The organism is Streptomyces wuyuanensis (genome assembly GCF_900103455.1).
Lineage (GTDB): Bacteria > Actinomycetota > Actinomycetes > Streptomycetales > Streptomycetaceae > Streptomyces > Streptomyces wuyuanensis.
In genome coordinates this window covers 112920-227317 of the sequence record NZ_FNHI01000014.1, presented here as the reverse complement: position 1 = coordinate 227317, position 114398 = coordinate 112920, and the positions used below count along the sequence as shown (strand labels likewise).

Below are 114398 nucleotides of genomic sequence, written 5' to 3'. Positions count from 1 at the left end.
AGCGCGGCCGGACTGAAGGGCTTGATCAGATAGTGCAGTGCGCCGGCCCGCAGTGCCGAGCGGACCGTGCCGGCGTCCCGGGCCGCCGTGATGAACAGGACGTCGACCGGCGGCCTCTTCGCGTCCAGCTCCTCCGCCGCGCGGAGTTCGCGCAGCACACCGATCCCGTCCATGTCCGGCAGATAGATGTCCAGCAGCACCAGATCGGGGCGGAGCCGCTCCACCGCACGCAGCGCCTCGGCGCCGCTGTGCGCCACTCCCGCGACGGTGAAGCCGGGCGTCGCGGACACATAACGGGTGTGCAGCTTGGCGACCATGAAGTCGTCGTCCACCACCAGGACGTTCACCGGGAGCCACCCCGCAGGGCGTCGCCCACCGCGCCGGAGGCGCACGCGCGGGACGAACAGCCGCCGGACGAGTCCGCGCGGGGCGCCGGCGCCCCCGCCCGGGTGCCCGGCACCGTGCACCGGCCGGGATTCCCGCCCCCGCCCCGCCGCAGCCGGAGCCGGAGCCGGGGCCGCGGCCCACGGCGGAGCGGCATCTGGAGACCGTGCGATCCGGGAAAGCGCTGCGTCACGCCGACACGCTAGGCCGCGACCACAAGGACCACAACGTCCGTTGATTCCGGAAGAGAGACAGCTTCTTAACGCACAGGCAACATGTGGGCCACTTCACACGTCCCCTGCTCAGACCGAAAGGCGGCTCACGTGCGAACGCGCACTCCCCTCGCCCTCCTCGGGGCGGCGCTGCTGGTGCTCGTCGGGCCACCGCTGCTCACCCCCGGCAGCGGCGCCGACACCGGTACCCGGATCCCCGGCCTGCGCCTCATGGTCCCCAACTCGCCGGGCGGCGGCTACGACATCACGGCCCGGACGGCGGCGAAGAACGCCGAGGACGCCGAGCTCACCCACAACATCGAGGTGTTCAACCTGCCCGGCGCCGGCGGCACCGTGGGACTGACCCGGCTCGTCGGCGAGCACGGCAACGGCAGGCTCGCCATGTCGATGGGACTCGGCGTCGTCGGCGCGGTCCACACGAACAAGTCGCCGAGGACCCTCGCCGACACCACCCCGATCGCCCGCCTCACCGAGGAGCAGGACATCGTGGTGGTCGCGAAGGACTCCCCGTACAAGACCATCCGGCAGCTCGTCGCGGCCTGGAAGAAGGACCCCGCCAAAGTGCCCGTGGGCGGCGGCTCCTCACCCGGCGGCCCCGACCATCTCGCCCCCATGCTGATGGCGCGCGCCGCGGGCATCGCGCCCAGGTCCGTCAACTACGTCCCCTTCGACGGCGGCGGCGAACTGCTCGCCTCCATCCTCGGCAACAAGATCGCCTTCGGTGTCTCGGGCGTCGGCGAGTACCTCGACCAGATCAGGTCGGGGGAGCTGAGGCTGCTGGCCGTGACCGGCCCGAAGCGGGTGCCGGGCCTCGACGCACCCACCCTGCGCGAGTCCGGGCTCGACACCGACTTCACCAACTGGCGCGGCATCGTCGCCCCGCCCGGGCTCTCCGCCGCCGAGCGCGACAAGCTCATCGGCCTCGTCACCAAGCTGCACGGCTCGAAGCAGTGGCAGGAGTCGATGCGGAAGAACGGCTGGGACGACGCCTTCCTGCCCGGTGAGAAGTTCGGCGACTTCCTGCAGGCGCAGGACCGCCGTGTCGACTCCGTACTGAAGGAGCTGGGGCTGTGAGCACGCGGACCACCCCGGCGGACCCCGGGGCCCCGGCGGCACCCGGGAGCCGCACCTGGCTGCGGGACCACTCCGAACTCGGCGTGAGCCTGCTGCTCCTCGTCATCGGCGTCCTCGTCCTGGCCGACGCTCTGACGATGCCCCTCGACCTCGCCCAGCGCGGTCCCGTGGGCCCCAGGACCGTGCCGCTCGCCGTCGGCACCGGCCTGCTGGTGATCGCCGCACTCCTCGCCGTGGACGTGCTGCGCGGCGGCCGCGGCGAGGCCGGGACCGGCGAGGACATCGACCTCGCCGAGCCCGGCGACTGGCGCACCGTGCTGCTGCTCGCCGGTGTCTTCCTCGGCAACGCCGTCCTCATCGAACCGCTCGGCTTCCCCGTCTCCGGAGCACTCCTCTTCTGGGGCTCGGCGTACGCGCTGGGCAGCAGGCACCCGCGGCGCGACCCGCTGATCGCGGCCGTCCTCTCACTCGTCACCTTCTACCTCTTCAACAACCTGCTCGGGGTGCCGCTGCCCGGTGGCCCGCTGATGGGGGTGCTCTAGCCGATGGACTCGCTCAACTCCCTCCTCGACGGCTTCGGGACGGCACTGACCCCGGTCAACCTCCTCTGGGCGGCGCTCGGCGTGCTGCTCGGCACGGCCATCGGCGTGCTGCCCGGCATCGGCCCGGCCATGGCGGTGGCGCTGCTGCTGCCCGTCACCTACGGGCTCGAACCGACCGGCGCGTTCATCATGTTCGCGGGCATCTACTACGGCGCCATGTTCGGCGGATCGACCACGTCCATCCTGCTGAACACCCCTGGCGAGAGTGCGGCCGTGGTCGCCGCGATCGAGGGCAATCCCATGGCCAAGGCGGGCCGGGGCGCACAGGCGCTCGCGGCCGCCGCCGTCGGCCACTTCGCGGGCGGCATGATCGGCACGATCCTGCTCGTCGCCCTCGCCCCGACCGTCGCCGCACTCGCCGTCGACATCGGAGCACCCGACTACTTCGCCATCATGGTGCTGGCCTTCATCGCCGTCACCTCCGTCCTCGGCTCCTCCCGCATCCGCGGACTGGCCTCGCTGCTCGTCGGACTCACCCTGGGCCTCGTCGGCCTCGACCAGCTCACCGGGCAGCAGCGGCTCACCTTCGGCTCGCTCCAGCTCGCGGACGGCATCGACGTCGTCATCGTCGCCGTCGGGCTCTTCGCGATCGGCGAGGCGCTGTGGGTGGCCGCCCATCTGCGGCGCACCACAGGCGAGGCGATACCCGTCGGACGCCCGTGGCTCGCCGGGGCCGACGTCCGCAGGACCTGGAAGTCCTGGCTGCGCGGCCCGGTCATCGGCTTCCCGTTCGGCGCCGTCCCCGCGGGTGGCGCGGAGATTCCCACGTTCCTGTCGTACGTCACCGAGAAGCGGCTCTCCCGGCACAAGGAGGAGTTCGGCAAGGGCGCCATCGAAGGCGTGGCGGGACCGGAGTCCGCGGCGTCCGCGTCGGCGGCCGGCACGCTCGTGTCGATGCTGACCCTCGGTCTGCCGACGACGGCGGTCGCGGCCGTGATGCTCGCGGCCTTCCAGCAGTACGGCATCCAGCCCGGACCTCTGCTCTTCGAACGGGAACCCGACCTGGTCTGGGGCCTGATCGCGTCGCTGTTCGTCGGAATGGTCCTGCTGCTCGCCCTCAACCTGCCGCTCGCGCCCCTGTGGGCGAAGCTGCTGCGCATCCCGCGGCCGTACCTGTACGCGGGGATCCTCTTCTTCGCCGCCGTCGGCGCCTACGCGGTCGGCGGGGAGGCGCTGGACCTGGTGATCCTGCTGCTGATCGGCCTGATCGGCTTCGGGATGCGACGCTACGGACTGCCCGTGCTGCCCGCGATCATCGGCGTCATCCTCGGCCCGGCCGCCGAGCAGCAGTTGCGGCGCGCGCTCCAGATCAGCGACGGCAGCGTGACCGGTCTGGTCGGCACCCCCTTCTCGGTGGCGGTCTACATCGTGATCGCGGTGCTGCTGGCCTGGCCCTTGCTGAAGAGGCTCGTCGGGCGCCGTCGTAACGTGACGGCATGACCGACGCTTCCCACCCCCCGCGCCCCCGGGGCGCGGGGGGCACCCCACGCCCGGCCGGTCCCGCGGACGTCCCGCGGGTCAAGGCGGTGACCGACGCGGCCTACCACCACTACGTCGAACGGATCGGTCTCGTGCCGGCGCCGATGCAGGCCGACCACGCGGCGAACGTGGCGGCCGGCCGGGTCCGCGTCACCGGCGACCCCGTCGACGGGGTCCTGGTGCTGGTCCCCGCGCCCGACCACCTCTGGCTGGACTCCATCGCCGTCCACCCCGACGCGCAGGGCACCGGCCTCGGCCGCCGGCTGCTCGCCTGGGTCGAGGAGCACGCCCGCGAGCTCGGCCTGCCCGGGGTACGGCTGCTGACGAACGCCAGGATGTGGGAGAACCGGCGGATGTACGAGCGGTACGGCTACGAGGCCGTCGAGCACCGGATGGGGGCCCGTACGACCGCATCCACTACCGCAAGGTCCTTCGCTGACGGACCCGTTGTCAGTGGCGGCTGCGACGATCGGGCACATGACGACGATCGACTGGGACGCCGCCGCGGACACCTTCGACGACGAGCCCGACCACGGGCTGCGCGATCCCGCGGTCCGCCGCGCCTGGACGGAGCGCATGCGGCACTGGCTGCCGCCGGAGCCCTCCGACGTGCTCGACCTCGGCTGCGGCACGGGCAGCCTCGCCCTGCTCGCCGCCGGGCAGGGCCACCGGGTGACCGCCGTCGACATCTCGCCGCGGATGGCGGAGGCCGCGCGCCGCAAACTCGCGGGCACGCGGGCCGAGGTGCTGACGGGCCCCGCGGAGCGGCCCCCGGTGGGGGACCGGCGCTTCGACGCCGTGCTGGTGCGCCATGTGCTGTGGGCACTGCGGGACCCCGAGGCGGCCCTCGCCCACTGGACCTCCCTCCTGCGCCCGGGCGGGCGGCTGGTGCTGGTCGAAGGGGTGTGGGACGGCAGCGGACTGCCGGCCGCCCGGTTGATCGCCGCCCTAGGACCGCTCACCCGGAGGATCGAGCACGAACGGCTGTCCGACGTGACCGGGCTCTGGGGCCGGACCGTGCACGGCGAGCGGTACGCCCTGGTGGCCCGGACCGCCCCGGCCGGGCACGGCGAGGACGCCCGTGCCGAGCCGGGCGGGGACGCGGGTGCGGCTCCCGCCCGCTGGGACGAGAAGGCCCGCGCGGGCAAGCACCGGCACAGCGAAGTCGTCGACGTCCACCTCGTCCTGCGCCGCGGCGACGAGGTCCTGCTGGCCCGCCGGGCCGGCACGGGCTACGGGGACGGGCTGTGGAACGGCCCCTCGGGCCACGTCGAGGAAGGCGAGGACGTGCGCGCGGCCATGGTGCGCGAGGCGCGCGAGGAGATCGGCATCGAGCTCGCGCCGGAGGATCTGCGCGTCGCGCTGGTGATGCAGCACCGCGGACCGGGCGATCCGCCGCGCACGGGCTGGTTCTTCGAGGCCGACCACGGAGCGGGCGGCGAGCCGTACAACCGGGAGCCGCACAAGTGCTCGGAGCTGGCCTGGCACCCCCTCGCCGCGCTCCCGGACGACATGGTCGCGTACTGCAGGGCCGGGTTCGAGGCGTACCGGAGGGGTGACCGCTTCCTCCTCCACTGGCACGAGGACGACGACCCGGTCGCCCACGACCCCGGCCTGCCGGACCGCGCCGTGCCGCTGCCGGCGACCCGCGTCAGTCCAGCAGCGCTGTGAACCGGCCCTGGCGGGCGAGGAGTTCCAGGGCGTCCAGGGCGCGTTCGGCCTCCTCGGCAGCCCCGGGGTCCCGCTCGGCGAGGCCGCTCGCGGCGAACTCGTCCTCGTCCAGCCGCACGATCAGCGCCCCGTCGGCCGACACCCAGAGATCCAGGTCCAGATCCTCCACCACCAACTCGTCCCCCGAGACCAGGGCGGGCCGGGTGATGTCCGTGTACCAGCCCTTCAGCGCCCCGTCGCCCGCCCGGACCTCCTTGACGGCGTACCAGCGGTCGCGCCAGTAGTGCTCGGTGAAGACGTCACCCGGCTCGAAGCGGACGAACCCGAAGTCCTTCACTCCCTCACCCGCCCACGGCGCGCGGACGGTGATCCGGGTCCCGTCGTCGGCGACGACCTCCGCCGGGTAACGGATCTTCGTACGCCCGGCCTTGACGAGGGTGACATCGACCCAGGACTCACCCCAGCGTGCGGACATAACGCACCTCCGTCGCACAGATCTCGTAGCCGAACCACTCGTTGACGGCCAGCATCGGGCCGTTGCCCGCGTCGTTGCCGGTGAACGCCTCGGTGAACCCGGCCGCCCGCGCCCGGTGCAGCGAGTCGTTCTTCGCCAGCTTGGCCAGCCCGCGGCCGCGGAAGTCGCGCGCGGTGCCGGTCATCGCGGTCCCGTAGCGGGTCGAGCCATCCGTACGGGCCGCGCTGAACGCCACCGGGCGCCCGTCCAGGACGGCGACCGACGTCAGCTCCGGGCTGAACAGCGGATGTCCCCAGGTCTCGTCGAGCCAGTGGCCGTAGTCGGTGAACTCCGCCGTCACATCGCCCGGTTCGTCCGCCGTCGTGGCGGCGTCCAGCTCGAAGAGCGGCCGCGGATCGCCGGCGAAGTCGGACGCAGGGACGATCCGCACCCCGTCCGGCGGGGTCCGCAGCGGTGGCAGCGACCCGGCCGCCAGATCGAGGCGGAGGAAGTGCGCCGTGCGCCCGGCCCGGTAGCCGAGCCGCTCGGCGAAGGCGCGGTGTCCCGGTTCGTCCAGCACCCACGTGTAGACCGCGTTGGCACCGGCGCCGGCCAGGTGTTCCTCCGCGGCGCGCACGAGGGCCGAACCGGCGCCCCGGCCACGGCGCTCGGGATGCACATAGACGTTCGCGTAGCCGACCCCCGGCTCGGGACTGTCGTACGCGAGCCCCGCCTGCGCCGTGCCGACGATCTCGCCGTCCTCCTCGGCGACCAGCGGGCGGTACCGGGCGAGCGGATGCGCATGCTCCGTCTCGAACCCCAGCGCCTCGGGGGTGACCAGCATGAACGGCAGGGCGGCGCGCCGGACCAGGGCGACCGCTTCGGCGTCTCGGGGCGCGCGGAAAGGGCGGACGATCACAGTCATGATGCGGCACGCTACGCGCGCGCCCCCGTGCACGCCTCTCATTTTCCCGAGGCTCCCAAGCGGCGTACCCGAGGCCGGGAAGTGGGGGACAATCACGTGGTGACCTTGAAAATCGTCATCGACACGGACGCCGCCCCCGCGCCCTACGAGCAGCTCCGCTCCCAGATCTCCGCCCAGGCACGCTCGGGCGTACTGCCCGTCGGCTACAAACTCCCCACCGTGCGGGGCCTCGCGGAGGAACTCGGGCTCGCGGCGAACACCGTCGCCAAGGCGTACCGCGCCCTCGAGGGCGACGGCGTGATCGAAACCCGCGGCCGGAACGGCACGTTCGTCGCGGCGGCCGGGGACGCGGCGGAACGCCAGGCCGCGACGGCAGCCCAGGCCTACGCCGAACAGGTCCACCGCCTCGGCCTGTCCCGTGCCGACGCGCTGTCGGCAGTGCAGGACGCGCTGCGCGCCACATACGGCAAGTGAACCCGGCCGGCCCGGGGTCCGGCCCGCGCCGGAGGGAGACACGGCCCGACGTCCCGCCGAGCGGTCCGGGCCGCCTGTCCGGGGCCGAGCCGGGATCAGAGGTACAACCCCGCGTCCGCCCCGTCGTGCTGGGACGGCACGGACGCCGGAACCGTCCCGCGCCGCAGGGCGTAGAGCTCGGCCAGCGTCGCGCCCTCGCGGCCGACGCCCTCGTCGGCGCCCAGCCAGGACACCGCCTCCTTGCGGGTGAGCGGGCCGACCTCGATCCGGGCGAGACAGCGGCCCGGCCGGACGACCGCCGGGTGCAGCCGCTCCAGGTCCTCGTTCGTGGTGACGCCCACGAGGACGTTCCGGCCCTGGCCGAGCAGCCCGTCCGTCAGGTTCAGCAGCCGGGACAGCGCCTGGCCCGCGGCGTGGCGGGCCTCGCCGCGGATCAGCTCGTCGCAGTCCTCCAGGAGCAGCAGCCTCCAGCGCCCCTTGGCCGTGCCCTCGTCCTCGCCGATCGCGATGTCCATCAGATAGCCGACGTCGTTGAAGAGCCGCTCCGGATCGAGGACGCAGTCCACCTGGCACCAGTCGCGCCACGAGCGGGCGAGCGTCCGCAGCGCGGAGGTCTTCCCCGTGCCCGGCGGGCCGTGCAGCAGGAGCAGCCGGCCCGCGATGTCGTCCGGCGTCACCTTCATCAGCCGGTCCATCGCCTGAGCCACCGGAGTCGTGTAGTTGGGCCGGACCTCCTCCCATGTGCCGGCGCTGATCTGGCGGGTCGTGCGGTGCGGGCCACGGCGCGGGGAGACGTACCAGAAGCCCATGGTGACGTTCTCCGGCTGGGGCTCGGGCTCGTCCTGCACGCCGTCCGTCGCCTGCTTGTGGACGCTCTCGGCGAGTTCGGAGCTGACCGCGGTGACCGTGATGTCCGCCCCGCGGTTCCACCGGGAGATCAGCAGGGTCCAGCCGTCGCCCTCCGCGAGGGTCGCGCTCCGGTCGTCGTCGCGTGCCGCGCGCAGCACGCGGGCGCCCGGCGGCAGCAGCGTGGCGCCGGGCTTGACCCTGTCGATCGTCGAACTGTGCGAATACGGCTGCTCGCCCGTCGCGAAGCGGCCGAGGAACAGCGCGTCGACGACATCCGACGGCGAGTCGCTGTCGTCGACGTTGAGCCGGATCGGCAGAGCGTGCTCAGGGGTGGCGGTCATGGCGCCATGATCCGGCACGTCGGCCCTCGGTGCACGGCCTTTTGGGGCGTGCCGCCGCTCTCGCCGCCCGCACTCGTGTACGGGTCCCGGGGCACTCATGTACGCAGCAACCGGATCGCCCTCCTCGTACGGCGCACGACGGCGTACCCCTTGGTGAGGGCACGGTCCCGGGCGAAGTTGCGGGCCACGCCCCGGCCCTCGACGAGCCGCACGAACTCGTCGGCACCCGTGGAACGGCGTACCGTCACCCGCTCCAGGGCGTACGGCCCCTGGCGCCGGCGGGCCAGGGCGTTCCCCACGGCCAGCGACTGCGCGAAGCCGGCCGCGCGCACCGCCTGCCGGACCCGGCGGCTGGAGTAGCCGAACGGGTAGGCGAACGAGACCGGCGCGGCTCCGAGTTCCTCGGCGATGACCTCCCCGCAGCGCAGCACCTCGAACCGGAGCCGGATGTCGTCCAGCTGGTCGAGTTGCGGATGGGTGTGCGAATGACCGCCGATCTCCGTGCCGGCCGCGGCCAGTTCCCGCACCTGGCCCCAGTCCAGCATGGTGTCGGGCGCGGCGCTCTCCTCCTGCGCACCGCGGAGCCAGCCTGTCGACACGAACAACGTCGAGGCGAAGCCCAGCTTGTCGAGGACGGGAAGGGCGTGCCGGTGCACGCCCTCGTAGCCGTCGTCGAAGGTGATCAGCACCGGCCGCGGCGGCAGCGGTTCCCCGTGCCGCCAGGCCCGGCCGAGGCCGGCGGTCGTGACCGGCGTGAAGCCGCGTTCGCCGAGCAGCTCCATCTGCTCGGCGAACGCCTCCGGCGCCACGGAGAGCCCGTGGGTCGCCGGAGCCGGCCGGTGCGCTATCGCGTGGTACATGAGGATCGGTACGGCGTCGTTCATGGAGTGCCGGCCTCCGGGCGCGGGGCGTACGTGGTGATCGGCCCGTGCGAGAACGCCACCCCGGACCGGGCCCGGGCCCGCGCCACCGCGTACCCGGCCGCTGCCGCTGCGACACCGACGACGATGGCGCCGGCCCGCCGGGCGCCGCCGGGTCGGCCCAGCAGAGCGTCCCGCAGTCCGCGCACGACGCCTGCCGGGAGCACACGGGTGGTGTACCGCCGTTCGGTCTCGAGGCCCTTGCCGCTGCCCACGCTGTGCGAGACCAGGGCCTTGGAGAGCCCTTCGGCGTAGGTGCGGGTGCGGAAGTAGCGGAACCGCTCCCGTACCGCGGGGACCTTGTGGTGGATGACGGCACGGTCGTCCATCAGGAGGACCGCGTCCGGGAGGGCCCGGCCGAGGCGGATGCAGAGCTCGGTCTCCTCGCAGCCCAGGGGCCGTTTGTCGCCGTCCCGCCCGATGCCGGTGGCGAACCCGCCCACGGCGTCGAAGGCGGTGCGGCGGAAGGAGGCGTTGCCCCCGAGGACGTTGCGGACCGGGACGCGGCCGGGCGCCAGCCCCCGGTAGGTGCAGCCGACGACCCAGTCGAACTCCTCGGGGAACCACGCCGGCCTGCGCCCCGAGGCCCAGACCGGCAGAGTCCTGCCGCCCACGGCCGTCACCCGTGGGTCGTCGTACCCCTCGGCGAAGTGTCGCAGCCAGTCCTGCTCGGCCACGGCGTCGTCGTCGAGGAAGGCCACGAACTCCCCGCGGGCCACGGAGATGCCGGTGTTGCGGCCGGCGGACAGGCCGCGGGGGCCCGCGTTGGCGAGCACCCGCACCTCCCCGCCCGGTCCCGCGGCCTCCGGGCCGGCCGTGAACTCCTCGGTGAGGCGCTCCAGCAGCCGGGGGTTGTGGTCGACCACGACCAGCGTCTCCAGCGCCGGGAGCGACTGCCGGCGCACCGACTCCACGGCGGCGAGGATGTCCGTCCAGCGGTCCTCGGTGTATACGCAGATCACCACGGAGAACGTCCGCCCGTTCAAGAGACCTCTCCCCGCGGGGAGTTGAGGCCGAGGGCGGGCCCGCGGCGCGCGGCGCGGCGGACACCCTTCTCCCGCAGGATCACCTTGAGCACCCGCAGTCCGTCGCGGACGGCCCTGAGGTTGCTCATACCGTGGATGCGCAGGTGCTCGTGGCTGGGGACCTCTTGGACCCGCAGCCCGGCCTTGACGACCCGGATGTTCATCAGGGTCTCGATCTCGAAGCCGGTGCAGTCCAGGGCGATGCTGTCGAGGCAGTGGCGCCAGAAGGCGTTGTAGCCGTAGCAGAGGTCCGTGTAGCGGGCGCCGAACTTGGCGTTCACGATGCCGCACAGGACCCGGTTGCCGAGCTTGCGGATCGGGGTCATGTCGTCGGTGCCGCCGCCGTTGGCGAAGCGGGATCCCTTGGCGAAGTCGGCGCCGCCGACCAGGGCGGAGACATAGCTGACGATCTCCTGGCCGTCGGCCGATCCGTCCGCGTCGACCATGACGATGATGTCGCCGGTGCAGGCGGCGAAACCGCTGATGAGCGCGTCTCCCTTGCCCTTGCCGGCCTGCTTGACGACCTTGACGCCGGGCCACAGTCCGCGGGCGACGTCGACCGTGTCGTCCGTGGAGTTGCCGTCGACGAGCACGACTTCGTGGATCCACTCGGGCAGGGTCCCGAAGACGTGCGGGAGGTTCTTCGCCTCGTTCATCGCCGGGATCACGACGCTGACCGGCGGCGCGATGGCGAGGTGCGAGGAGATCGGACGGTACTGGGCCGGTATCCGGCCGAGCGTGGCCGTGGCGGTGGCCGTCGCCATGACCGGCGCGGGCGCGCCGGCCGTGGCCATCGGATCGTGAGGACCCGGGACCGCCGGGCGCAGGAACGAGCTCATGAGTCGGTTTCCCTCTCGTCCGGTGGACCGCCCGCCCCCGGGCGGTCCGGATGAGTGTCCGGTTCGAAAGGGGGGTTGTTCTCACCCCGGCCAGGACGGCATGGATCTCCGTACAGGCTGGGCGAGCTGGCATAGCTGGCCGCGCGGTACGCGACTCGGCACAAGTGCGACCGAGCACGGCACCCCCCTACCGCGCCCCGCCACGGACCGTCGCGACGTCAGACCCCTCCCCAGGAGTCGCCTTTGATGGTCCGTTGCGGGTGGATGTACGACGGTATTGATGATTGGGACTGTATGACAAGACCTGGCCGTAGGGCGCACTTTTCTACTTCTTTTGCCGGGGCGTGCTGAAATGCACAAACCTGTTATGCAATGCGATACCTGAGGGGCGGAAAGCAAGCGCTGTGACGGCTGTGATGAGCGCTTTCCGGACAGGGGGGTGCGGAGCCCGGACCGGCCGTGCGGTGGGAGGGCGTGAGGGGCGCGTACGGGGTCGATCCGAGTGCGGTGAGTGCCGCGAGCGCCGCCGAGGGTCGCCGACCGGAAGCACGGCGGTGCGGGGGCGTCCGGAGCGGACCCGGAGTGCGGGAGGAAGGCCCTAGATCATTTACCCCCGGCGTGTTTGTCCGCCGATGCGGCGGATTGCCGGAATGCTGGGCTCCGTCCTTCCCGTCATCCCCGACGGTCCGTCAAGAACCACTGCGTAACACCCCTGTTGCCCGGTCGCATTGTTTTTGGCATGAACACTTCCGGTGAACTAGGGGACATGCTACGACAGTTGAGCAGAGATCCTGCTAATGGGAGGTTCCATGAAACTGTCCCGAATCGCGGCAATCTCATCCTCACTCCTCCTCGGCGCAGCCCTCGCCCTCACGGGCGCGGGCCAGGCCCAGGCCGCGCAATCCGCGGCCGCGGTCGACTACGTGGCCCTCGGCGACTCGTACTCCTCCGGCGTCGGCGCCGGCGCCTACCTGGGCGACAGCGGCTCGTGCAAGCGCACCAACCGCGCCTATCCCGCCCTCTGGGCGGCCGCCAATTCACCCTCGTCGTTCGCCTTCACCGCCTGCTCGGGCGCTCGTACGGGTGATGTTCTGGCGAACCAGCTCGCTCCCCTCAACTCCGGGACCGATCTCGTGTCCATCACGATCGGCGGCAACGACGCCGGCTTCGCCGATGTGATGACGACCTGCGTCCTGCAGTCCGAAAGCACCTGCGTGGCCCGCGTCCAGGAGGCCAAGCGCTTCGTGGACACGACCCTCCCGGCCCGGCTCGACTCGGTGTACTCGACCATCAGGTCCAAGTCGCCGTCGGCGCGGGTCGTCGTCCTCGGCTATCCCCGCTTCTACAAGCTCAACGGCAGCTGCATCGCCGGCCTGACCGAGAACGAGCGCACCGCGATCAACAGCGGAGCCGACCACCTCAACGCGGCCATCGCCAAGCGCGTCGCCGACCACGGCTTCACCTTTGCGGACGTCGTGCCGTCCTTCACCGGGCACGAGATCTGCTCGGGCGCCTCATGGCTGCACAGCGTCAACTGGCTGAACATCGGGGAGTCCTACCACCCGACGGCCTCCGGACAGTCCGGGGGCTACCTGCCGCCGTTCCGGTCGGCGGCCTGACCGGACCCACCCGAGTAGGTGGGCCCACCCGGCGAGGACGGAGTGCCCGTCGGGGACTCCTCCTCGCACGTCACCGAGAACGCCACCCACTCCGAGCGCGCCGCGACCGGACTCCTGATCTCCAGCCGGATCCGGTCGTGGTGCACCGCGCCCTCGGTGTGGACCCGCTCCACATGACCGATCTCCCGCGACTTCCCCTCGCCCGAGGGGAAGTCGAGCGTCTTCCAGTCGCCGTCGGTGCCCCGGCCGCTCCGGGTCACCCAGCGATACCCCACGGAGACGGGGACGCTCCCGACGGTGACCGTCGCCCGGAACGCCGGAGCCTCCGCCTCGGGCGGGGGACACGTCCCGCGGTACTCCGTACGGATCGCGTGGACCCGCGCGTGGACGCTCTGCCGCGGCCGCTCCGTGGGCGAGGGGCCGCCGCCGGTCGCCGCCGTCCCGCCGTCACCCGTCGCGGTGGGGTCCTCGCCGGAGGGGGTCGCCCGACCGGACTCCGAACCGCCCCCGGCCGCCGTACCGCCGCTCCCGGAACCGCCGCTCGCGCCGCTGCCCCTCGTCCCCCCGGTCCCGCCGCCCCCGTTTCCGTACCCGTCGTTCAGCAGGGCGTAGGTGAGACCGCCCAGCGACAGGAGCAGGGCGGCGATTCCGGCGGTCAGCACGACGACCGCGCGCCGCGGTCGATCCGGGGCCGGGCCGGCGCCGTCCCGGGCCGCGATCGCCGTCGTCGCCGTCGTACCCGCGCCCGGGCCGAGGACCCCGGCCCGCGCGACGGGCGCGGCGGATGCGACGGCCGGCGCGGACGGTCCGGAGCCCGCCGGGGAACCGGTGCGGGGCGTGCCTCCCGCACCGATGATCCTGAGCTGCCGTTCCGCCTCCTCCGAGGGCGTCCGCTCCGCCGGGTCCTTCCGCAGCAGACCGGCGATCACCGGCTCCAGCGCACCGGCTCGGCGCGGGGCGGGCAGTTCCTCGTCCACGACGGCGCGGAGCGTGCTGAGCGGCGTGTCCTGACGGAACGGCGACCGCCCCTCGACCGCCGCGTACAGCAGGACCCCGAGCGACCACAGGTCCGACCCGGGACCCGGGGTGCGCCCCAGTGCCCGCTCCGGGGCGAGGAACTCGGGCGAGCCGACGAGCTCACCGGTCAGGGTCAGCCCGGACGTGCCTTCGACCGAGGCGATCCCGAAGTCCGTGAGGACGACGCGGCCGTCGTTGGCGAGCAGGACGTTGCCCGGCTTCACGTCCCGGTGCAGTACGCCGGCCCCGTGGGCGGCGCGCAGGGCCGCGAGCACCTCCGCCCCGATGTGCGCGGCGCGCTGCGGCGCCATGGGGCCCTCCGCGGCGAGCGCCTCCGACAGCGAGAGCCCGCGGACGAGCTCCATCACGATCCACGGACGTCCGTCCTGGGACGCCACGTCGTACACCGTGACCACGTTGCGGTGCGAGATCCGGGCGGCGGCCCAGCCCTCGCGCTCCAGCCGGGCGTAGAGCCGCCGCACCTCGGTGGTGCCGAGGCCGGACGGTGCGCGGACCTCCTTGACCGCGACCTCCCGCCCCAGCAGTTCGTCGCGGGCGCGCCAGACGACGCCCATGCCGCCCTCGCCCAGCCGGGCCAGGAGGCGGTAGCGCCCCGCCACCCGCGGCTCGTCGTCCCGTCCGTCGCCCGGCACTTCGCTCATGACGAGCCCCCCGTTCGCAGCAGAGCGACCATCACGGTGGAAACCACTCCAAGCTAGCTCAACTCAGGGCTCCTGCGGCCCCCCTGAGCACCAATCCGCATCCCAGGGCGACGACGGTGAGCGCGGTGCCGATCGGTGCCGACCGCCGTACGAAACCGGCCAGCCGCCCGGCCGCCCGCCGCCGTGCGAGCCGAGCCGCCACCTTGCTCCCGAGCCGCACGACGGCGAACCCGGCCGCGGTGAGCGTGAGGGCCAGCCCGGCCCCGTACGCGATGACGAGGAGCAGTCCGAACCAGGCGTGGCCGAGCGCCGCGGCGCCGACCAGCACGACCACGGCGGAAGGGCTCGGGACGAGGCCGCCGGCGAGACCGAGCAGGATGCTGCGCCGCAGGGGCCGCCGGCGGTCGCCCCCGTGGTCGTGGTGGGGCCCGTGGCCGGCGGCGGGGTGCTCGTGGCCGTGCCGGTGCTCATGGTGGTGCCCGTGCCCGCCGCCTTCTCCGCTTCCTTGCCCGTCCCCGTGCCCGTGCCCGTGCCCGTGCTCCTGTGCGCCGTCCCGGGCCCGCTCGTGGCCGTGTGCGTGGTCATCGCCGGACGAGTGCGTGTGCGTGTACGTACGGAACCGCCCGCCGCCGAGCCAGTGGACGTGCGTGTGCCCGCGTCCGTGCGCCCGGTCCTGCCACGCGCGCCGCGCCAGCAGCGCCCCCGCCACCGCGACCAGGATCCCGCTCGCCACGCCCAGCCAGCCGACGACGGACGGGGCGACGGCCGACCCCGCCACGATCAGGGCGCCCAGCGCGAGGACGCCGAGCGTGTGGGTGACCGTCACCGAGGCGCCCAGCGTCAGCACCTCCCGCAGCGAGTTCCGGCCGCCCGCCGCGGCCGCCGCGGCCATCAGGGTCTTCCCGTGGCCCGGGGCGAGCGCGTGCAGGGCCCCGAGCCCGAGGGCGATGAGCAGGGCGAGCGCGCCGAACGGCACCGTGAGGTCGCGCCGTTCGACCAGCCCCGCCAGCGCCTGGGTCCAGCGGTCGACCCCGCGCGGCAGCACGGACGGGGGCGCCGCCGCCTCCGCGGCGCCGAGCGCCGGTCCGCCGGGTACGGCCGTGAGCCGTGCCGCCGTGCGGGCCGGCGGGGACTCCAGGAGCCTCTGGGGGTAGGCGGAGAGCCTGCGCGACACGGACTCCCGGGGTACGTCGGAGGAGGACAGCGTCGTGGAGTCGCCGCGCGCCGTGATCTCCCGCCAGCCGGCTCCCTCACCGGGCGCGGCCGTGAACGCCAGGTCCGCCCGCCCGCCCGGCAGCGGCGCGCGCATCGCGCATTCGACGCGAAGGGTGGGCAGCCCCGCCTGGCCGGGCCGGACCGTGGCGCGCGCGGACCCGGTTCCGAGCGGCACCGCCCGGCCGTCCACGAGCAGCCGGGCCTCGCGCGCCGCGGCGGCGCAACGGTCCTCCGCCCATGCCGACAGCGCGGAGGGCGCCATCTCCCGGGGCCGGATCCGTGCGGTGGGGATCTCCGCCAGGTCCTCGACGTGGTCGACGCGCAACTCGCCTTCGGCGACGACGAGTCCGTCGTAGCGGTTCACGGAGAAGTTGCCCAGCGGGTGGGCCACGGCGGGCGCCCCCGCCCCGACGATCAGGGCGGCCACGCCCGCGACCACCGCCAGCGCGGCCCTGACCGCGTGCCCTTTGCCGCCCGCCCGTGGGCCGTTCCGCCCTCCCCGGGTCCCCGGGGCGCGCATGCGCGTCGAGTCGAGGGCCTCCCGTTCGCGCGCCGCCCGTTCACGCCGAGAACCGGGGGTCGTGGGCCGTGCTCCGGTCGCCCGTACGTCCTCGGGCCGTCCGTACGCCGCCCGTTCACGCGGCGTCGGACGCTCCGCACGTCCGTGCCGCGGGCGGCCGGGGCTCTCGGGCCTGGTCCGGGACGCCCGGCCGGCCGGCCCCGGTACCGCGCACGAGCCGGGGACGGCCGGCTCCGGCCGGGCGGGGGCCGCGTCCTCCATCTTACCCCGAACGGCCCTTCCGGGCCCGGGGGTTCGGACGTGTGCCAGGCAACCCCGTGCTCCGGCGGCCAGCGCCAGGGCAGCGGGCAGCGCCGCGAGGGCGCTCGGATACGGATCGGTCATGATGCCTCCAGACCGTCGAGCGCGCGGCGCGCCTCGCGCGCGCCGACGGGGGAGAAGGCGGGATTGATCGCCAGGGCACGGGTCAGCGAGGCACGCGCGGCGGCCCGTTCGCCCGTGGCGCGTTCGATCATGCCGCGGTGGTAGAGGAAGGCCGCGTCCCGGTAGCCGGTCGCGGTCGCCGCCCGGGCATGGGGCAGCGCCTCCGCGGAGCGCCCCGCGCGGTGCAGCGCCCAGGCGAGGGCGTCCTCGGTGTGCACGGTGCGACGGCGCTGCCATTCGGCGCGGGCCGCCCGCAGCGCTTCGGCGCGGTCGCCGTGGTCGGCGGCCGCGAGGGCCGTGTCCAGATCCGGGTTCACCCCGCCCGCGCGGGCGAGCTCCGCCCAGGTGCCGAGCACCTCGTACTGGCGGCGGGCGGGCCCGGGCCGGCCGCTCGCCTCGTACAGCTCTCCGAGCGCCACCAGCCGCCCCGGCAGCGGGGACCGGTCGACGATCTCCTCGAACTCCTCTACGGCTGCTCTGAGTTCACCCTTTCCGGCGAGAGCCCGCGCCCGGCATTCGCGGGCCTCCGGATTCTCCGGCTCGGCCTTCAGGGCCCGGCCGCACTGCCGCAGCGCCTCGTCGTACCCGCCCTGGGACCAGGCGAGCCGGCCGAGCGCCGTCGCCGTGTAGGCGACGTCTGCCCGGGTGACCGCCGAGCCGAGTGCCAGCTCCAGCACGCGCCGCGCCTCCTTCGTGTCCCCCCGGAGTTCCCGTACGTAGGCGAGCCGTGTGAACACCGGAATGCCCGGCCTGCGGGCGTCCGCCTGCCGCGCGGCCTCCAGCGCCGCCGGATAGCGGCCGAGTTCGACGAGTGCGTCGATCCGCACGGCCAGGCCGCGCTCGCCGTACGGATTGACGGCGAGCGCCCGGTCGGCGTCCCGGAGTGCCGCGGGGAAGTCGTGCCGGGCCGCGGCCAGGGCGGCCCGGCCGGCGAGGGCGTCGGCGTTGCCGTCGGGCCGCAACTCCAGGGAGCGGGCGAGCGCGTCTTCGGCCTGGGGGTACCGCGAAGGATCTCCGCTCACCCGGGCCTCCTCGACGTACGCCGCACCGAGCGCCGCCCAGGCGCCCGCGTCCTTGGGTTGCGCCTTCAGCCGGTCCTGGAGGATGCGCACCCCCTGCCCGGGAGCCGCCCCGGAGAGCACCGCCCCCGCGGCGGCCGGAGCCGCGGGCACGTCGTCCGGGCCGCCCAGCACCGCACCCGCGGCGGTCAGGACGAACGCCAGTCCAACGACACCGGCCCCGAGGCGCCACCCGGACCTCCTGACCCGCGTCATGACCACCTGCCGCGCCGCCGCATCCGCCACCACGCGAGGCCGAATCCGACGAGCACGACGCCCGCGCCCGCGGCGCCCGCCGAGACGGCCAGCACCGTGCGGTCGTCCGCGGCGCTCCCCGACGTCAGCTCCGCGCCGCCGTCGAGCCCGCTGCGGGTGCCCCCGGTCTCGGCCAGCGGCCCGTTGGAGCCCGAGGCCGGCAGCGCCACGTACGGGAAGGACTTCTCGAACTCCACGTCGTTCTTGTCCACGGCGTCGCCGAGGTCGTTCTTCTTCCCGACGAGTTCGCCCTCGACGACCTGCAGGGCGATGTCCAGGACGTCGTCGGTCAGCCGGCGCCCGTTCGGGAAGCCCGCGTTGTCGCCGTCCAGCACGCCCAGCCGCTTCGGCGCGCCCGTGGGCGGTACGGCCGTGTTCAGACGCAGCGCCTCGGCCGGCCGCACGTTCGGCGGCTGGTTGAGGTCCTTCACCCCGGTGAGGAACACGGACACCAGGTCGTCGCGCGGCTCCTCCGGGGCCTCGATCTTGTAGATGCCCTCGATGAGCTTCGGCAGTTCCGGCTTGGTGACGGACTCGAGGAAGTCCGCGTCGTTCCAGGGCGACGAGGCGTTGAACCTGTCCTTGTCCTTGAGCGGGATGACGACCTCGTTCACCAGCGGCATGCCCAGCCGGGAGACCTGGGTCCAGTCGCCGCTCGCGCTCTTGCGGTGCGTGGTCGTCCAGATCCCGACCACGGGCTGCCCCTCCGACTGCCGGATGTGCTCGGAGGGGACCTGCAGGGCGATGCTGTTGACGTTGTAGCCCTTCAGGGTGTCGCGGCCGACCTCGGACAGGTCCCCTCCGTAGAGCAGATCGAAGACCCGGAGGTCGAGGAAGAACGGGTCGTCGGCCTGGCCGGCGAACACGGTGGTGCCGTCCTTCAGTTCGCGTACGGCCTCCTTCCGGAGCTTCGCGTAGTCCGGCATGGACGCTTTGCCCACGTTCGAGGGGGCGACCGGAACATCGTTCGCGATCTTCGTGGTGGAGATCACATGCTGGTCGCGCAGCCGCACCATCTCCAGGTCGTAGGTCTGGGTGATGTTGAGGTCCGGGTCGTCGAGGCTGGTCACGGGGCCCGTGTTGAACAGGAACGTGTCACCGTTCCTGACCTGGTCGTGGAAGGTCCAGCGGTAGAGCAGGTCACCCTGGGCGTCGCCGTCGGAGTCGATGTGGACGTCGTAGCGGGCGTCGTTCGCGAAGCGGTAGAAGTTCGGCCCGCCCGCCGGCTCCTCGAACGGCAGCCAGTTCGCCACGATCGTCGTGGTGTCCGGCCGGTCGGGGCTGACGAACGCGTACACGTCCGTCGTGTCGTACTGAGGCTGCCCGGAGATCAGCGGCGCCTCCCGGTGGCTGGACGCGTTGGCGGCGCCCGGCGCGAGCGTGGAGCTCACTCCGGCGGCCGCGAGCCCCCCTGCCGCCAGCGCACCACAGACGACCGCCGCGAGATTCCTGCGCCCCCGTGCGCTCCTGATGAGATGAGAGAACATGTCGGTCCCGTCCTGTCGTGGACTTCGTCGGCTGCGTGGACCGTCGTGAACGAGACGGTCCACGCTGCCTGGTGACAGGTGTTCGGGGCCGTGCGGCCGAAGGTTTGGTCGACTGCGCGGTCTGTCCAACTCGCCCTGGAATCAGGCGGCTTCACCGCGTAGTCGTCAACCCCCGTACGTGTGTGCTGAATCGCTCAGGCGGGATACACGAGTGTGAGGTCGGGGCGATAGGGTTAATCTGCCCGGGCCGGGTGCCCTCGTACGGGTGGGGAGTGACATGGAACAGATAACGATGCGCAGCAGGGCGCGGGTCCCTGCGATCAGCTGCGGGACGAGCGCGACAAGCTCGCGTCTCGACCGCCATCTCGCGGTACTCGGCGGACCTGCCGTGCCACCGCGCGAGGCGGCCGAGGCGACGTCCCTGATGCTCGAGCTGACGACGCGTGACGTCGCGCACAGCCGTGGCAGCAAGAGCGCGCGCGTCTCGCTCTTCGCACCGCTCCGGCGGCTGCGCCGCTCGCTGTTCGGCAGCCGAGGCCAGTGACCGGCGGGGTGGCCGGCCGGCGGGCCGGGCACGCGTGACCGTTCACGCGCACCCGTCCCCCTCGCTCCCGTCCGGTCACCGCAGGTCCGACCACCCCGCCGAGCCTCGACTCCAGCCGCGTGAGCGCGGTCCCCGGGCCACTCCGGGGTCCGCCTGCGTACACCACGGACTCCGGTCCGCCCCGCACCGGCCCAGGGGCACCGGCCGTGCAGTCGCCCCGTCCCGGAGCGGCGAACCCGGCATGAACCCTCCGGGTCACCCGAGGCGGCAGCCCTCGTGATCCGACGTCACGATCCCCTCCCGGTGCAGCTCGGCGATGTCCTCGTCCGTCAGTCCCGCCTCGCGCAGCAGGGCGTCCGTGTGCTCACCGAGCGCCGGAATCGCGCCCATGCCGGGCTCCGGCCCGTCCGGGAAGGTGATCGGCGGCAGCATCGCCCGCAGGGGGCCGGCGGGCGTCGCGATGTCCCGCCAGCGGTCCCGGGCCTCCAGCTGCGGATGGGCCGCCAGGTCCGCCACGGTGTTGAGCCGGGCGCAGGCGATGCCCGCCTCCTCCAGCGCCGCCACGGCGTCCTCGGAGCCCAGCCGGGCCAGCGCCCGGGCGACCACCGCGTCCGTCCTGCCGCGGTTCGCCGTCCGCGCCCTGTTGGTCGCGAAGTCCGGGTCCGTGGCCAGCTCGGGCCGCCCCAGCACCCGTTCGGCCAGCCGCTGCCACTCGCGGTCGTTCTGCACCGAGAGCAGCACCTGCCCCCCGTCGGCCGTCGGGTACGCGTCGTAGGGCGCGATGACCGCGTGCGCCAGACCGGTGCGCTGCGGGGCGCCACCGCCGTGCATCCCGTGGTGCAGGGGGTGCCCCATCCACTCCGCCAGCGACTCCAGCATCGAGATCTCCACCGGGCCCCCGCGCCCGGTCGTGCCACGCCGCAGCAGCGCGGCCAGCACCCCCGAGAACGCGTACATGGCCGCGGCGACGTCCGCCGCCGGGATGCCCGCCTTCACGGGCTGTTCCGCCGTGCCCGTCACGGACACCAGCCCGGCCTCGCACTGGACGAGCATGTCGTAGGCGCGCTTGTGCGCGTACGGGCCGAACGCCCCGTAGCCGGAGATGTCCACCGCGACCAGCCGCGGGTGCGCGGCACAGAGCGTGGCGGCGTCCAGCCCGAGCCGGGCGGCCGCGCCCTGGGCGAGGTTCTGCACGAATACGTCGGCCCTGGCGATCAGCCGGCGGACCGCTTCCAGGCCCCGGGGGTCCTTGAGGTCCACGGCGAGGGACTCCTTGCCGCGGTTGCACCAGACGAAATGCGAGGCGAGCCCGCCGGCCTCCGTGTCGTAGCCACGGGCGAAGTCACCGCCGTCGGGCCGCTCCACCTTGATCACACGAGCGCCCAGGTCGGCGAGCTGGCGGGTGGCGAACGGAGCCGACACGGCCTGTTCGACGGCGACGACGGTGATGCCTTCCAGGGGCAGCGGCTGGCTCATGGAAGCCGTTAATACCGTGTACGTACCACCTTTGTCACCCCGGTACGGGGGTGCCGGGCCGCCGCGCCACCCGTACCGGCGGTCGGGTGGGACGCTCCGGCGGCCGGGGCCCACCGGGTGGTCGGCGGGCCCGTGCTTCCGGACGGTGTCCGGGCCCTCCTACAGCAGCGCGAACTGCCCGCCCGGCCCCTCCTCGCGGTGGTCGAGCACGGAAGCGGGCGCGCGGGCGGCTCTCGGCGCCGGGGGTATGCGCAGGTCGTGCCAGCCCGTACGGTCGATCTCGGCGCCCAGCTCTCCGCGTGCGCCCTCCAGTTGCCCGAGCAGCGCGAGCACCGTGATCAGCTCCAGCAGCTCCGAGGTCCACTCCTGCGGCCAGGCGGACGGCCGGAGGGCCTCCAGGCTTCCCGCCGCGGGCTCCGCGGTCCGCCGCGCGAACCAGTCCTCGAGCACCCGGACACCGCCCACCCGGAAGTCCCATGCCTCGGCCGGCACCGGTGCGATCCGTCCCCCGTCGAGGAGGAGTGCCTCCTCCTCCGTGTCGTAGACCATCGTCACGGGCCGGTCCGGGACGGCGGCCCGGACGTACGGCCGCCGGCCGCCGGGAAGCCGCGGCCGCTCACCACCGCGCGCACCCCTGAGCTGGATGCCGATGAGCCGCCTGCCCAGTTCCACCCCGCGGGTCCACACCCCGGCGTCGGCCGTGAACGGCACCTCGCAGCCCCGGGCCGTGGACCGTCCCGCGGCGGCCACCCACGCGAGCACGTCTCCGGGCTCCGCCGTGTCCGGGAAGCGCTCCCGCAGCGCGGCCCTCAGGCCGGGCGCCAGATTGGGCTCACGTCCGCCGGGCCGCCGGTACAGGGGGCGCACGCGGCCGGCCTTCCCAGGGGAGCGTCCGTCCGGGAGGATGCCGGAGACCAGCACGGCGGGGCCGTCCTCGCCCGCCACGCGGGCCTGCTCCACGGCGAAGAGCTGCCGGCCGTCCGCGACCCGCCACAGCTCCGGCCGCGCCACGTCGATCAGCCGGTGGTCGGGAAGGATCCACTGCTCGTCGAACGGCCCGTGCACGATGCGCACCGGGTCGGGGCAGGGCCCGCGTTCCCCGGCGAACCGGCCGGTCCCGGCCGCCTGTCCGGGCAGCGCCGCGACCGTACTGCCCAGATCGCGGGTCCGGGTCTCCTCGAACAGTGCGGCCCTCTCCTCGCCCGCCGCCGCGACCAGCGCGTCCCACCGGGCCCGCAGCGTCCGGGCGTCGGGTGCGACCACCCAGCCGCGGCCGAGCCGCAGCGGCCCGGTCGACCACGGCATGATCGCGTCCAGCGGCACGGCGGTGCCGCCGGGGCCGCCCCCCGCGCCGCTCATTCCGCCTCGACGGTCACGGAGAACGAGAACCGGTCGCCCCGGTACCGGATCCGTGCCACGTCCACCACTCGCCCCTCCTCGTCGTACGTCACTCCCGTGTAGTGGAGGATCGGCGACAGCAGGGGCACCTGAAGCAGCTCCGCCGTCTCCGGGTCGGCGAGCCGGGCCTCCACCGTGTCCGTGATGCGGCTGATCCGTACCCCGACGGCGTCCCGCAACACCTTGGTCATCGGCCAGCGCTCCAGGTCCGCCACGTCCAGCCTGGCCGCGACGTCGGCCCGGACCGCGTTCTCCGCCCAGTTCGTGGGCTCTCCGCTGTCGCCGTCGCACCGGAGCCGCCGGTAGGTGACGACCTCGTCGGCGTCCGGGAAGAACTCGGCGAGCCCACCCGGCACCGGCTCGGCGGCGTGCCCGAGGACGGTCGTCCGTTCGCCGGACTGCTGGGCCACGATCGCGTCGATCGAGCCCAGCAGCCGCCGGGGCGCACTGCGCCGGACCCCCGGCTCGATGAAGGTGCCGCGGCGCCGGTGCCGGCTGATGAGACCTTCCGACTCCAGTTCCTTGAGCGCCTGCCGCATGGTCAGCACGCTCACGCCGTAGTGCTCGGCCAGCTGCTCCTCCGTCGGCAGGCGCAGCGGGTCGTGCGGTCTGCGGCCGAGTATGGAGGCACGCAGCGACTGCGAGACCTGGTACCACAGGGGCAGCTTGCGGTTCAGGACGAGCGAGTCGGGGGCGAAGGCGGTCACGGCAACTCCGTATCAGATCCGGCCTCAGGACCGGAAGTGGCGCTCCAGACCCTGCCACACGTCGTCGTAGCCGCCCTGCAGGTGGTCCGCGTTCGCGGCCTGGGCGGTGACGGTGACCGGCCAGCGGGTCTCGAACATGAACGCAAGGCCGTCGTCGATCCGCTGCGGCCTGAGCTCGGCGGCGCTCGCCTTGTCGAAGGTCTCCCGGTCGGGTCCGTGCGCGGACATCATGTTGTGCAGCGAGCCGCCGCCGGGGACGAAGCCTCCCTTTCCGGCGGTCTTCGCGTCGTAGGCGCCCTCGATCAGGCCCATGTACTCGCTCATCACGTTGCGGTGGAAGTACGGCGGCCGGAAGGTGTCCTCACCGACGAGCCAGCGCGGTGCGAACACCACGAAGTCGACGCCCGCGAGGCCCGGGGTGTCGCTGGGGGAGGTGAGCACGGTGAAGATCGAAGGGTCGGGGTGGTCGTAGGAGATGGTTCCCATGACGTTGAACGTCCGCAGGTCGTAGACGTACGGCACATGACTGCCGTGCCAGGCGACGACGTCGAGGGGCGAGTGGTCGTAGGTGGCGGTCCACAGATTGCCGCAGAACTTGTTGACGACCTCGACATCGCCCTCGACGTCCTCGTACGCCGCGACCGGAACCCGGAAGTCGCGGGGGTTGGCCAGCCCGTTGGCGCCGATCGGGCCCAGCTCGGGCAGGGTGAAGGGCTGTCCGTAGTTCTCGCAGACGTAGCCGCGGACGGTGTCGTCGAGCAGCTCCACCCGGAAGCGCACGCCGCGGGGGACCAGCGCGACCTCGCCGGGTTCCACGGACAGCAGGCCCAGTTCGGTGCGCAGCAGCAGCCCGCCCCGCTCGGGCACGATCAGCAGCTCGCCGTCCGCGTCGCCGAACACCCGCCGCTCCATGGAGGCGTTGGCGTGGTAGAGGTGCACGGCCATGCCCGTGCGCTGGGCGGCGTCGCCGTTCCCGCCGAGGGTCCACAGGCCGGCCAGCCAGTCCGTGCCGGGCGCGGGCTCCGGCAGCGGGTCCCAGCGGAGCCGGTTCGGGTCCGGCACGGTCTCGGTGAACGGCGCGGTGCGCAGGGCGCCGTTGTCGGCGCGGACGAACGGGGGGTGGGCGGCCGACGGCCGGATGCGGTACAGCCACGAGCGCCGGTTGTGCGCGCGTGGCTCGGTGAACGCGCTGCCGCTCAGCTGCTCGGCGTACAGCCCGAGGGGCGCGCGCTGCGGCGAGTTCCGCCCGAGCGGCAGGGCCCCCGGGACGGCCTCCGAGGCGTGTTGGTTGCCGAACCCCGACAGGTACTCCAGCCCTTCGGCCGACTTCCTCGCCTGCTCGATGCCGCTCATCCGCACTCCCGATGCGTCCGGTCCAAGGAATCCTATGGTCGACAGTAGGATTCCCGGCCGCCCCCAGTCAACGGCACTGCTCGGCGAGGTGGCGCGTCCCGGGGGCGGACCGGGCGGCGCCGTCCGTCGGACACGGCCCGGCCGGGCCGGAGTCGCGGAGTGAGGGCGGATGCGGTGCTTCCGGGGCGGGCGCGTGCGAACGGCCCTCCCCAACGTGCGTACCGGTCGGTATGCTCGCCGGTGCCCGTGCGTCATCGCCGCCGCCGCCCCGGGGAGGGCCCCCATGCCAGGAACCGACGCCACCCGTACCGCCCTGCGGATCTGCCCGCTGTGCGAGGCCACCTGCGGACTGACCCTGACCGTCGAACGGGACGGTGCGGGGGAGCGGGTCGGCGCGGTCCGCGGGGACCGCGCCGACGTCTTCAGCGAGGGATTCATCTGCCCCAAGGGCGCCTCCTTCGGCGAACTGGACTCCGACCCCGACCGGCTGCGGACCCCGCTGGTGCGCGACGAGCACGGCGAACTGCGCGAGTCCGGCTGGGGCGAGGCGTTCGACGTCATCGCCGCCCGGATCCGCCCGCTGATCGAGGAACACGGACCGAACGCGGTCGGCGTCGTCCTCGGCAACCCGAACGTCCACACCATGGCCGGCGGGCTCTATCCGCCCGTGCTGCTGTCCACGCTGCGCACCCGCAACCTCTTCACGGCCAGCACCCTCGACCAGATGCCCAAGCACGTCTCCAGCGGGCTGCTCTTCGGCAACGCGGTCGCGATCCCCGTACCGGACCTGGACCGCACCGACCACCTCCTGCTCCTCGGCGCCAACCCCCTGGACTCCAACGGCAGCCTGTGCACCGCACCCGACTTCCCCGGCAGGCTCAAGGCGCTGCGGCGCCGCGGCGGCCGGCTCACCGTGGTGGACCCGCGCCGCACCCGCACCGCCCGGCTCGCCGACCGGCACGTGGCCATCCGCCCCGGTACGGACGCGCTGCTGCTCGCCGCCCTCGTCCAGGTGCTGTTCGAGGAAGGGCTCACCGACTCCGGCGCGCTCTCCGAACGGGTCGAGGGCGTCGACGAACTGCGCGCGGCGGTAAGGGACTTCACCCCCGAGGCCGTCGCCCCGGCCTGCGACATGGACGCGGACGTCATCCGGACGATCGCGCGCGAACTCGCCGCGGCCCCGACCGCCGCCGTGTACGGGCGCATCGGCAGCTGCACCGTCGAGCACGGCACCCTCGCCAGCTGGCTCGTCGACGTCCTCAACGTCCTCACCGGCAATCTGGACCGGCCCGGCGGGGTGCTCTTCCCGCTCGCCGCGCACGACCGCGCACCCCGGCCCGCGACCGAACCCGCCCCGCCAGGCAAGGGCTTCGCCCTCGGCCGCTGGGCCAGCAGGGTCTCCGGTCACCCCGAGGCGAAGGGCGAACTGCCCATCGCGGCCCTCGCCGAGGAGATCGAGACTCCCGGCGAAGGGCGGATCCGGGCCGTGATCACCATCGCCGCCAACCCGGTGCTGTCCGCGCCGGACGGTGAGCGGCTGGACCGGGCGCTGGGCGGACTCGACCTCATGGTCAGCGTCGACCCCTATCTGAACGAGACCTCGCGCCACGCCGATGTCGTCCTGCCCCCGCCGCCCCCGTCGCGCAGCGGGCACTACGACTTCTCGTTCAACGCCCTCGCCGTCCGCAACCAGGTCCGCTACACCCCTCCCGCCATCCCGCTCGAAGAGGGCACGCCGGACGAGTGCGAGATCCACGCCCGGCTGATCCTGGCCGTGGGCGGCATGCACGGCGCCGAGCCCTCCACGATCGACGACATGGTCATATCGGGCTCCCTCGCCAGGGCCGTCGCCGACCCCCGCTCGCCGGTGCACGGCCAGGACCCCGAGCGGCTCGCCGGCCGGCTGAGCGGCGCGAGCGGTCCGGAGCGGCGCCTCGACATGATGCTGCGCCTCGGCCCGTACGACCTGACCCTCGACGATCTCCTCGCTCAGCCGCACGGCATCGACCTCGGTCCGCTGCGGCCGAGGCTGGCGCAGGTGCTCAGGACGCGCAGCGGGCGCGTCGAGTTGCTGCCCGGTCCGATCGCCGAGGACCTCCCGCGGCTGCGGCAGGCGCTCGGGAGGCGGGACGGCCGGCTGGTGCTCGTCGGCCGCCGCCATCTGCGGTCCAACAACAGCTGGATGCACAACGTCCCGGCGCTCAACGGCGGTTCGAACCGCTGCACCCTCCAGGTCCATCCGGACGACGCCGCCCGGCTGGGGCTCGACGACGGAGCCCCCGCCCGGATCAAGGCGGCAGGGGGAGAGCTGGAGGTCCCGGTCGAGATCACGGACGACGTGCGCAAGGGTGTGGTGAGCCTTCCGCACGGCTGGGGGCACGACCGTCCGGGCACCCGGATGTCGGTCGCGGCGGCCCGTCCGGGGGTCAACGTCAACCAGCTGCTCGACGGCTCGCTCATCGACCCGCTCTCCGGTACCGCCGTGCTCAACGGCTTCCCCGTGGAGGTGGCTCCGGCCCGCTGAGCCCCGTCCGGCTCGCCGCGACTCTGCCCCACCCTCCCGGCCCTCCTCGCTCCCCGCAGCCCGCGGCCTCAGAGCCGGTGGACCCGTCCACCCGCTCTGAGCTGGGGTTTTGCGCTTATTGCTCATACGTCAACATCTTGTTAACGCGAAACGACGGCACCTAACGTCGTCCGGGCCGCCGGCTCCGGCGGGAGTCCAAGGACGAACGTGAGGTGCTGCCCCCCATGCTGACCATCCTCGGCTTCGCCATGATCGCGACCTTCCTGGTCCTGATCATGATGAAGAAGATGTCGCCGATCGCGGCACTCGTCCTCATCCCCGCGCTCTTCTGCGTCCTGGTCGGGCAGGGGGCCAAGCTCGGGGACTACGTGCTGGAGGGCGTCGGCAACCTCGCGCCCACCGCGGCGATGCTGATGTTCGCCATCGTCTACTTCGGCGTGATGATCGACGTCGGCCTCTTCGACCCGATCGTGCGGGGCATCCTGCGCTTCTGCAGGGCCGACCCGCTGCGCGTCGTGGTCGGTACGGCGCTGCTCGCCGCGATCGTCTCGCTCGACGGCGACGGCTCCACCACCTTCATGATCACCGTGTCGGCGATGTACCCCCTCTACAAGCGCCTCGGAATGAGCCTGGTGGTGATGACGGGTGTCGCCGCGACCGCGAACGGCGTGATGAACACCCTGCCGTGGGGCGGCCCGACCGCCCGTGCCGCGACCGCGCTGGAACTCGACGCCGCAGACATCTTCGTGCCGATGATCCCCGCGCTGGGCGTCGGGCTGCTCTTCGTCTTCGCCCTCGCCTACGTCCTCGGCCGCCGCGAGCGCAGGCGCATCGGCCATCTGACGCTGGACGAGGCCCTGGAGCCGCGGACCGGCACCGTCCTGGTGAAGACCGGCGGCGGCACCGAGGCCGCCGGGGCCCAGGCGGGCACGGGTCCGGGTACGGCGGGCACGGGTCCGGGTACGGGCGGGGCGGACCGCAGCGCACCGGCAGTGGGCGGCGGCGCGGACACGTCCGGCGGCGACGACGGATTCCGCGGACTCGACCCCGAGCGCGACACCCTGCGCCCGAGGCTCTACTGGTTCAACGCCTCGCTCACCGTCGCGCTCCTGGCCTCGATGATCGCGGCGGTGCTGCCGATCCCGGTGCTGTTCCTGCTGGGCGCGGCCCTCGCCCTCACCGTCAACTTCCCGCACATGGCCGACCAGAAGGCGCGCGTCGCGGCCCACGCCGACAACGTCCTGAACGTCGCCGGCATGGTGTTCGCCGCCGCCGTCTTCACCGGGGTGCTCACCGGCACCGGCATGGTCGAGCACATGGCCGACTGGCTCGTCGGCGCCGTCCCCGAGGCGATGGGCCCGCACATGGCGCTCGTCACCGGTCTGCTGAGCCTTCCCCTCACCTACTTCATGTCGAACGACGGCTTCTACTTCGGCGTCCTCCCCGTGCTCGCCGAGGCCGGCGCGGCGCACGGCGTCTCCCCGCTGGAGATCGCCCGAGCCTCCCTCGCCGGCCAGGCCCTGCACATGTCCAGTCCGCTCGTCCCCGCCGTGTACGTCCTCGTGGGCATGGCCAAGGTCGAGTTCGGCGACCACACCCGGTTCACGGTCAAGTGGGCCGCGCTCACCTCGCTCGTCGTCCTCGGCGCCGGAATCCTCTTCGGCATCGTCTGATGCGCCGCGGCTGGCTCCTGCGGCTCGTCATCGCCTTCAGCTTCGCGCAGGGGGCGGTGTCGATGGCGCGCCCCGCCGTCTCCTACCGGGCGCTCGCCCTCGGCGCCGACGAGCGCGCGATCGGCGTCATCGCCGGGGTGTACGCGCTGCTCCCGCTGTTCGCCGCCGTACCGCTGGGCCGCAGGACGGACCGCGGGCGCTGCGCCCCCCTGCTGCCCGCGGGCGTCGTCCTCATGTCCGGCGGCTGCGCACTGAGCGGGGTGGCCGGCTCGCTGCCCGCGATGGCCGCCTGGAGCGGGGTCATGGGCCTCGGCCATCTGAGCTTCGTCATCGGAGCGCAGTCGATCGTGGCCCGCCGCTCGGCGCCCGACGAACAGGACCGCAACTTCGGCCACTTCACCATCGGGGCCTCGCTGGGCCAGCTCGCCGGACCGCTCGCCGCCGGTGCAGTGGTCGGCGCCGCCACGGCCCGCACCAGCGGACTCGCCCTGCTCGGCTCGGCGGGCGTGGCCGCGGTCGCGCTCGCGTCGCTGTGGCGGATCGAGGGCCCGGTGCCGCGCGGCCGCCGCAGCAGCCGCTCCGCGGCACCCGTCCACCGCATCCTGCGCACCCGAGGCGTGCCGGGCGGCATCTTCATCAGTCTGGCCGTGCTGTCGGCGACGGACGTCCTCACCGCGTACCTCCCCGTCATCGGCGAACACCGGGGGATCGCACCGTCGGTCGTCGGACTGCTGCTCAGCCTGCGGGCGGCCGCCACGATCGCCTGCCGGCTGGTGATGACACCGATGATCCGGCTCATGGGCCGCACGCCCCTGCTCGCCGTGACCTGTCTGCTGGCGGGTCTGCTGTGCGCGGGCGTGGCCCTGCCCGTCCCCGTGTGGGCGCTCGCCCTGATGCTGGCGGGGCTCGGCTTCTGCCTCGGTGCCGGCCAGCCGCTCTCCATGACGACCGTGGTCCGGGCGGCCCCCGCCGAGGCCCGGTCGACCGCGCTGGCGCTCCGGCTCACCGGCAACCGCCTCGGCCAGGTCGCCGCCCCGGCGTCGGCCGGTCTCGTCGCGGGCGTGGCGGGCACCGCCGCGCCGTTCGTGATGCTCGGGCTGCTCCTCGCCGTGGCGGCCGGGCTGGGACTTCGTTCGGGCCGGCACTGCGCTGAACACCCGGAGGACCCGCCGCGTACTAGTGGGCACCCGGGAATTCGAGCGTCTGTGCCTCAACGACAGGAGCGGCAATGACTGATGGTGACGGGCCGATCATGAAGGGGCTTCCGGACGGCGGGGCCGAACTGGCCGTGGTGCTCCGGCTGCGGTGGGACGACGTGGCCGCGCTCGGCCGCGAGGCGAGCCGGCTCGCGGAGCAGCGCGGTGCGCCGGTCAGTCTGGACGAGGCAGCCAGTCACCGGCTGCGGACCTGGTCCTCGGTGGCCAAGTCCCCCGAGGAGAAGGCTCAGCCGGTGCAGCCGGCGGCGGTCAACGCGGGCCAGCAGGTCGACCGCAGCCGCGCTCAGGTCGCGTCCATCTCCCCGCCGGCCGTGCGCTCGCCGCAGCCGACCCCGACGGCGCTCGGGCAGACCCCGGCCTGAGCGCCCCGCGGTGTGCGGGACCCCCCACCCTCGCACCCGCGGGCCGGACGCCGGAACGCCGCACGGAACCGGGATTCCGTCGCGTCCGGCGTCCGGCATCCGGCGTTCGGTGACGTATTCCGGCGTCCTCCGGGTCGCAGGTGGAGACGCTCGCCGGTGCCATCAGGGCTCTCGCCGAAGGCCTCGAGCCGATTCCGTCGCAGGACTGCGTACACGGCGCCCACGAGCACCGGTCGCGGGCCGGGCAGGCGGCGGGGGAGAATCACACCACCTCGCCCCCGGCCGCCCTGGCGCCAAAAAACTAACACCGCTAGTTTGGGCTGCGGTCACCTCTTGCCACGCCCGAAGGAGTAGCGGAATGAAGGCCCACGACGGGATGTACATCGGCGGCACGTGGCGCCCCGCCGCCGGCGCCGACACCATCGCGGTGGTCAACCCCGCGGACGAGCAGGTCATCGCCCACGTCCCGGCCGGCTCGCCGGAGGACGTCGACGCGGCGGTGCGAGCCGCCCGCGACGCGTTCCCCGGCTGGGCCGCCACCGCACCGGCGGACCGTGCCGCGCGCATCGCCGCACTCCGGGACGTGCTCGCCGCCCGCGCGGACGAGATCGCCGCCACCGTCACCGCCGAACTCGGCGCCCCGCCCAAGCTCGCCGAGACCGTGCACGCCGGCCTGCCGATCCTCGTCGCCGGTTCGTACGCCGAGCTGGCCGCCTCGTACGCCTTCGAGGAGAAGGTCGGCAACTCCACCGTGCTGCACGAGCCGGTCGGCGTCGTCGGCGCGATCACCCCGTGGAACTACCCGCTGCACCAGATCGTCGCCAAGGCCGCCCCCGCCCTCGCCGCCGGCTGCACCGTGGTGCTCAAGCCGGCCGAGGACACCCCGCTCACCGCCCAGCTCTTCGCCGAGGCCGTCCACGAAGCGGGGCTGCCGGCCGGGGTGTTCAACCTCGTCACCGGCCTCGGCCCGGTCGCCGGGCAGGCCCTCGCCGAGCACCCCGGCGTGGACCTGGTCTCCTTCACCGGCTCCACCGCCGTCGGCCGCCGTATCGGCGCGGCCGCGGGCGGGGCGGTCAAGCGCGTCGCCCTGGAACTCGGCGGCAAGTCGGCCAACGTGATCCTCCCCGGGGCCGATCTCGGCCGCGCCGTGAACGTCGGCATCGCGAACGTCATGTCCAACTCGGGCCAGACGTGCAGCGCCTGGACCCGGATGCTGGTGCACAAGGACCGGTACGAGGAGGCTGTGGCCCTCGCCGCGGAGGCCGTCGCCAAGTACGTCCCCGGCGACCGCATCGGTCCGCTCGTCAGCGCCCGGCAGCGGGAACGCGTGCTCGGCTACATCGAGCGGGGCGTCGCCGAGGGCGCCCGGCTCGTCGCCGGAGGCCCCGTAGCCCCGCGCGGCACCGGCTACTACGTCTCGCCGACCGTCTTCGCCGATGTGACACCGGAGATGACCATCGCGCAGGAGGAGATCTTCGGGCCGGTCGTCTCGCTCATGGAGTACGAGGACGAGGACGACGCCCTGCGGATCGCCAACGGCACGGTCTACGGGCTCGCCGGCGCCGTGTGGGGCGACCGGGACGAGGCCGTCGCCTTCGCCCGCCGTATGGACACCGGCCAGGTCGACATCAACGGCGGCCGCTTCAACCCGCTGGCCCCCTTCGGCGGGTACAAGCAGTCGGGTGTGGGCCGTGAACTCGGCACGCACGGCCTCGCCGAGTACCTGCACACCAAGTCCCTGCAGTTCTGAACCGGGAGACAACCACCGTGGTCCGCGCCGCAGTCCTGCCCGCCGTCGGCTCCGCCCTGGAGATCACCGGCATCGAACTCCCCGAGCCGGGTCCCGGCCGGGTGAGGGTCCGCCTCGCCGCAGCCGGGGTCTGCCACTCCGATCTGTCCCTGTCCAACGGCACGATGCAGGTGCCGGTCCCCGCCGTCCTCGGGCACGAGGGCGCGGGCACGGTGGTGTCCGTGGGTGAGGGCGTCAGCCATGTCGCCCCCGGCGACGCGGTGGTGCTCAACTGGGCGCCGTCCTGCGGGAGCTGCCACCACTGCTCCATCGGCGAGGTGTGGCTCTGTGCCGGTGCGCTCAAGGGCGCCGGCGCCGTCCACGCCGTCGCCGAGGACGGCACCGAACTGCACCCGGGGCTCAACGTCGCCGCCTTCGCGGAGGAGACCGTGGTCGCGGCCGGCTGCGTGCTGCCGCTCCCGGACGGGGTGCCCCTCACCGACGCCGCCCTGCTCGGGTGCGCGGTGCTCACCGGATACGGCGCGATCCACCACTCGGCGCGGGTCCGGGAGGGGGAGTCCGTCGTCGTCCTCGGTGTCGGCGGAGTCGGGCTCGCCACCATTCAGGCGGCCCGGATCGCCGGCGCCTCGAAGATCGTCGCCGTGGACGTGTCGCCCGCGAAGGAGGAGCTCGCCCTCGCCGCCGGGGCCACCGACTTCGTCGTCGCCTCCGAAGGGACCGCCCGTGAGGTCCGCGGGCTGACCGGCGGCCAGGGCGCGGACGTGGCCGTGGAGTGCGTGGGCCGCGCCGTGACGATCCGCACCGCGTGGGACTCGACCCGGCGCGGCGGGCGGACGACCGTGGTCGGCATCGGCGGCAAGGACCAGCAGGTCACCTTCCACGCCCTGGAGCTGTTCCACTGGGGCCGCACGCTCTCGGGCTGCGTCTACGGCAACTCCGACCCGGCCCGGGACATCCCGGTGCTGGCGGAGCACATCCGGGCGGGCCGGCTGGACCTGAGCACCCTGATCACCGAGCGGATCGGCCTCGACGGCATCCCGGCCGCCTTCGACAACATGCTTGCGGGCAAGGGCGGGAGGGCGCTCGTCGTCTTCCCGTAGACGCAACGCCCGGGATCGCCGTCAGCCCGCGCGGACGGCGATCCCCGGGTACTCGAGCGGGAGCCCCGACTCGTCGCAGACGATCCGGGAGGAGAAGCCGAAAGCGGGCGCCGTGTAGTCGTAACAGGTGTGCGTGCCCCGGTCGGTGGTGCGGGTGTAGCTCTGCTCCAGCCGTTCCACGGTGAGGTCGAGGGCGCGCACCCAGGCGGCGGGCGCGGACGCCCGGGTGCCCTGGGGCAGTGCCATCCTGCGCACCGGCAGGGCGTTGGTCATGGCCGACGCCTCCAGGTCGACGTCGAAGCAGCCGTCGAGGTACGGAGCGCGCCTGCCGTCGACCGCCCAGTGGCCCGAGCCGTCCGACTCCAGCAGCACCGTGCGGCTGCCCGAGGGCGAGCGGCCGCGGACCCGTGCCGTCCGCGTGCGCCAGTCCGGGTCCAGTTCGATGTCGTACTCGACGGCGAAGGCGTCGCCGTCCTCCGCCACGGCCGCGTACCCGTCGATGCGCCTGCCGTCGTCCGTGAGCCGGAAGAACGCCACTTCGAAGCCCTGCCTGGAGTCCTGGTGGAGCCAGGCCGCGGTGGCGGGCGGATGCGTGAATTCCACGGGCCCACCCTGGCACGCCCTGCTCGCTACTGACGGGTAATGATCGAGCAAAAAGTCCTGTCGCGCGACCCGTTGACCTCCATACCATCCGGTCGGTACGGTCCCCGCACCCTTCGTCCCCCGCACCCATCGGAGCGTGCACGCATGGACACGGCACCCCCTTCCCCGCTCGCCGGCAATCCGGGGCCGACGGCTCCCACCGACCGGCACCGCCGACGAGTGGCCGGCGCCGCCGCCCTCGCGTCGGCGGTCGAGTGGTACGACTACTTCGTCTTTGGCATCGCCGCCGCGCTCGTCCTCGGCGACCTCTACTTCCCCGCGGGCAGCGCCTCGGCCGGAGTCCTCGCCGCCTTCGCGACCTTCGCCGTGGGCTTCCTCGCGCGCCCCGTCGGCGGGATCATCGCCGGACAGCTCGGCGACAAGCGCGGCCGCAAGCCGATGCTCGTGCTCGCCCTCACCCTCATGGGCCTCGCCACGACCGGCATCGGCCTGCTGCCGACGTACGAGACCATCGGCATCGCCGCACCGCTGCTCCTCGTGCTGCTCCGCGTGCTGCAGGGCGTGGCCGTCGGCGCCCAGTGGGGCGGCGCGATGCTGATGGCCACCGAGTACGCGCCGGAGGGCAAGCGCGGGCTCTACGGCAGCCTCGTCCAACTCGGCGTCCCCATCGGCGTGGTGACCGCCAACACCGTGTTCCTCGCCGCGGGCGCCCTCACCGACGACGCCGCCTTCGCGTCCTGGGGCTGGCGGGTGCCGTTCCTCGTCGGCTTCCTCGTGCTCGGCCTCGCCTGGTACATCCACGTCCGGGTCGAGGAGACCCCCGAGTTCCGCGAGGCCGAACAGGCCCTGGCCGAGCAGGAGAAGAGCGAGCCGCGCTCGCCGCTGCGGACCATCCTGCGCCGGCACCTCGGCACCGTCTTCCTCGCCGGCGGGTCCTTCGCCGTCAACACCGCGACGTTCTACATCATCATCACCGGCGTACTGGACTACTCGACCCGCGAACTCGGCATGGAGCGCGAGGCGGTGCTCACCGTCTCCCTGTGCGTCAGCCTCACCCAGCTCGCGCTGATCCCGGCCTCCGCGGCCCTCTCCGACCGCGTGGGACGGCTGCGCATCTACGCGGCGGGCGCGATCGGACTGCTGGTGTGGGCGTTCCCGCTGTTCCTGCTGATCGACACCGCGTCACTGCTGTGGCTGGCCGTCGGCACCTTCGTCACCAGTTGCTTCCTCAGCATCATGTACGGGCCGCAGGCCGCCCTCTTCGCCGAGCTCTTCACCCCCGAGATGCGCTACACCGGTGCCTCGCTCGGCTACCAGATCGCGGCCGTGTTCGGCGGCGGCCTGGCGCCGTTCATCATGGTGCTGCTGCTGGAGGCGTCGGGCACGTCGATGGCCGTCTCCGCCTACATCACCGTCCTCGCAGTCGTCGCACTCGGCTCGATCAGGGTTCTCGCGAAGCGGGCGGCTTCCCGGGAGTGACACCCCGGCCCCCGGCCGCCGCCGCGGCCTCCCCGTCGCCGGCCCGGTCCCTCCGGGCCGGCGTACGGGACCCCGACCTCGAGACCGCCGCGCCCGCCAGGCAGATCGCGCCGCCGAGCAGCGTCAGCAGCCCCGGCACCTCGTCCGGGAACAGCCACGACATGAACACCACCAGCGCGGGCACCGCGTAGGTCGTCGCCCCCATCCGCCCCGCCGTCGTACGGGCCGGCGCGTACGCCCAGGCCGTGAAGGCGAGCGCGGGCAGCCGCCCGTTGGTGCGTCGCTCCGGGTGCCGGACGGCGGGCCGGGTACCGCTGCGGGTGCCGCCGGAGCTACGAGCCGTCCGCCGGCGGGGTCTTCGCCCGCTTGGCCCGCGTGCCCTCCTCGTACTGCGCGGCGAGCCCGTCCAGCAGGGCCCGCAGTCCGGTCTCGAACGCGCCCTCGTCGATCTTCTCCTGGCGTTCGGCGAGGAGATGGGCCTGGCCGAGGTGGGGGTAGTCGGAGGGGTCGTAGGCGGTCTCGTCGTCGACGAAGCCGCCGGCGAACGAGCCGAGGGCCGAGCCGGTGATGAAGTAGCGCATCAGGGCGCCGATGTGGGTGGCCTGGGCGGCCGGCCAGCCCGCGCGGACCATCGCGCCGAAGACGGCGTCGGCGACCTTGAGGCCGGCGGGGCGGCGGCCCGGGCCGCGGGCCAGGACCGGGACGACGTTGGGGTGTGCGGTGAGAGCCGCCCGGTAGGAGACCGCCCAGTCGTGCAGCGCGGTGCGCCAGTCACGGGGGTCGGACTCGTCGAACATCGACAGATCGACCTTGGCGCTGACGGCGTCGGCCACGGCGTCGAGGATCTCGTCCTTGTTGCGGAAGTGGTTGTAGAGCGAGGGGCCGCTGACGCCGAGTTCCGCGGCGAGGCGCCGGGTGGAGACCGCGTCCAGGCCATCCGCGTCCACCAGCGCGCTCGCCGTCCCGACGATGCGTTCTCTGCTGAGGAGGGGCTTGCGCGGTCGGGCCATGCGGCACATAGTAGGCCCTGCCGAACAGAAACTAGCAGTGTTAGTTAAAAGTGGGGTGGCCCGTGGTGAACCTGGAGCTGAGCGAGGAGCAGCGGGCGGTGCGCCGGCTCGCGCGCGACTTCGTCGAGCGTGAGGTCGCCCCGCACGCCGCCGAGTGGGACCGGGCCGAGGACGTCGACCGGGCGATCGTGAAGAAGCTCGGCTCGGTCGGGTTCCTCGGGCTGACCATCGACGAGGAGTACGGGGGCTCGGGCGGCGACCACCTCGCGTACTGCCTGGTCGCGGAGGAGCTCGGCCGCGGGGACTCCTCGGTCCGCGGGATCGTCTCGGTCTCCCTGGGCCTCGTCGCCAAGACGATCGCGGGCTGGGGGAGCCGGGAGCAGAAGCGCAGGTGGCTGCCGCTGCTCACCGCGGGCGAGGCCCTCGGCTGCTTCGGCCTCACCGAACCCGGAACCGGCTCCGACGCGGGCAGCCTCACGACCCGCGCCGTGCGGGACGGAGACGACTACGTGATCAACGGCTCGAAGATGTTCATCACCAACGGCACGTGGGCCGACGTCGTCCTGCTCTTCGCCCGCACCGGCGAGGCGCCGGGCCACCGCGGCATCTCCGCGTTCCTCGTCCCCGCCGAGACCTCCGGGCTGACCCGGCGCACCATCCACGGGAAGCTCGGCCTGCGCGGCCAGGCCACCGCCGAGCTGGTCCTGCAGGACGTCCGGGTGCCCGCCGGCGCGATGCTCGGCCCGGCGGGCAAGGGCTTCTCGGTGGCCATGTCCGCGCTCGCCAAGGGCCGTATGTCGGTGGCCGCGGGCTGTGTCGGCATAGCGCAGGCGGCCCTCGACGCCGCCGTCGGCCACGCGGCCGCGCGTGAGCAGTTCGGCAAGCCGATCGCCTCGTACCAGCTGGTGCAGGAGCTCATCAGCGACATCGCCGTGGACGTGGACGCGGCGCGCCTGCTGACGTGGCGGGTCGCCGATCTCGTCGACCGGGGCGAGGACTTCGCGACCGCGGCGTCCAAGGCGAAGCTCTTCGCCTCCGAGGCGGCCGTGCGCGCCGCGAACAACGCCCTCCAGGTCTTCGGCGGGTACGGCTACATCGACGAGTACCCGGTCGGGAAGCTGCTCCGGGACGCACGGGTGATGACGCTGTACGAGGGCACCAGCCAGATCCAGAAGCTGATCATCGGGCGGGACCTCACCGGGGTGTCGGCGTTCTGAGCGGCATGACCTGCGGTGCCGTGTACCGGTGGGCAGCGGGAGGTGTGGTGCCGCGGCCGGGCGGGTCGGGGCGCTGAGGCGCGGCGGACCGGTGGGCAGCGGGAGGTGTGGTGCCGCGGCCGGGCGGGTCGGGGCGCTGAGGCGCCCTGGACCGCGGACCGCCGGCTACCGGCCGGCCCGCCCCTGGTGCCGTGCGGCTTCCGGGCCGGTTTCCGGCCCCTCCCGGACCGTTTCGCCACGGAAGCCGCGCCGATGCACTAAGCGCTTGCTCAGGTTCGGGGTATGGTGTTCGTCCCGCACTCACAGGGACTGCGGGCAGAAGGGGAGAGCCATGACTGCGGCGCAGGACACGACGGCCGAGGACGTGCCGTGGGGCGAGGTCGCGCCCGAGGCCGCGCGCAAGCTCCTCGTCGCCGCCGTCGAGGCCTTCGCCGAGCGGGGCTACCACGCGACGACGACCCGGGACATCGCCGGCCGGGCGGGCATGAGCCCGGCCGCCCTGTACATCCACTACAAGACCAAGGAAGAGCTGCTCCACCGGATCAGCCGGATCGGGCACGACAAGGCGCTCGAGGTGCTGTCGGCCGCGTCCGAGCGCGGTGGCAGTCCGGGTGAGCGGCTGGCCGAGGCGGTGCGCTCGTTCGTCCGCTGGCACGCGGGCCGGCACGACACCGCCCGCGTGGTGCAGTACGAGATCGACGCCCTGTCCGAGGAGCACCGCGCCGAGATCGTGGAGCTGCGCCGGCGCAGCGACGCGGTGGTGCGCGGGATCCTGCGCGACGGCGTGGAGTCGGGCGAGTTCGACGTCCCCGACGTGCCCGGCACCACGCTCGCGGTGCTGTCGCTCTGCATCGACGTGGCCCGCTGGTTCAACGTCCGGGGGCGCAGGTCGCCGGAGGAGGTCGGTGAGCTGTACGCCGATCTGGTCCTGCGCATGGTGTCCGCACGGAACTGACCGCGCCCGCACGGAACTGCCCGCGCCTGAGGTGCGGAAGCGGCGGGCCCTCCGCGGTGCGTCCGTCCGGAGGGCCCGGCCCGTGGATCAGAAGAAGTAGCGCGACACCGACTCGGCGACGCACACCGGCTTGTCGCCGCCCTCGCGCTCCACCGTGACCACGGCCGTCACCTGCACACCGCCGCCCGCCTCCTCGACGCTCTTCAGGGACGCGCTCGCCCGCACCCGCGAGCCCACCGGGACCGGGGCGGGGAAACGGACCTTGTTGGTCCCGTAGTTGATGCCCATCCTCATGCCCTCGACCCGCATGATCTGGGGTACGAGCGCCGGCAGCAGCGAGAGTGTCAGATAGCCGTGCGCGATGGTCGTCCCGAACGGTCCCCCGGCCGCGCGTTCGGGGTCCACGTGGATCCACTGGTGGTCGCCGGTGGCCTCGGCGAAGAGGTCGATCCGCTTCTGGTCGACCTCCAGCCAGTCGCTGTGCCCCAGCTGCTCGCCGACCCCGGCGGCCAGCTCCTTGGCGGACGTGAAGATCCTCGGCTCGGCCATGTCCCTGTCCCTGCCTCTCTCACCCGGTCCTGCACACGTCTAAGCGACTGCTTAGCATGGTCGGGTCGGCGGCTTCTGTCAACGGATGGCCGCGACGCGCTCCCGTAGGCTGCGGGGGTGCCGCAGACTCCCTCGAACGCCCCCGAACTCACCGTCGGCCAGCTGGCCGCACGCAGCGGCGCCGCCGTGTCCGCCCTGCGTTTCTACGAGGCCAAAGGGCTCATCAGCAGCAGCCGGACCGCCGGCAACCAGCGCCGGTACGGCCGTGACGCGCTGCGCCGGGTCGCCTTCGTCCGCGCCGCGCAAAGGGTCGGCATCCCGCTCGCCGTGGTCCGCGACGCCTTGGCCGACCTGCCGCAGGGCCGCACCCCCAACCGGGAGGACTGGGCGCGCCTGTCCGAGGGCTGGCGCGCCGAACTCGACGAGCGCATCAAGCAGCTCGTACGGCTGCGCGACCATCTCACCGACTGCATCGGCTGCGGCTGCCTCTCGCTGGAGACCTGTGTGCTGTCCAACCCGGGCGACGCGTTCGGCGAGCGGATGGCGGGCTCCAGGCTGCTGCCGGAGCGCAGACGGGCGCCGGGCGCCGGGGACTGACGGCACGTGGGGAACCGTGGTCCCAAGCCCCCGGGGAGCCACACGGTCCACGGGGCCTCAGCCGGCCTCGGAGGTCCCCTCCCGCGGTACCCATGTGAAGCTCAGGGCGATGGCCAGCACGAGCGCCGCGGTGACCAGCAGGACCACGGCGGCGCTGAGCCGGCCGTCGTGCAGCAGCCACGCACCGAACAGACCGCCGGCGAACATCGCCGCCACCGATGCGGCCCGCCGGACCTGGTTGCCCGCGCCGGGCGCGATGCGGGCGTCCACCGCGAGCGGGGAGCCGCCGATCAGCGCCGTGAACGCCCGGGTCGTCACCGTCGTCGGCAGGCCCCGTACCCCCGCCCGGAGCGTCGAGACGTTCCTGACGCCCATCGCCAGCGCCACCAGCCCGGCCACCATGTAGTGCCGCCCGGTGAGCGATTCGCCGTGCCGCTCGATCCCCCACGCCACCGCGGCGGCCGCGGTCAGCACCAGGCCCTCGGCGACGAGCGCCTCCCGGAACCACCGGCGGCCCCGGACCTGGGACCGCGACTCGAAGCGCGCGGAGAGCACGGCTCCCACGGTGAACCCCACCAGCGAGGCCAGGCAGGGTGCGATGGACAGTCCGGCCACTCCCGCGAGCGCGAACGACAGCAGCAGCATGGTGCCGGTCTGGACGGCCGTGAACACCGGCCCCAGCGCGAGGAAGCTGATCGCCTCCACCATTCCCGTCGTCAGCGTGAGCGCCACCATCGCCCACGTCAGGAACGCACCGTGTTTCGCCTGCACCCGCCGAGTCTCCGTCCGCCCCGCCCCGGCCGGGTCCCATTGCGCCGACCGTGGGCACGGGGCGAGGAATCGCGGTCGCCGGCCTCCCGCGACGGACGGCAGGTCCACGTGGTCCGGCCGGACGCGGGCGTACGACCCCGGGGTCTCCGGTGGGATGCCGGCGTACGGCCCCGGCGTGGCCGGAAGTATGCCGGCGCATGGCGGTCCGCACCCCCGTGACGGGCCACCATGCGCAGGACGCTCACTCGTACTCGGTGCCGCCCTTGCGGGTGAGATAGGCCGGGCTGACGGACTTGACGATCGCCCTGCCGGCCACCACCGGGCTCCAGCGCTCGGTCACGGGCCGGACGACGACACCCTCGCGCAGATGGAGCTCCTGGCCCGAGACGGTCTCCCGCCCGCTCGCCAGCCCGAGCACCTTCTCCAGTGCGAACGGTCCTTCGTACAGACGCGGTACCAGGGGGAGCTCCCCTTCGAGCAGCCGCGCCGCGTCCAGCCAGTGGACCCGGCCGTCGATCTCGGCCGACACGTCGAACGCGGCGAAACCGAGTCCGGAGGACCGGGCGTTCGCGCCGTACGAAAGGTCCTGCACCCCGGCTCCGTACACCTCGCCGAAGATGCCGACCCGTGTCGCCCCCAGTTCGGTGGCGAGCCGCGCCGCCGCCTCCGGCACGCCGTGGCCGCGCACCGCGCGCCAGTAGAGATTGCGCGGGTCCTCCTTCAGGGCGAGGCCCTTCGCGCCGAACCCCTTGGACGACACCAGGACCTTCCCCGCCGGTTCCCCGGGAAGCGCGTCGGCGTTCCCGGCGACATAGGTCACCAGGCAGGCCGTCCCGTGGAGCTTCTCGGTGACGACGACGGGCTCGCCGGGCGCGAAGACGTCCGGATGGCGCTGCAGGTTCTCGATGTCGACCCAGGGCAGGAGTTCGGGTGCCGCCTCCACGTCACCGCTCATCGTGGGCGGGATCGGCGGCGACCACTTCGTGATGCCGAGCAGCTCCGCGAAGTCGGTGCCCTCGGCGGCCGCGCGCTCCAGGTCCGTGTCCTCGAGGGCCTTCGGCCGACACACGATGCCCTGGGACAGCTCGCCGCGCAGCCGTACCGCCTTGACCCGGTCGGACGCCCTGCCGGCCAGTCGTCCGGTCAGCCCCAGCTCGTCCACGAGCGCGGCGGGGAGCACCGCCTGCTCCGGGATGTAGACCGCGAAATCGCCGCTGCTGTAGGCGCCCTTGGCGACGACGGCCCGGTACAGACCCACCTGGGCGAGTTCCAGGGCGTCGGCGTTCGGATGCTCGTGGATCGTCAGCGGCTCGGCGGTGACGCGCAGCGTCGACATGGTCGGGCTCCTCGTTCGGGTGTCACATCGGGCCCAACTCTCGCCGCAGGCAAATCCGATGGGCGAACGAATTCCCGTGTGCTAGTACTCCTGGTACTCCAGCCGTGGATCGTCATGTGCCCCGGTCCTGGGGCTGTCTGCCGCCGGCGGAAACTCAGGTGGCCTCAGCGCCGGTCTGGGTAGAGTCGGGCAATGCCCGAGCTGAAGCGGCTGCATGCCGGCCACGCCCCGGCGGTGCTGGCCTTCGAGCTGGCGAACCGCACCTACTTCGCCGCCTCGATCCCCGACCGCGGCGACGACTTCTTCGACCGCTTCACCGACGGTTACAAGGCCTTGCTGGCCGAGCAGGAGGCCGGCAGCTGCGCCTTCCACGTGCTCGTGGCCGAGGACGGGTCGGTGCTCGGCAGGTTCAACCTGTACGACTTGGAGGACGGCGCCGCCAGACTCGGCTACCGGGTCGCGGAGCAGGTCGCCGGCCGCGGCGTGGCGACAGCGACCGTCCGGGAGCTGTGCCGGATCGCGATCGCGAGGCACGGTCTGCGCACACTGCGGGCCGCCACCTCCCACGAGAACGCCGCGTCCCGGAAAGTCTTGACCAAGGCCGGGTTCGTCCCGGTCGGCCCCGCCACCCCGGCCGATCTCGGCGGCAAGTCGGGCACCTGGTACCAGCACGACCTCCGGCCATAGACCTTGATCCTGCCCGTGGGCCGGCTGCGGGAAGGCCGCGGCGACCGCTGATCATCGGTGCGTGCCGACCAACGATCCTGCGGTGGCCGCGGGTCACGGCGTGGACCCTGCCCGCCGGCAGGAAGTGTTCGAGGTCCAGGGAGCCGGTCCCCGCCACGCCCGCGGAGAACCGGTCAGGCACGCCGGCCGGCGTGTGCCAGCCGCGTGGCAGCCGTGACCAGTTGGGCGTTCGACTTCGCCGGCCTCCCGTCCGGGAGGCGGAGCACGTCCCCCAGCCCGGTGCGGACGTCCGGCCCCGTCCGTGCCGCCAGCCGCAGCACCGGCCAGGCCCCGCCGTCCATGCCGTGCGGCAGCACCGGAACGCCGTGCGCCGCACCCAGGCCGTCGAGCAACGAGCGCGCGGTGTCCCCGGCCGTCGCGACGCCGGGGTCGACGACCCGGGCGAGCACGCGCCGTACCGCCGGGGCCGACCGGGAAACGGTGAAGCGCCGGGCCGCGTCCGTGCCCGAACGGATCACCGCCTGCACCGCCACACCGCGCTCCAGCAGGGCGGCGGCGACCTCCTCGGCGCCGTCCTCGTGCCAGTCGACCGACACGAGATCGGGCAGCACCGTCCAGGAGCGGACCCGGTCGACGCGCCGCTCCGGGTCCGGCTCCGCCCAGGCGTCCGCCGGCACCCCGACCGGCACGCCCGCCGCCGTGCGCACGGCCTCGACCGCCGGTCCCACCACGCGGGGTGACAGCGAGCCGCTCCCGCACGGCGTCCTCGGGCGGAAGTGCACTTCCGAGGCGCCCGCGGAAACCGCGGCGAACGCCGACCGGGCGAGCCCCTCCGGTGACATGGGTACGGCGGCGGAGTCACCCGCGCGGCGGCGCCCGTTGAGGCAGACCTGGATCACACCTCCGATGGTGCCAGGCCCCGCGGCCTACGCCACCGACGCCAGCTCCCTGCCGCGTGCCCGCTTGGCGGCCCTCAGCGCCTCGTGCGTCAGGACGGGCCGCGGCACCACGATCCCGCAGCCCGAGCACACCGGGCCGGACCAGGGCTCCCGATCCAGGTCCTGCCGCCAGACGATGCGGCGTTCCGCGCACACCGGGCAGACGGCCGAGGGTGCCGCCTCCAGCGCGGTGATCAGCCGGCGCAGCACATCGGCCAGCGGATCGGCCGGATGCACCCCGGGGTCGTCGCACCGGGCGATGCCGTTGCCGCCCCAGGTGCGCCGGTGCCAGTCGTCGAAGGACCCCGGCCGACGCAGTCCGTCGTGCTTCTCGCGCCTGCGCCGCTCCGCGAAGTCCCGTTCGTACGCGAGCCACACGGCCCGCGCTTCCTCCAGTTCGCCGAGCGCGGCCACCAGCCGCGCCGGATCGGGATTCCTGTCCTCGGGCGCGATCCCGTGCCTGGAACACAGGTGGTCCCAGGTCGCCCGGTGCCCGTACGGGGCGAACCTCTCCAGGCACTTGCGCAGTGAATGGCGCCTCAGCGCCAGATCGCACCGCGGGTCGCGCACCTGTCTCGCAAGACTCCGGAATCCGGCCATCGCACTGCCACCTCCGTCGCTCGAACACCGTCGCTGGTACTTCCGCGTCAAGGAATGGACGTACGAGTACCCCGTCCGGCTCCCTCGAACATCCGTACAGCGAGATATGTGTGGCGATTCGGAAAGAGCGGCGTATCGGCGCAGCAAACCGGCCGCGGTGATCCGGTGGAGGTGGATGACGACGTCGTAGCCCCCGGCGAGCCGCTGCGGGGCGTCGGATCCCTGCCACGGCCAGGCGGTTCCGATGGGCTGCGTCGGGCGGCGCTCCTCGACCGGCCGCCGCGCGGCGCCGCGGAGGGAGCGCAGGTCCAGATAGTGGTCGTACGGGGCCACCCGGTCCAGGGTGTGCTCGTACGTGCCCGCGGGTCTGAGGCCGAGCGTGAACGTACGCACAGGTCCGCCCGGTTCACGGGGATCGTGCGCGTTGAACGAACCCCGTCCCGAAGGTCGTCCCGACGTTCACGCAGTCCCTGCCCAGGGCGACCCTCATGAAGGCGCCCTGAAGTCGCGGGTACCGGTGGGGTTTGGCCGATTCACAGCCCACGTGGCCGCTGTGGGCCGAGAGCAGCATCCGGTGGCCGGTGTGCCGCTGCCACCAGGCGATGTTCTCGGCCACGGCCCGGTCGCGGTGGGGCATCGCCGCGGCCGTCTGCTCCGGGTCGTACGCGAACAGCGTGCCCCTCTGGGCGATGACGCGGGCGTGCCGGAGCACGAGGGCGTGCGCCTCGCGGTCGGGGCCGGGTGGCCCGCCATCCCGGCTCGACCCCGGACGGTGGACGGGGGGTGGGGAGAACTCCCGTCGTCGGCACGACCCCCCGTCGCCGGCACAACCCCGCGGTCACCGGCAGAACCCCCGTCACCGGTACAGCAGATACTCCCGCCGCAACGCGCGGAACGCGGCGAGGTCCTGCTGCCACGCCCCGACGACCTCGTCCGTTCCGGCGCCCGCGTCGATCATCGTGCGCACCCGGGTGGACCCGGTGAGTTTGTCGATCCAGTTGTCGGGCCGCCAGGCGAAGCCGCTCCAGCTGCGCTTCGCCGTGACCAGCAGTCCGATGCCGGTACGGACCGGGTCGAACACCTCGCGGTCGTGCACGTGGAGCTGGACCCCGCCCACCGTCTTTCCCTGGAACTTGGAGAAGGTCGGCGCGAAGTACGCCTCGCGGAAGCGCACTCCGGGCAGGCCGAGCGCGTTCGCCGCCTCGGCCCAGGCGCGGTCGATCCCCTCCGCGCCGAGCAGTTCGAACGGACGGGTCGTGCCGCGGCCCTCCGAGAGGTTGGTGCCCTCGAAGAGGCAGGTGCCGGAGTAGACGAGCGCGGTCTCCGGCGTCGGCATGTTGGGGCTCGGCGGCACCCAGGGCAGCTCCGTCGCGTCGTGGAAGTCCTCCCGCCGCCAGCCCGACATCCGCACCACGTCCAGCTTCGCCGGCGTGGTCAGGAACTCGCCGTTGAACAGCCGGGCCAGTTCGGCGACGGTCATGCCGTGTGCCTGGGCGATCGGCTCGCGGCCGACGAAGGTCGCGAACGCCTTGTCCAGGACCGGCCCGAGGGCGGCGCGGCCGGTGACCGGATTGGGCCGGTCCAGCACGACGAAGCGCTTCCCCGCCAGCACCGCCGCCACCATGCAGTCGTAGAGCGTCCAGATGTACGTGTAGAAGCGGGCCCCGGCGTCCTGGATGTCGAAGACGACCGAGTCCACGCCGGACGCGGTGAAGATGTCGGCGAGCGGCTGCCCGCTCTTCAGGTACGTGTCGTAGACCGGGAGCCCGGTCGCGGGGTCGTCGTAGCGGCCCTCGGAGCCGCCCGCCTGGGCGGTGCCGCGGAATCCGTGCTCCGGTCCGAATACGGCGACCAGGTCCACCCGCTCGTCCGCGTGCATCACGTCGACCAGATGACGGGCGTCGCGGGTGATGCCGGTGGGGTTGGTGACGACGCCGATCCGCTCGCCGGACAGCAGCCGGTAGCCGTCGGCGGCGAGCCGCTCGAAGCCGGTGCGGACCCGGCTCCGCCCGGCGTGCGCCACCGCGTGCGGGGCCGTGGAAGCGGTCGCGGCCAGGGCGCCGGCGGCACCTCCCGCGGCCAGCAGACCCCGTCTGGACAGGCTCATCGCACTACCTCCGTGATCGCTACAACTGTCATGGCCACGCACGCTAGCGCGGGGCCGGGCCGCGGGGAACGCTCCCGGCGCGATGTTCGCCACGACCCTCTTCCCCGTGCACATACCGACTGGTTAGTCTGCCGTCCTGAGCGAGCCGCGACGGAGAGGCAGGTCCGATGAGTACGGTGCAGGGCGCGAACGTGGTGGTCACCGGCGCGGGCGGCGGCATCGGCGCCGCACTCGCCCGCCGCTTCACGGCGGAGGGCGCACGCGTCGCCGTCAACGACATCGACCCCGGCAGGACGAAGGCCGTCGCGGACGAGATCGGCGCACTCGCCGTCCCCGGTGACGCCTCCGCGATCATCGAGGAGGCCAGGGAGGCGCTCGGCGGCACCGTCGACATCTACTGCGCCAACGCCGGACTCGCCTCGCCCGGCGACGCCTTCGCGGACGAGGACGTCTGGGCCTCCGCCTGGGACGTGAACGTGATGGCGCACGTCCGCGCCGTGCGCACCCTGCTCCCCGACTGGCTGGAGCGAGGCAGCGGCCGATTCGTCTCCACCGTGTCCGCCGCCGGACTCCTCACGATGATCGGCGCCGCCCCGTACAGCGTCACCAAGCACGGCGCGGTCGCCTTCGCCGAGTGGCTGTCCCTGACGTACCGTCACCGCGGCCTGAAGGTGCACGCCGTGTGCCCGCAGGGCGTCCGCACGGACATGCTGACCGCGGCGGGATCGGCGGGCGAACTCGTCCTCGCCCCCAGCGCCATCGAACCCGAGGACGTCGCCGACGCCCTGTTCGAGGGCATCGAGGCGGACCGCTTCCTCATCCTGCCGCACCCCGAGGTCGCCGGGTACTACCAGGGCCGCGCGGGCGACCCCGACCGATGGCTGGCCACCATGAACCACATCCAGCGGAAATGGGAGGACACGGCCCGGTGAGCGCCTCCCCGTACGCGGCCCGGCCATGGCTCTCCCAGCTGACCGACGCCCAGCGGGCACCCGTGAACCCGCCCGCGAGCGTCGTGCACGCCTTCCGCGCCGCCGCCCGCCGCGCCCCGGACCGCACCGCCCTCGCCTACTTCGACGGACGCCTCAGCTACCGCGAGACCGACGTGCTCTCCGATTCCGTCGCCGGCCGGCTCGCCGCCCGCGGGGTGGCCCCAGGCGACCGGGTCGCCCTGATGCTCCAGAACACCCCCCACTTCGTCCTCGCCCTGCTCGGCGCGTGGAAGGCCGGGGCGACCGTCGTCCCGCTGAATCCCATGTACAAGTCGGCCGAGGTCACCCACGCCCTCGAGGACTCGGGCGCGACGGTGCTGATCTGCTCCGACCGCGCCTGGGAGACCCATCTGCGCGACGCCGCCGCGGCCACCCCCGTACGGTTCGCCGTCACCACCTGCGAGCTGGACCTCCAGACCCGCAACGACAACAGGGTCCTCGGCTTCGAGCGGCTGCCGGCACCGCGCGACACCGACGACCTCCTCACCGTCGCCCGCGCCGGGCTCGCCGCGCCCGGCGGGCGGGACCCGGCCGCCACAGACGTGGCCCTGATCAGCTACACCTCCGGCACCAGCGGCAGGCCCAAGGGCGCCATGAACCTCCACGGCGGCATCACCTTCAACGCCGAACGCCAGCGGACCGGCCATCCCCTCCCCGAAGGCGCCTGCTACTTCGCCCTCGCGCCGCTCTTCCACATCACGGGCATGGTGTGCGAACTGGCGGCCTGTGCGGCCAACGCCGGCACCCTCGCGCTCGCGTACCGCTTCGAGGCGGGCGTCGTCCTCGACGCCTTCCTCGAGCACCGGCCCGCCTACACCGTCGGCCCCTCCACCGCCTTCATGGCCCTGGCCGCCCACCCCGGCGCCGGACCCGACCACTTCGCGTCGTTCGCCGTCGTCTCCTCCGGCGGCGCGCCCCTGCCGCCCGCTCTGGTGGAGAAGTTCCGCGCCGGCTTCGGCCCCTACATACGCAACGGCTACGGGCTCACCGAGTGCACGGCGCCCTGCGCCTCGGTGCCCCCCGAGAGGGAGGCGCCGGTCGACCCGGCCTCCGGCACCCTCTCCGTCGGCCTCCCCGGGCCCGACACCGTCGTGCGGATCCTCGACGACGACGGTGAGGAGGTCCCGTTCGGCGAGCGCGGCGAGATCGCCGTCCGCGGACCGCAGGTCGTACCCGGCTACTGGCGGCAGCCGGAGGCCACCGCCGCCGGTTTCCCGGACGGCGAGCTGCGCACCGGGGACATCGGCTTCATGGACGCCGACGGCTGGCTCTACGTGGTCGACCGCAAGAAGGACATGATCAACGCCTCCGGCTTCAAAGTCTGGCCGCGCGAGGTCGAGGACGTCCTCCACACCCACCCCGCCGTCCGGGAGGCGGCGGTCGTCGGTGTGCCGCACGCCTATCGCGGCGAGACGGTCAAGGCGTACGTCAGCCTCCGCCCCGGAACCGCCGTGGGCCCCGACGAACTCGCCGGATACTGCGCCGACCGCCTCGCCGCGTACAAGTACCCGAGGCAGGTGGAGATCCTGGACGAGCTCCCGAAGACCACTAGTGGGAAGATCCTCAGGCGGGAACTGCGTTCCCGCACCTGAGACACCGCCGCGCCCCGGCCACGCGGGCGCGCGGCAGACGACGACCGGAAAGGCGGGTGGCGGCAATGGCCAGGACGACGGACGGGAACGGCACCCCCGTCCCCCAGAGGCTGCTGGCCGCCGCCACCCGGCTCTTCGCCGAGCAGGGTTACGACCGTACGTCCGTCCAGGAGATCGTCGAGGCGGCGGGCGTCACCAAGGGCGCCCTCTACCACTACTTCGGTTCCAAGGAGGACCTCCTCCAGGAGGTCTACTCCCGGGTGCTAAGACTCCAGCAGGAACGCCTCGACGCCTTCGCTGAGGCGGACGCCCCCGTCGACGAGCGGCTGCGCTCGGCCGCCGCCGACGTCGTCGTCACCACCATCGAGAACCTCGACGACGCCTCGATCTTCTTCCGCTCGATGCACCATCTCAGCCCGGAGAAGAACAAGCAGGTCCGCTCCGAGCGCCGGCGCTACCACGAGCGGTTCCGTGCGCTCATCGAAGAGGGGCAGCAGAGCGGGGTGTTCTCCGACGCGACCCCGGCCGACCTCGTGGTGGACTACCACTTCGGCTCCGTGCACCACCTGTCCACCTGGTACCGCCCGGACGGCCCGCTCAGCCCGCAGCAGGTCGCCGACCACCTCGCCGACCTGCTGCTCAGGGCACTGCGTCCGTGACGCCCACGGGTCCGTGATCCGACCTGCGTCCCCTGCGTCCGCCCCGCACGAGATCTGCGGGCCCGGAGCGGCGCCGGGAACGGGAGGGCCGCTCGGGGCGCCGGAGGGCCGGAGCCCTCCGGCGGTCACGGCACCAGGTGCCCCGGCCTACAGGTACTTCTTCAGCTCGCGCCGGGCCAGCGACCGCTGGTGCACCTCGTCCGGGCCGTCCGCCAGCTTCAGCGTCCGTGCCGCCGCCCACAGCTCGGCCAGCGGGAAGTCCTGGCTCACTCCGCCCGCGCCGTGCACCTGGACCGCCTTGTCCAGGATGTCCACGACGGCACGCGGTGTGGCGATCTTGATCGCCTGGATCTCCGTGTGGGCACCGCGGTTGCCGACCGTGTCCATCAGCCACGCGGTCTTCAGCACCAGCAGCCGCAACTGCTCGACCGTCACCCGCGCGTCGGCGATCCAGTTCTGGACGACGCCCTGCTGGGCGATCGCCTTGCCGAAGGCCGTACGGGACACGGCCCGCCGGCACATCAGCTCGATCGCCCGCTCGGCCATGCCGATCAGCCGCATGCAGTGGTGGATGCGGCCCGGGCCGAGACGCGCCTGGGCGATCGCGAAACCGCCGCCCTCCTCGCCGACCAGATTCGACACCGGCACCCGGACGTCGTCGAACACGACCTCGGCGTGGCCGCCGTGGGAGTGGTCCTCGAAGCCGTACACCCGCATCGCCCGGCGCACCTCCACACCCGGGGTGTCGCGCGGGACGAGGATCATCGACTGCTGGCGCCGGATGTCCGCGCCCTCCGGGTCGGTCTTGCCCATCACGATGAAGATCCGGCAGTCGGGGTTCATCGCCCCGGAGATGTACCACTTGCGCCCGTTGACGACGTACTCGTCGCCCCGGCGCTCGATCCGCGTCTCGATGTTCGTCGCGTCCGACGACGCCACCTCGGGCTCGGTCATCGCGAATGCCGAGCGGATGTCGGCGGCCAGCAGCGGCTCCAGCCACTGCTTCTTCTGCTCGTCGGTGCCGAACTGGGCCAGCACCTCCATGTTGCCGGTGTCCGGCGCGGCGCAGTTCAGTGCGATCGGGGCCAAGTGGGGGCTGCGGCCGGTGATTTCGGCCAGCGGCGCGTACTGGAGGTTCGTCAGCCCGGCGCCGTGCTCGGAGTCGGGCAGGAAGAGGTTCCACAGGCCCTGCCGGCGGGCCTCCGCCTTGAGCTCGTCCATGATCGCCGGGGTGTCCCACGGCGAGGCGAGTTTGGCCCGCTGCTCCTGCTCGACCGGCTCGGCCGGGTACACGTACTCGTCCATGAAGGCGAGCAGCCGGGCCCGGAGCTCCTCGGTGCGGGCGTCGAATGCGAAGTCCATGGGTGATCAGCCTTCCTGCAGGGTGGTGAGGCCGTGCTCGATGAACAGGGGGACGAGTTCGCCGATCCGGTCGAAGCCGGCGCCGACCGTCCGGCCGAGGGTGTAGCGGTAGTGGATGCCCTCCAGGATCACGGCGAGCTTGAACCAGGCGAACGCCGTGTACCAGGAGACCGCGGAGGTGTCCCGGCCGGACCGCGCCGCGTAGCGTTCGACCAGCTCGGCGGCGTCCGGGTGGCCGGCGGCCCCGGCCGTGGTGCTGATGGGGGAGTCCGGCAGCTCCAGCTTCCGGCTGTACATCACCAGCAGGCCGAGATCGGTGAGCGGGTCGCCGAGGGTGGACATCTCCCAGTCGAGCACGGCCTTGATCCGGTCGTCCTCGCCCACCAGCACGTTGTCGAGCCGGTAGTCGCCGTGGACGACGGCGGGTGCGGGGGAGTGCGGCAGGGCGCGGCCGAGGGACGCGTGGAGCTCGTCGATGCCCGCGAGGTCGCGGCCCCGGGAGGCGGCGAGCTGCTTGCCCCAGCGGCGCAGCTGCCGGTCGAGGAAGCCCTCCGGGCGGCCGAAGTCGCCCAGCCCCACGGCCTCCGGGTCCACGGCGTGCAGGTCGACGAGCGTGTCGACGAGACCGAGGACGGCCTCGCGGGTGCGCTCGGGACCGAGCGGCGCGAGCTGTTCCGCGGTGCGGTACGGAGTGCCTTCGACGAACTCCATGACGTAGAAGGGTGCGCCGAGCACGTCCTCGTCCTCGCAGAGCAGCAGCGGCTCGGGTACGGGGACGGCCGTCGGGTGCAGGGCGCTGATGACCCGGTGCTCGCGCTTCATGTCGTGGGCGGTGGCGAGCACATGGCCGAGCGGCGGCCGGCGGACGATCCACCGGCCGGTGCCGTCGGTGACGTAGTAGGTGAGGTTCGAACGGCCGCCCTGGATCAGCCGGGCCTCGAGCGGTCCGCTCACCAGGCCCGGCCGCTCGCGGTCGAGATGGCCCCGCAGCTTGTCGGGGTCGAGGCCCGGGGGGTGGACTGAGCTCATCGGGGTACCTCCGGTGGGGCGGCAGTTCGGTTGCGCTCATGATGACCGACCAGTCGGTATGTCGTCCAGGGTGGAGCGGCCGGAGGGCGTGAACTCGATCCCCGACCCTGGCCTTCCGGTCGCATCCATGAATGGAGTTCATGTATGGACACCGCGCTGCTCATCGACACGATCCGGCTTACCCCGGTCCTCATGGCCGACCCGCCGCTCCTCAACACCCAGGGCGTCCACCAGCCCTACACGCCGAGGCTCGTTGTCGAGGTGGTCACCCGGTCCGGAGCGAGCGGTGTGGGAGAGACGTACGGGGACGGGAAGTACCTGGAGCTCGCCCGGCCGCTCGCCGAGGCGCTCCCGGGGCGTTCGGTCAGCGACGTGAACGGACTCTTCGCCCTCGCCGACCAGGTGTGCGGCGACTCACGGGCTGCCGACGAACGGGTCGACGCGGGCGGACTGCGCGGGGTCCAGACCGCGGCGAAACTCCGGCTCTCGGTCGTCTCCGCCTTCGAGGTCGCGTGTCTGGACGCGCTCGGCAAGGCGCTCGGACTGCCCGTCCACGCCCTCCTGGGCGGCAAGGTCCGCGACTCCGTCGAGTACAGCGCGTACCTCTTCCACCGCTGGGCCGCCCACCCCGAGGGCGGGGAGAGCGACGACTGGGGCGCCGCGCTCGACCCGGCGGGCGTGGTGGCCCAGGCGCGCCGCTTCGAGCGCGAGCACGGCTTCGGCTCCTTCAAGCTCAAGGGCGGGGTCTTCGAACCGGACCGGGAGATCGCGGCGGTCCTGGCGCTCGCCGAAGCCTTCCCCGGCCGTCCGCTGCGGCTCGATCCGAACGGCGCCTGGTCCGTGGAGACGGCCCTGTACGCGGCGGACCGGCTCGAGGGGGTCCTGGAGTACCTGGAGGACCCGGTGAGCGGCACCGGGCGGATGGCCGAGGTCGCGGCGGGCAGCGGCATCCCGCTGGCGACCAATATGTGCGTGACGACGTTCTCCGAGGTGCCGGAGGCGTTCGCGCGGGACGCGGTGCGGATCGTGCTCTCCGACCACCACTACTGGGGCGGTCTGTACCGGACCCGGGAACTGGCGGCGGTCTGCCGGACGTACGGTGTCGGACTGTCCATGCACTCCAACACGCACCTGGGCGTCAGTCTCGCCGCGATGACCCACGTGGCCGCCACCGTTCCCGGTCTGAAGTACGCCTGCGACAGCCACTACCCCTGGCAGGCCGAGGACGTCATCACGGTGCGCCACACCTTCAGGAACGGCCGGCTGGCCGTCTCCGACGCCCCCGGCCTCGGGGTCGAACTCGACCGCGACCGGCTGGCCGTGCTGCACCGGCGCTGGCTGGAGGACGACGGCTCGATGCGCGACCGCGACGACGCGGCGGCCATGCGCAGGGCGGAACCGGGCTGGCGGACCCCGGCGGTGCCGCGGTGGTGACCGGCGCGGTGGTGACCGGAGCGTGTGACGGGTGGCCGTGACGCGTGGGGCGTGGCGCTGCACCGACCGCCGTCACGCGTGACATGCCACCGGTGTTCCGCCGTTCATCACCGCCATGTCCGCGAACACCGCCGCGATGTCGAGGGGGGAGCCCTCGGGGAGGCCGTCCAGTTCGGCGTAGGCGCGATGGAGGTTGGCCACCAGCCGCTCGCTCTCCCGAAGTGCCGCGAACTCGCCGAGGTCCGCGCCCCGCGCCGCCTCCAGCGGGCTCAGGCCCCTGCCCCGGCCGGCCTCCGCGAGTTCGGCCACGTACAGCAGATAGCGCTCGGTCGCGTCGTACGCCGACGGATCGGTCACCGCCCCGTGGCCGGGCACGACGGTCCCGGCGCCGAGCGAGCGGAGCAGTCCGAGCGCGCGGAGCGAGCCGCTCAGCGAGCCCATCGGGATGAACGGCGTGCCGCCCTGGAAGACCAGGTCGCCGGTGAACACCACGCCGTGCTCCGGGAGATGGACGATCGTGTCATCCAGGGTGTGGGCGACGCCCGGGTGGATCAGCCGTACCTCCGTGCCTCCGGCCCGCAGTGTCAGCCGCTCGCTGTAGGTGGTGTCCGGCGGGGTGATCGTGATGTCGCCGAACTCCGTCCCCGGCCAGACGAGATGCAGCTGGTGCCCCGCCGCGACCGCCTCCGTGCGGCAGGACTCGTGGCCCACGACGGTGGCCCCGGGGGTGAACACCGCGTTGCCGTAGGTGTGGTCGCCGTGGTGGTGCGTGTTCACCAGTGTGCGCGGCAGGGGTGCCCCGGCCGACTGCAGCGTCTCGCGCAGCAGCCGGGCCCGGCGCTCGGTGGCGGCGGTGTCGACGAGGAGCGTGGACTCCCCGTCGCTGACGAATCCGGCGTTGTTCAGGCACCAGCCCCCGTCCGGTTGCACATACGCGTACACGGTGGGGGCGAGTCGAACGGTGTAGGGGGCGGTGGCGGTCAGCTCGACTCCCGGGTCCGTGGCCAACTGGTGCGGCAAGCCTGCCAGTGGGGGCACCCGGGGCGGAAGGCGGCGCCACCGGCCCCGGTGGGCGTCGCCGGCGGCGACCGGTCATCGGGAGCCGCCGGGCCGCCGGGCCGGGGCCCGGCGGGGCCGGGCTGCGTCAGTGGTCGTCCCAGTGCCCGTCGTGGGCCGCGTGGCGGTGTCCGTCGTGGACGTAGTCGACATGGTCGCCGTGCCGGACCGACACGTGTCCGCAGCCCTGGCCGTGCTGGTGGGCGTGGTCGGCGTGGGTGTGGTGCCCACCCGGTTCGCACTCGTCCCAGTGCCCCTGGTGCGACCTGTGCATATGGCCGTCGTGCGCGTAGTCGATGTGGTCGCCGTGCACGATCTCGGTGTGGCCGCAACCCGGGCCGTGGGTGTGCTCGTGGGTGGGGTGTTCCTGGTGGAGAACGGTCATGCTGCTCACCTTCGGAGTCGTTCGGGGAAGCGATGGTCCGGTGACCATCGGGCCGGAACCACGCTAGTCCGGAATGTCGGTTTGTTGCGTTTTCTCCTGTCGTGCCGCGAGTTTCTCCAGCCGGCGCGAGGCGCGGCGCTCCGGCTTGCGGAAGGCTCGGGCGGGCCGGAGTGTCGGACGTATGAAGGCGATCAGCTACCGCCGCTACGGCGGTCCCGAGGTCCTGGAGTACGGCGAGCTCCCGATGCCCAAGGCCGGCCCGGACTCCGTCCTGGTCGAGGTGCGCGCGGCGGCCGTCAACCCGGTCGACTGGAAGTGCCGGGAAGGCCTTCTGGACCCGGTCCTCGACGCCGTCTTCCCGGTCGTGCCGGGCTGGGACGTCTCCGGCGTCGTCGTCAGGCCGGGAGTGTCGGTCCCCGAGTTCTCGGAGGGCGAGGAGGTCATCGGGTACGTCCGCGAGGACTTCCTGTCCCGGGGCACCTTCGCCGAGTACGTGGCGGCGCCGGTCCGCACGCTCGCCCGCAAGCCGCGCAATCTGAGCTTCGAGGAAGCGGCCGGGCTGCCGCTGGCCGGCCTCACCGCCTACCAGGTGATCACGCAGGGGCTGGGCGGCGTGAGTCACGTCGACACGCTCCTGGTCCACGCGGCGGCCGGCGGCGTGGGCTCGATGGCGGTGCAGCTGGCGCGGCACTTCGGCGCCCGGGTGATCGGCACCGGCAGCGCGTCCTCCCACGAGTACCTGCGCGACCTGGGCGCCGAGCCGGTGACGTACGGCGACGGACTGGCCGAGCGCGTACGGGCGCTGGCCCCGGAGGGCGTGAGCGCGGTCTTCGACAGCGTGGGAGGCGAGGCCCTGGCGGTCTCCGCCCGGGTGCTCGCCGAGGGTGGCAGGATCGCCTCCATCGTCGATCACGGGGTGACCGAGCTGGGCGGGCGCTATGTGTTCGTGCGGCCGAACACGGCCGACCTCTACCGGCTGAGCGAACTGGCCGAGGAGGAGGTCGTCTCCGTCCATCTGGCGCGGGTCTTCTCGCTGGAGCGGACGGCCGAGGCGCACCGGCTCAGCCAGGAGGGCCACACCCACGGCAAGATCGTCGTCTCCGTCTCGGACGCCCCCTGACCGGCCGGGGACCCCGTCCCGCGCCCGCCGTCGTCCACCCGCGGCGGTTCACCACACGATCGCGACGGCGAACACGGCGAGCGCGAGCGTGCAGGCGGTCGCCGCCACCGCCTGGCCGAAGGGCATGGCGCCCGGCGGCCGCCGCACGGCCATCGTCCTGATGCGCCGGTGCGCCACCGCGAGGAAGCCGAGCCACACCACGGCGCTCAGTGCGAAGGCGACGACGTCACCCGCCGTCACCGAGCCGTGGCGCACCACCTGCCGGACCGCCAGCACCGCCGCCACGGTGAAGGCCAGCGTCGTACGGCGCCAGGCCAGCCGGGTCCGCTCCGGCTGAAGCCCCGGATCGCGCGTGAGCGCGCTCATCCGCGCCCCGAGGCCACGACCACCACCATCGTGACCGAGACGGCACCCACCACCAGCGCCAGCAGGGAGGGGAAGCGCGACAGCGGCAGGTCCTCGCCGCGCCGCATCGCCAGCTCGCAGCGCACCCAGTGGTGGACCCCCCGGAACGCGCACAGCACGCCCGTCCCGATCAGGGCGAGCGACAGCCCCACCCGGATCCCCCACCGCAGATCGGGCAGGAACTGGTCGACGGCGAATCCCCCCGCGATGAGCGCGAGTGCCGTCCGGATCCAGGCGAGGAACGTCCGCTCGTTGGCGAGGGAGAACCGGTAGTCGGGGGTCTCGCCCTCCTGCTGGATCCGCCGGGGCGCGAACCACAGCCGCAGGCTCCGCACGAAGTCACTCACGCGCCGCACCCTACCCGCGCGGCCAGTCGGCCGCCCCGGCCGGCGAGGCCGCGTCGCGCCCGCGGGCCCCTGAGCGCTCCCGCTCGGCGCTCCTCATCGCTCCCGATCCCGCTCCCGGCGCAGTCGCTCGTAGGCCGCGAGCCCGTCGGGGACCCACTCCCACTCGGTGAGCCGCGCCTCCAGCTCGGACTCGGACAGGAACCGGTGCCAGGCGACCTCCTCGGCCTGCGGTCGCACCGGCAGCTCGCAGCGCACCTCGTAGACCGCCGACCACCAGGTGTGCCAGACCGGCTCCGGTCCGCCCGCGTGCGCCGGGGCGGGAGCCTCGTAGAGGAACTTGAAGAGCGGCACCGGCCGTGGCAGCCCGAAGACCCCGAGCTCCTCCTCGGCCTCGCGCAGCGCCGCGTCGTCGTACGACTCGCCCGCGCCGACGACACCGCCGACGAACATGTCGTACAGGGAAGGGAAGACGAGCTTCGTCGGGGTGCGCCGGTGCACGAACACCCGCCCGCCGGCGTCCCGGGCGAGGACGAACACAGCGCGGTGGCGCAGGCCCCGCGCGTATGCCTCGCCGCGCGGTGCGCGGCCCACGACCTCGTCGTTCTCGTCGACGATGTCCAGGATCTCCTCGGCCGGACGCGAAGGGGTGCTCATGGCGCCATCCAACCACCCGGACCCGCCGGGGGAGCCGGCACGGGGCATCCGCCGAAGCGGCCGGGGCCGGCCCGGGAAGCGGGGGCCGAGGAGGAGCGAGGATCGGCCGCTTTCCCGCGGTGGGAACTGTTGACGAGTTACTGCCGCGTACAGAAGATCGGAGCCACCGCACAGGGTCGCGCCGCCGGGCGCCCGCTCCGAGAGGACACCAACCATGGCGTACGACGCCGATGTCATCGTGATCGGGGCAGGGCTGGCAGGGCTCGTGGCCACCGCCGAGCTCGTCGATGCCGGGCGGAAGGTCATCCTGCTCGACCAGGAGCCGGAGCAGTCGATCGGCGGGCAGGCCCACTGGTCGTTCGGCGGGCTGTTCCTCGTCGACTCGCCCGAGCAGCGCCGGATGCGCATCAGGGACAGCCACGACCTGGCGCTCCAGGACTGGCTCGGCACGGCCGGGTTCGACCGCGGCGAGGACCACTGGCCGCGCCGCTGGGCGGAGGCGTACGTCGACTTCGCCGCCGGGGAGAAGCGGCCCTGGCTGCACGCCCGGGGCGTGCGGTTCTTCCCGGTCGTCGGCTGGGCCGAGCGCGGTGGTTACGACGCAGGCGGACACGGCAACTCGGTGCCCCGGTTCCACATCACGTGGGGAACCGGGCCCGGCATCGTCGAGCCCTTCGAGCGCCGGGTGCGGGAGGGCGTCGCCCGCGGGCTGGTCGAACTCCGCTTCCGCCACCGGGTGACCGGGCTGGGCCGCACCTCGGGCACGCTCGACACGGTCACCGGCGAGATCCTGGAGCCGTCCGCGGCGGAACGGGGCGAGGCGAGCAGCCGCGTGGCCACCGGCTCCTTCGAACTCCGCGCCCAGGCCGTCGTCGTCACCTCCGGCGGCATCGGCGGCAACCACGACCTCGTACGCGCCCAGTGGCCCGAGCGGCTCGGCACCCCGCCCGAGAAGCTGCTCTCCGGCGTCCCCGCCCACGTCGACGGGCTGATGCTCGGCATCGCCGAGTCGGCCGGCGCCAGCAACATCAACCGCGACCGCATGTGGCACTACACCGAGGGCATCGAGAACTGGAACCCCATCTGGGCCCGGCACGGCATCCGCATCCTGCCGGGGCCGTCCTCGCTCTGGCTGGACGCGCGCGGACGGCGGCTGCCGGTACCGCTGTTCCCCGGCTTCGACACGCTCGGGACGCTGGAGCACATCACGCGGTCCGGCCACGACCACACCTGGTTCGTACTCAACCAGCGCATCATCGGCAAGGAGTTCGCGCTCTCGGGCTCCGAGCAGAACCCCGACCTCACGGGCCGCTCCGTCCGCGGCGTCATCGGCCGGGCACGCGCCGAAGTGCCCGGCCCGGTCAAGGCCTTCATGGACAGCGGGGCGGACTTCGTCGTCGAGCGGGACCTCACGGCGCTGGTGCGCGGAATGAACGCACTCACCAAGGAATCCCTCATCGACGAGGCCGGGCTGCGCCGCGAGATCGTCGCCCGCGACCGCGAGATGGCCAACCCCTTCACCAAGGACCTCCAGGTCACCGCCATCCGGGGCGCCCGCAAGTACCTCGGCGACAAGCTGATCCGCACCGCGTCCCCGCACCGCATCCTCGACCCCGCGGCCGGCCCGCTCATCGCCGTACGGCTCAACATCCTCACCCGGAAGTCGCTCGGCGGCCTGGAGACCGACCTCTCGTCCCGGGTCCTCACCGGCAGCGGAGAACCGCTGCCGGGGCTGTACGCGGCGGGTGAGGCGGCCGGGTTCGGCGGCGGCGGGGTCCACGGCTACCGCTCCCTCGAGGGCACCTTCCTCGGCGGCTGCATCTTCTCGGGGCGCGCTGCGGGCCGGGCGGCGGCGAAGGCGGTGTCCTGACCGGCCGGTGCGGGCGTGGCGCGGGTGGGACATGACGGATGGTCAGCATGCCTTCCGGAAAGGAAGTCGGGGGAATCGCCGCAGGCCGGCGGCCCTGGCCGGCCCGCCCGCGCGCCGGTCGGGCCGACCGGCCCGAATGGCGCGGATGGGCAGCACGGGCGTTGCGGGGGGACCGGCCTTGACGGGGAGCCTTCCCTACCGCTTTGCTGAGCGCGATCATTCGCTCACAGCCTGATGTGAAAGTAGCAACGCGGATGCCCCCACCTCCGCCTCCGCTCGGCCGCCGCCGTCGCGCCGGGCGATCCGGTCAGTCCTTCGACCCCGCGCTCGACGACAGCGAACTCCTGGCTGCGCGCGGCCAGTTGACCCAGGGAAGGTGGAGCGCCGCACGCTCGCTGCTCACGGCGACCGGTGACGACTGGGACCGCCGGGGCCACCGGCTCGTCGTCCTCGGCGAGCCGCCGTCGAGCGCCGCCTGGGCGCGCGACTGGCTGCTCACGGAGCCCGACAGCGCCGACGCCGCCGCGCTGCTCGCCTGCGCCGAGGTCAGGGCCGCCCTGCGCGGCAAGGAGCGTCCGGAGTCCGCCAGGGCCGCCTGCCTGGTGGCCGCGGGGCTCGCGCCCCACGATCCGACCCCGTGGCTCGCCCAGTTGCTCCTGGCCCGCACTCTGGGCACCGAGGAGGAGGTCGTCCGCCTCTTCGACGAGGTACGGGTCCGTCACCCCGAGCACCACCATGCCCACCACCTGATGGCCGCCCGGCTCGCCGAACGCCACGCCGCCGCCGGCCAGGACCCGCTCCACGAGGTGTACGACTTCGCGTCATGGGCGGCCGAACAGGCCCCGGCCGACTCGCCGCTCGCCGTCCTGCCCGTCGTCGCGCACGCCGAGCGGTACCGGGTGCTCGCCGCGGCCGGCAGCGAACCCGCCGACCCGGCCGCCTCCGGCCACTGGACCGGCCGGCGGGCCCGCCAGGTGATGAAGGCCGCCTTCGACTGGTGGCTGGAGTGGGAGGGCGAGGACCACCCGCGCAACCGCCTCGACCTCAACTTCCTCGCCCACGCCAAGTACTGCGAGGGCCGTTCCGCCGAGGCCGCCGCCCTGTTCCACCGCATCGGGCCGCACGCCACCCCAGACCCCTGGTCCTACCCGGACCGGGACCCGCACCACGCCTTCCAGGCCGCGCGCGACGCCGCGCTCGGCTCCGCCTGAACCACCCATCCCCGAAGGGACCGCCCCGCCATGCCGCCGGCCAGTTCGAGCACCAGCACGAGCGCCACCAGCACGAGCGATATCAACACCTACAAAGGCCAGGAACGGGCGCTGCGCGCCGACCGGCTCGGGACCGCGGGCCTGCTCCTCTCGGTCCTCGCCGCCAGCGCACCGCTGATGGTCGTGGCCGGGGTCATGCCCACCGTCTACGGCGTGATGGGCATCGTCGGACAGCCCCTGCTGTACGTCGTCCTCGGTGTCGTCCTGATGCTGTTCAGCGTCGGCTACGCCGAGATGAGCCGCCACGTCCACAACGCCGGTGCCTTCTACGCCTACATAGCCCGCGGTCTCGGCCCCACCTCGGGCGCCGGGGCCGCGCTCGTCGCCCTCGTCGCGTACAGCGCGATGCAGGTCGGCATCTACGGCATCCTCGGCTTCGAGGTCTCGGGGCTGCTCGCCGCCCACCTCGACCTGACCGTCGCCTGGTGGGTCCCCGCGCTCGCCGCCGCCGCCGCCGTCGCCGTGCTGGGCTGGCTGAAGATCGACCTCAACGCCAAGGTGCTCGGTGTCCTCCTCGTGGTCGAGTGCGCCCTCGTCGTCGTCTTCGACGTCGCCGCCGTCACCGACCCCGGCCCCGAGGGCCTCTCCCTGAGCGCCTTCGACCCCGGCACCCTCACCGGCGCGGGCCTCGGCACCGCCCTGTGCTTCTGCATCGCCGCGTTCGTCGGCTTCGAGCAGTCCCCGGTGTACGCGGAGGAGACCAGCCGCCCCCAGGTCGTCGTCTCGCGCGTGATGTTCCTCGCCGTGGGCTACGCCGCGCTGTTCCTCGCCCTCAGCGCTTGGGCGCTCACCGTCGCCACCGGTCCCGGCGCGGTCACCCGCGAGGCGGCCGAGCAGGGCCCGGGGCTGCTGTTCTCGCTCACCGGCAGCCGGCTCGGCGCCACCTTCACCGACGTGCTGCACGTCCTTTTCGTGACCGGCATGTTCGCGGCGCTGCTCAGTTTCCACAACGTCGTCGCCCGGTACGCGTTCGCCATGGGCCGGGAGGGCCTGCTGCCCGCCGGCTTCGGCCGGACGAACCGTACGAGCGGCGCCCCCGCCACCGGCTCGGTGCTCCAGTCCGTCGTCTCCGTCGCGGTGATCGTGACCTTCGCCGCCACCGACGCCATGCCCGCAGGTGATCCGACCACGCCGGTGCTGCGCCTGTTCACCTGGATGGGCAACATCGGGGCCCTCGGGGTCATCCTGCTGATGGCGGCGGCCTCCTTCGCGGTGATCGCCTTCTTCGTACGCCGCGGCGCGGCCGGCCCGCAGGCCTGGCGGCTCGTCTGCTCCGGCCTCGCGGGACTCGCGCTGCTCGCGATCGCCGTCTACACGGTGAAGGACTTCGACGTCCTGATCGGCGCCGGTCCCGGCTCCTCGCTGAGCTGGATCCTGCCCGGCATCATCGGCGCCTCCCTGGCCGGCGGGCTGGTCTACGGCCTGGTCCTGAAGTCCGTACGGCCCGAAGTGCACGCCCGGATCGGGCTCGGCAACGAGGCCTTCCGGCTGGAGCAGGCCGCGGGGACGGAACCCGCGCCCGCCGCCCAGGTGTGACGGAATTCTGACGGACATCCGCGGCCCCTGGATCCTGGGGGCCGCGGGTGCTCGAATCGAAGGGTGAACGAAACCACCCAGCCCCCGGGTCCGGCGCCGTCCGACCCGCCGCCGCCGGATCCGGGCACGCCCTCCGGCCCGGGCGCCTCGGGGGACCCGGCCCGGCCGCCGTCATCGGACCCCGACTCGGAGGGCACGCCCGTAGGGCGGCGCACGGTTCTCGCGGTGCTCGGCCTCGGCGCCGCCGGTGTCGCCGCCGCGCCCTGGCTCCAGCGCGGTCTCGAAGCCTTCCTCGGGTCGGTCGCCGACAAGGACCCGACCAAGCTCACCGGACTGCTGCCCAACGGCGGCGGCTTCCGCTACTACTCGGTCGCCGCGTCCGTGCCCCGGAGGACCCCCGCCGACTACCGGCTCACCGTGGACGGACTGGTCGAGCGGCCCACCGAGTTCACCCTCGGCGCCCTGCGCAGGCTGCCGCAGACCCGCCTCGTGCGCGACGTCCAGTGCGTGACGGGCTGGCGCGTCCCCGACACCCCGTTCGAGGGCGTCCGGCTGGCGGACCTGCTGGACGCCGTGGGCGTACGGCCGGAGGCCCGCGCGGTCCGCTTCACCTGCTTCGACGGCGTGTACAGCGAGAGCCTGACGCTCGACCAGGCCCGCCGTTCCGACGTCCTGGTCTGTCTGCGGATGCGGGACGAACCGCTCTCCCACGCGCACGGCGGCCCGGTGCGGCTGTACGTGGCGCCCATGTACTTCTACAAGTCCGCGAAATGGCTCTCCGGGATCTCCCTGACCCGTGACGTGCGCCCCGGGTACTGGGAGGAGCGAGGCTATGACATCGACGCCTGGGTCGGCCGGTCGAACGGCCGCGACGACGCCCCCACCGTCTGAACCCCCGCACCGTGTACGGAGGTTCAGCCCGGCCGAACGCCTGGTGCACCGCGCCACCGCGGCACTGATGCTGCTGTGCGTCGCGACGGCCGCGTGCCTGTACGTGCCGGGCCTCGCCGAACTCGTGGGCCGCCGCGGGCTCGTGGTGACCCTGCACGAGTGGTCGGGGCTGCTCCTCCCGGTGCCGTTCCTGCTGGGCCTGGCCTCCCGCGCGTTCCGGAGGGACCTGCGGCGGCTGAACCGCTTCGGGCCGCACGACCGCACCTGGCTGCGGTCCGCGCTCCGCCGCCGGCACGGCCCCGGCCGGCGCCCGGCAGGGAAGTTCAACGCCGGCCAGAAGCTGTACGCCGCGTGGATCGCGGGCGCGGTGCTGGTGATGCTCGGCACGGGGCTGCTGATGTGGTTCACGCATCTCGCCCCGCTGGTCTGGCGCAACGGCGCGACGTTCGTGCACGACTGGCTGGCGCTCACCATCGGCGTCGTACTGGCCGGCCACATCGCGAAGGCGCTCGCCGACCCGGAGGCACGCCGCGGCATGCGCACCGGGTCGGTCGAGCGCCCTTGGGCCCGCCGGGAGCACCCGCTGTGGGACCCCGACCGGGACTGACCGTCGCTACAGCACGAGGGACAGCAGCAGCACGAAGACGATGCCGACCACCGAGATGATGGTCTCCATCACCGACCAGGTCTTCACCGTCTGGCCGACGTTCATCCCGAAGTACTCCTTCACCAGCCAGAATCCGGCGTCGTTGACATGGCTGAAGAAGAGCGAGCCGGCGCCGATGGCGAGCACGAGCAGAGCCGCCTCCGCGGTGCCCATGTCCGCGGCGAGCGGGGCGACGAGACCGGCCGCGGAGATCGTCGCCACGGTCGCGGAGCCCGTCGCCAGACGGATCGCCACCGCGATCAGCCAGGCCAGCAGCAGCGTCGGGATGGCCCAGTTCTTCGAGAAGTCCAGGATCATCTGGCCGACGCCGATGTCGATCAGCGTCGTCTTGAAACCACCGCCCGCGCCGACGATGAGCAGCACGCCGGCGATCGGGGCGAGCGACTTCTCGACGGTGGTGCCGATCCGCTCCTTGGAGAAACCGGCGGCGCGGCCCAGCGTGAACATGCCGACGATCACGGCGGTGAGCAGGGCGATCAGCGGGGAGCCGATGACGGCGGTGACCCGCTGGAGGGGGTTCTCGGGGTCGTCGACGACGATCTCCACCAGCGCGTGGGTCATCATCAGGACGACCGGCAGCAGCACGGTGGAGACCGTGGCCCCGAAGCTCGGACGCTTCTCCAGGTCCTCGGTCGCCCGCTGCGGGATCATGCCCTCGGGCGCCTCGATGTCCACCCAGCGGGCCGCGTACTTGGAGAACAGCGGACCGGCGATGACGACGGTGGGTATCGCGACGACGAGGCCGAGGGCCAGGGTGACGCCCAGGTTGGCGCCGATCGCGTCGATCGCCACGAGCGGGCCGGGGTGGGGCGGGATGAGGCCGTGCATCACGGAGAGCCCGGCGAGGGCCGGGATGCCGATCCGCATCAGCGAGTAGTTGCCGCGCTTGGCGACCATCAGCACGACGGGGATCAGCAGGACGATGCCGACCTCGAAGAAGAGGGGCAGGCCGATGATCGAGGCGATCAGGACCATCGCCCACGGCATCGCCCGGCCGCCGGCCTTCGCGAGGATCGTGTCGACGATCTCGTCGGCGCCGCCGGAGTCGGCGAGCAGTTTGCCGAGGATCGCGCCCAGCGCGATCAGTACGCCGACACCGGCGACGGTGGTGCCCAGTCCGGTGGTGAACGACACGATCGTCTTGCCCAGCGGGGCACCGGCGAGGGCGCCGAGCGCCAGTGAGCCGATCGTCAGCGCCAGAAAGGCGTGCAGTTTGAACCGGGTGATGAGCACGACGATGACGGCGATGCCGGCGAGTACGGCTATGCCGAGCTGTGCGTCGCCCGCCGAGGTGATCGGTTCGGCGGCGTCCGCTGCCAGCATCTCGACGCTGAGACGGGTCACGGTGATTCCTCAGTCCTCGAGCCGGCGCAGCGCGGCGACGGCCCGCTCGGTGATTTCCTGGGGGGAGCCGGAGACGTCGACGGCGACGCCGGCCTCGTCGTCCTGCAGCGGCTGCAGGGTGGCGAACTGCGAGTCGAGCAGCGCGGTGGGCATGAAGTGTCCCTTGCGCTCGGTCATCCGGCGCTCGATCAGCGCACGGTCGCCGGTCAGGTGGAGGAACTCGACGTCCGGTGCGGCGGCCCGCAGCCGGTCGCGGTAGATCCGCTTGAGCGCGGAGCAGCTGACGACTCCGCCGAGACCGGCCCTGCCGTGTGCCCAGCGGCCGATGGCGTCCAGCCAGGGCGCGCGGTCGGCGTCGTCCAGCGGGATGCCGGCGGACATCTTGGCGATGTTGTCCGCGGGATGGAAGTCGTCGCCCTCGGCGTAGGGAACGCCCAGTGCCTCGGCGATCAGGGGACCGATGGTGGTCTTGCCGGTCCCTGCCACGCCCATCACCACAACCACGTGGGGGGTGCTCATAGGTGCCTCGCTGTCCTCGTCGACATCGGCCCGGACGTCGGTCGGACGCCGGGCCGTGCGCTACTGAAACCTATTAGGTACGACTTATTCAAGAGCCTGAGACATAAACGTCATACTTTTTCTTCACGAGTGGTGCCCCGTACCCTTGGCCCATGACCACAGAGGGCCACGGGCTGCACACACGCGTTCTGGACAGCCTCGGCCTGGCGATCACCGCGGGCGAGTACCCGCCCGCGAGCGTGTTGCGCACCGACGAGGTGGCCCAGCGCTTCGACGTCTCGCGCACCGTGGTCCGTGAAGTGGTCCGGGTGTTGGAGTCGATGCACCTCGTCGAGTCCCGGCGCCGCGTCGGGGTCACCGTCCGGCCGGCCGACGAGTGGAACGTCTACGACCCGCGCGTCATCCGCTGGCGGCTCGCCGGCGCCGACCGGCCCCGCCAGCTGCGCTCCCTGACCGTGCTCCGCTCCGCGATCGAGCCGGTCGCCGCCGGGCTCGCCGCCCGCAACGCCACGGCCGACCAGTGCGCAGCGCTCACCGAGTGCGCCCTCGGCATGGTCGCCACCTCCCGCGGCCGTCAACTGGAGGGCTACCTCAAGCACGACATCGCCTTCCACCGCATCGTGCTCAGCGCCTCCGGCAACGAGATGTTCGCCCGCCTCGGCGACGTCGTGGCCGAGGTGCTCACGGGACGCACCCACCACCAGGTGATGTTCGAGGACCCGGACCCGGCCGCCGTCACCCTCCACGTCCAGGTCGCCGAAGCCGTTCGCGAAGGCGACGCGGAGCGTGCCGAGCGACTGACCCGGGAGATCACCGTCGGGGCCCTCCAGGAGCTGGACGTCCTCGCCCCCTGAGGGAGCCACCACTCGCTGGTGCGCCGCATGACCTTGCTTCACCTTGTCGAAACCTCTGAAATACCTCAGATATGTGTCTGAGTGAGGTTCGCCACTGCCAAAATCCCAGGGTTGCCCTGACCATGTGGTGTCGGGCCGTCTGCGCCCGCCCTGCCTCGCCGCGGTGACCCACCTCCGCACCGCAGGAAGGCCGCCGGAGCGATTCCGGTACCGCACACCCCCTCACGAAGGCGAACACCTACATGAGTGACCGCACCATGACTGCGGCCGATACGCCTGTCGCCGGAACCCCGGCCACCGGCACCCCCCACGTGGACGCCGGAGACGCCGGGTACCGCAAGGACCTCAAGTCGCGGCACATCAACATGATCGCCATCGGCGGCGCCATCGGTACGGGCCTCTTCCTCGGAGCGGGCGGCCGGATGGCCAGCGCCGGCCCGTCGCTCTTCATCGCGTACGCCCTCTGCGGCATCTTCGCGTTCTTCGTCGTCCGCGCGCTCGGCGAACTGGTCCTCTACCGGCCCTCCTCCGGCGCCTTCGTCTCCTACGCCCGTGAGTTCATGGGCGAGAAGGGCGCCTTCACCGCGGGCTGGCTGTACTTCCTGAACTGGTCGACCACCGCCATCGCGGACATCACCGCGGCCGCGGTCTTCGCCCACTACTGGTCGGCGTTCAGCGACGTCCCGCAGTGGGTGCTCGCGCTGATCGCCCTCGCCGTGGTCCTCACCGCCAACCTGATCTCGGTGAAGTACTTCGGCGAGATGGAGTTCTGGTTCGCGATCATCAAGGTCGGCGCGCTGGTGCTCTTCATGCTGATCGGCATCTTCCTCGTCGTCACGCAGCACGAGGTCGGCGGCCACACGCCGGGCCTGTCCACCATCACGGACAACGGCGGCATCTTCCCGAGCGGCGTCATGCCGATGCTGCTGCTCATCCAGGGCGTTGTTTTCGCCTACGCCTCCGTCGAGCTGTGCGGCGTCGCCGCCGGTGAGACCGAGAACCCCGAGAAGATCATGCCGAAGGCGATCAACTCGATCATGTGGCGCGTCGCCCTGTTCTACGTCGGCTCCGTGGTGCTGCTCTCCCTGCTGCTGCCGTACACGGCCTTCACCGGCGACCAGAGCCCCTTCGTCACCGTCTTCAACAAGCTCGGCATCCCCGGCGCCGCGAGCATCATGAACCTCGTGGTGCTCACCGCCGCGCTCTCCAGCCTGAACTCCGGCCTCTACTCCACCGGCCGGATCCTGCGCTCGATGTCGATCTCGGGCTCCGCGCCGAAGTTCACCGGCGTGATGAACAAGGGCGGCGTCCCCTACGGCGGCATCCTGCTCACCGCGGGCTTCGGCATCGTCGGCGTCTTCCTGAACTACGTGATGCCGGGTGACGCCTTCGAGCTGGTGCTGAACTTCGCCTCGATCGGCATCATCGGCACCTGGGGCATGATCATGGTCTGCTCGCTGCTGTTCGTGAACCGCGCCAGGGAAGGCCGCCTCACCCGGCCGGCATACCGGCTGCCCTGGGCCCCGTGGACGCAGATCGTCACGCTGGTCTTCCTCGCCTCCGTCCTCGTCCTGATGTGGATGGACGGCGGGATCAGCCGCACCACCGTCAACTGCCTGCCGCTGATCGCACTCGCCCTCGTCGGGGGCTGGTTCACGGTCCGCAACCGGGTCCGGCGGATCGCCGCCGAGCGCCAGGGCGTCTGACACCTCCGGCCGCCGCATCGCACCACCCGGACGAGGCCCCCGCCGCAACCGGCGGGGGCCTCGCCGTGCCCGGAGCCCTGGCTTCGGGCGCTTCGGGCCCGCGGACGCGTTTTCGGCGCCCGGCTCGCACGGACCAACCCCCGCGCACGTCATAGTGGGTGACGACGTCACTGCGCGACGAAGGGCAGGTCCAGCAATGCCGCAGCAGGTGCAAGGTGTGGTCGCACCCGGGAAGAACGAACCGGTGCGGGTCGAGACGATCGTCGTCCCCGACCCGGGACCCGGGGAAGCCGTGGTGAAGGTACAGGCCTGCGGGGTCTGCCACACCGATCTGCACTACAAGCAGGGCGGGATCAACGACGACTTCCCGTTCCTCCTCGGGCACGAGGCGGCCGGAGTCGTCGAGTCGGTCGGCGACGGCGTGACCGAGGTCGAACCGGGCGACTACGTGATCCTCAACTGGCGTGCCGTGTGCGGCCACTGCCGCGCCTGCCGGCGCGGACGCCCCTGGTACTGCTTCGACACCCACAACGCCCGGCAGAAGATGACCCTCACGGACGGCACCGAACTGTCGCCCGCCCTGGGCATCGGCGCGTTCGCCGAGAAGACCCTCGTCGCGGCCGGCCAGTGCACCAAGGTCGACCCGGAGATCTCCCCGGCCGCCGCGGGGTTGCTCGGTTGCGGTGTGATGGCTGGCATCGGCGCCGCCGTCAACACCGGCCAGGTGGGCCGCGGGGACTCCGTGGCCGTCATCGGCTGCGGCGGTGTCGGTGACGGGGCCGTCGTCGGCGCGCGGCTGGCCGGAGCCACCACGATCATCGCCGTGGACGTCGACGACCGGAAGCTCGAGACCGCGAGGACGATGGGCGCCACCCACACCGTCAACTCCCGCACCGGCGACCCCGTGGAGGCCATCCGCGGGCTCACGGACGGCTTCGGCGCCGACGTCGTGATCGACGCCGTCGGCCGGCCCGAGACGTACCGGCAGGCGTTCTACGCCCGCGACCTCGCCGGCACCGTCGTGCTCGTCGGCGTCCCCACCCCCGACATGAAGCTGGACCTGCCGCTCCTCGACGTCTTCGGCCGGGGCGGCGCGCTCAAGTCCTCCTGGTACGGGGACTGCCTGCCCTCCCGCGACTTCCCCACGCTCGTCGATCTGCATCTCCAGGGCCGGATCGACCTCGACGCGTTCGTCACGGAGACCATCGGACTCGGCGACGTGGAGAAGGCCTTCGCCCGCATGCACGCCGGCGACGTGCTGCGCTCGGTGGTGGTCCTGTGACCGCCCGCGTCGACCACCTGGTCACCTCCGGCACCTTCTCCCTCGACGGCGGCACGTGGGAGGTCGACAACAACGTCTGGATCGTCGGTGACGACGAGGAGGCGATCGTCGTCGACGCGGCCCACGACGCCGACGCGATCCTCGCCGCCCTCGGCGGTCGCGCACTGCGCGCCATCGTCTGCACCCACGCGCACAACGACCACATCGACGCCGCTCCGGCGCTCGCCGAGGCCACCGGCGCGCCCGTCCTGCTGCACCCGGACGACCTTCCCCTGTGGAAGCAGACCCACCCCGGCCGGGCCCCCGACGGGGAACTCGCCGACGGGCAGACCCTGACCGTCGCCGGGACCCGGCTGACCGTCCTGCACACCCCGGGCCACGCCCCCGGCGCGGTCTGCCTCCACGCGCCCGAACTGGTCACCGTCCTCACCGGCGACACCCTCTTCCAGGGCGGGCCGGGAGCGACCGGCCGGTCGTTCTCCGACTTCCCGACGATCGTCGACTCGATCCGGGAACGGCTGCTCACGCTCCCCCCGGAGACACTGGTCCGGCCCGGTCACGGCGAGACGACCACGATCGGCGTCGAGGCGCCGCACCTTCAGGAGTGGATCGACCGCGGCCACTGAGCGAGCCGCCTGCGGCTGGTGAACCGGCACGGCTCCCCGGTGACGGGGTCGGTGAACTCCAGTGCCCGTGCGAGCAGTTGCAGCGGACGGGAGAGGTCCTCCGGCCCCTCGGGGAGCACGGCGGGATAGAGCGGGTCGTTCAGGATCGGCAGCCCCAGGCCGTTCATGTGCACCCGGAGCTGATGGGTGCGGCCGGTGGCCGGCAGCAGCCGGTACCGGCCGAGCCCGCCGCGCCGCTCCAGCAGCTCGATCCGGCTCTCGCTGTTCGGCTCGCCCGGAACCTCCCGGGCCGCGGGCACCCCGCGCTCCTTCTCGATGCGGCTGCGCACGGTCACGGGCAGGGAGAACTCCGGGTCGTACGGAGCCACCGCCTCGTACTCCTTGCGCACCCGGCGGTTGCGGAACAGCGACTGGTAGGCGCCCCGGTCCTGCGGCCGTACGACGAACAGCACGAGCCCCGCGGTGAGCCTGTCCAGCCGGTGTGCCGGCTGGAGCCCCGGCAGTCCCAGATCGCGCCGCAGCCGTGCCAGCGCGGTCTCCGTGATGTGGCTGCCGCGCGGCGTGGTCGCCAGGAAGTGCGGTTTGTCCGCGACCACCAGCCGCTCGTCGCGGTGGACGATCCCGATCCCGAACGGCACGGGCGCCTCGGGTGCGAAGTCGCGGTGGAACCACACGTACCGCCCGGCGGCGTACGGCTCGTCCGGGGCGACGGGGCCGTCCGTGCCGACGAACCGTCCGTCCCGCAGCATGGCGTCCACCCGCTCGGCGCCCACCGCCCCCGCGAACCGGTGGACGAGATGGTCCCGCACGGTGGGCCAGGCCCCGGCCGGGTCCTCGGGCAGCCGCAGCCGCACCGGGTCGATCCCGTCCCGCTGGGGCAGCGGAGCCACCGGCGCCGCCCGTCGTCTGCGTCCCACAGCTTCCGCACCTCGTCCCCGTACCGACCGGGGCGCCTTCCCGGCACAAACAAAAAACCCCAGCTCAGCTGGGGTTCCCTGGTGGTGTCCGAGGGGGGACTTGAACCCCCACGCCCGATAAAGGGCACTAGCACCTCAAGCTAGCGCGTCTGCCATTCCGCCACCCGGACAAGGTGTCTGTCTCCCGGCCCTGGGCCGTTCCGACGTGGAAAACCATAGCAAACATTCGGGGGTGCTCGATCACGCCCCCGGCCCGGGCGCCCGGCCCTCGCAGGCCCGCCGTCCGTGGCGGGCGTGTGTCGGCGGGCAGCCGCCCTTGGGGTGCGGCTCCGGGCGGGGGAGGATGTGGGGGACCACCAGCGACAGCGGGAGGAAACAGCGTGAGCGAGACGGACACCGCCCGGAAGGTCTCCGGCGAGGACGAGGTCGTCGACCTCTGTCGCGATCTGATCCGGATCGACACCAGCAACTACGGCGATCACTCGGGGCCGGGCGAGCGGGCGGCCGCCGAGTACGTGGCGGAGAAGCTCGCCGAGGTCGGCCTGGAGCCCAGGATCATCGAGTCGCACCAGGGCAGGGCCTCCACCGTGGCCCGGATCGAGGGGGAGGACCCCTCCCGCCCGGCACTCCTCATCCACGGCCACACCGACGTCGTCCCGGCCAACGCCGACGACTGGACCCACCACCCCTTCTCCGGCGAGATCGCCGACGGCTGCGTCTGGGGCCGGGGCGCGGTGGACATGAAGGACATGGACGCGATGACCCTCGCCGTCGTACGGGACCGGCTGCGCAGCGGCCGCAGGCCTCCGCGCGACGTGGTGCTGGCGTTCCTCGCGGACGAGGAGGCGGGCGGCACGTACGGCGCCCGGTACCTCGTCGACAAGCACCCCGACCTCTTCGAGGGCGTCACCGAGGCCATCGGCGAGGTCGGCGGCTTCTCCTTCACCGTCAACGAGAACCTGCGGCTCTACCTCGTCGAGACGGCCCAGAAGGGCATGCACTGGATGCGGCTCACGGTCGAGGGCACCGCCGGGCACGGGTCCATGACGAACCACGACAACGCCATCACCGAGCTCTGCGAGGCCGTCGGCCGGCTCGGCCGCCACACCTGGCCGGTGCGGGTGACCAAGACCGTGCGGTCCTTCCTGGACGAGCTCTCGGACGCGCTGGGCACCCCGCTCGACCCCGAGGACATGGAGGCGACCCTCGCCAAGCTCGGCGGCATCGCCAAGATGGTCGGGGCCACGCTCCGCAACTCCGCCGCGCCCACCATGCTCGGCGCCGGCTACAAGGTGAACGTCATCCCCGGACAGGCGACCGCGCACGTGGACGGGCGCTTCCTGCCCGGCTACGAGGAGGAGTTCCTCGCCGACCTCGACCGGCTCCTCGGCCCCCGGGTCCGCCGCGAGGACGTCCACGCCGACAAGGCGCTGGAGACGAGCTTCGACGGCGACCTCGTGGACGCGATGCAGTCCGCGCTCCGCGCCGAGGACCCGATCGCCCGGGCCGTGCCGTACATGCTCTCCGGCGGGACCGACGCCAAGTCCTTCGACGACCTCGGGATCCGCTGCTTCGGTTTCGCGCCGCTGAAGCTGCCGCCGGAGCTGGACTTCGCGGGGATGTTCCACGGCGTGGACGAGCGCGTTCCGGTGGACGGCCTGAAGTTCGGCGTACGGGTGCTGGACCGCTTCCTCGACGCGAGCTGAGCCGCCGCCACCCAGGTCAGGGCCCCGCCGTGGTGCGGGGCCCTGGTGCGTCCGTCGGGGGGCGGAAGGCGGGCTTACCATGCAGAAACGAAACGCCAACATTCGTCCGCGCGTGCGTATTTGACTGAAAAGAGTGAATGGGCTCATACGCTAGTAGCCCCATTAGCCCCTCCTCGTTACAGGTGTGCGGTCCGCAGTTGGGATCGCATTGCCAACTAGGAGGAATAATGATCAAGAAGGTCGTCGCTGCTGCGGCTGCCACGGGTGGCCTGGTTCTCGCGGGTGCGGGCATGGCCGTCGCCGACTCGGGTGCCCAGGGTGCCGCCGTGAACTCCCCCGGCGTGCTTTCGGGCAACGTCGTGCAGGTGCCCGTCCACGTGCCGGTGAACGTCTGCGGCAACACGATCTCCGTGATCGGTCTGCTGAACCCGGCCTTCGGCAACGTCTGCGTCAACGACTGACGTTGCGTCTTGCCCCTGTGAGGGATTGACCCGGCGGCCCCGGAGTGCACGCCGTGCACTCCGGGGCCCGTCCGCATTCACCCCGCTCCCGGGCACGGCGCCCGGGGCAGTCCGGAAGTCAGAAGGCAGGAACCAGCTATGCGACAGGTCACGCGAAAGGGCCTGATCACCGTGGCGGCCGCGGGCGGCGTGCTCGTCCTCGGCGGCGGCTACGCACACGCGCACGGCGGGGCGGGGGCCCACGGCGGCGCCTCCGACTCCCCGGGCGTGCTCTCCGGGAACACGGTCCAGGTGCCGGTCCACGTCCCGGTCAACGTCTGCGGCAACACCGTCAACGTCATCGGCGCACTGAACCCGGCGTTCGGCAACGACTGCGCCAACACCTCGGAGGAGGGCGACGACGGCGCCCACGCCGAGGGCAGCACCTCCGACTCTCCCGGCGTCGGCTCCGGGAACACGGTCCAGGTGCCCGTCCACGTGCCCGTGAACGCCTGCGGCAACAGCGTGACGATCGGCGGCCTCGGCAACGGCGCCCTCGGCAACGAGTGCGGCAACGGGGACGACGGCGACAACCCCGGGGAGCCGGGAGAGCCCGGGGAGCCGGGAGAGCCCGGTGAACCGGGTGAGCCGAATGAGCCCGGCGAGCCCGGTGAACCCGGAGAGCCGGGGGAGCCCGGGGAGCCCGTCCAGCCCGGCGAGCCGGGTTCGCCGGTCGAGCCCACCACCCCGAACACGCCGGGTACCAACACGGTCACGCCGCCCAGGGCCACCGAGGAGCTCGCCCGGACCGGCGCCGGCTCGCTCGGCCTCGGCGCCTCCGCGGCCGCCGGCCTGCTGCTCGGCGGAGCCGTCCTCTACCGCAAGGCCCGTGCCTCCGCGTGAGGACGCGATGACACAACGGAGCGGGCCCGCAACCGCGGGCCCGCTCCGTCCTTCGTGCAGCAGGCGCTCACCAAGTGGCGCGCACCTGACGGATGATGCGACGGCGGAGCCGCACGCGGCGGCTGCCGTCACGGAGGAGAGTCAGTCTGTCCAACTCCCAGTGTCCGTATTCGGCATGGTCGGTCAGCAGACGGGTGGCCTCCTTGCGGGAGACCCCACGAGGCACGTACACGTCGACAAATTCGTATTCCGGCATCGCATCTATTGTGCGGGCACGGGCCGAGTACGGATAGCGTCTGCACTATGTCTGATGCTTCCGCTCCTGCGCAGCCCACGGCTGCCGAGGTCCGCGCCGCCGCCGAGGCGGTCAAAGCCGCGCTGGACCGCCACCTCGAAGCGGTCGAACGCCGCACGGGAGAGGACGACCCGGCGGTCTACGCGGCCTTCAACGCCCTTGCCGCCGCGGCCGAGGCGTACGACGAGCGGCTCTACGACCGCTATGACGAAGTCACGCCCTTCGAGATCCCGGGCGCGGACGACTCCATGCCGCCGTACACAGGGCCGGACGAACCGAACGCGCTGAGTGTCCTCATCCGCCGCGACTACGCCGTCGTGGAGCCCCAGCGTCTGCTCGCCCAGGCCCAGCGGGTCGCGGACCTCGACCGGGACGAGACCGCGGACGACACGTCCGCGGCGGTGGTGGGAGCGAGCGTGCACGCCGCGCTCGGGGTACTGTTCGGCGAGTTCGAGCCGGACGAGATCGCATCGCGGCACAAGGAGTTCGGCCTGGAGGAGGGCGACTCCACCCTCTGGGTCTCCGCCGCCGACGATCTGCCCGAGCCGGGCGAATGGCTCAGCACCCCCTTCGACCAGGCGGACCCGGAGCGCGTCGTCTGCCGCTTCGACGTCAGCTCCGTCTTCGACGACGAGGACCTGGACGAGGACCTGGACGATCCCAGCCCCGCGTGACGGAGACCGTCCGGAACGCAGCGCGAGGCCCCGCACGGAGATCACCGATCTCTGCCCGGGGCCTCGCCGCAGCGTGCGGGTCGGACGGCGGACCGGGCCGTGGCGCCACCCGCCCCGGTCCGCGACCGGCCCGCCGCCCGCACCCCGGGCAGGGTCGGCCGCCTCGGCCCAGGACCGCGATCGTCTGACCCACGCGCGCGCCCCGGGGCCCGGGCCTCGGCGCTTCCGGCGGGCCAGCCCACCTCGCCCGAGGCGCGGGCGCCGACGCGGTCGGTGGCCCCGGCCGGCGGCCGCCCGCGCACAGACGTGAGCGCTCCCGCCCGGCACCGCATCGCATCGCATCGGGCGCCGACTCCGCTCAGGCCGGGGCGGCCTCCGCTTCGCCCGGCGCGAGCAGGCCCTCGAGAAGGGAGCGCAGCCGGGTCGTACGGTCTTCGGACGCGATCTCGGCCACCGCGCGGGGCAGGGCCTGCTCCACGCCGTGGACCACGGACAGATGGCGCTCACCGCGGCTGAAAGCGGTGTAGACCCAGGGACGGCTCAGGCCCTGTGCGGCGTCCCCCGGCAGCACCACGACGACCGCGGGCCAGCGCATTCCGGCCGCCTGGTGCGCCGTGAGCGCCCAGCCGTGCCGCAGCGTCGACTCCACCCGGTCCTTCGGCACGAGCACGGCTGTGCCCTCGCAGTCGACGCGCAGCCCCTCCGCCTCGGCCGAGACCACCGTGCCGGTCAGGGTCCGCCCGGGAGCCGGGGCGTAGGCGACGCGGTCGGCCGGGTCGAAGCCGCCGAACCGGCCGGGACCGGGATTCAACCGCTCCTTGAGTGCGGCGTTGAGCGCCCTCGTGCCCGCGGAACCACCGTGGCCCACGGTGATGACCTGGGTGTCTGCCGACGGAACCCCGATCGCCCTCGGGACGGAGTCCGCGACGAGCTGGACCGTGCGGTGCACGGCCTCGCCCGCGTCCCGCACCGGCACGATCACGACCTCCTTGCCGGGGGCCTCGACCCGGGTGAGTTCGCCGATGCCGATTCCGGAGACCAGCTCGCCCAGTGGCCCGAGGTCGGGCGTACGGGAGGCGACGACCGGACACACCCGGGCGGCCAGCACATCGGCGAACACCCGTCCCGCGCCCGCCGACCACAGCACCCCGGGGTCCCCGCCGAGCACCAGCCGGCAGCCGTCCGGCAGGGACTCCACGAGCATGGCCGCGGTCTCGACGTCGAGCTGCGGCGCGTCGAGGACCGCGAGCAGATCCACGGCCAGTGTGCCGTCCTCGTCCCGGCCGGGCCCCTCCGTGCCGGAGAGCAACCCCTGCACCGTGACCGTGCCGGCGCCCAGTCTCCGCCGGCCGTTCTCGTGGTGCACGGCCAGGGCCGTCCGCAGTCCGAGGGCGCGAGCGGCTTCGACCAGGGCGGCCGGCTCGGCGCGAGCCGCCTCGCCGCCCGTGTGTGCGACCAGGCCGTGTCCGGCGGCGGCGCGGATCAGCTCGGCGGCAGACGGCGATCCCGCGGCTCCGGCGGCGTCCTCCCAGGACGCCGGCTGCGCGGTCTTGACCAGCCGGGCCAGACCGTCCGCGAGGCTCTCCTCCGCGAGGGCGTACCGGTCCAGGCCCAGCAGGACCGGGACCGGCTCCCGCGGCCCGGAGGCGTCTCGCGGCTCCGGAACCCCGTGCTCGTCGGGTCCTTCGGGTCCTTCGGGTCCTTCGGCCTCCTCCGGCTCCCCGGCCGCGTCCACGCCGTCCTGGAAGACCAGTACGGCCCCCTCGGCGATCGCGTGCTGCAACGCCTCGTCGGGGTCCGGTACGGAACGGCCGGCGAGCGCCGTGCGCACCGCCGCGGACTCCATCGCCGTGTGCCCCCGGAGGGCGGCGCGCTCCAGCAGCCAGGTGACCAGTGCCGTGGCCCGCCGGCCGTCGTCGGGGCGGCACTCCTCGCCGAGCAGCGCCCGGGCGAACCCGTCCGCCTGCTCCGGCTGCACCCCGGGCACCGCCAGCAGCCGCCAGGGGTCCGCACGGAGTGCGTCGGCGGCCTGCTCACCGAGCACCCCGGCGACCCGAGCCGCCAGCCCCTCGGGTGCACCGCCCGACACGAGGACTTCCAGAACGGCCGTCACCGTGCCCGGATCGACCTGCCGCCGGGCGGGCTCGGGCGTCGGCACCCGCGGGCGCCCGGGCCCGGCCACGGACGTCGGGGCCGGGGTCCTCGGCGCTGCGGCGGTCTCGAAGAAGGCGTCCGACGGCCTGTCGCCGCTCTCCAGGGCCCGCACGGCCGCCAGAAGATCGGCCGCGGTGCCGCTCAGCTTCCCGCCGGCCGCGATCGGCCCTGCCTTCTCGGCCTTGCGCTTCTCGATCCTCGACCGCAGTTCCCGCTGGGCCGCCAGCTCCGCCTGGGCCTCGGACACCCCACCGCCGCCGGTGGCCTCGGCGGCCGCCCCGCCGAGTGAGGGCTCCCCGCCGGAGGAGTCGCCCCCGGCTCCGCCGTCCGCCGACGGCCCGGCCTCCCCGTCCGCCGCCTCACCGGGCACCCGGTCCGGAGCGGTCCCGGCGCCGTGCTCTCCCGCGGCGACGGACGTGCCGGGGCCGGAGTCCTCGGACGCGGGATCCTCGGCGGGGGTGCCGGGGCTCGCCCCGGGAAGCGCAGTCACAGCGTGCTCCAGTCCTGGTCGGGATAGCGGTGCACGGGCGCCGACACGTCGTCCAGCGCCCGGCAGATCTCGTCAGGAAGACTAAGACCCTCCACTGACAACGCCTGCGTGAGCTGCTGCGCATTGCGGGCACCGACGATCGGCGCGACCACACCGGGCCGGTCGCGCACCCAGGCGAGCGCCACTTCGAGCGGAGTCGTCGCCAGCCCGTCCGCCGCCGTGACGACCGCGTCCACGATGCGCGTCGCCGACTCGTCGAGATACGGCTCCACGAACGCGGCGAGCTGCTCCGACGCCCCGCGCGAATCGGCCGGCGTCGCGTGCCGGTACTTCCCCGTGAGCACACCGCGGCCCAGCGGGGAGGACGGCAGCAGCCCCACGCCTAGGTCCAGTGCCGCGGGCAGCACCTCCCGCTCGACGCCGCGCTGCAGCAGCGAGTACTCCATCTGCGTACCGGCGAGACGGGTCCGTATGCCCGGCGCCGCCAGCTGCCACGTGGCGGCCTTCGCCAGCTGCCAGCCGCAGAAGTCCGACACCCCCGCGTAGCGTGCGCGGCCGCTGCTCACCGCGATGTCGAGCGCCTGGAGGGTCTCCTCGAGCGGCGTGTGCGGATCGAAGCCGTGCACCTGCCACAGGTCGACGTGGTCGGTGCCCAGCCGCTCCAGCGACGCGTCCAGGGCAGCGAGCAGATGGCCGCGCGAGCCGTCGAACCGCCGCATCGGGTCGAGCACGCTGCCGGCCTTCGTGGCGATGACCAGGTCGCGCCGGGGGACCAGCCGCTCCACCAACTGGCCGAGCAGGTACTCCGCCTCGCCGCCGCCGTACACGTCCGCCGTGTCGACCAGCGTGCCGCCCGCCTCCCAGAAGGCCTTCAACTGGTCGGCAGCGTCGTGCTCGCCGGTGTCCCGGCCCCACGTGAGGGTGCCGAGCCCGATCCGGGACACGCGCAGGCCGGTACGGCCGAGATGCCTCTGCTCCATGGGCGCGAGATTACTGGCCACGGCCCCACCCGGAGCGACCCTGTGGACAACTCGCCCGCCAGGCCGTCACCGGCCACCCCTGACGCGAGGCCCCTCCCCGCGCTAGAGTCCCGCGACAAGGACGTTACTCGCCGGTAAATCGGCACATCCGAAGCAGTTCGGCACATCCGAAGCAGTACGGAGCGGTAAGGGGAGCGGTATGCGGCTGGGCATCAACCTCGGCTACTGGGGTGCGGGCATGGACGGCGACAACCTCGTCGTCGCCCAGGAGGCGGACCGCCTCGGCTATGACGTCTGCTGGGCCGCCGAGGCCTACGGCTCCGACGCGCCGACCGTCCTCTCGTGGGTCGCCGCGCAGACCGAGAGCATCGACGTCGGCTCCGCCATCCTGCAGATCCCCGCCCGCCAGCCGGCGATGACGGCGATGACCGCTGCCACCCTGGACTCGCTCTCCGGCGGCCGCTTCCGCCTCGGCCTCGGCGTCTCGGGACCGCAGGTGTCGGAGGGCTGGTACGGCGTCAAGTTCGACAAGCCCCTCGCCCGCACCCGCGAGTACGTCGAGATCGTCCGCAAGGCCATGACCCGCGAGCGACTGACGTACGAGGGCGAGCACTGGACCCTTCCGCTCCCCGGCGGTCCCGGCAAGCCCATCAAGCTGACCGTCCACCCCGAGCGCGAGCGCATCCCGCTGTACATCGCCGCCATCGGCCCCAAGAACCTGGAGCAGACCGGCGAGATCGCCGACGGCGCGCTGCTGATCTTCCCGTCCGCCGACCACCTCGAGGACACCGCGATCAGGTACATCCGCGCGGGCCGCGAGAAGGCCGGGAAGACGATGGACGGCTTCGACGTCTGCCCCACCGTGCCGCTCGCGGTCGGCGACGACGTCCGCGCGCTCGCCGACACGTTCCGCCCGTACACCGCGCTGTACGTCGGCGGCATGGGCAGCCGCAAGCAGAACTTCTACAACCAGCTGGCCCAGCGCATGGGGTACGAGAAGGAAGCCGCGGAGATCCAGGACAAGTACCTCTCCGGCGACAAGGCCGGGGCCGCCGCGGCGGTGCCGCACGAGCTGATCGACTCCACCACGCTGCTCGGCACCGTCGACCGGATCGCCGACCGCATGCGGGCCTACGCGGCCGCCGGCGTGACCACCCTGACCCTCGCCCCCGCCGGCTTCACCCTCGACGAGCGGCTGACCGCTCTGCGGGCCGGCACCGAGGCCCTGGAGCGGGCCGGACTCGCGTAACCCGCGTCTCCCGGCCGGCCCGGGCCCGGGGCGGCTCGGCGCCTTGCACCGGTACGAGTGGGGGCCGCCGTCGGTCCGGAGCGCCGCCACCGTCCGCCCGGCGTCGCTGCGGACCGACGGACCGACGGACCGACCCCGTCCACCCGGCCGCGGGCATGCCTGCGGCCGTGGTGGGGGCTCGGGGTCATCCCCGCCACGGCCGTCGTGAGGTCTAACGCCTTACCCCGTCCTCGGTCACGCCCCGTCCCCGGCGTATCCACGACGAGCGGGCGCGGGCACCGCCACCCGCGGCGCACCCGCTCGCAGCACGCCTCCCGGGCGAGGGGCCGTGAGCCCTCCCGGCCGTCCGGAAAGCCCTGACACTCCTTCTTTCGGCGGAGTCGTCCCGCTCACCTGTTGCCTGTCCGCCCGGTCCGCATTTGACTCGTTCTTTGCGGATGCCCGTCGCCCACGGGTGCCTCACGGAGGTGGCAGTGATGCTCTCGGCCCGAAACCTTTTCCAGGAAATCCTCGAGAACGACGATTCCTACCAGCTCTTCTGCTCGATCGCGGCCAGCGGTGAGGCCCAGGGCGGCTGGGAGAACGGCCGTATCGCCGCGCTCGTCCCCGAGACCATGCGCGGGCTCGCGCCGAAGATCACCCGGCACGGCGCGGACGAGGACAAGCACGGCCGGATCTTCAACGCCCTGCTGAAGAAGCGCGGACTGGACCCGGTCGACGTCCCGCCCGAGACCGACTACACGATGCTCCTGGAGAAGCAGGGGATCGGGCTGGCCCACGACAAGCTGCGCCGCGACGAACGGCTCACCGAGCGGGACATCGTGGTCTACCTCTCGCACAGCCGGGTCACCGAGCAGCGCGCCGCGGACCAGATGGACATGCTGGTGAAGTTCTTCGGGGACCACCCCGAGGTCGGCAAGGCCGTCAAGCAGATCTGCAGCGACGAGGACAACCACCTCGCCTACTGCCACGAGGAACTGCTTCGCCTCGCCCGCGCCGGGCACGGCCGCGCCATCCAGGGCACCCTCCGGGAGTGCGCCCTCACCGAGATCGCCGTCTACCGCGACGTCAGCCTCGCCGTCATGGCCCACATGGGGCGGATCCTGAAGTGGCCCAGGGGCAAGTCGGCGGTGCTCGCGGGCGGCATCCACGCCATGTACGCGTTCGAACGCGCCGGTGGCTGGCGGCGCATGGTCACGCTCAGGATGCCCGAGCGGCGCGACGCTCTCGGCGGCCCCGCGACCACGGCCCCCGTCGTCTGACGGGCCCGGCGCGATCCGCCGGCCACCACCTCCCGGACGGAACGCCTAGAGCCAGCCGCGGCGCTTGAACAGCCGGTGCAGCCCGTACACCACCAGGGCCATCAGCACGATCGCCGCCGGATAGCCCCACTGCCAGCGCAGTTCGGGCATGTGTTCGAAGTTCATCCCGTAGATGCCGGCGACCAGCGTCGGTACCGCCGCCATGGCCGCCCAGGCCGAGATCTTGCGCATGTCGTCGTTCTGCCGCACGCCCGTCTGGGCGAGATGCGCGGAGAGCACGTCGGACAGCAGCCGGTCCAGTCCGTCCACCTGCTCGTTGGCCCGGGTCAGATGGTCGTTGACGTCACGGAAGAACGGCTGGGAGTGCTCGTCCACGAACGGCACCGTCGCGCCGGCGAGCTTGGCCAGCGGTGCGGCCAGCGGCCCGGTGGCCCGCCGGAACTCGAGCACCTGCCGCTTGAACCCGTAGATCTTGGCCGCCGTGTGCCGCGTGTCCCCGGCGGGTTCGAAGACGGCGGCCTCCAGCTCCTCCAGGTCCACCTGGAGCTCGGCCGCCACCTCGATGTAGCGGTCCACGATGGTGTCGCTGACGGCGTACAGGACGGTCGTCGGGCCGTGCCGCAGGACGTCCGGGTCGGCCTCCAGCCGCCGCCGCACGGCCCCCAGCGGCGCGGCCTCCCCGTGCCGCACCGTCACGACGAAGCAGTCGCCGACGAACACCATCACCTCGCCCGCGCTGACCGTGTCCGACTCCGCCTCGTACACGACCGGCTTGAGGACGACGAACAGCGAGTCGTCGTAGACCTCCAGCTTCGGCCGCTGGTGTGCCTTGAGGGCGTCCTCGACCGCCAGCGGGTGCAGCCCGAACTCGCTGCTGACCCGGTCGAACTCCTCCTCGTTCGGCTCGTGCAGCCCGATCCACAGGAAGGTGTTGCGGGACGCACGGGCCAGAGCGAGCGCGTCGGAGAGGTCCTCGGGGCCCTCCGTCCGGCTTCCGTCACGGTAGATGGCGCAGTCCACGATCACGGCGCGCATTCTTCCCCTCCCACGCCCCACGCGCACCTCGGCGGAGTGAACACCCCTGTTCACGCCGTTCGGTTCGCGCCGGGCGAACCACCGGAGGGAGGTGGGACGAGCGGCGGGACGAGCGCCGGAGGAAGCATCGGACGAACGCGCGGCGGAACTCGCGAGGAGCGCCGGAGGCGCCGCAACCGTCGTCGTGCGCCCGCTGGGGATCACGGGACACGCTTTAGGCTGGCCGGCATGGCCACGTTGATCCTCGTACGCCACGGACGGTCCACCGCCAACACCGCGGGGGTGCTCGCCGGCTGGACGCCGGGCGTCGCCCTCGACGAGCGCGGCACCGCGCAGGCGGCCGCCCTGCCCGCCCGGCTAGACGGGCTGCCCCTCGCCGCCGCCGTCACCAGCCCGCTGCAGCGCTGCCGGGAAACCCTGCAGCCGCTCCTCGACACACGGCCGGACCTCCCGCTGCACAGCGACGAGCGGATCGGCGAGTGCCACTACGGCGAGTGGTCCGGCCGCAAGCTGAAGGAACTCTCCGGCGAGCCGTTGATGGAGGTCGTCCAGCGGCACCCCTCCTCGGCCGCCTTCCCCGGCGGCGAGTCGATGCGGGCCATGCAGAGCCGGGCCGTCGACGCCGTACGCGACTGGAACGCCCGGATCGAGCGGGAGCACGGCGAGGACGCCGTGTACCTGATGTGCTCCCACGGCGACATCATCAAGTCGGTGGTGGCGGACGCCCTCGGCATGCACCTCGACCTCTTCCAGCGGATCCACGTCGAACCGTGCTCCGTGACGGCGATCCGCTACACCCGCCTGCGGCCGTTCCTGCTGCGGCTCGGCGACACGGGTGACCTGGACTCCCTGCGGCCGCGCGAGAACGTGAACGAGCCCCGCGAAGGCGGGACCGACGGGACGGCGGTGGTCGGCGGCGGCGCGGGCGCACCGTGATCGCCGGGCGCAGTAGGGTGGACGGGCCGAAACCGGAAGCCCACTTCCAACACCGAGAATCCTCTGAATTCCAAGGGAGCAGGACGTGACCCGTCAGGTGTTCCTGTACGACCCGCCGGAGCGCTTCGTGGCCGGTACGGTCGGGCTGCCTGGACGTCGTACGTTCTTCCTCCAGGCTTCCGCAGGGGGGCGGGTGACCAGCGTCGCCCTGGAGAAGACCCAGGTGGCCGCGCTCGCCGAGCGGATCGACGAGCTGCTCGACGAGGTGGTGCGCCGCACCGGGGGCAACGCGCCCGTCCCGGCCGTCGCCCCCACGGACATCGCCGACACCGCACCGCTCGACGCACCCGTCGAGGAGGAGTTCCGGGTCGGCACGATGGCGCTGGCCTGGGACGGCGAGGAACAGCGCATGATCGTCGAGGCCCAGGCGCTGGTGGAGCTGGAGGCGGACTCCGAGGAGGACCTCGCGGAGGCCGAGGAACGGCTGCTGCAGGACGAGGAGAACGGTCCGCCGATGCTGCGCGTGCGGCTGACCGGCGCGCAGGCGAGGGCCTTCGCCAAGCGCGCCCTGGACGTCGTGAACGCGGGACGGCCGCCGTGCCCGCTGTGCAGCCTGCCGCTCGACCCGGAGGGACACGTATGCCCGCGCCAGAACGGATACCGCCGCGGAGCGTGACCACCCACGACGGGACCCTGGAGCTGCTCACCCGGGGCGAGATCACCGTGCGCGGCCGCATCCGCGAGGCGTCCAACGCGGCGCTGTACTGCTCCGTCGCCCTCGACGGCCGGGAGGCGCACTGCGTCTACAAGCCCGTGGCCGGCGAGCGCCCGCTGTGGGACTTCCCCGACGGCACCCTGGCCCAGCGCGAGGTGGCCGCGTACGAGCTGTCCGAGGCGACCGGATGGGGCCTGGTGCCGCCCACCGTGCTCCGGGAAGGGCCGTACGGCGAGGGCATGTGCCAGTTGTGGATCGAGGCCGATCCGGCCCAGTCCCTGCTCGCTCTCGTCGACGGTGACGAGGCGGAGGACGGCTGGAAGGCGGTCGGCCTCGCGGAGGTGGGTGAGGGACGCACGGCGCTCCTCGTGCACGCGGACGACCCGCGGCTGCGCCGGCTGGCCGTACTCGACGCGGTGATCAACAACGGCGACCGCAAGGGCGGGCACCTGCTGCCCGCTCAGGACGGACGCCTGTACGCGATCGACCACGGCGTCACGTTCAACGTGGAGGACCGGCTGCGGACCCTGCTGTGGGGCTGGGCGGGGGAGCCGCTGACGGAGGAGTCCCGCACGGTCCTGGAAGCCCTGGACGCCTCGCTCGACGAGGGGGCCCCGCTGGCCGGCCGGCTGTCCGCGCTGATCACCCGGGACGAGGTGGCCGCCGTGCGGGGCCGGGTCCGTGCCCTGCGCACGAGCGCCCGCCACCCGGAGCCGGCGGGCAACTGGCCCGCGATTCCCTGGCCGCCCGTGTAGCCCCGCCCGTGTAGGCCGCGCACGCGTCGGCCGGGGCTCGCGGCCCCTCGGTCCGGCGGGGCGAGCCTCGACGCACGTCGGGCCGCGGGGCCGCGCGGGTACCGCCACCAGACGCGTTCCGGCCGAGTGCCGACCGCGCACGTCGAGTCGGCGGGCCGGCTGCCGGCCGGGGCCCCGCCCGGCCGTACGTGCCCCCTATCCCGAGGGCCGAGGCACGCGCAAGAGCGCCTAACCGGCCAAGAGGGGGCGTCCGGTTCGTATCCGGAACATGCATCCGGTTACGCTCATGACATGCATGCCTGGCCCGCTTCCGAGGTCCCCGCCCTGCCCGGCAAGGGCCGCGACCTCCGGATCCACGACACCGCGACCGGCGGCCCCGTCACCCTCGACCCCGGTCCCGTCGCCCGTATCTACGTCTGCGGCATCACCCCGTACGACGCGACCCACATCGGTCACGCGGCGACCTACAACGCGTTCGACCTCGTCCAGCGCGTGTGGCTCGACACCAAGCGGCAGGTTCACTACGTCCAGAACGTCACCGACGTGGACGATCCGCTTCTTGAGCGCGCCGAGCGCGACGGCCAGGACTGGACCGCGCTCGCGGAGCGGGAGACCGCGCTGTTCCGCGAGGACATGACCGCGCTGCGGATGCTGCCCCCGCGCCACTACATCGGCGCCGTCGAGGCCATACCGGGAATCGTCCCGCTCGTCGAGCGGCTCCGGGACGCGGGTGCCGCGTACGAGCTCGACGGCGACGTCTACTTCTCGGTCGAGTCCGACCCCCACTTCGGCGAGGTGTCTCACTACGACGCCGAGGCGATGCGCGCGCTGTCCGCCGAGCGCGGCGGCGACCCCGACCGCCCAGGCAAGAAGAACGCGCTCGACCCCATGCTCTGGATGGCCGCCAGGGAGGGCGAGCCGAGCTGGGACGGCGGCAGCCTCGGGCGCGGCCGGCCCGGGTGGCACATCGAGTGCGTGGCCATCGCCCTGGACCACCTCGGCATGGGCTTCGACGTGCAGGGCGGGGGATCCGACCTCGCCTTCCCGCACCACGAGATGGGCGCCTCGCACGCCCAGGTGCTCACCGGCGAGCACCCGTTCGCCAAGGCCTTCGTGCACACCGGCATGGTCGCCCTGCACGGCGAGAAGATGTCCAAGTCCAAGGGCAACCTCGTCTTCGTCTCCGCGCTGCGCCGTGACGGCGTGGACCCGGCCGCCATCCGGCTGGCCCTGCTGGCGCACCACTACCGTGCCGACTGGGAGTGGACCGACGAGGTCCTCCGGGAGGCCGTGGACCGCCTGGGGCGTTGGCGTGCGGCCGTCTCCCGGCCTGACGGGCCGTCCGCCGACTCGCTCGTCGAGGAGATCCGCGCGGCACTCGCCGACGACCTGGACGCTCCCGCGGCGCTCGCCGCCGTGGACCGCTGGACCGAGATCCAGCGCACCGAGGGCGGCACGGACGAGGGCGCGCCCGGTCTGGTGTCGCGCACCGTGGACGCCCTGCTGGGCGTCGCCCTGTAGTGGCGCCCTGTAGTTCCGCCGACCTGTAGTTCCGACAGACCCCCGGGGCACCCCGGGGGGCCCGGCCGCCTCCGGACTCCCGCACGGGTCCAGGGGCGGCCGTTGTTTTGTCCATGGCGGAATGCTCGTTTCTGCGCTAAACACTCGCCATGCAATCACCAATGCGCACGAGAGCGACGGTGGCCGGCCTTCTGCTCGGTCTCCTCACGGTGTTCGCAGGGCCGGGTGCCGCCCAGGCCGAACCGTCCCCGAGCACGGTGGGGGACGTCACCGCCTTCGCCGCCGACGGGCCCGTCTACCGGCTGACGGCAGGGCGGACCGAGGCCCGCGTCAGCTTCGTCTCGACGGAGACCTTCCGGATCGAACTCGCCCCGGACGGCGGTTTCACCGACCCGGCCGGCACCGACATCGCCCTCCCGCAGGGCAGGCCGCCCGCCACCCGCTGGAAGGACCGCGGCGACCGCTTCGAGCTGAGCACGTCCAAGGTGACGCTGCGCGCCTACAAGTCGCCGCTGCGGTTCGCCCTCCACCGTGCCGACGGCACCCGGCTGTGGGCCGAGACCCAGGGCCTGAGCTGGACCGGGGACCGTACGACGCAGACCCTCGCGCGGGGCGCCGACGAGCAGTTCTACGGCGCGGGGATGCAGAACGGCCGCGGCAACACCTCACACCGCGGCAAGACCGTCGAGGTCGGCGTCGACTACAACTGGAACGACGGCGGCCACCCCAACTCCGTCCCGTTCTACCTCTCCTCGGCCGGTTACGGCGTCTACCGCAACACCTACGCGCCCAACACCTACGTCTTCGGCGACCCGGTGACCACCACCGCCCGGGAACAGCGCTTCGACGCCTACTACTTCGCCGGACCGGGCATGAAGGACGTGATCGGCCAGTACACGAAGCTCACCGGCCGGCCCTTCCTGCCGCCGGTGTACGGCCTGGAGATCGGCGACGCCGACTGCTACCTGCACAACGCGAACCGGGGCGAGCGGCACACGCTGGACGCGCTGAAGGTCGCCGACGGCTACGTGGAGCACGACATGCCCAACGGCTGGATGCTCGTCAACGACGGCTACGGCTGCGGCTACGAGAACCTCGCCGAGACCGCCCAGGGCCTCCGGCAGCGCAACATGGAGCTCGGCCTGTGGACCGAGGACGGCCTCGGCACGCTCGCCGAGCAGGTCAGGGCCGGCCAGCGGGTCGCCAAGCTCGATGTCGCCTGGGTAGGCCCGGGCTACAAGTTCGCCCTGGACGGCTGCAAGGACGCCTACGCCGGGATCGAGGCGAACAGCGACGCCCGCGGCTTCACCTGGGCCCCGGAGAGCTGGTCCGGAGCGCAGCGCTGCGGCGTCCAGTGGTCCGGCGACCAGGCCGGCAGCTGGGAGTACATCCGGTGGCAGATCCCCACGTACGCGGGCGCGTCCATGTCCGGACTCGCCTACACGACGGGGGACGTCGACGGCATCTTCGGGGGCAGCGCCAAGACGTACACCCGGGATCTGCAGTGGAAGATGTTCCTCCCGGTGACCATGACCATGGACGGCTGGGCCGCGAGCGACAAGCAGCCCTTCCGGTACGGCGAGCCGTACACGTCCGTCAACCGCCGCTATCTGAAGCTCCACGAGGCCCTGCTGCCGTACGTGTACTCGTACGCGCACGAGGCGACGAGGACCGGCGTCGGACTCGCCCGGCCGCTCGTCCTCGAGTACCCGGACGACCCGAAGGCCGCGACGGAGGCCGTGAAGTACCAGTTCCTGAGCGGTCGTGACTTCCTGGTGGCGCCCGTGTACCGGGACAGCGCCGAGCGGGACGGGATCCATCTGCCGAGGGGCACCTGGATCGACTTCTGGAGCGGACGGACCTACGAGGGGCCGGTCACGGTGGACGACTACAGCGCCCCGCTGGACACGCTCCCGCTGTTCGTCCGGGCCGGCGCCACCGTGCCGATGTGGCCGGGCGGCATCCGCTCGTACGCCGACCGCGGCCCGGGCTCCCCGCTCGCCTGGGACATCTACCCGCAGGGCTCGTCGGCGTTCACGCTCTACGAGGACGACGGGGTGACGCGCCGGCACCGCGCAGGCGCGTACGCCACCCAGCGCGCAGAGGTCGAGGCACCGAGGCGCGGCGGGGGCGACGTGACGGTACGGATCGGCGCGAGCCGCGGATCGTACGACGGCAAGTCCCGTGCACGGCCGTACGACTTCACCGTGCACACGGGGGACGCACCGAGTTCGGTCCGGCTGGACGGCCGCGCCCTGCCGCGGCTGAGCGGGGCGGCCGCCTTCGCCCGGGCCCCGCAGGGCTGGTGGTACGACCGGGACGACCGGGGAGGGGTGGTCCGGGTGAAGACCGCGGCGCTGCCCACGGACCGCGCGTTCGCACTTGAGCTGGAGGACACGGCCGCGGTCGGCGGGGCCGTCCCCGGCGCCGCGGCCGTCGCAACCGCGCCGGCCGGGCAGGAACTGGGCGCCGGCACAACGGGGAAGGTCGCGGTCGACGTGACCGCGGGCAGCCGTGACGCGACGGGCGTCTCCGTGTCCGTGGACGTCCCGGCGGGATGGCGGGCGGCGCCGGTGACGGTGGACCGCATCCCCGCCGGCACGACACGGCGGGCCGAGGTCGCGGTGACTCCCGCGAAGGACGCGAAGCCCGGCGAGGCGACGCTCACCGCGGCGGTACGGTACGGCGCGGCGGGCCAACTCCGCACCGCCGTACAGCGGTTCGCGGTCACCGTGATGCCCGAGCCGCCCTCGGGGGACGTGTGGGCGAGCGACCTGGTGTGGCTGACGTCCACCAACGGCTGGGGGCCGCCCGAACGCGACCGCAGCAACGGGGAGTCCGGGGCGGACGACGGCCGCACGCTCACCCTCGCCGGCACGGCGTACGACAAGGGCATCGGGGCGCACGCCGACTCCGACATCGAGGTCTACCTCGGCGGGCGCTGCACCACGTTCACCGCGGACACCGGCATCGACGACGAGATCGGCGGCTACGGCGAAGTGGCCTTCTCCGTCGAGGCGGACGGCAAGGTCCTGTGGACCTCGCCCGAGGTCACGGGGGCCTCGGCGACGGTGCCCGCGGAGGTCGACGTCACCGGTGCCCGGCACGTCCGGCTGAAGGTCACCGACACCGACGGCTCCAAGTCCGGTGACCACGGGGACTGGGCGGCGGCGCGCTTCCGCTGCGGCTGACGTGCCCGCTGTCCCGCGCGGGTCGGTGTGCCCGGCGGCTCGGCAGGACCGGGGTGGGAGAACGCGAGCGGGTGGTGCCGGTTCCGGCACCACCCGCTCGGCACGCGTCGGGCGCTCCCGGAAGAGTCAGTCCTCGGGGGAGTCCGGGGAGTCGGAAGGGTCCGCGGACTCGGCGGAGCCGGACGATTCGGCGGACTCCGGTGCGCCGGAGTCGTCGTCCTCGGACCCGCCCGCCCCGGACTCCGCCCGCGGCGGCTTCGGCGGCTTCGTCCGGCCCCCTGCGTTGTCCCGCAGGTACGAGCCGTCGCCGCCCTCCGCGGCGTGACCGCCCGGCCCCTGGCCGGGGCCGCCGTCACGCCGGCGCAGATAGCGCTCGAACTCCCGGGCGATGGCCTCGCCGGACGCCTCGGGGAGCTCGGCGGTGTCCCGGGCCTCCTCCAGCGTCTGCACGTACTCCGCCACTTCGCTGTCCTCGGAGGCGAGTTGGTCCACACCGAGCTGCCAGGCCCGTGCGTCCTCGGCCAGTTCGCCCAGCGGGATGCGGAGGTCGATGAGGTCCTCGAGCCGGTTCAGCAGGGCCAGTGTCGCCTTGGGGTTCGGCGGCTGGGAGACGTAGTGCGGCACGGCGGCCCACAGCGACACGGCCGGGACCCCGGCGTGCGTGCAGGCCTCCTGGAGGATGCCGACGATTCCGGTCGGGCCCTCGTAGCGGGTCTCCTCCAGATCCATCGTCCCGGCCAGGTCCGGGTCCGAGGTGACTCCGCTCACCGGAACGGGACGGGTGTGCGGGGTGTCGCCGAGCAGCGCGCCCAGGATCACCACCATCTCGACGCCCAGCTCATGGGCGAAGCCCAGCAGCTCGTTGCAGAACGAGCGCCAGCGCATCGAGGGCTCGATCCCGCGGACCAGCACCAGGTCGCGGGGCTTCTCCCCGCCGACCCGCACCACGGAGAGCCTCGTCGTGGGCCAGGTGATCTTCCGTACCCCGCCGTCCAGCCACACCGTGGGGCGGTTGACCTGGAAGTCGTAGTAGTCCTCGGCGTCGAGCGCCGCGAACACCTCGCCCTTCCACTCGCGGTCCAGGTGCGCGACCGCGGTGGACGCGGCGTCGCCCGCGTCGTTCCAGCCCTCGAACGCGGCCACCATGACCGGGTCGATCAGCTCGGGAACCCCCTCGAGCTCGATCACCCAGGACTCCTTCCGACGTTCTCTTTCGTACGCCCCAACCTTACGGCTTCACGGGCGCCCGCCCGCAGTCCCCGTGCACGGCAGGGTGAACTTCCGTGAGGCACCGGCACGGACCGGGGCAATACCGGATCCGGCCGAGGAATCAGCCGGGCCGGCGCCGGAGATCCCGGGGGTGACGCCGCCCGTCTCGAGCCCGGCGACTCGATGCATCGGACCACCGTCGGGGGCGTCACCGGCGAGCCGGGCGCCGACAGGATCGTCCTCGGCCGGCCGCAGCAGGCCGGTGCGGTCGGCTTCGGGAAGATCGACGCGGCACCGGGCACCGGGGTCGACGAGAACCGGCCCCTCCAGCCGCTCGCCGCCGTGTACGGCGCACCCGTCCGCCCCCGCGCCGGCGGGGTGGGGGCGGGCGGACCGGCGAGGTACCAGGGCGTGTTCGGCCGTGCCGCCGTCCCCGGCGGTGGGAGGACCGGGTCATCGAGTACGTCGACCACCTCCGCGAGCGTTCCGCCGCCCCGGCCGTCGTCCGGGACACCACGTGGCACCACGACTACCCCGTTTCACGTCCCGTATGCGGCTCGCACGGCCCGCCGCGCACCGCCGTGCGGGCGGGTGCCCCGGCGGGTGCGGGGATCCGCCCCGAGGTGGGCAACCCGCGGCTGCGGCAAGGCACTTCCCTCGAGTCGTCCGATGTGCCCGAGCGTGCGACGGGGGGCGGCTCCTCGAGGAGCCGCCCCCCGTCGCACGGACCGTGCCCGCTACGGTCCCGTCTCAGCCCCGCTTGTGCAGCAGGTCGTCGACCTTCCCGCGGATCTCGTCCGTGGCGAGACCGCGGATCGTCAGCGTGGTGCGGCGGCGCAGCACGTCGTCCGTCGTCTCGGCCCACTCGTGGTCGCGCGCCCACACGACCTGGGCCCAGATCTCGGGGGCGTCCGGGTGGATCCGCTGTGCCAGGTCGGGGTTCTCGTTCGCGAGCCGGGCGATGTCGAACGCCAGCGAGCCGTAGTGCGTGGCGAGGTGGCGGGCGGTGTCCGCCGCCATCCGGGGCCCGGGCGCCGGGGCGTCCACCAGGAGCCGGTGCGCGACGGCACGCGGGTTGGCGATGCCGGGAAGCGGGAGCTTCTTCGGCAGGTGCGAGATCGGCTCCATGTCGTCGGCGAGCGGCCGGCCCGGCAGCTCGGCCAGCTTGCTGAGCACCGTGCGGCCGATGTGGCGGAACGTCGTCCACTTGCCGCCGGCCACCGACAGCATGCCGCCGCGGCCCTCGGTCACCACGGTCTCCCGCTTGGCCTTGGAAGTGTCGCCGGGGCCGCCCGGCAGCACCCGGAGGCCCGCGAAGGAGTAGGTGATCAGGTCGCGTGACAGCTGCTGGTCGCGGATGGAGAAGGCGGCCTCGTCCAGGATCTGGGCGATGTCCTTCTCGTTGACCGCGACGTCCGCCGGGTCGCCCTCGTACTCCTCGTCGGTCGTGCCGAGCAGCAGCATGTCCTCCCAGGGGAGGGCGAAGGTGATGCGGTACTTGTCGATCGGGGTCGCCAGCGCGGCCTTCCAGGGCGCGGTGCGCTTGAGCACCAGGTGTGCGCCCTTGGACAGGCGGATCGAGGGCGCCGCGTTCGGGTCCTCCATCCTCCGCAGGTGGTCGACCCACGGGCCGGTCGCGTTGAGCACCAGACGGGCGGTGACTCCGAACTCGGTGCCGTCCGTGCGGTCCCTGAGCTCCGCGCCGGTGACCCGGCCCTCGGTGAAGCGGAGTCCGGTCACCTCGGCGTGGTTGAGGACGACGGCCCCCGACTCGACGGCCGCGCGGACCGCCATCAGCGCCATGCGGGAGTCGTTCATCTGGTCGTCGCCGTACACGGCCACGGCCTTCAGGTTCTCCGTGCGCAGCTCGGGCACGTCGCGCTGGGCCTTGGCGGGCGATATCACGTGTCCGACGCCGTCGCCGAACGCGGAGAGAGCCGAGTACGCGAAGACTCCCGCGCCGAGCTTGGCGGCGCCGTGCGGTCCGCCCTTGTAGACCGGCAGGTAGAAGGTCAGCGGGTTGGAGAGGTGGGGAGCCACCTCCCGGGACAGTGCACGGCGCTCGAAGTGGTTCTCCGCCACCAGCTTCACGGCGCCGGTCTGCAGATAGCGCAGACCGCCGTGGAGCAGCTTGGAGGAGGCGGAGGAGGTGGCGCCGGCGAAGTCGCCGGCCTCCACCAGGGCCACCCGCAGCCCGGCCTGCGCGGCGTGCCAGGCCGTGGAGATGCCCAGGATGCCGCCGCCTATCACCAGGAGGTCGTAGGTCGCCTTCGCAAGCTGCTCCCTCGTCTCGGCGCGGCTCGGGAGGGAACCGGAGGCCGGGTGCGTCCCCAGCGAGGGGACGCTCTGCAGGGTGGTCATTCTCGATTGCTCCTCGTCAGCTCTCGTCGTGCTCGAGCCAGCCCATGGTCCGCTCGACGGCCTTGAGCCAGTACTTGTACTCGTGATCACGCTTGGCAGGGTCCATGTGGGGGGTCCACTCGGCGGCCCGGCGCCAGTTGGCGCGGAGCGCGTCGGTGTCGGGCCAGAAGCCGACGGCCAGACCGGCGGCGTAGGCGGCGCCGAGGCAGGTGGTCTCGGCCACCATCGGGCGCACCACGGGCACGTCCAGGAAGTCCGAGAGGGTCTGCATCAGCAGGTTGTTGGAGGTCATTCCGCCGTCGACCTTCAGGGAGGTCAGCTCGACACCGGAGTCCTTGGTCATGGCGTCCGTGATCTCGCGCGTCTGCCAGGCCGTGGCCTCGAGCACGGCGCGCGCGATGTGCGCCTTGGTGACGTACCGGGTGAGGCCGGCGATCACACCGCGGGCGTCCGAGCGCCAGTACGGGGCGAACAGACCGGAGAACGCCGGGACGACGTAGGCCCCGCCGTTGTCCTCGACGGACGCGGCGAGCGTCTCGATCTCGGGCGCGGTGTTGATGAGGCCCATCTGGTCGCGCATCCACTGCACGAGGGCGCCGGTGACGGCGATGGAGCCCTCGAGCGAGTACACGGGCGCCTCGTCGCCGATCTTGTACCCGACGGTGGTGACCAGGCCCGAGTAGGAGTTGATGATCTTGCTGCCGGTGTTCATCAGCAGGAACGTCCCGGTGCCGTAGGTGGACTTCGCCTCACCCTCGGAGAAGCACGTCTGGCCGAAGAGCGCGGCCTGCTGGTCGCCGAGCGCCGAGGCGACCGGGACGCCCGCCAGGACGCCCTCCTTGACCTCCCCGTACACCTCGGCGGAGGAGCGGATCTCCGGGAGGACCTCCATCGGCACCTCCATGGACTGGGCGATCTTCTCGTCCCACTCCATGGTGTGGAGGTTCATCAGCATGGTGCGCGAGGCGTTGGTGACGTCGGTGACGTGCTTGCCGCCGTTGACGCCGCCGGTCAGGTTCCAGATGACCCAGGAGTCCATGGTCCCGAAGAGGATGTCGCCCCGCTCGGCCCGCTCGCGCAGGCCGTCGATGTTGTCGAGCATCCAGCGGACCTTCGGGCCGGAGAAGTAGCTCGCCAGCGGCAGACCGGTCTCACGGCGGAAGCGGTCCTGGCCGACGTTGCGCCCCAGTTCCCGGCAGAGCGCGTCGGTGCGGGTGTCCTGCCAGACGATGGCGTTGTGGACGGGTTCGCCGGTGTTCTTGTCCCAGAGAAGCGTGGTCTCGCGCTGGTTGGTGATGCCGATGGCCTTGACGTCGGCGGCGGTGATGCCGCCCTTCTCGATGGCCCCGGCGACGACTTCCTGGACGTTGTTCCAGATCTCGTTCGCGTTGTGCTCGACCCAGCCCGGCTTCGGGAAGATCTGCTCGTGCTCCTTCTGGTCGACGGAGACGATCCGTCCGTCCTTGTCGAAGACGATGCAGCGGGACGAGGTGGTGCCCTGGTCGATGGCCGCGATGAACGGGCCGGCGTGTGCGTCGGTCACGGTGTGCTCCTGAAGGTTCTAGGGGAGGGCGTACGACTCAGGCGAACGCGATGTTGTAGATACCCGCGGCGATGGCCGCGCCGATCAGCGGTCCCACGACGGGCACCCAGGCGTATCCCCAGTCGGAGCCGCCCTTGTTCCGCATCGGGAGCAGGGCGTGCACGATGCGCGGGCCGAGGTCACGGGCCGGGTTGATGGCGTAACCCGTCGGACCGCCGAGGGAGAAGCCGATGCTGACGACCACGAGGGCGACGATCAGACCGCCGAGGACGCCGAGGCCCTTTCCGCTGTCGTTCAGGCCCATGGTGAGTACGGCCAGAACCAGCACGAGCGTGCCGATGATCTCGGTGGTCAGGTTCTGCCAAACGTTCCGGATCTCCGGGCCGGTCGAGAAGATGCCGAGCACGGGGCCGGCGTTCGGGGCGGACCGCTCGTCGACCAGTCCCTCATCGAGGGGCGGCGGGACGACCTCGGGGTCCGCCAGGTGAGCCTTGAACTGGCCGTAGTAGGTGAGCCAGGCCAGGAACGCACCGACCATGGCGCCGATGAGCTCGCCCGCCATCTGCACGGGAACGTTGCTCCAGTCGCCGCTGGTGATCGCGATACCCAGCGTGACCGCCGGGTTCAGGTGCGCACCGGACAGGGGGCCCGCGATGTAGACGGCGGTCATGACCGCGAAGCCCCACCCGAAGGCGATGGCGACCCAGCCGGCGCCCTGTGCCTTGGAGCGCTTCAGTACGACGGCGGCGACCACGCCGGCGCCGAGCAGGATGAGAACGGCGGTACCAATGATCTCGCCGATGAAGATGTCGGAGCTGGACACCCGCGACTCCTTTGTCCTTCGTCCAGGGGAAGGCGAACCAACGGGTCCCTCCGTGGTTCGCGCCCTCGGGGTGAGAGCGATACCGGCCCTTGGCGTTGCCACACTCTAGCGCGTATTGCCGGTAGGTGTTCGACAATGCCGACCGATGCACGGCAGTTTTGTCCTCTGGTTAACACGGCGTCAAGGGTTGTGTGGCCGAAAACCGTTTCGTTATCGATGGTGCGCCCGGACGGGCGAAATCGCCCGCTGTGAGGGATCTCGGCCGGTCGGGAACGGGGCGCAGCTCCGGCTGAGCGGGCGGACGGGGGTGGAGGGGACATCGCGCCGGCCGCCATCCGGACAGCCTGCCGGACGGCGGCCGCGTCGGCGCCCGCGGGCGCGGACGGGTGCGGACGGGCGCGGCGCGGCGGGGACGGGGGGTGCCTGGCTGCCGGACGGCGGAAGGCGGCGGCGGGGCTCGTGGAGGTGTCGCCTGCCGAACGGCGGCGGCCGGCCGCCGTGGCGACGGGGCGCTCGGCCGTGCGCCATTCGAGCCGGCGGGTCAGAAGCGGCCGGCGCCCAGATCCCGGGAGACCGCGCGGGCGCAGTCCCGCACCGCGGCGATCAACTCGGCCCGCAGCTCCTTGCCGTCGTCGCACACCCGTTCCACCGCGCCGGTGATGGCGATCGCGCCGACGGGCATCCGCCGCCGGTCGTGGATGGGCGCGGCCACCGCCGCGACACCCTCCCAGGTCTCCTCCACGTCGGCGGCCCAGCCTCGCGCCCGGGTCAGGTCGAGCTCGGCCTCGAAGGCCCGCAGGGCGGTCACGGTGCGGGGCGTGAACGCCTCCCGGTCGATCTCCAGGACCTCGCTGTGCGCGACGGGGTCGTACGCGGACAGCACCTTGCCGAGTGCCGTGGAGTGCAGCGGCTGCATCGCGCCCACCTCCAGCACCTGCCGGCTGTCGTCCGGGCGGAAGACGTGGTGGACGATCAGCACGCCCTGCTGGTGCAGCACGCCCAGGTGGACGCTCTCCCCGCTGGAGCGGGCCAGGTCGTCCGTCCAGACCAGCGCCCGGGCCCTCAGCTCGTGGACGTCCAGGTAGCTGTTGCCGAGCCGCAGCAGCTCCGCACCGAGCTGGTAGCGCCCCGACGTCGGGTCCTGCTCGACGAACCCCTCCGCCTGGAGGGTGCGCAGGATGCCGTGGGCGGTGCCTTTGGCCAGCTCGAGGGAGGAGGCGATGTCCGACAGGCCCAGACGGCGCTCGCCACCCGCGAGCAGGCGCAGCATCGCCGCGGCCCGTTCCAGTGACTGGATGTTCTTCGCCATCATCCCGGCCCTTCTACCCAACGTCGTTCGACAATGCTGAACACTATCGGCCGATGCCGAATCCGTGTTACTGCCGGAACAGTGTGGCAACACCATGCTCACCGGTCATCACCAGGGACACACGGAGTCCAACTCCTGGACCGCTCCGCCGCGCCGGGCCCGGCACGGCTAGGCTGGCCGGGTGCGCCTTCCAAGAGAAGCCGCAAAGCCGACAGCCGTCGCACTCCAGGGAGCACCTTCATGGCCTCGTTGCCGACCCCTTCCGCCGACAGCCCGACTTCCGCAGGCAGCGGTACGCCCCACGACAGCCGGACCCGAGCCGACGCCCTGCGCCGTGCGCTGGCGACCCGCGTGGTCGTCGCCGACGGTGCGATGGGGACGATGCTCCAGGCGCAGGACCCCAGTCTGGACGACTTCCAGGATCTTGAGGGTTGCAACGAGATTCTGAACGTGACCCGCCCGGACATCGTCCGTTCGGTCCACTCCGCCTACTTCGAGGTGGGCGTGGACTGTGTCGAGACGAACACGTTCGGAGCGAACTTCGCCGCTCTCGCCGAGTACGACATTCCCGAGCGGGTGTTCGAGCTGTCCGAGGCGGGTGCGCGGATCGCCCGTGAGGTGGCGGACGAGTTCACCGCGTCCACCGGGCAGCAGCGCTGGGTGCTGGGGTCGATGGGCCCGGGGACGAAGCTGCCGACACTGGGCCACGCCCCGTACACCACCCTGCGCGATGCCTACCAGCAGAACGCGGAGGGCATGATCGCGGGCGGCGCGGACGCGCTGCTCGTGGAGACGACGCAGGACCTGCTGCAGACGAAGGCGGCGATCCTGGGTGCCCGGCGGGCCATGGACGTGGCCGGTCTCACCGTGCCGCTGATCTGCTCGGTGACGGTCGAGACCACGGGCACGATGCTGCTGGGCTCGGAGATCGGCGCGGCGCTGACGGCCCTGGAGCCGCTCGGCATCGACATGATCGGCCTGAACTGCGCCACCGGCCCGGCCGAGATGAGCGAGCACCTGCGCTACCTCGCCCGCCACTCGCGCATCCCGCTCTCCTGCATGCCGAACGCGGGCCTGCCGGTCCTGGGCAAGGACGGCGCGCACTACCCGCTCACCGCGCCGGAGCTGGCGGACGCGCAGGAGACGTTCGTCCGCGAGTACGGGCTCTCCCTCGTCGGCGGCTGCTGCGGGACGACTCCGGAACACCTGCGGCAGGTCGTGGAGCGGGTGCGCGATCTGGCGCCGGCCGTGCGGGACCCCCGCCCCGAGCCTGGCGCCGCGTCGCTCTACCAGACCGTGCCGTTCCGCCAGGACACCTCGTACCTGGCGATCGGGGAGCGGACGAACGCGAACGGGTCCAAGAAGTTCCGCGAGGCCATGCTGGACGGCCGCTGGGACGACTGCGTGGAGATGGCCCGCGACCAGATCCGCGAGGGCGCGCACATGCTGGACCTGTGCGTGGACTACGTCGGCCGGGACGGTGTGGCGGACATGGAGGAGCTGGCCGGGCGGTTCGCGACGGCTTCGACCCTGCCGATCGTGCTGGACTCCACCGAGGTGGGGGTGATCCGTGCAGGTCTGGAGAAGCTCGGCGGCCGCGCGGTGATCAACTCGGTGAACTACGAGGACGGTGACGGGCCCGAGTCGCGGTTCGCGCAGGTGACCCGGCTGGCCCGGGAACACGGTGCCGCACTGATCGCCCTGACGATCGACGAGGAGGGCCAGGCCCGCACGGCGGAGAAGAAGGTGGAGATCGCCGAGCGCCTGATCACGGATCTCACCGGCAACTGGGGCATCCGTGAGTCGGACATCCTCATCGACACCCTCACCTTCACCATCTGCACGGGGCAGGAGGAGTCCCGGGGGGACGGCATCGCCACCATCGAGGCGATCCGCGAGCTGAAGCGCCGCCATCCGGAGGTGCAGACCACGCTCGGTCTGTCGAACATCTCCTTCGGCCTGAACCCGGCCGCGCGGATCCTGCTGAACTCGGTCTTCCTCGACGAGTGCGTGAAGGCGGGCCTTGACTCGGCGATCGTGCACGCGTCGAAGATCCTCCCCATCGCCAGGTTCGACGAGGAGCAGGTCAACACCGCGCTGGACCTGATCCACGACCGGCGTTCCGAGGGCTACGACCCGCTGCAGAAGCTGATGGCCCTGTTCGAGGGGGCGACGGCGAAGTCGCTGAAGGCGGGCAAGGCCGAGGAACTGGCCGCACTGCCGCTGGAGGAGCGCCTCAAGCGCCGCATCATCGACGGCGAGCGCAACGGGCTGGAGGCGGACCTGGACGAGGCGCTGAGTGAACGCCCGGCGCTGGACATCGTCAACGAGACCCTGCTGGACGGCATGAAGGTCGTCGGTGAGCTGTTCGGGTCCGGGCAGATGCAGCTGCCGTTCGTGCTGCAGTCGGCCGAGGTGATGAAGACGGCGGTGGCCTATCTGGAACCGCACATGGAGAAGTCGGACGCGGAGGGCAAGGGCACCATCGTGCTGGCCACCGTCCGCGGCGACGTCCACGACATCGGCAAGAACCTGGTGGACATCATCCTGTCCAACAACGGCTACAACGTGGTCAACCTCGGGATCAAGCAGCCCGTCTCGGCGATCCTGGAAGCCGCCGAGGAGCACCGGGCCGATGTGATCGGCATGTCCGGGCTGCTGGTGAAGTCCACGGTGATCATGAAGGAGAACCTGGAGGAGCTCAACCAGCGCAAGCTGGCGGCCGACTACCCCGTCATCCTCGGCGGCGCCGCCCTCACCCGCGCCTACGTCGAACAGGACCTCCACGAGATCTACGAGGGCGAAGTCCGCTACGCCCGCGACGCCTTCGAGGGCCTCCGCCTGATGGACGCCCTCATCGCGGTCAAGCGCGGCGTCCCCGGTGCCGCGCTCCCCGAGCTGAAGCAGCGCCGGGTGCGGAGCACCGCCGCCGTGGTCGTCGAGGAGCGGCCGGAGGAGCAGGGTGCCGTACGCTCCGACGTCGCCACCGACAACCGGGTGCCGGAGCCCCCGTTCTGGGGCACGCGCGTGGTCAAGGGCATCCAGCTCAAGGAGTACGCCTCCTGGCTGGACGAGGGCGCGCTCTTCAAGGGCCAGTGGGGCCTCAAGCAGGCCCGTACCGGCGACGGACCGTCCTACGAGGAGCTGGCGGAGACCGAGGGGCGTCCCCGGCTGCGGGGCTGGCTCGACCAGCTGCACACGCAGAACCTGCTGGAGGCGGCCGTGGTCTACGGCTACTTCCCCTGCGTCTCCAAGGGCGACGACCTGATCCTGCTGGGCGAGGACGGTTCGGAGCGCACCCGCTTCACGTTCCCCCGCCAGCGCCGCGGCCGCCGGCTGTGCCTCGCGGACTTCTTCCGCCCGGAGGAGTCCGGAGAGACCGATGTCGTCGGCCTCCAGGTCGTCACCGTCGGGTCCAGGATCGGCGAGGCCACCGCCGAACTCTTCGCGTCCGACTCCTACCGCGACTACCTCGAACTCCACGGCCTGTCCGTCCAGCTCGCCGAGGCCCTGGCCGAGTACTGGCACGCCCGCGTGCGCGCCGAACTGGGCTTCGCCGGCGAGGACCCGGCGGAGATCGAGGACATGTTCGCCCTGAAGTACCGCGGTGCCCGGTTCTCCCTCGGCTACGGCGCCTGCCCCGACCTCGAGGACCGCGCCAAGATCGCCGAACTGCTGGAGCCCGAGCGGATCGGCGTCGAGCTCTCGGAGGAGTTCCAGCTCCACCCCGAGCAGTCCACCGACGCCATCGTCATCCATCACCCGGAGGCGAAGTACTTCAACGCGCGGTGACGGATCGCGCGCTTCGGTCGCGCGAGTCGTACACTGGTCGGTCCCATACAGGCCGGTCGCCCGATTTGGCGGCCGGCCTGCGCGTCCCCGATGGAGGTGTCCGGATGACCAGCACGGTCCCCGCGTCCCTGGCCCGCACGGCAGGCGGCTCTGCCCTGCAGGCCGTCTTCCTCGACATGGACGGCACCCTCGTGGACACCGAGGGCTTCTGGTGGGACGCCGAGCGTGAGGTCTTCGCCGACCTCGGCCACGAGCTGGACGAGGCCTGGCGTGACGTGGTGGTCGGCGGCCCCATGACGCGGAGCGCGGGTTACCTCATCGAGGCGACCGGTGCCGACATCACCCTCGCCGAGCTGACCGTGCTCCTCAACGAGCGCTTCGAGACCCGTATCGCCCGCGGTGTGCCGCTGATGCCCGGGGCCGAGCGCCTGCTGACCGAGCTCGCCGCGCACAGCGTGCCCACGGCCCTGGTCTCGGCCTCCCACCGCCGCATCATCGACCGCGTGCTCGCCTCCTTGGGCCGCGACCGCTTCGCGCTGAGCGTGGCGGGGGACGAGGTGCCCCGCACCAAGCCCCACCCCGACCCGTATCTGCACGCGGCCCGCGGGCTGGGCGCCGACCCCACCCGCTGCGCCGTCATCGAGGACACGGCCACGGGCGTGGCCTCCGCCGAGGCGGCGGGCTGCCGGGTCGTGGCGGTTCCCTCCGTGGCACCGATCGCGCCCGCCGACGGGCGGATCGTGGTGGGTTCGCTCGAGGAAGTGGACCTGTCTTTTCTGCGCACATTGATTACGCGGATGAACTGAATCATTCACCGAGCGTGCAGAGGAATATCCACGGGAACCAAGGGCAGCGAACCGTGTATTTTCCGTGACCATCCATCCTGCGTGACGTTCATCACGCAGGATGCTGCATAAATAGCGCGACCATGGCAGGCCTGGTCCGATCTGCGGCGATTCGGGTATGCCCATGTGTCCGGATTGATGGGTCGGTGTACGAATCATTCCGGCGCGTGAATATCGACTCTTCGCCATGCCTGCTCATCGGGACGTAGTCCCCAACTCGGGCCCGGTCCAGCATTCCTGGCGCAGCCACTAATCTCATCGCGAGAGCTTCGCCGCACCACCGACGTGTCATGGGGACCACCCTCGTCACCGTGTCCGCAGGACCGATCGCCCCCGCATCCCGGCCCGATCGCACCGCCCCGAACGGGCGGCCGCGGCGGAGTGTCCCGCAACCGCTGTATCCCAGTGAGGGATCGAGGGAGAAAGTCCAGGATGAACCGCAAGACACTGGTGCTGCCGGCCCTGGTGGGCCTGCTCGCCCCCGTACTCGCCGCCTGTGGCACGACGCCCGGGGCGCCGGACGGAGGCAACGCCATTGTCGTCGGGACCACGGACCGGTTCATCGCGGACAGCGGCACCCCCGCACCCTTCGACCCCGCCTTCGCCTACGACACCGGCGCCTGGAACGTCCTGCGGCAGACCGTGCAGACGTTGATGCACGTGCCGCGCGGCGGCGGCCGGCCGGTCCCCGAGGCGGCGTCCAGCTGCGCCTTCACAGACAGCAGGAGCGAGAGCTACCGCTGCACCCTCCGGGACGGACTCACCTTCGCCGGGGGCAAGCCCGTCACCGCGGACGACGTCAAGTTCTCCATCGAGCGCGTGCTGGACATCAAGTCCGACAACGGCACGGCCGCGCTGCTCTCCACCATCGACACCGTCGAGGTCAGGAGCGAGAAGGAGATCGTCTTCCAGCTGACCGCGCCGGACGCGACGTTCCCGTACAAGCTCTCCACGCCGGTGGCCGGCATCCTCAGCCGGGACGCCTACGACGGGAAGAAGCTGCGCGAGGGCTTCCAGGTCGACGGCTCGGGCCCGTACACGATGGCGGCCGAGACCGACGGCGACAGGCTCGTCCGAGCCGTGTTCACCAGGAACCCTCGCTACAAGGGCGACCTGAAGGTCCGCAACGACCAGGTCGAACTCCGCTCCTTCGCCGACGCCCCGGCCATGGGGGAGGCCCTGGAGTCCGGCGAGATCGACATGATGGCCCGCGCCATGTCCCCGGACCAGATCAAGGATCTGCAGGAGAACCCGAAGGACGGCGTCGAGCTGAGCGAGGTCCCCGGACTGGAGATCCGCTACCTCGGCTTCAACACCGAGGACCCGTCCGTCGAGGACCGGGCGGTCCGCCAGGCCATGGCCTCCGTCGTCGACCGCGGCAAGATCGCGGCAAATGTCTACGGCGCCACCGCCGAGCCGCTCTACTCGCTGATCCCCACGAGCATCACCGGCCACACCAACTCGTTCTTCGACCGGTACGGCGAGCCCGACCGCCGCAAGGCGGCCCGCATCCTGGCCGAGGCCGGCGTCACCACCCCGGTGAAGCTGACCCTCCACTACACCACCGACCACTACGGCTCCGGCACGGCCGAGGAGTTCGCGGCGCTGCGCGGCCAGCTCAACGCCACCGGCCTCTTCGACGTGAAGGTCGAGGGCACCGAGTGGTCCGAGTACCGACCCGCTCAGAAGCGCGGCGACTACGCCGTCTACGGCCTGGGCTGGTTCCCCGACTTCCCGGATCCGGACAACTACATCGCTCCGTTCCTGGACGAGGACAACTTCCTCAACACCCCCTACGTGAGCACCGCCGCGCGCAATCAGCTCATCCCGGAGTCCCGCCGCAAGGCCGACCGCAGTGCCGCCGCCCTCCCGTTCGCCAAGCTCCAGGACATCGTCGCCACCGATGTTCCGGTGCTGCCGCTGTGGCAGGGCAAGCAGTACGTCGCCGCCCGGTCGGACATCAACGGAGTCGAATGGACGCTCAACGCCTCCTCCGACCTCCAGTTGTGGGAACTCGAGCGCGGCACCGCCTGACCCTTCATGACCCGGTCGCGAAGGGCGCGGCCGGAAACGAGAGCAAGAGGCAAGGTTCTGTGAAGGCACGATTCAAGCGCACGACGGCGCCGCTGGCCGCGGGGCTGTCCGCCGTACTGCTGGCGGGCTGCGGCTCGGAGCAGGGCGAAGGATCCGACGGCGAGGGCGTCCGCGTCGCCGTCGGCATCTCCGACGAGGTCCTCGCCACGGACCCCGCCGACGGTTACGACCCCGGCTCCTGGCTGCTGTTCAACAACGTCTTCCAGTCCCTGATGAGCTTCCCCAAGGGCGGCTCCACCCCGCAGCCGGAGGCCGCCGAGAAGTGCGGCTTCGAGAGCGGCAGCACGGTCTACCGCTGCACGCTGCGCGAGGGCCTCAAGTTCAGCAACGGCAACGACCTGACCTCGAAGGACGTGAAGTTCTCCTTCGAACGCGCGCTGAAGATCGCCAGCGACTCCGGTCCCGGCCCGCTGCTCTCGACCATCGACAGCATCGAGACGCCCGACGAGCGCACGGTCGTCTTCAAGCTGAAGGTGCCGGACGCCACCTTCCCGAGCAAGATCGCCTCCGGTGCGGGCTCCATCGTGGACCACCGCGAGTACGAGGCCGGCTCGCTGCGCACGGACGGCAAGGCGGTCGGCTCCGGCCCGTACAAGCTCGACTCCTTCAGCGAGAAGGAGGCCGTCTTCTCGGTCAACCCCGAGTACAAGGGCAACGCCGAGGTGCGGAACACCGGTGTCACCCTGACGTTCTTCCGCGGCGACCAGAAGGGCCTCGGCACGGCCCTCAAGGAGGGCGACGTCGACGTCGCCTACCGAGGCCTCACCGCCCAGGACATCGACGGGCTCCAGGCCTCCGTGGAGGCCGGCAAGCAGGGCATCGCGGTCGTCGAGGGCAACAGCGCCGAGGTCCAGCACCTGGTCTTCAACATGAACGACCCGATCACCGGCAAGCTCGCCGTGCGCCAGGCCTTCGCCTACCTCGTCGACCGGGACGCCCTGGTCCGCGACGTCTACAAGGGCACCGCCGAGCCGCTGCACTCGATCGTCCCGGCCGGCATCGCCGGTCACAACACCGCCTTCTTCGACCGCTACGGCGGCCACCCCCAGCCCGACAAGGCCCGCAAGGTCCTGCGCGAGGCGGGCATCGACGAGAAGGTGAAGCTCACCCTCTGGTCCACGCCCAGCCGTTACGGCCCGGCCACCGACCTGGAGATGGCCGCCATCGCGCAGCAGCTCAACAAGAGCGGTCTGTTCGACGCGGACGTCAAGTCGGTCGAGTTCGACCAGTACGAGAAGGGCATCCAGGCGGGCAAGTACGGCGTCTACGTCAAGGGCTGGGTCCCCGACTACCCGGACGCCGACAACTTCACCCAGCCGTTCTTCGGCGACGGCAACGTCCTCGGCAACGGCTACGAGAACAAGCAGATCACCGGCAAGATCATCCCGGAGACCGCGGCCGTGGCGGACCGCTCCTCCACCGGCGACAAGTTCGCCAAGCTCCAGGACATCGTCGCCGACGAGCTGCCGATCCTCCCGCTGTGGCAGGGCAAGCAGTACGCCGTCTACAACGGCAACATCACGGGCCTGGAGTGGACGCTCGACGCCTCCACGGTCTTCCGTTTCTGGGAGATCAAGAAGGGCTGACGCCCGTCGGCCGGGCCGGGCCGCACAGCCCCGGCCCGGCCAGCACGGAGAGGACCCCGGAGACCAGCGGCCTCCGGGGTCCTCTCCGTCTGCTCGGCAGCTGCCGGCGCGCCTCCGGTGTGCTGCGCCGTGGTCACAGCCGCTCACGGCGGACCACCGGGCCACGAGCCCCGCCGGCCTCTCCGCGGCCGGCCCGTACCGCCATGGTGCTCCGCGGCCGGCGCAGCCGTCCGCCCGCCGCTACTGCGCTCCCGGTCGCACCAGTCCGCTCTCGTAGGCGTAGACCGCCGCCTGCACCCGGTCGCGCAGGCCGAGCTTCGTCAGGACATGGCCCACGTGCGTCTTCACCGTCGTCTCGCTGACGAACAGGTCCGCCGCGATCTCCGCGTTCGACAGTCCGCGGGCCACCAGCTTGAGGACCTCGACCTCGCGCTCGGTCAGGGTGTGGAGCGTGTTCGGCGCAGGCTCCTCGCCGGACGGCAGATGGCCCGCGTACTTGTCCAGCAACCGGCGCGTGATGCTCGGCGCGAGCATCGCCTCGCCCGCCGCGACCACCCGGATCGCCTGCACCAGCTCGTTCGCCGGGGCGTCCTTCAGCAGGAAGCCGCTCGCGCCGGCCCGCAGCGCCTCCACGACGTACTCGTCGAGGTCGAACGTGGTCAGCACCAGCACCTTGGCCGGTCCGTCCCGCTCCGGGCCGGTGATCTGGCGGGTCGCCTCGACACCGTCCATCCGCGGCATCCGGATGTCCATCAGCACCACATCGGGCTGCAGCGCCCGCACCTGGTCCAGGGCCTGAAGGCCGTCCCCGGCCTCACCGACCACGGCGATGTCCTGCTCGGCCTCCAGGATCATCCGGAAGCCCGTGCGCAGCAGCGGTTGGTCGTCGACGAGTAGGACGCGGATAGCCACGGAATCTCCTCAGGAATACGGGACCGGCCCCATTCTGCCCTGCCCGCCGGCGACGGACGCGGCCGGGCGACCCCGCCCCCAGGGGCACCCGGCGCCCCGTGCGTCACCCCGCGGGGACCACGGGCAGTGGATACACCGGCGGCGTCCCGCCGAATTCCGGGCACACCGCCTGGTGGTCGCACCAGCCGCAGAGCTTCGTCGGCCGCGGGCGCCAGTCGCCCGACTCCGTGGCGCGCATGATCGCGTCCCACAGAGCCAGCAGCCTGCGCTCCACCCGCTCCAGGTCCGCCGCCACCGGGTCGTAGGTGAGCACCTCCCCGCTGCCCAGGTACACCAGCTGGAGCCGCCGCGGCACCACGCCCTTCAGCCGCCAGATCACGAGGGCGTAGAACTTCATCTGGAACAGGGCGCCCTCGCTGTACTCGGGGCGGGGAGCCTTGCCCGTCTTGTAGTCGACGATGCGGACCTCGCCGGTCGGAGCCACGTCCACCCGGTCGATCACCCCGCGCAGCCGCAGCCCCGACTCCAGCTCCGTCTCCACGAACAGCTCGCGCTCGGCCGGCTCCAGCCGCGTCGGGTCCTCCAGCGAGAACCACCGCTCGACCAGCGCCTCCGCCTCGGACATCCATCGCGCCAGCCGCTCGCCGCCCTCGTCCTGCGCGAACAGCTCGCCCAGCTCCGGCCGCGACTCCAGCAGCCGCTCCCACTGACCGGGAACGAGCGACTTGGCACGCGGCGGAGTGCGCTCGGCGGCCGGTGCGTCGAAGAGGCGCTCCAGCACGGCGTGCACCAGCGTGCCGCGGGTGGCCGCCTCGCTCGGCTTCTCCGGCAGCCTGTCGATCACCCGGAAGCGGTACAGCAGCGGGCACTGCATGAAATCGCTGGCACGCGAGGGCGACAGCGACATCGGCGGCCGGCCCGCCGGAGCGGAGGAAGGATCCTCCGGCGGGGCCGGATGCCCGTCCGCGGAGCCGGGTGCATCGACCGGAACGGGCTGGGGCGGGACCCCGGCGGCCGTCGGCGGCACCCCCGCGGCGGGCGGGTGCGCCTCAGCGGCAGGCGCCGGCACCTCCACGGTGCGTGGCGGGCCTTCCGGGACGGGCGGCTGACTCGTACTCATGACTCAGACCCTACGGCCCGCCACCGACAGCGAGCGGCATACCATCGACGTCAGACCCTCTCGCACTGCATGATCGAGCGAGCGACGCCTCGCGACGAAGGGAACCCGTGAAGAAGGACGAGGAGAGCGGCGAGCGTACGCGCGCGCAGTCCGGCACGGGGAAGGCGGACCCCGGCGGAGGCAAGCGGGACCGCTCCGCGGAGCCCGGCGGCGGCATCCTCATGGGCCGCCCGTTCGGTGTGCCCGTGTACGTCGCCCCCAGCTGGTTCCTGGTCGCGGCCCTCATCACCTGGGTGTTCGGCGGACAACTGGACAGGGTCCTGCCCGAACTCGGCGGCGCCCGCTATCTCGTCTCGCTGTTCTTCGCGGTCGCCTTCTACGCGTCCGTGCTGGTCCACGAACTGGCCCACACCGTCGTCGCGCTGCGTTACAAGCTGCCCGTGCGGCGGATCCAGCTCCAGTTCTTCGGCGGCGTCTCGGAGATCGAGAAGGAGTCGGAGACCCCCGGACGGGAGTTCGTCCTCGCCTTCGTCGGCCCGCTGCTCTCGCTCGTCCTCGCCGGCGTCTTCTACGCCGGCATGCAGGCCGTCGAGCCCGGCACCGTCCCCGGCGTGCTGCTGGCCGGTCTGATGATCTCCAATCTCATCGTGGCGGCCTTCAACCTGCTCCCCGGACTCCCGCTCGACGGCGGCCGGATGCTGCGCGCGGTCGTCTGGAAGATCACCGGCAAGCCGATGAGCGGCACCATCGCCGCCGCCTGGGTGGGCCGTGCCCTCGCCGTCGCCGTACTGGTCGGCCTGCCGCTGCTCACCCACACCGGCGTCCTCGGCAACCCCACCGAGGACATCGGCGGCATGGAGACCGTCACGGACGCCCTGCTCGCCGCCATCCTCGCCGCGATCATCTGGACCGGCGCCGGCAACAGCCTGCGCATGGCCCGCCTGCGGGAGCACCTGCCGGAACTGCGTGCCCGGGCCCTCACCCGGCGGGCCGTCCCCGTCGGCTCGGACACCCCGCTCTCCGAGGCGCTGCGGCGTGCCAACGAGGCCGGTGCCCGCGCGCTCGTCGTGGTCGACGGGCACGGCGAGCCGACGGCCCTCGTCCGGGAGACGGCGATCGTCGGTGTCCCCGAGCACCGCCGTCCCTGGGTTGCCGTCGGCGGCCTGGCACAGGACCTCACCGACGGCATGAAGGTCCCCGCCGAACTCGCCGGTGAGGCGCTCCTGGACCGGCTGCGCGCGAATCCGGCCACCGAGTACCTGGTGGTCGAGGAGACCGGCGAGATCTACGGAGTGCTCTCCACGGCGGACGTCGAGCGGGCCTTCGTCGCCGCGATGGCCCGCCCCGGCTCCTGAACCGCGTGGCACTGGCGGGTTCCGGCACCCCATACACTGGTCACATGTCCGAACCGACCGGTGCCGCCCGCCGTCGCGGGCCCTTCAAGGTCGGGGACCAGGTCCAGCTCACCGATCCCAAGGGACGCCACTACACGTTCACGCTCGAGGCCGGGAAGAACTTCCACACCCACAAGGGTTCCTTCCCGCACGACGAGCTGATCGGCGCCCCCGAGGGCAGTGTTGTCCGTACCACGGGAAACGTCGCCTACCTCGCGCTGCGCCCCCTGCTCCCCGACTACGTCCTGTCCATGCCCCGCGGCGCTGCCGTGGTCTACCCCAAGGACGCGGGGCAGATCCTGGCCTTCGCCGACATCTTCTCCGGGGCCCGCGTCGTGGAGGCGGGTGTCGGCTCCGGATCGCTGAGCGCCTTCCTGCTGCGTGCGATCGGCGACGAGGGCATGCTGCACTCGTACGAGCGCCGTGAGGACTTCGCGGAGATCGCCAAGGGCAACGTCGAGCGCTACTTCGGCGGACCGCACCCGGCCTGGACGCTCACCGTCGGGGACCTCCAGGACAACCTGTCGGACGCCGACGTCGACCGCGTCATCCTGGACATGCTCGCGCCCTGGGAGTGCCTGGACGCCGTCTCCAAGGCGCTGGTCCCCGGCGGCATCCTGTGCTGCTACGTGGCGACCACCACGCAGCTCGCGCGGACCGTCGAGTCCATCCGCGAGATCGGCTGCTACGCCGAGCCGCAGCCGTGGGAGTCCATGATCCGCAACTGGCACGTCGAGGGCCTGGCCGTGCGTCCGGACCATCGGATGATCGGCCACACCGGATTCCTCGTCACCGCCCGCCGGCTGGCGGACGGTGTGGAGCCTCCGATGCGCCGCCGCAGGCCCGCCAAGGGCGCCTACGGCGAGGACTACGAGGGCCCGAACAAGGGCTGAGTACCCGTCAGCAATCCGCCCCGCACCCGGCCCGGGTGCGGGGCGGACGCGCTTTTCACAACGCGCGGGCCCCGCCGTCGGGTTCCGGCCACCGCCGGGGAACTCCACCGAGGGCTCGTTGCGTTGGGTCGCGCCGAGCGGTTTGCGGCGGTTTTTCGCCACAGCGGTTTCGTACCCCGCTGTTCCCGCGCCCTGTGACGTGTGGCACGATGCGGGCACCCCCACCGGAACCGCTGTTCACAGGAGACGCCTCGGTGCAGACCTCCGCCGTCCCGGACCTCGCGCACACCCACGCCCGCCCCGCGCACTGGCTGGCCACCGCGACGGCGATGTCCGCGGTCGTCGCCCTGGCGGGGCTGCTGCAGCCGGACCACGCCGGAGCGGGGGAGTCCGGCGGCCGGGAGGCCGCCACCGCCGCGGCCGCCGCCCCCGCACCGGCCCCCGACGCGACCGGCGTCGAGCTGCCCCTGGAGTGCGGCGGAGCGCCCACCGTGGTGGTGAAGCAGGCCACGGGAGACCTGGACGGCGACGGCGGCCCGGAAACGGTCGTGGCGGCGCGTTGTGAGGCAGGCTCCGGCACCCCGCCCAGCGGGATCTACGTGCTGGCCAGGTCCCGGGCTGGCGAGCCGCGCGTCGTGGCCACCCTCCTGGAGCCCGCGCGACGGCAGAGCGCCGGCGAGCTCGCCGTCCGTGACGGAGTCGTCACGGCCGTGCTCCTCGGCTATTCGTCCCCGGACGTTCCGCGCTGCTGCCCGGACGAGCGGGAGGCGGTCAAGTGGCAGTGGAGCGGGGGGAAGTTCGTCGAGTCCCGTGGGGACGGGGACGACACCGGCAGTGTGTGAGAGGTCACGCTCGGTCCGCGACGGGGCGGGCTACTCGGCGTCGGGTCCGTACACCTCGACCCGGTCGGAGACGCGACGTACGTGGATGCAGTCGCCCGGGCACTCCTTGGCCGAGTCGATGACGTCGGTCAGCAGTGGCAGCGGTACGGGCGTTGTGGCGCCCGGGTCCTGCAACAGCTCGTCGTCGGCGCTCTTCACATAGGCCAGACCGTCGATGTCCAGCTCGAAGACCTCGGGGGCGTACTGGGCGCAGATGCCGTCGCCGGTGCACAGCTCCTGGTCGATCCAGACTTCGAGAGCCTCGTTCATGTCGCCTGCCGTTCCTGCGCGGTGTGCATCAAGCCGTGTTGTATCAATACGGGCCAGCCCTGACGGGTGTTGACCGTTCCGACCATACAACCGCCCGCTTTCCGATGTTGATGGGTGGGTATTCCCCTGGCGTGAGGGGCAGCGCAAGGGTGAAGATCGGACACACCCCTTCCGTCTTTGTGATCTAGGGGTTTCAATCACCACCCACCCAGGTAGGGTCAGGAAGCGTCCAGCTCCCCTTGGAGGAGGTGAGGACCGTGGCAGCCCACGACGACGACAACAACCGCGGCTTCCGGCCGGGGCGGGGGTCTGAAGACCCCGCCGGCCAGGTCGCCTATCTCGAGCAGGAAATCGCCGTCCTGCGCCGCAAGCTCGCCGACTCTCCGCGTCATACGAGGATTCTCGAGGAGCGGATCGTCGAGCTGCAGACGAACCTGGCCGGCGTGTCCGCGCAGAACGAACGACTGGCGAACACGCTCCGTGAGGCCCGAGACCAGATCGTGGCCCTCAAGGAGGAGGTCGACCGGCTCGCGCAGCCGCCGGCCGGCTTCGGTGTCTTCCTGCAGGCCAACGAGGACGGCACCGCCGACATCTTCACCGGGGGCCGCAAGCTCCGGGTGAACGTCAGCCCCGGCGTCGAGCCCGAAGAGCTCCGGCGCGGCCAGGAGGTCATGCTCAACGAGGCGCTCAACGTGGTCGAGGCCATGGAGTTCGAGCGCACCGGGGACATCGTCACCCTCAAGGAGATCCTCGAGGACGGCGAGCGGGCCCTGGTGATCGGCCACACCGACGAGGAGCGGGTGGTACGGCTCGCCGAGCCGCTGCTGGACGTCACCATCCGCCCCGGCGACGCCCTGCTGCTCGAGCCCAGGTCCGGGTACGTGTACGAGGTCGTGCCCAAGAGCGAGGTCGAGGAGCTGGTCCTCGAAGAGGTCCCGGACGTCGACTACGACAAGATCGGCGGCCTCGGCGGTCAGATCGAGATGATCCGGGACGCGGTCGAGCTCCCGTACCTGCACCCCGACCTCTTCAAGGAGCACGAACTGCGGCCGCCGAAGGGCATCCTGCTCTACGGTCCGCCCGGATGCGGCAAGACGCTGATCGCGAAGGCCGTCGCCAACTCCCTTGCGAAGAAGGTCGCCGAGGTGACCGGCCAGCCCGCGGGGAAGAGCTACTTCCTCAACATCAAGGGCCCCGAGCTCCTCAACAAGTACGTCGGCGAGACCGAGCGGCACATCCGCCTGGTCTTCCAGCGTGCGCGTGAGAAGGCGAGCGAGGGCACACCCGTGATCGTCTTCTTCGACGAGATGGAGTCCCTCTTCCGCACCCGCGGCTCCGGTGTCAGCTCGGACGTCGAGAACACGATCGTTCCCCAGCTGCTCGCCGAGATCGACGGTGTGGAGGGCCTGGAGAACGTGATCGTGATCGGCGCCTCCAACCGGGAGGACATGATCGACCCCGCGATCCTGCGGCCGGGCCGGCTCGACGTCAAGATCAAGATCGAGCGTCCGGACGCGGAGGCCGCGAAGGACATCTTCGCGAAGTACCTCACGCCTTCGCTGCCGCTGCACTCGGACGACCTCTCCGAGCACACCGGCTCGAAGGAGGCGGCCGTCCAGGGCATGATCCAGTCGGTCGTGGAGCAGATGTACGCCGAATCCGAGGAGAACCGCTTCCTCGAGGTCACGTACGCCAACGGCGACAAGGAAGTCCTGTACTTCAAGGACTTCAATTCCGGCGCCATGATCCAGAACATTGTGGACCGGGCGAAGAAGATGGCCATCAAGGCCTTCCTCGACCACAACCAGAAGGGTCTCCGCGTCGCGCACCTGCTCCAGGCCTGCGTCGACGAATTCAAGGAGAACGAGGACCTGCCGAACACCACGAACCCGGACGACTGGGCCCGGATCTCCGGAAAGAAGGGCGAGCGGATCGTCTTCATCCGCACCCTCGTCACCGGAAAGCAGGGCGCGGACACCGGACGCTCCATCGACACGGTGGCGAACACCGGTCAGTACCTGTAGATCGCAGCCCGGCTGCGGATGTCCTGGGGCTCCCCTTGGAAATCGGGGGAGGGCATCCGCAGCCGGCTGCTTTCCGAGGGGTTCCGGACGGGTAATCGCACCACACAGAGCAATGACCGAAATGATCTCCCCACCAGCGCAGAGGCGTTCTAGGCTCGTCCGTACCGCCGCGTCGCGCCGTGCGGGGACGGGCACCGCACACGCAACGGAGAACGAGCGGTACTTGAGCGCCGCTCCCGGACGGGAGCGCCGCCGGGCAAGGAGGGCCGCATGACCGTACGGCGAGTAATGGGCATCGAGACGGAGTACGGGATCTCCGTCCCCGGCCACCCGAACGCCAATGCCATGCTCACCTCGTCCCAGATCGTCAACGCCTACGCGGCGGCGATGCACCGGGCGCGCCGCGCCCGCTGGGACTTCGAGGAGGAGAATCCCCTGCGGGACGCCCGGGGCTTCGACCTGGCCCGCGAGGCCGCCGACTCCAGCCAGCTCACCGACGAGGACATCGGCCTGGCCAACGTGATCCTCACCAACGGCGCCCGGCTGTACGTGGACCACGCCCACCCCGAGTACAGCGCCCCCGAGGTGACCAACCCGCGCGACGCCGTGCTCTGGGACAAGGCGGGCGAGCGGATCATGGCGGAGGCCGCCGAGCGGGCCGCCCAGCTGCCCGGCGCCCAGCCCATCCACCTGTACAAGAACAACACCGACAACAAGGGCGCGTCCTACGGCACGCACGAGAACTACCTGATGAAGCGGGAGACCCCCTTCTCGGACATCGTGCGGCACCTGACGCCGTTCTTCGTCTCCCGGCAGGTCGTGACCGGTGCCGGCCGCGTCGGAATCGGACAGGACGGCCACGAGCACGGCTTCCAGATCAGCCAGAGGGCCGACTACTTCGAGGTGGAGGTGGGCCTGGAGACCACCCTGAAGCGGCCCATCATCAACACCCGGGACGAGCCGCACGCCGACGCGGAGAAGTACCGCCGGCTCCATGTGATCATCGGCGACGCGAACCTGTCGGAGATCTCGACCTACCTCAAGCTCGGTACGACCGCGCTGGTGCTGTCGATGATCGAGGACGGCTTCATCAACGTCGACCTGGCCGTCGACCAGCCCGTGCGCACCCTGCACCAGGTCTCCCACGACCCGACCCTGCGCCGGCTGGTCACTCTGCGCAGCGGCCGGACGCTCACCGCCGTCCAGTTGCAGATGGAGTACTTCGAGCTGGCCCGCAAGTACGTCGAGGACCGCTTCGGCGTCGACGCGGACGAGCAGACCAAGGACGTCCTGGTGCGCTGGGAGGACACCCTCAACCGGCTCGAGAACGATCCGATGAGCCTGTCCGGCGAGCTCGACTGGATCGCCAAGCGGGAGATCCTGGAGGGCTACCGCAGGCGCGACAACCTGGGCTGGGACGCCGCCCGGCTCCACCTCGTGGACCTGCAGTACGCGGACGTGCGCCCCGAGAAGGGGCTGTACAACCGCCTGGTGGCCCGCGGCAAGATGAAGCGGCTCCTGGACGAGTCCGACGTCGAGCGGGCCGAGAGCAAGCCTCCCGAGGACACCAGGGCGTATTTCCGCGGCCGCTGCCTGGAGCAGTACGCGGACGACGTCGCGGCCGCCTCCTGGGACTCGGTGATCTTCGATCTCCCGGGCCGGGACTCCCTGCAGCGCGTTCCGACGCTGGAACCGTTGCGTGGTACACGTAACCATGTCAAGGAGCTCCTTGACCGGTGCAGGACGGCGGAGGACCTGGTCCGCGTCCTCTCCGGGGGCTGAAACGACCCGCGTCCGGGAATCATGAAGGTGGGCCCCGGACGTTGAGGAAAGTGCGGGGCCGATGTCGGACCCTCCTTGTAGGGTCTGATCTTGAGTCCGAACCAAGCGGGCAAACCGAGCGGGGTGAGGGATATGGCGACCAAGGACACCGGCGGCGGGCAGCAGCGGGCCACGCGTTCCACCGAGGAGGTCGAGGAGCAGGCGCAGGATGCGCAGGCATCCGAGGACCTCAAGGAGCGCCAGGAGAAGCTGTCCGA

The 114398-nt window shown here is 72.4% G+C and carries 99 protein-coding genes, 1 tRNA gene and 3 pseudogenes (2 of these 103 cut by a window edge); 54 read left to right on the top strand and 49 right to left on the bottom strand.

All coding sequences use genetic code 11. The features are described from left to right. Positions 1 to 347: the 5' portion of a response regulator gene (locus tag BLT82_RS21740; RefSeq protein WP_093657409.1), read on the bottom strand. Its footprint begins 337 nt before the window's first position; the window shows 347 of its 684 coding nt (coding positions 1-347); it begins with the start codon at positions 345 to 347; its stop codon lies beyond the left edge, outside the window. Between the two features lie 360 nt (positions 348 to 707). Here BLT82_RS21740 and BLT82_RS21735 point away from each other — a divergent pair, with 360 nt between their 5' ends. The 5 genes and pseudogenes from BLT82_RS21735 to BLT82_RS21715 all read left to right on the top strand — a co-directional run bounded on the left by BLT82_RS21735 (position 708) and on the right by BLT82_RS21715 (position 5443). Beyond that, positions 708 to 1691 (top strand): Bug family tripartite tricarboxylate transporter substrate binding protein, encoded by a 984-nt coding sequence (locus BLT82_RS21735; protein ID WP_093657364.1) that lies wholly within the window; start codon positions 708 to 710, stop codon positions 1689 to 1691. Further along, positions 1688 to 2233 (top strand): tripartite tricarboxylate transporter TctB family protein, encoded by a 546-nt coding sequence (locus BLT82_RS21730; RefSeq protein ID WP_093657362.1) that lies wholly within the window; start codon positions 1688 to 1690, stop codon positions 2231 to 2233. Before BLT82_RS21735 ends, BLT82_RS21730 begins: the two co-directional genes overlap by 4 nt. 3 nt (positions 2234 to 2236) lie before the next feature. Continuing rightward, positions 2237 to 3733, top strand: a complete 1497-nt coding sequence (locus tag BLT82_RS21725; protein WP_093657360.1) for a tripartite tricarboxylate transporter permease — start codon at positions 2237 to 2239, stop codon at positions 3731 to 3733. Beyond that, positions 3730 to 4211: pseudogene (locus tag BLT82_RS21720) on the top strand (GNAT family N-acetyltransferase). Before BLT82_RS21725 ends, BLT82_RS21720 begins: the two are co-directional and overlap by 4 nt. A 38-nt stretch (positions 4212 to 4249) precedes the next feature. Further along, complete coding sequence (locus tag BLT82_RS21715; RefSeq protein WP_093657358.1) at positions 4250 to 5443, top strand: methyltransferase domain-containing protein; 1194 nt, start codon at positions 4250 to 4252, stop codon at positions 5441 to 5443. Here the strand turns inward: BLT82_RS21715 and BLT82_RS21710 are convergent. Continuing rightward, positions 5424 to 5918 carry a ribonuclease FAU-1 family protein gene (locus BLT82_RS21710; protein ID WP_093657356.1) on the bottom strand — a complete coding sequence of 165 codons (495 nt, stop codon included), beginning with the start codon at positions 5916 to 5918 and terminating at the stop codon, positions 5424 to 5426. The two genes, BLT82_RS21715 and BLT82_RS21710, sit on opposite strands and share 20 nt — an antisense overlap. After that, a complete protein-coding gene (locus tag BLT82_RS21705; RefSeq protein ID WP_093657407.1) occupies positions 5899 to 6822 on the bottom strand; it encodes a GNAT family N-acetyltransferase in 924 nt (307 codons plus the stop codon). The genes BLT82_RS21710 and BLT82_RS21705 overlap by 20 nt, the downstream gene beginning before the upstream one ends. 99 nt (positions 6823 to 6921) lie before the next feature. On the opposite strand from BLT82_RS21705, the gene BLT82_RS21700 reads away from it, so the two are divergent. Continuing rightward, entirely contained in the window at positions 6922 to 7296 is a 375-nt protein-coding gene (locus tag BLT82_RS21700) for a GntR family transcriptional regulator (RefSeq protein WP_208868000.1), read from the top strand. 95 nt (positions 7297 to 7391) lie between these two features. Here BLT82_RS21700 and BLT82_RS21695 read toward each other — a convergent pair whose 3' ends face one another. The 4 genes from BLT82_RS21695 to BLT82_RS21680 all read right to left on the bottom strand — a co-directional run bounded on the left by BLT82_RS21695 (position 7392) and on the right by BLT82_RS21680 (position 11270). Continuing rightward, positions 7392 to 8486 (bottom strand): DUF5925 domain-containing protein, encoded by a 1095-nt coding sequence (locus BLT82_RS21695; protein ID WP_093657352.1) that lies wholly within the window; start codon positions 8484 to 8486, stop codon positions 7392 to 7394. Positions 8487 to 8581: 95 nt separating this feature from the next. Beyond that, positions 8582 to 9370, bottom strand: a complete 789-nt coding sequence (locus BLT82_RS21690) for a polysaccharide deacetylase family protein (RefSeq protein WP_093657350.1) — start codon at positions 9368 to 9370, stop codon at positions 8582 to 8584. Continuing rightward, positions 9367 to 10392, bottom strand: a complete 1026-nt coding sequence (locus BLT82_RS21685) for a glycosyltransferase family 2 protein (RefSeq protein WP_244292064.1) — start codon at positions 10390 to 10392, stop codon at positions 9367 to 9369. The genes BLT82_RS21690 and BLT82_RS21685 overlap by 4 nt, the downstream gene beginning before the upstream one ends. Then, positions 10389 to 11270, bottom strand: a complete 882-nt coding sequence (locus tag BLT82_RS21680) for a glycosyltransferase family 2 protein (RefSeq protein ID WP_093657348.1) — start codon at positions 11268 to 11270, stop codon at positions 10389 to 10391. Before BLT82_RS21680 ends, BLT82_RS21685 begins: the two co-directional genes overlap by 4 nt. Before the next feature lie 809 nt (positions 11271 to 12079). On the opposite strand from BLT82_RS21680, the gene BLT82_RS21675 reads away from it, so the two are divergent. Then, positions 12080 to 12889: an SGNH/GDSL hydrolase family protein gene (locus tag BLT82_RS21675; RefSeq protein WP_093657346.1), complete on the top strand. Its 810-nt coding sequence runs from the start codon at positions 12080 to 12082 to the stop codon at positions 12887 to 12889. Here BLT82_RS21675 and BLT82_RS21670 read toward each other — a convergent pair. The 4 genes from BLT82_RS21670 to BLT82_RS21655 all read right to left on the bottom strand — a co-directional run bounded on the left by BLT82_RS21670 (position 12859) and on the right by BLT82_RS21655 (position 19526). Next, a complete protein-coding gene (locus BLT82_RS21670) occupies positions 12859 to 14568 on the bottom strand; it encodes a serine/threonine-protein kinase (protein WP_093657344.1) in 1710 nt (569 codons plus the stop codon). The two genes, BLT82_RS21675 and BLT82_RS21670, sit on opposite strands and share 31 nt — an antisense overlap. A 58-nt stretch (positions 14569 to 14626) precedes the next feature. Continuing rightward, complete coding sequence (locus tag BLT82_RS21665; RefSeq protein WP_167746055.1) at positions 14627 to 16303, bottom strand: urease accessory protein UreH domain-containing protein; 1677 nt, start codon at positions 16301 to 16303, stop codon at positions 14627 to 14629. 380 nt (positions 16304 to 16683) lie between these two features. Next, positions 16684 to 18033: a tetratricopeptide repeat protein gene (locus BLT82_RS21660; RefSeq protein ID WP_093657342.1), complete on the bottom strand. Its 1350-nt coding sequence runs from the start codon at positions 18031 to 18033 to the stop codon at positions 16684 to 16686. After that, positions 17997 to 19526, bottom strand: a complete 1530-nt coding sequence (locus tag BLT82_RS21655) for a DUF4331 domain-containing protein (RefSeq protein WP_093657340.1) — start codon at positions 19524 to 19526, stop codon at positions 17997 to 17999. The genes BLT82_RS21660 and BLT82_RS21655 overlap by 37 nt, the downstream gene beginning before the upstream one ends. 277 nt (positions 19527 to 19803) lie before the next feature. Between BLT82_RS21655 and BLT82_RS21650 the strand changes: the two genes are divergently transcribed. Then, complete coding sequence (locus tag BLT82_RS21650; RefSeq protein ID WP_093657338.1) at positions 19804 to 20070, top strand: hypothetical protein; 267 nt, start codon at positions 19804 to 19806, stop codon at positions 20068 to 20070. Between the two features lie 255 nt (positions 20071 to 20325). On the opposite strand, the gene BLT82_RS21645 is transcribed toward BLT82_RS21650, so the two are convergent. The 4 genes from BLT82_RS21645 to hmgA form a co-directional block, all read right to left on the bottom strand. Beyond that, positions 20326 to 21546: a CaiB/BaiF CoA transferase family protein gene (locus BLT82_RS21645; protein WP_093657336.1), complete on the bottom strand. Its 1221-nt coding sequence runs from the start codon at positions 21544 to 21546 to the stop codon at positions 20326 to 20328. Between the two features lie 159 nt (positions 21547 to 21705). Next, on the bottom strand, positions 21706 to 22905 hold the full coding sequence (locus tag BLT82_RS21640) for a type ISP restriction/modification enzyme (protein WP_093657334.1): 1200 nt from the start codon (positions 22903 to 22905) through the stop codon (positions 21706 to 21708). Further along, entirely contained in the window at positions 22902 to 23651 is a 750-nt protein-coding gene (locus BLT82_RS21635) for a GntR family transcriptional regulator (RefSeq protein ID WP_093657332.1), read from the bottom strand. The genes BLT82_RS21640 and BLT82_RS21635 overlap by 4 nt, the downstream gene beginning before the upstream one ends. 24 nt (positions 23652 to 23675) lie before the next feature. Beyond that, positions 23676 to 25004: a homogentisate 1,2-dioxygenase gene (hmgA, locus tag BLT82_RS21630; protein WP_093657330.1), complete on the bottom strand. Its 1329-nt coding sequence runs from the start codon at positions 25002 to 25004 to the stop codon at positions 23676 to 23678. Between the two features lie 283 nt (positions 25005 to 25287). On the opposite strand from hmgA, the gene BLT82_RS21625 reads away from it, so the two are divergent. The 6 genes from BLT82_RS21625 (at position 25288) to BLT82_RS21600 (ending at position 33630) form a co-directional block, all read left to right on the top strand. Then, positions 25288 to 27528, top strand: coding sequence for a molybdopterin oxidoreductase family protein (locus BLT82_RS21625; RefSeq protein WP_093657328.1), 2241 nt, complete (start codon positions 25288 to 25290; stop codon positions 27526 to 27528). A gap of 224 nt (positions 27529 to 27752) precedes the next feature. Beyond that, complete coding sequence (locus tag BLT82_RS21620; protein ID WP_093657401.1) at positions 27753 to 29201, top strand: CitMHS family transporter; 1449 nt, start codon at positions 27753 to 27755, stop codon at positions 29199 to 29201. Continuing rightward, positions 29201 to 30433 carry an MFS transporter gene (locus BLT82_RS21615; RefSeq protein ID WP_093657326.1) on the top strand — a complete coding sequence of 411 codons (1233 nt, stop codon included), beginning with the start codon at positions 29201 to 29203 and terminating at the stop codon, positions 30431 to 30433. The genes BLT82_RS21620 and BLT82_RS21615 overlap by 1 nt, the downstream gene beginning before the upstream one ends. Next, positions 30430 to 30780, top strand: a complete 351-nt coding sequence (locus tag BLT82_RS21610; protein WP_244292062.1) for a hypothetical protein — start codon at positions 30430 to 30432, stop codon at positions 30778 to 30780. The genes BLT82_RS21615 and BLT82_RS21610 overlap by 4 nt, the downstream gene beginning before the upstream one ends. Before the next feature lie 358 nt (positions 30781 to 31138). Then, entirely contained in the window at positions 31139 to 32530 is a 1392-nt protein-coding gene (locus BLT82_RS21605) for an aldehyde dehydrogenase family protein (RefSeq protein ID WP_093657322.1), read from the top strand. Between the two features lie 17 nt (positions 32531 to 32547). Next, complete coding sequence (locus BLT82_RS21600) at positions 32548 to 33630, top strand: Zn-dependent alcohol dehydrogenase (RefSeq protein WP_093657320.1); 1083 nt, start codon at positions 32548 to 32550, stop codon at positions 33628 to 33630. Positions 33631 to 33651: 21 nt separating this feature from the next. Here BLT82_RS21600 and BLT82_RS21595 read toward each other — a convergent pair whose 3' ends face one another. Beyond that, complete coding sequence (locus BLT82_RS21595) at positions 33652 to 34233, bottom strand: putative glycolipid-binding domain-containing protein (protein WP_093657318.1); 582 nt, start codon at positions 34231 to 34233, stop codon at positions 33652 to 33654. A gap of 144 nt (positions 34234 to 34377) precedes the next feature. On the opposite strand from BLT82_RS21595, the gene BLT82_RS21590 reads away from it, so the two are divergent. Then, positions 34378 to 35712 (top strand): MFS transporter, encoded by a 1335-nt coding sequence (locus BLT82_RS21590; protein WP_093657316.1) that lies wholly within the window; start codon positions 34378 to 34380, stop codon positions 35710 to 35712. On the opposite strand, the pseudogene BLT82_RS21585 reads toward BLT82_RS21590, so the two are convergent. Both BLT82_RS21585 and BLT82_RS21580 read right to left on the bottom strand, forming a co-directional pair. Next, positions 35675 to 35971, bottom strand: a pseudogene (locus tag BLT82_RS21585) (EamA family transporter); the annotation flags it as partial. The gene BLT82_RS21590 and the pseudogene BLT82_RS21585 sit on opposite strands and share 38 nt — an antisense overlap. A 73-nt stretch (positions 35972 to 36044) precedes the next feature. Continuing rightward, entirely contained in the window at positions 36045 to 36722 is a 678-nt protein-coding gene (locus BLT82_RS21580; protein ID WP_093657314.1) for a TetR/AcrR family transcriptional regulator, read from the bottom strand. A gap of 65 nt (positions 36723 to 36787) precedes the next feature. Here BLT82_RS21580 and BLT82_RS21575 point away from each other — a divergent pair, with 65 nt between their 5' ends. Further along, positions 36788 to 37939: an acyl-CoA dehydrogenase family protein gene (locus tag BLT82_RS21575; RefSeq protein ID WP_093657399.1), complete on the top strand. Its 1152-nt coding sequence runs from the start codon at positions 36788 to 36790 to the stop codon at positions 37937 to 37939. Positions 37940 to 38270: 331 nt separating this feature from the next. Further along, the gene (locus tag BLT82_RS21570) at positions 38271 to 38894 is read left to right on the top strand and encodes a TetR/AcrR family transcriptional regulator (protein ID WP_093657312.1); all 624 of its coding nucleotides are present in this window, start codon (positions 38271 to 38273) and stop codon (positions 38892 to 38894) included. A gap of 87 nt (positions 38895 to 38981) precedes the next feature. Here the strand turns inward: BLT82_RS21570 and BLT82_RS21565 are convergent, their stop codons facing one another. After that, positions 38982 to 39443: a MaoC family dehydratase gene (locus BLT82_RS21565; RefSeq protein ID WP_093657310.1), complete on the bottom strand. Its 462-nt coding sequence runs from the start codon at positions 39441 to 39443 to the stop codon at positions 38982 to 38984. 117 nt (positions 39444 to 39560) lie between these two features. On the opposite strand from BLT82_RS21565, the gene soxR reads away from it, so the two are divergent. Then, positions 39561 to 40040: a redox-sensitive transcriptional activator SoxR gene (soxR, locus tag BLT82_RS21560; protein ID WP_093657308.1), complete on the top strand. Its 480-nt coding sequence runs from the start codon at positions 39561 to 39563 to the stop codon at positions 40038 to 40040. A 57-nt stretch (positions 40041 to 40097) separates the two neighbouring features. Here the strand turns inward: soxR and BLT82_RS21555 are convergent, their stop codons facing one another. Further along, positions 40098 to 40811 (bottom strand): YoaK family protein, encoded by a 714-nt coding sequence (locus BLT82_RS21555; protein ID WP_093657306.1) that lies wholly within the window; start codon positions 40809 to 40811, stop codon positions 40098 to 40100. 241 nt (positions 40812 to 41052) lie between these two features. After that, positions 41053 to 42147, bottom strand: a complete 1095-nt coding sequence (locus BLT82_RS21550) for an RNA ligase (ATP) (RefSeq protein WP_093657304.1) — start codon at positions 42145 to 42147, stop codon at positions 41053 to 41055. A gap of 192 nt (positions 42148 to 42339) precedes the next feature. Between BLT82_RS21550 and BLT82_RS21545 the strand changes: the two genes are divergently transcribed. Beyond that, positions 42340 to 42834: a GNAT family N-acetyltransferase gene (locus BLT82_RS21545; protein ID WP_093657302.1), complete on the top strand. Its 495-nt coding sequence runs from the start codon at positions 42340 to 42342 to the stop codon at positions 42832 to 42834. Between the two features lie 173 nt (positions 42835 to 43007). Here BLT82_RS21545 and BLT82_RS21540 read toward each other — a convergent pair whose 3' ends face one another. From BLT82_RS21540 to BLT82_RS21525, 5 genes and pseudogenes are all read right to left on the bottom strand, one after another. Then, a complete protein-coding gene (locus BLT82_RS21540) occupies positions 43008 to 43733 on the bottom strand; it encodes a 3-keto-5-aminohexanoate cleavage protein (protein ID WP_093657300.1) in 726 nt (241 codons plus the stop codon). Between the two features lie 27 nt (positions 43734 to 43760). Next, positions 43761 to 44372, bottom strand: a complete 612-nt coding sequence (locus BLT82_RS21535) for a hypothetical protein (protein ID WP_093657397.1) — start codon at positions 44370 to 44372, stop codon at positions 43761 to 43763. 222 nt (positions 44373 to 44594) lie between these two features. Continuing rightward, positions 44595 to 44765 (bottom strand): annotated as a pseudogene (locus tag BLT82_RS38585) (erythromycin esterase family protein); the annotation flags it as partial. 13 nt (positions 44766 to 44778) lie between these two features. Beyond that, on the bottom strand, positions 44779 to 45084 hold the full coding sequence (locus BLT82_RS38580; protein ID WP_280142493.1) for an erythromycin esterase family protein: 306 nt from the start codon (positions 45082 to 45084) through the stop codon (positions 44779 to 44781). Between the two features lie 144 nt (positions 45085 to 45228). Next, on the bottom strand, positions 45229 to 46479 hold the full coding sequence (locus BLT82_RS21525) for an exo-beta-N-acetylmuramidase NamZ family protein (protein ID WP_093657298.1): 1251 nt from the start codon (positions 46477 to 46479) through the stop codon (positions 45229 to 45231). A 167-nt stretch (positions 46480 to 46646) separates the two neighbouring features. Between BLT82_RS21525 and BLT82_RS21520 the strand changes: the two genes are divergently transcribed. The 3 genes from BLT82_RS21520 to BLT82_RS21510 all read left to right on the top strand — a co-directional run bounded on the left by BLT82_RS21520 (position 46647) and on the right by BLT82_RS21510 (position 49722). Then, a complete protein-coding gene (locus tag BLT82_RS21520) occupies positions 46647 to 47411 on the top strand; it encodes an SDR family oxidoreductase (protein ID WP_093657296.1) in 765 nt (254 codons plus the stop codon). Next, a complete protein-coding gene (locus BLT82_RS21515; protein ID WP_093657294.1) occupies positions 47390 to 49063 on the top strand; it encodes an AMP-binding protein in 1674 nt (557 codons plus the stop codon). Before BLT82_RS21520 ends, BLT82_RS21515 begins: the two co-directional genes overlap by 22 nt. Before the next feature lie 65 nt (positions 49064 to 49128). Next, positions 49129 to 49722: a TetR/AcrR family transcriptional regulator gene (locus BLT82_RS21510; protein WP_093657292.1), complete on the top strand. Its 594-nt coding sequence runs from the start codon at positions 49129 to 49131 to the stop codon at positions 49720 to 49722. A 147-nt stretch (positions 49723 to 49869) separates the two neighbouring features. Here the strand turns inward: BLT82_RS21510 and BLT82_RS21505 are convergent, their stop codons facing one another. Together BLT82_RS21505 and BLT82_RS21500 are read right to left on the bottom strand one after the other, a co-directional pair. Beyond that, positions 49870 to 51084 (bottom strand): acyl-CoA dehydrogenase family protein, encoded by a 1215-nt coding sequence (locus BLT82_RS21505; RefSeq protein ID WP_093657290.1) that lies wholly within the window; start codon positions 51082 to 51084, stop codon positions 49870 to 49872. Positions 51085 to 51090: 6 nt separating this feature from the next. After that, the gene (locus BLT82_RS21500) at positions 51091 to 52113 is read right to left on the bottom strand and encodes a phosphotransferase family protein (RefSeq protein WP_093657286.1); all 1023 of its coding nucleotides are present in this window, start codon (positions 52111 to 52113) and stop codon (positions 51091 to 51093) included. A 144-nt stretch (positions 52114 to 52257) separates the two neighbouring features. Between BLT82_RS21500 and BLT82_RS21495 the strand changes: the two genes are divergently transcribed. Beyond that, positions 52258 to 53547: an enolase C-terminal domain-like protein gene (locus BLT82_RS21495; RefSeq protein WP_093657285.1), complete on the top strand. Its 1290-nt coding sequence runs from the start codon at positions 52258 to 52260 to the stop codon at positions 53545 to 53547. A 72-nt stretch (positions 53548 to 53619) separates the two neighbouring features. Here BLT82_RS21495 and BLT82_RS21490 read toward each other — a convergent pair whose 3' ends face one another. Then, positions 53620 to 54531 (bottom strand): MBL fold metallo-hydrolase, encoded by a 912-nt coding sequence (locus BLT82_RS21490; RefSeq protein WP_093657395.1) that lies wholly within the window; start codon positions 54529 to 54531, stop codon positions 53620 to 53622. A gap of 160 nt (positions 54532 to 54691) precedes the next feature. Further along, on the bottom strand, positions 54692 to 54988 hold the full coding sequence (locus tag BLT82_RS21485) for a hypothetical protein (protein WP_093657283.1): 297 nt from the start codon (positions 54986 to 54988) through the stop codon (positions 54692 to 54694). Positions 54989 to 55169: 181 nt separating this feature from the next. Between BLT82_RS21485 and BLT82_RS21480 the strand changes: the two genes are divergently transcribed. Then, positions 55170 to 56108: an NADP-dependent oxidoreductase gene (locus BLT82_RS21480; protein WP_093657281.1), complete on the top strand. Its 939-nt coding sequence runs from the start codon at positions 55170 to 55172 to the stop codon at positions 56106 to 56108. Between the two features lie 48 nt (positions 56109 to 56156). On the opposite strand, the gene BLT82_RS21475 is transcribed toward BLT82_RS21480, so the two are convergent. The 3 genes from BLT82_RS21475 to BLT82_RS21465 form a co-directional block, all read right to left on the bottom strand. Next, a complete protein-coding gene (locus tag BLT82_RS21475) occupies positions 56157 to 56474 on the bottom strand; it encodes a DUF202 domain-containing protein (protein WP_093657279.1) in 318 nt (105 codons plus the stop codon). Next, the gene (locus BLT82_RS21470; RefSeq protein WP_093657277.1) at positions 56471 to 56860 is read right to left on the bottom strand and encodes a YidH family protein; all 390 of its coding nucleotides are present in this window, start codon (positions 56858 to 56860) and stop codon (positions 56471 to 56473) included. Before BLT82_RS21470 ends, BLT82_RS21475 begins: the two co-directional genes overlap by 4 nt. Before the next feature lie 93 nt (positions 56861 to 56953). Continuing rightward, complete coding sequence (locus BLT82_RS21465; RefSeq protein ID WP_093657275.1) at positions 56954 to 57514, bottom strand: NUDIX hydrolase; 561 nt, start codon at positions 57512 to 57514, stop codon at positions 56954 to 56956. A 214-nt stretch (positions 57515 to 57728) separates the two neighbouring features. Here BLT82_RS21465 and BLT82_RS21460 point away from each other — a divergent pair, with 214 nt between their 5' ends. The 5 genes from BLT82_RS21460 (at position 57729) to BLT82_RS21440 (ending at position 63689) form a co-directional block, all read left to right on the top strand. Further along, on the top strand, positions 57729 to 59384 hold the full coding sequence (locus tag BLT82_RS21460) for an FAD-binding dehydrogenase (protein ID WP_093657273.1): 1656 nt from the start codon (positions 57729 to 57731) through the stop codon (positions 59382 to 59384). Between the two features lie 254 nt (positions 59385 to 59638). Then, a complete protein-coding gene (locus BLT82_RS21455; protein WP_093657271.1) occupies positions 59639 to 60595 on the top strand; it encodes a hypothetical protein in 957 nt (318 codons plus the stop codon). A gap of 30 nt (positions 60596 to 60625) precedes the next feature. Next, on the top strand, positions 60626 to 62191 hold the full coding sequence (locus tag BLT82_RS21450) for an APC family permease (RefSeq protein ID WP_093657269.1): 1566 nt from the start codon (positions 60626 to 60628) through the stop codon (positions 62189 to 62191). Positions 62192 to 62254: 63 nt separating this feature from the next. Continuing rightward, complete coding sequence (locus BLT82_RS21445; RefSeq protein WP_404204793.1) at positions 62255 to 63082, top strand: molybdopterin-dependent oxidoreductase; 828 nt, start codon at positions 62255 to 62257, stop codon at positions 63080 to 63082. After that, positions 63024 to 63689 carry a cytochrome b/b6 domain-containing protein gene (locus BLT82_RS21440; protein ID WP_093657267.1) on the top strand — a complete coding sequence of 222 codons (666 nt, stop codon included), beginning with the start codon at positions 63024 to 63026 and terminating at the stop codon, positions 63687 to 63689. Before BLT82_RS21445 ends, BLT82_RS21440 begins: the two co-directional genes overlap by 59 nt. Positions 63690 to 63695: 6 nt before the next feature. On the opposite strand, the gene BLT82_RS21435 is transcribed toward BLT82_RS21440, so the two are convergent. Both BLT82_RS21435 and BLT82_RS21430 read right to left on the bottom strand, forming a co-directional pair. Beyond that, on the bottom strand, positions 63696 to 65093 hold the full coding sequence (locus BLT82_RS21435) for a GntP family permease (RefSeq protein ID WP_093657265.1): 1398 nt from the start codon (positions 65091 to 65093) through the stop codon (positions 63696 to 63698). Between the two features lie 9 nt (positions 65094 to 65102). After that, on the bottom strand, positions 65103 to 65612 hold the full coding sequence (locus BLT82_RS21430) for a gluconokinase (RefSeq protein ID WP_093657263.1): 510 nt from the start codon (positions 65610 to 65612) through the stop codon (positions 65103 to 65105). A 152-nt stretch (positions 65613 to 65764) separates the two neighbouring features. Here BLT82_RS21430 and BLT82_RS21425 point away from each other — a divergent pair, with 152 nt between their 5' ends. The 4 genes from BLT82_RS21425 (at position 65765) to BLT82_RS21410 (ending at position 70080) form a co-directional block, all read left to right on the top strand. Then, the gene (locus tag BLT82_RS21425) at positions 65765 to 66466 is read left to right on the top strand and encodes a FadR/GntR family transcriptional regulator (protein WP_093657261.1); all 702 of its coding nucleotides are present in this window, start codon (positions 65765 to 65767) and stop codon (positions 66464 to 66466) included. Positions 66467 to 66708: 242 nt separating this feature from the next. Continuing rightward, entirely contained in the window at positions 66709 to 68172 is a 1464-nt protein-coding gene (locus BLT82_RS21420) for an amino acid permease (RefSeq protein ID WP_093657259.1), read from the top strand. A gap of 196 nt (positions 68173 to 68368) precedes the next feature. Then, complete coding sequence (locus tag BLT82_RS21415; protein ID WP_093657257.1) at positions 68369 to 69454, top strand: S-(hydroxymethyl)mycothiol dehydrogenase; 1086 nt, start codon at positions 68369 to 68371, stop codon at positions 69452 to 69454. Continuing rightward, on the top strand, positions 69451 to 70080 hold the full coding sequence (locus BLT82_RS21410) for an MBL fold metallo-hydrolase (RefSeq protein ID WP_093657255.1): 630 nt from the start codon (positions 69451 to 69453) through the stop codon (positions 70078 to 70080). Before BLT82_RS21415 ends, BLT82_RS21410 begins: the two co-directional genes overlap by 4 nt. Here BLT82_RS21410 and BLT82_RS21405 read toward each other — a convergent pair. Both BLT82_RS21405 and BLT82_RS21400 read right to left on the bottom strand, forming a co-directional pair. After that, positions 70053 to 70997: an RluA family pseudouridine synthase gene (locus tag BLT82_RS21405; protein ID WP_244292061.1), complete on the bottom strand. Its 945-nt coding sequence runs from the start codon at positions 70995 to 70997 to the stop codon at positions 70053 to 70055. The two genes, BLT82_RS21410 and BLT82_RS21405, sit on opposite strands and share 28 nt — an antisense overlap. A gap of 82 nt (positions 70998 to 71079) precedes the next feature. Next, positions 71080 to 71167: transfer RNA gene (locus BLT82_RS21400), tRNA-Leu, on the bottom strand. A 210-nt stretch (positions 71168 to 71377) separates the two neighbouring features. On the opposite strand from BLT82_RS21400, the gene BLT82_RS21395 reads away from it, so the two are divergent. The 3 genes from BLT82_RS21395 to BLT82_RS21385 all read left to right on the top strand — a co-directional run bounded on the left by BLT82_RS21395 (position 71378) and on the right by BLT82_RS21385 (position 74046). Next, a complete protein-coding gene (locus tag BLT82_RS21395; RefSeq protein WP_093657251.1) occupies positions 71378 to 72703 on the top strand; it encodes a M20/M25/M40 family metallo-hydrolase in 1326 nt (441 codons plus the stop codon). Positions 72704 to 72930: 227 nt separating this feature from the next. Beyond that, complete coding sequence (gene chpH / locus BLT82_RS21390) at positions 72931 to 73164, top strand: chaplin ChpH (protein ID WP_093657249.1); 234 nt, start codon at positions 72931 to 72933, stop codon at positions 73162 to 73164. 138 nt (positions 73165 to 73302) lie between these two features. Beyond that, on the top strand, positions 73303 to 74046 hold the full coding sequence (locus BLT82_RS21385) for a chaplin (protein ID WP_093657247.1): 744 nt from the start codon (positions 73303 to 73305) through the stop codon (positions 74044 to 74046). Between the two features lie 67 nt (positions 74047 to 74113). Here the strand turns inward: BLT82_RS21385 and BLT82_RS21380 are convergent, their stop codons facing one another. Beyond that, the gene (locus BLT82_RS21380) at positions 74114 to 74302 is read right to left on the bottom strand and encodes a DUF5703 family protein (protein WP_093657245.1); all 189 of its coding nucleotides are present in this window, start codon (positions 74300 to 74302) and stop codon (positions 74114 to 74116) included. A 47-nt stretch (positions 74303 to 74349) separates the two neighbouring features. On the opposite strand from BLT82_RS21380, the gene BLT82_RS21375 reads away from it, so the two are divergent. Beyond that, positions 74350 to 75015, top strand: a complete 666-nt coding sequence (locus BLT82_RS21375) for a hypothetical protein (protein WP_093657243.1) — start codon at positions 74350 to 74352, stop codon at positions 75013 to 75015. Between the two features lie 358 nt (positions 75016 to 75373). Here the strand turns inward: BLT82_RS21375 and BLT82_RS21370 are convergent, their stop codons facing one another. Continuing rightward, entirely contained in the window at positions 75374 to 77659 is a 2286-nt protein-coding gene (locus BLT82_RS21370; RefSeq protein WP_093657241.1) for a helix-hairpin-helix domain-containing protein, read from the bottom strand. Beyond that, complete coding sequence (locus tag BLT82_RS21365; protein WP_093657239.1) at positions 77656 to 78639, bottom strand: aldo/keto reductase; 984 nt, start codon at positions 78637 to 78639, stop codon at positions 77656 to 77658. The genes BLT82_RS21370 and BLT82_RS21365 overlap by 4 nt, the downstream gene beginning before the upstream one ends. Positions 78640 to 78838: 199 nt before the next feature. Between BLT82_RS21365 and BLT82_RS21360 the strand changes: the two genes are divergently transcribed. Further along, positions 78839 to 79888 (top strand): LLM class F420-dependent oxidoreductase, encoded by a 1050-nt coding sequence (locus BLT82_RS21360; RefSeq protein ID WP_093657237.1) that lies wholly within the window; start codon positions 78839 to 78841, stop codon positions 79886 to 79888. Between the two features lie 476 nt (positions 79889 to 80364). Then, complete coding sequence (locus BLT82_RS21355) at positions 80365 to 81150, top strand: hypothetical protein (RefSeq protein WP_093657235.1); 786 nt, start codon at positions 80365 to 80367, stop codon at positions 81148 to 81150. Between the two features lie 45 nt (positions 81151 to 81195). Here BLT82_RS21355 and corA read toward each other — a convergent pair whose 3' ends face one another. After that, a complete protein-coding gene (gene corA / locus BLT82_RS21350; RefSeq protein ID WP_093657233.1) occupies positions 81196 to 82185 on the bottom strand; it encodes a magnesium/cobalt transporter CorA in 990 nt (329 codons plus the stop codon). Positions 82186 to 82413: 228 nt separating this feature from the next. Between corA and BLT82_RS21345 the strand changes: the two genes are divergently transcribed. The 5 genes from BLT82_RS21345 to BLT82_RS21325 all read left to right on the top strand — a co-directional run bounded on the left by BLT82_RS21345 (position 82414) and on the right by BLT82_RS21325 (position 89303). Beyond that, a complete protein-coding gene (locus tag BLT82_RS21345; protein ID WP_093657231.1) occupies positions 82414 to 83121 on the top strand; it encodes a histidine phosphatase family protein in 708 nt (235 codons plus the stop codon). An 85-nt stretch (positions 83122 to 83206) separates the two neighbouring features. Beyond that, positions 83207 to 83797 (top strand): DUF3090 domain-containing protein, encoded by a 591-nt coding sequence (locus tag BLT82_RS21340; protein WP_093657229.1) that lies wholly within the window; start codon positions 83207 to 83209, stop codon positions 83795 to 83797. Further along, positions 83761 to 84591: an SCO1664 family protein gene (locus BLT82_RS21335; protein ID WP_167746054.1), complete on the top strand. Its 831-nt coding sequence runs from the start codon at positions 83761 to 83763 to the stop codon at positions 84589 to 84591. Before BLT82_RS21340 ends, BLT82_RS21335 begins: the two co-directional genes overlap by 37 nt. Before the next feature lie 291 nt (positions 84592 to 84882). After that, positions 84883 to 86112: a cysteine--1-D-myo-inosityl 2-amino-2-deoxy-alpha-D-glucopyranoside ligase gene (gene mshC, locus BLT82_RS21330; RefSeq protein WP_093657225.1), complete on the top strand. Its 1230-nt coding sequence runs from the start codon at positions 84883 to 84885 to the stop codon at positions 86110 to 86112. A gap of 149 nt (positions 86113 to 86261) precedes the next feature. After that, on the top strand, positions 86262 to 89303 hold the full coding sequence (locus BLT82_RS21325; RefSeq protein WP_093657223.1) for an NPCBM/NEW2 domain-containing protein: 3042 nt from the start codon (positions 86262 to 86264) through the stop codon (positions 89301 to 89303). Positions 89304 to 89429: 126 nt separating this feature from the next. On the opposite strand, the gene BLT82_RS21320 is transcribed toward BLT82_RS21325, so the two are convergent. The 5 genes from BLT82_RS21320 to BLT82_RS21300 all read right to left on the bottom strand — a co-directional run bounded on the left by BLT82_RS21320 (position 89430) and on the right by BLT82_RS21300 (position 96548). Then, complete coding sequence (locus BLT82_RS21320; RefSeq protein WP_093657221.1) at positions 89430 to 90491, bottom strand: PAC2 family protein; 1062 nt, start codon at positions 90489 to 90491, stop codon at positions 89430 to 89432. 771 nt (positions 90492 to 91262) lie between these two features. Beyond that, positions 91263 to 92873, bottom strand: a complete 1611-nt coding sequence (locus tag BLT82_RS21315; protein ID WP_093657219.1) for a glycerol-3-phosphate dehydrogenase/oxidase — start codon at positions 92871 to 92873, stop codon at positions 91263 to 91265. Between the two features lie 16 nt (positions 92874 to 92889). Then, on the bottom strand, positions 92890 to 94416 hold the full coding sequence (gene glpK / locus BLT82_RS21310; protein WP_093657217.1) for a glycerol kinase GlpK: 1527 nt from the start codon (positions 94414 to 94416) through the stop codon (positions 92890 to 92892). 37 nt (positions 94417 to 94453) lie between these two features. After that, positions 94454 to 95239, bottom strand: coding sequence for an MIP/aquaporin family protein (locus tag BLT82_RS21305; RefSeq protein WP_093657215.1), 786 nt, complete (start codon positions 95237 to 95239; stop codon positions 94454 to 94456). A gap of 541 nt (positions 95240 to 95780) precedes the next feature. Next, complete coding sequence (locus BLT82_RS21300; RefSeq protein ID WP_093657392.1) at positions 95781 to 96548, bottom strand: IclR family transcriptional regulator; 768 nt, start codon at positions 96546 to 96548, stop codon at positions 95781 to 95783. A 240-nt stretch (positions 96549 to 96788) separates the two neighbouring features. On the opposite strand from BLT82_RS21300, the gene metH reads away from it, so the two are divergent. From metH to BLT82_RS21280, 4 genes are all read left to right on the top strand, one after another. Continuing rightward, the gene (gene metH / locus BLT82_RS21295) at positions 96789 to 100340 is read left to right on the top strand and encodes a methionine synthase (RefSeq protein ID WP_208867999.1); all 3552 of its coding nucleotides are present in this window, start codon (positions 96789 to 96791) and stop codon (positions 100338 to 100340) included. 104 nt (positions 100341 to 100444) lie between these two features. Further along, positions 100445 to 101146, top strand: coding sequence for an HAD family hydrolase (locus BLT82_RS21290; protein ID WP_093657213.1), 702 nt, complete (start codon positions 100445 to 100447; stop codon positions 101144 to 101146). A gap of 471 nt (positions 101147 to 101617) precedes the next feature. Next, positions 101618 to 103219, top strand: coding sequence for an ABC transporter substrate-binding protein (locus tag BLT82_RS21285; protein ID WP_093657211.1), 1602 nt, complete (start codon positions 101618 to 101620; stop codon positions 103217 to 103219). Positions 103220 to 103278: 59 nt separating this feature from the next. Next, complete coding sequence (locus BLT82_RS21280; RefSeq protein ID WP_093657209.1) at positions 103279 to 104865, top strand: ABC transporter substrate-binding protein; 1587 nt, start codon at positions 103279 to 103281, stop codon at positions 104863 to 104865. 240 nt (positions 104866 to 105105) lie between these two features. Here the strand turns inward: BLT82_RS21280 and BLT82_RS21275 are convergent, their stop codons facing one another. Together BLT82_RS21275 and BLT82_RS21270 are read right to left on the bottom strand one after the other, a co-directional pair. Next, positions 105106 to 105777, bottom strand: coding sequence for a response regulator (locus BLT82_RS21275; RefSeq protein WP_093657207.1), 672 nt, complete (start codon positions 105775 to 105777; stop codon positions 105106 to 105108). A 103-nt stretch (positions 105778 to 105880) separates the two neighbouring features. Then, positions 105881 to 106897: a RecB family exonuclease gene (locus tag BLT82_RS21270; protein WP_404204775.1), complete on the bottom strand. Its 1017-nt coding sequence runs from the start codon at positions 106895 to 106897 to the stop codon at positions 105881 to 105883. A 107-nt stretch (positions 106898 to 107004) separates the two neighbouring features. Here BLT82_RS21270 and BLT82_RS21260 point away from each other — a divergent pair, with 107 nt between their 5' ends. The 3 genes from BLT82_RS21260 to BLT82_RS21250 all read left to right on the top strand — a co-directional run bounded on the left by BLT82_RS21260 (position 107005) and on the right by BLT82_RS21250 (position 110026). Then, positions 107005 to 108252: a site-2 protease family protein gene (locus BLT82_RS21260; protein ID WP_093657203.1), complete on the top strand. Its 1248-nt coding sequence runs from the start codon at positions 107005 to 107007 to the stop codon at positions 108250 to 108252. Between the two features lie 44 nt (positions 108253 to 108296). Continuing rightward, positions 108297 to 109184: a tRNA (adenine-N1)-methyltransferase gene (locus BLT82_RS21255; RefSeq protein ID WP_093657201.1), complete on the top strand. Its 888-nt coding sequence runs from the start codon at positions 108297 to 108299 to the stop codon at positions 109182 to 109184. 254 nt (positions 109185 to 109438) lie between these two features. After that, the gene (locus BLT82_RS21250; RefSeq protein WP_093657199.1) at positions 109439 to 110026 is read left to right on the top strand and encodes a hypothetical protein; all 588 of its coding nucleotides are present in this window, start codon (positions 109439 to 109441) and stop codon (positions 110024 to 110026) included. Between the two features lie 30 nt (positions 110027 to 110056). On the opposite strand, the gene BLT82_RS21245 is transcribed toward BLT82_RS21250, so the two are convergent. Further along, complete coding sequence (locus BLT82_RS21245) at positions 110057 to 110335, bottom strand: ferredoxin (protein WP_093657197.1); 279 nt, start codon at positions 110333 to 110335, stop codon at positions 110057 to 110059. 257 nt (positions 110336 to 110592) lie between these two features. Between BLT82_RS21245 and arc the strand changes: the two genes are divergently transcribed. From arc to BLT82_RS21230, 3 genes are all read left to right on the top strand, one after another. After that, complete coding sequence (arc, locus tag BLT82_RS21240) at positions 110593 to 112359, top strand: proteasome ATPase (protein ID WP_093657195.1); 1767 nt, start codon at positions 110593 to 110595, stop codon at positions 112357 to 112359. 270 nt (positions 112360 to 112629) lie between these two features. Beyond that, entirely contained in the window at positions 112630 to 114141 is a 1512-nt protein-coding gene (gene dop, locus BLT82_RS21235; RefSeq protein WP_093657193.1) for a depupylase/deamidase Dop, read from the top strand. A 132-nt stretch (positions 114142 to 114273) separates the two neighbouring features. Further along, positions 114274 to 114398: the 5' portion of a ubiquitin-like protein Pup gene (locus BLT82_RS21230; RefSeq protein ID WP_093657191.1), read on the top strand. 94 nt of this gene lie beyond the right edge of the window; 125 of the gene's 219 nt are visible here — the first part of the coding sequence; it begins with the start codon at positions 114274 to 114276; the stop codon falls past the right edge of the window.

Coding starts and splice junctions, on each gene's coding strand:
- BLT82_RS21285 (WP_093657211.1), top strand. CDS start 101,618: ATGAACCGCAAGACACTGGTGCTGCCGGCCCTGGTGGGCCTGCTCGCC.
- BLT82_RS21535 (WP_093657397.1), bottom strand. CDS start 44,372: ATGGCCGGATTCCGGAGTCTTGCGAGACAGGTGCGCGACCCGCGGTGC.
- BLT82_RS21570 (WP_093657312.1), top strand. CDS start 38,271: ATGACTGCGGCGCAGGACACGACGGCCGAGGACGTGCCGTGGGGCGAG.
- BLT82_RS21500 (WP_093657286.1), bottom strand. CDS start 52,113: ATGAGCTCAGTCCACCCCCCGGGCCTCGACCCCGACAAGCTGCGGGGC.
- BLT82_RS21475 (WP_093657279.1), bottom strand. CDS start 56,474: ATGAGCGCGCTCACGCGCGATCCGGGGCTTCAGCCGGAGCGGACCCGG.
- mshC (WP_093657225.1), top strand. CDS start 84,883: ATGCATGCCTGGCCCGCTTCCGAGGTCCCCGCCCTGCCCGGCAAGGGC.
- BLT82_RS21590 (WP_093657316.1), top strand. CDS start 34,378: ATGGACACGGCACCCCCTTCCCCGCTCGCCGGCAATCCGGGGCCGACG.
- hmgA (WP_093657330.1), bottom strand. CDS start 25,004: ATGAGCGGCATCGAGCAGGCGAGGAAGTCGGCCGAAGGGCTGGAGTAC.
- BLT82_RS21380 (WP_093657245.1), bottom strand. CDS start 74,302: ATGCCGGAATACGAATTTGTCGACGTGTACGTGCCTCGTGGGGTCTCC.
- corA (WP_093657233.1), bottom strand. CDS start 82,185: ATGCGCGCCGTGATCGTGGACTGCGCCATCTACCGTGACGGAAGCCGG.
- BLT82_RS21255 (WP_093657201.1), top strand. CDS start 108,297: ATGTCCGAACCGACCGGTGCCGCCCGCCGTCGCGGGCCCTTCAAGGTC.
- BLT82_RS21385 (WP_093657247.1), top strand. CDS start 73,303: ATGCGACAGGTCACGCGAAAGGGCCTGATCACCGTGGCGGCCGCGGGC.
- BLT82_RS21550 (WP_093657304.1), bottom strand. CDS start 42,147: ATGTCGACGCTGCGCGTCACCGCCGAGCCGCTGACGATCCACGAGCAT.
- metH (WP_208867999.1), top strand. CDS start 96,789: ATGGCCTCGTTGCCGACCCCTTCCGCCGACAGCCCGACTTCCGCAGGC.
- BLT82_RS21335 (WP_167746054.1), top strand. CDS start 83,761: ATGCCCGCGCCAGAACGGATACCGCCGCGGAGCGTGACCACCCACGAC.
- BLT82_RS21665 (WP_167746055.1), bottom strand. CDS start 16,303: ATGCGCGCCCCGGGGACCCGGGGAGGGCGGAACGGCCCACGGGCGGGC.
- dop (WP_093657193.1), top strand. CDS start 112,630: ATGACCGTACGGCGAGTAATGGGCATCGAGACGGAGTACGGGATCTCC.
- BLT82_RS21425 (WP_093657261.1), top strand. CDS start 65,765: ATGACCACAGAGGGCCACGGGCTGCACACACGCGTTCTGGACAGCCTC.
- BLT82_RS21460 (WP_093657273.1), top strand. CDS start 57,729: ATGGCGTACGACGCCGATGTCATCGTGATCGGGGCAGGGCTGGCAGGG.
- BLT82_RS21515 (WP_093657294.1), top strand. CDS start 47,390: ATGGGAGGACACGGCCCGGTGAGCGCCTCCCCGTACGCGGCCCGGCCA.
- BLT82_RS21525 (WP_093657298.1), bottom strand. CDS start 46,479: ATGAGCCTGTCCAGACGGGGTCTGCTGGCCGCGGGAGGTGCCGCCGGC.
- BLT82_RS21415 (WP_093657257.1), top strand. CDS start 68,369: ATGCCGCAGCAGGTGCAAGGTGTGGTCGCACCCGGGAAGAACGAACCG.
- BLT82_RS21655 (WP_093657340.1), bottom strand. CDS start 19,526: ATGTTCTCTCATCTCATCAGGAGCGCACGGGGGCGCAGGAATCTCGCG.
- BLT82_RS21360 (WP_093657237.1), top strand. CDS start 78,839: ATGCGGCTGGGCATCAACCTCGGCTACTGGGGTGCGGGCATGGACGGC.
- BLT82_RS21565 (WP_093657310.1), bottom strand. CDS start 39,443: ATGGCCGAGCCGAGGATCTTCACGTCCGCCAAGGAGCTGGCCGCCGGG.
- BLT82_RS21430 (WP_093657263.1), bottom strand. CDS start 65,612: ATGAGCACCCCCCACGTGGTTGTGGTGATGGGCGTGGCAGGGACCGGC.
- chpH (WP_093657249.1), top strand. CDS start 72,931: ATGATCAAGAAGGTCGTCGCTGCTGCGGCTGCCACGGGTGGCCTGGTT.
- BLT82_RS21450 (WP_093657269.1), top strand. CDS start 60,626: ATGCCGCCGGCCAGTTCGAGCACCAGCACGAGCGCCACCAGCACGAGC.
- BLT82_RS21440 (WP_093657267.1), top strand. CDS start 63,024: ATGACATCGACGCCTGGGTCGGCCGGTCGAACGGCCGCGACGACGCCC.
- BLT82_RS21580 (WP_093657314.1), bottom strand. CDS start 36,722: ATGGCCCGACCGCGCAAGCCCCTCCTCAGCAGAGAACGCATCGTCGGG.
- BLT82_RS21300 (WP_093657392.1), bottom strand. CDS start 96,548: ATGGCGAAGAACATCCAGTCACTGGAACGGGCCGCGGCGATGCTGCGC.
- BLT82_RS21705 (WP_093657407.1), bottom strand. CDS start 6,822: ATGACTGTGATCGTCCGCCCTTTCCGCGCGCCCCGAGACGCCGAAGCG.
- BLT82_RS21270 (WP_404204775.1), bottom strand. CDS start 106,897: ATGAGTACGAGTCAGCCGCCCGTCCCGGAAGGCCCGCCACGCACCGTG.
- BLT82_RS21675 (WP_093657346.1), top strand. CDS start 12,080: ATGAAACTGTCCCGAATCGCGGCAATCTCATCCTCACTCCTCCTCGGC.
- BLT82_RS21545 (WP_093657302.1), top strand. CDS start 42,340: ATGCCCGAGCTGAAGCGGCTGCATGCCGGCCACGCCCCGGCGGTGCTG.
- BLT82_RS21715 (WP_093657358.1), top strand. CDS start 4,250: ATGACGACGATCGACTGGGACGCCGCCGCGGACACCTTCGACGACGAG.
- BLT82_RS21615 (WP_093657326.1), top strand. CDS start 29,201: ATGCGCCGCGGCTGGCTCCTGCGGCTCGTCATCGCCTTCAGCTTCGCG.
- BLT82_RS21620 (WP_093657401.1), top strand. CDS start 27,753: ATGCTGACCATCCTCGGCTTCGCCATGATCGCGACCTTCCTGGTCCTG.
- BLT82_RS21290 (WP_093657213.1), top strand. CDS start 100,445: ATGACCAGCACGGTCCCCGCGTCCCTGGCCCGCACGGCAGGCGGCTCT.
- BLT82_RS21315 (WP_093657219.1), bottom strand. CDS start 92,873: ATGACCACCCTGCAGAGCGTCCCCTCGCTGGGGACGCACCCGGCCTCC.
- BLT82_RS21375 (WP_093657243.1), top strand. CDS start 74,350: ATGTCTGATGCTTCCGCTCCTGCGCAGCCCACGGCTGCCGAGGTCCGC.
- BLT82_RS21610 (WP_244292062.1), top strand. CDS start 30,430: ATGACTGATGGTGACGGGCCGATCATGAAGGGGCTTCCGGACGGCGGG.
- BLT82_RS21625 (WP_093657328.1), top strand. CDS start 25,288: ATGCCAGGAACCGACGCCACCCGTACCGCCCTGCGGATCTGCCCGCTG.
- BLT82_RS21495 (WP_093657285.1), top strand. CDS start 52,258: ATGGACACCGCGCTGCTCATCGACACGATCCGGCTTACCCCGGTCCTC.
- BLT82_RS21355 (WP_093657235.1), top strand. CDS start 80,365: ATGCTCTCGGCCCGAAACCTTTTCCAGGAAATCCTCGAGAACGACGAT.
- BLT82_RS21455 (WP_093657271.1), top strand. CDS start 59,639: ATGCCCCCACCTCCGCCTCCGCTCGGCCGCCGCCGTCGCGCCGGGCGA.
- BLT82_RS21365 (WP_093657239.1), bottom strand. CDS start 78,639: ATGGAGCAGAGGCATCTCGGCCGTACCGGCCTGCGCGTGTCCCGGATC.
- BLT82_RS21695 (WP_093657352.1), bottom strand. CDS start 8,486: ATGACCGCCACCCCTGAGCACGCTCTGCCGATCCGGCTCAACGTCGAC.
- BLT82_RS21510 (WP_093657292.1), top strand. CDS start 49,129: ATGGCCAGGACGACGGACGGGAACGGCACCCCCGTCCCCCAGAGGCTG.
- BLT82_RS21680 (WP_093657348.1), bottom strand. CDS start 11,270: ATGAGCTCGTTCCTGCGCCCGGCGGTCCCGGGTCCTCACGATCCGATG.
- BLT82_RS21420 (WP_093657259.1), top strand. CDS start 66,709: ATGAGTGACCGCACCATGACTGCGGCCGATACGCCTGTCGCCGGAACC.
- BLT82_RS21520 (WP_093657296.1), top strand. CDS start 46,647: ATGAGTACGGTGCAGGGCGCGAACGTGGTGGTCACCGGCGCGGGCGGC.
- BLT82_RS21605 (WP_093657322.1), top strand. CDS start 31,139: ATGAAGGCCCACGACGGGATGTACATCGGCGGCACGTGGCGCCCCGCC.
- BLT82_RS21325 (WP_093657223.1), top strand. CDS start 86,262: ATGCAATCACCAATGCGCACGAGAGCGACGGTGGCCGGCCTTCTGCTC.
- BLT82_RS21345 (WP_093657231.1), top strand. CDS start 82,414: ATGGCCACGTTGATCCTCGTACGCCACGGACGGTCCACCGCCAACACC.
- BLT82_RS21670 (WP_093657344.1), bottom strand. CDS start 14,568: ATGAGCGAAGTGCCGGGCGACGGACGGGACGACGAGCCGCGGGTGGCG.
- BLT82_RS21690 (WP_093657350.1), bottom strand. CDS start 9,370: ATGAACGACGCCGTACCGATCCTCATGTACCACGCGATAGCGCACCGG.
- BLT82_RS21480 (WP_093657281.1), top strand. CDS start 55,170: ATGAAGGCGATCAGCTACCGCCGCTACGGCGGTCCCGAGGTCCTGGAG.
- BLT82_RS21505 (WP_093657290.1), bottom strand. CDS start 51,084: ATGGACTTCGCATTCGACGCCCGCACCGAGGAGCTCCGGGCCCGGCTG.
- BLT82_RS21640 (WP_093657334.1), bottom strand. CDS start 22,905: ATGAGCGGCGCGGGGGGCGGCCCCGGCGGCACCGCCGTGCCGCTGGAC.
- BLT82_RS21645 (WP_093657336.1), bottom strand. CDS start 21,546: ATGAGCCAGCCGCTGCCCCTGGAAGGCATCACCGTCGTCGCCGTCGAA.
- BLT82_RS21725 (WP_093657360.1), top strand. CDS start 2,237: ATGGACTCGCTCAACTCCCTCCTCGACGGCTTCGGGACGGCACTGACC.
- BLT82_RS21245 (WP_093657197.1), bottom strand. CDS start 110,335: ATGAACGAGGCTCTCGAAGTCTGGATCGACCAGGAGCTGTGCACCGGC.
- BLT82_RS21465 (WP_093657275.1), bottom strand. CDS start 57,514: ATGAGCACCCCTTCGCGTCCGGCCGAGGAGATCCTGGACATCGTCGAC.
- BLT82_RS21650 (WP_093657338.1), top strand. CDS start 19,804: ATGGAACAGATAACGATGCGCAGCAGGGCGCGGGTCCCTGCGATCAGC.
- BLT82_RS21485 (WP_093657283.1), bottom strand. CDS start 54,988: ATGACCGTTCTCCACCAGGAACACCCCACCCACGAGCACACCCACGGC.
- BLT82_RS21710 (WP_093657356.1), bottom strand. CDS start 5,918: ATGTCCGCACGCTGGGGTGAGTCCTGGGTCGATGTCACCCTCGTCAAG.